Below are 83760 nucleotides of genomic sequence, written 5' to 3' on the forward strand. Positions count from 1 at the left end.
CCACTCCATCTCTCGCGCCCCCCCCCCGCCCCGCCCCGCCGCCCCCCCCGCCCCCCCCGCCGCCCCCGCCGCCCCCCCCCCCCCCCCCCCCCGCGCCGCCGCCCCCCCCCCCCCCCGACATCGACGGTGGTCATTCTACGTAAGCTGGGAGGCCCTCTTTTGCCTGCAGTGATTGCCCTGTTCGGTCCAGCATCGCTTTTGCGCATGGACGCCATGCAGAATCAGCGATTTAAAAAAAGGTCAGCAGAGCTTACCTTTTTGGCGTGGAGGAACGAGTCTTACTGCCCTGCAAAGGAGACCATCATGTCCACGATTTCAGCCAGACGCGGATTTTTCAGAAGCGCCGTGAACGCTCTCATCGAAGCGCGCCAGCGCGAAGCGAGCCGATATGTGAGCGGGGTTCTGCTTGGCTTTGACGACGAAACGCTGAAAGCGAACGGCTACGATCGCGAAGAACTGAAGAAGGCGGCAAGGTCGCGCTATGTCTGAGCGAATTTGCGGCGTGCAATTGAAGGCGCTGCGCGTCACCGCTTGAGGTGGATCGTCACCCAGCCTTCGCGATGCAACGTCCTGACATGGCGGAACTGCTGGCCGACATAGGCGGAGATCACCGCGTCGCGCTGCCGGTCGAGGATGCCCGACAGCACGATCGAGCCGCCCAAACCGACATGCCTGGCCATTTCGGGCGCCAGCCGCATCAGCGGCCGCGCCAGTATATTGGCGACGATGAGGCCAAAAGGGCCGCGCGCGGCAAAAATCGGATGGTGGAAGCCCGGCGCCGTCACCGTCTCCACCAGCGCCTTGACGTGATTGAGCCGCGCGTTGGCGGCGGCGACTTTTGTGGCGACCGGATCGATGTCGGTCGCCAGCACCGGAATATGGGCGAGCTTGGCCAGCGCGATGGCCAGCACCGCGCTGCCGGTGCCGAGGTCGAGCGCGTTGCGCGGGCGTTCGCGCCGCACGACCTGTTCCAGCATTTCGAGGCAGCCGGCGGTGGTGCCGTGATGGCCGGTTCCAAAGGCGAGGCCCGCTTCGATCTCGATGGCGAGTTCGCCGCTGTGGCGCTTCCTGCGGTCATGCGCGCCGTGGACGAAGAAACGGCCGGCGCGCACCGGCTTCAGTCCCTCCAGCGAACGCGTCACCCAGTCGATATCAGGCACGGGCTCGCGCGCAATCGGCCTCGACAGGGCCAGCCCGGCAAGGATCTCCTTCAAGCGCGCCTCGACGGCATCGACATCGCCCTCGGCATAGAGTGACACTTCGTGGATGTCGCGGTCCTCGTCGACTTCGACCAAGCCAATCGGCAGGCCCTCATCTTCGAATGCCGCTTCGAACGCCGCGAAGATACGGTCGGCCTCGATCTTTCCAGTGCTGAAATAAAGCCGCGTTTGGGTCATCAAACGATTTTCTTCGTGAGCATGATCTTGTCCGAAAACCGGTTGCCACTTTTCGCTGGCGCGGACCGTCGGTTCGGGACCATGCACTAACCTGCCGCCAGCCGCTTGAGCTTGGCGATGGCGGCGTCCGGGCTTTCGCCATAGGCGATGGTGCCGGCGAAATCGCCCCTGGCGTTGAGCAGCAGCACCGAAGCAGTGTGGTCCATCGTGTAGTCGCCGTTGCCGGTATCGACCTTTTTCGAATAGATGCCGAAGGATTTGGCCATGGCGCGGACCTTGTCCGGGTCGCCGGTGATGCCGAGGATGCGATCGGAGAAGTTGCTGATATAGGCGTTCATGATTTCGGGCGTGTCGCGCTCCGGGTCGACCGTCACGAAATAGGCGCGCAGGTTCTTGCCATCGTCGCCCATCGTCTTCAGCCAGCCGGCCAGTTCGAACAGCGTGGTCGGGCAGACTTCCGGGCAGTGGGTGAAGCCGAAGAAGACGACGCTGGGCTGGCCGCGAAAGGCAGCCTCGCTGATCGGAGCGCCCTTCTGGTCGACCAGCGTGAACGGCGCGCCGAACGGCTCGCCGCCATAATGCCCACGGTACCACTCGAAGGTGAGCCAGCCGATGCCCGCCGCCATCAGGACGAGAATGCCGACCAGTATTGAACGCATCATCAATTGGCTGTCCGTCGCGATTTTCATTGGCGCCGTGTCGGCGCCTTTGGAGCTTGTTGGGCGAACACTCTTAGCGGTTTGATCTCGCTCGCGCAAAGATGTCGCGTTGCCGCAACCGGCTTTCTCTTAAAAAAATGATCCGCTTGCAAAGTGCTGCCGCCCGTCCCACCTGAGGTCGGCAAAACTCGAACGGCAGGAGGCTTTCTTGCAAGGACTGATTGGGCAAGGACTGATTGGGCGAAAACTGATCGGCGGCGCTTTGGCCGCGTGCCTTGTCGTCGGTGCTGGTGCGGCTGTCGCCCAGGAGGTCGGCAAGGTCGGCGTCGACTGGCTCGGCAACGACATCATCGTCGAGGCGATTAAGGACCCGAAGGTCGAAGGCGTGACCTGCCATGTCTCTTATTTCGACCGTGGCGTGATCGACCGCCTGCAAAAGGGCAACTGGTTCGAGGACCCATCCGATTCCTCGATCGCCTGCCGCCAAACCGGGCCGATCACCATCGGCGACATTGACATGAGCGAGGCAGGCGAGGAGGTGTTCAAGCAAGGCATCAGCCTGATCTGGAAGAAACAGGTGGTGAACCGCATCTACGACAAGACCAACGAGACCCTGATCTATCTGTCGCATTCGCGCCAAGTGCAGGACGGTTCGGCGAAAATGTCGGTCACCACGGTGCCGCTCTATGGCCAGAACGTGATGTGGACCAACGGCAAGCCGAAATAGGCTCTGGAAACAGGTGACGGACGATGCTCCCGCTTGCGGGACTAACCGCTCGGGCGTAAAGCCGCCGGGATGGACCGTCCCGAAAACCTCGTCCTGAAAGACCCCGAGCCGCGGATCCACCCGACCGCGGAGTTGAAGGCATGCAAGCTTGGGCGCTACGCCTCGATCGGCGAGCGGGTCATCTTGCGCGAAGTCATAGTCGGTGACTTCTCCTATTTCGAGCGCCACGCCGAGGCGATCTACACGACAACAGGCAAGTTCTGTTCGATCGCCGCCAACAGCCGTATCAACGCGCTCGAGCATCCGATCGAACGGTTGACCCAGCACAAGATCAGCTACCGGCCAAACGAGTATTTCCGCTGGCTCGGCGTCGACGCCGGATTTCGGGAGCGACGGCGGGCGACGCCCGTCACCATCGGCCACGACGTCTGGATCGGTCATGGTGCGGTGATCATGCCTGATGTGAGCATCGGCAATGGCGCGATCGTCGGCGCCAATGCGGTGGTGACGCGCGATGTACCTGCCTATGCGATCGTCGCCGGGGTTCCGGCCAAGCCGCTGCGCCAGCGTTTTGCCGAGAAAACCGCTGCGCGGATTGAAAGCCTCGGCTGGTGGGACTGGTCGGTCGAAAAACTCGCCAGGGCCATTCCTGACATGCAGGCGCTTTCCATCGATGCCTTCCTCGACCGCTGGGAGCACGAAATCCCCTGATCCTTGCGGCTCTCTGAACGGCTACGTCGGTGAAAGGAGGGAACCTCAGCGGATGCTGGTTGTTTCTCCTGCCATGATAGAGAAGCTTTTCACCAGGATCGCCAACTATGTTGCGCATCTAGCCGGTCTGCCGTCAACATTCGCCGTCTGTTTCCTGATCATTGTTGCGTGGGGGGCAAGCGGACCGATGTTCGGGTTTTCCGATACGTGGCAGCTCATCATCAACACCGGCACCACGATCGTCACCTTCCTGATGGTGTTCCTCATCCAGAACACCCAAAACCGTGACGGCGCCGCGATCCAGGCGAAGCTCGACGAATTGATCCGGGTCAGCAAAGCCAAAAACAGCTTTATCGGCATCGAGCATCTGACCGAATCCGAGGTCCAGGAGATCCGCGACAAATGTGAGCGCGCGGCGAAGCGGCATGACCGACAGGTCGCGGATGTGGCGGTCAACAAGGCCGCTGCGCAAAAGCACGGCTCGAAGACGCATGCGGCGTGAGCGTCAGCCTTCCATGAATGCCGCGAAAGCGTCCTTGTGGTCCGGGTGCCAGCGCGACAGAGCAGGGCGGTTCTCGATGATGTCGCCGATCGCCCAGGCCATGCGCTTTTCGTCCATAGGCCGCGTCGCCTCGTTGTCGGGGCACAGGATGTAGAAGTCGCCACGCACCAGCGCGGCCAGCATGAAGTCGATCACCTGCTCGCCGGTCCAGGCGCCGGCGGGCTTTTCGGTCGCACCTTCGGTCAGGCCGGTAAAAGTGAACCCCGGAATGAGCAGATGCGCAGCAATCTTTCCGCCGGGCTCGTTACGCAGCGCATGCGCCAGGCCTTCGGTAAAGCTCTTCACGCCAGATTTGGAGACGTTGTAGGCAAGGTTGCCGGGCGGCGTCGTGATGCCTTGCTTGGAGCCGGTGTTGACGATCAGGCCCGGTCTTCCTGCAGCCAGCATGCGCGGCACGAAGGCCTCGACGCCATGGACGACGCCCCAGAAATTGATGTCCAGCAGCCGTTTCCAGGCGTCGCGGTTCTCCCAGGGTTTGCCGGGATTGTTGCCGACGCCGGCATTGTTCATCAACAGCGACACGCCGCCGAAGGCTTCGAACGCCTTTTCGGCCAGCCTGTCGACTTCGTCGGACTGCGAGACGTCGGTCGCGACAGCGAGCACGCCACTGTCGCCGGCAATCGTGGCAACGGCGCCGGCAGCCTCATCGAGCCGCGCGCCGCCGATGTCGGCAAGCACGATTTTCAGGCCCATTGCCGCCAGCCGCCTGGCCGCGGCAAGGCCGATGCCGCTGGCGCCGCCGGTGATGACGGCAACGTTGCCGGAGCCAAGGGCAGGCAAAGCGCTCTGGATTTCGGCGTCGGTGGTCATCGATCGTGTCCTCGTTCAGGTTGCGCCGAACTTAACGCGGCGACAGGCTCGCGCAAGCCCGTTTGGGCGTCCTTGGGTTGACCACTTCGGCAGGCGCTGCGCATGCTGTCCGCGTAAGAAGGAGATTACCGATTGACCGACTGGATCGAGATCCTGAAAGAACAGACCGCCACCGGCGACCAGATGAGCCGTGAGGTGCCGCAAATGCTTGCCAATCCCGACATCAGCGAAGCGCAAGTGAGAACGCTGTTTTCGGCGCTCGAAAAGCAGGCGGAGTTCGTCGAGAAGCTGCGCATGGCGCTGGAAAAATTCGGCCATGATTTTTCGGTGATCAAGGCGGCCGAGCGGCTGGAGGAGCGCTATGCCGACCTTGCGGCCTCGGTGGCGGAAAAGCTGAAGGCGATGCGGGGATAGGGCGGATCTATTTTTCGATCTGCCTTTCGAAACGCTTGTCCGGCACGAACCAGATCATGGCAACCAGCACATAGAGCGCGACGCTGATCCATTGATTGACTGACGTCAGCGGAATGGCGGCGATGTAGAGGACCACCGAGATCTTTTCCTTGCGATCGGTGCCTGCCGCTCTGGCGAAGGCAGTGTCGTTGCCATGCAGCCGGTGCAGGATGACGACCAGAATGAAGTAGGCGGCCGCGCAAAGCGCCAGGACAACACCGTAAACGGCGACAGGCACCGGCGCGAAATGGTTTTCGCCCATGAAGGCGGTGGTCACGGGCATCAGCGACAGCCAGAACAGCAGATGCAAATTCGCCCACAGCACGCGGCCATCGACCCGCTGCACGGTGTGGAACATGTTGTGCAGATTGTTCCAGTAGATGCCGACATAAATGAAGGACAGCACGTAGCTGAGAAAAGTGGGCCATAGCGGTGCCAGCACGAAAAACTCCGCGCCATGCGGCACCTTCAACTCGAGCACCATGATGGTGATGATGATGGCGATGACGCCATCGGAAAATGCCTCGACCCGTCCCTTGCCCATGGATTCTCCCCTGCTGCGCCTGGCTCATCCTAGGCGATCGACGTGGCTGGAGGGAAGGCCCGGCCATCATCAGTCGCTGTCGCGCGCGATCAGCTCCAGCGGCCAGACCTCACGGATGATCCGCGCGCCTTCGGGGCCGGCGAAGGCGGGGATCGACGCTAGCAACATTTCGGCAAGCCGCCGTCCCATCGGCTCCAGGCGAGGGCGGAAGCCGGTCAGTGCCGGTGAAAAATAGCGGCAGAGCGGCGTGTCGACGATGACGATCACCGCAATGTCGTGGCCCGGCTTGATGCCCATCTCGGCCAGCGCCTTGCAGCCGCCGAGTGCCATCGCGTCATTGTTGAAGATGATGGCGGTCGGCGGGTCCTTGGAGCGCATGACCTGCGGCGTCACCGCGTCGCCGCCGGCTTCATTGATGAAGCCTTTCGCGATCAGCCCAGGGTCGACCTCGATGCCGTGCCGCCGCAAGGCCTTGCGATAGCCGGCCAGGAACAGATAGCCGAAATTGAGGTTGAGAGACGGGCGGATGGCGGCGATGCGGCGGTGGCCGCGCGCCACCAGGCGGTCGACCGCGTCGGCCCCGGCTTTTTCGAAATCGAGGTCGAGCGACGGATAGGTCTTGCCGCCGGAGCGGCTGCGGCCGAGCGTCGCGAACGGGAATCCGACCCTGGTCAGATAATCGATGCGCTCGTCCTCGCGACGCGTATAGGCCAGCACCACGGCGTCGGCCCGGCGCGTCTCGACCACCCGGCGCAGGCGCTCCTGCTGGTAGTCGCCCGGCGCGCCCATCACCACGATCAGATCGAGCCCGCTTTCGGCGAGTTTCGCCTGCAGCCCGGTCAGGAACGGAATGAAGAACGGTTCGCCATATTGCTGGTCGCCCGGGTGCGGCTGCAGCATGAAGGCGATCGAGTGGGTGGTGCCGCGCCGCAGGCTGCGGCCGGACTGGTTCGGCGAATAGTTCAGCTTTGCCGCCGCATCGAGCACGCGCTGGCGGGTGTCGGCATTGACGTCGGCACGGCCGTTGAGCGCGCGCGACACGGTGCCGATCGAAATGTTCAGGTGACGCGCAAGGTCGTGGATGCTGGACGCCAAAGGACAGTTCTCCCCCTTGCCTGGCTATCATCGGCCGCTCTTCAGGCCAAGGTGATCTAGGTGATTTTCGCGAGCGGCCAATTGACATTCTACGCCTTCCGGTGTGTTCTCGTAAACGTTTACGGAAAAACGTTTACGGTCATGCCGTGAATGCCGTGACGATCGGTCTGGAGGGCCGAGCGGAGGAGGAGCGCTGGATGATGAATGTCGTCCTGGTCGGCTGCGGAGCGATGAGCAAGCACTGGCTCGATGCGGCGAGGCAGATCGACGGGTTGGCTATTGTCGGCCTTGTCGACCTCGACGCCGACAGGGCGAAGGCAAGGGCGCGCGAATACGAGCTTGCCGGCGCCATTGTCGGGACCAATCTTGACGCCGTGCTCGACCAGACCAAGCCCGACGCTGTGTTCGACGTCGTGGTTCCGGCGGCTCGGCGCGATGTCGCGCTTTCGGCCTTTGCGCATCACTGTCACCTCCTGACGGAGAAGCCGCTGGCTGACAGCCCGGAGAACGCGCGCGCCATCGTCGAGGCAGCCCGACGCGCCAGGCGCGTGCACGCCGTCGTCCAGAACCGCCGCTATGTCGCCAACGTCAGGCGCATCAGGCGTTTTCTCGATTCCGGCGCCATTGGTGCGCCAACCAGCATCCACGCCGAATTCTTCGTCGCGCCGCATTTCGGCGGGTTTCGCGAGGAGATGCGCCATGTCCTGCTGCTCGACATGGCGATCCATACTTTCGACGCCGCCCGCTACATGGTCGGCGGCGCGCCGGCCAGCGTCTACTGCCAGGAATGGGAGCCGGTCAATTCCTGGTACTGGCAGGGATCGTCGGCCACGGCAATCTTCGAGCTCGGCGGCGGCAAGCTGTTCACCTATGCCGGCTCCTGGTGCGCCGACGGGTTCCGCACCAGTTGGGAGAGCACATGGCGCATCGTCGCCGAGCACGGCAGCCTGGTCTGGGACGGTGAGGATGGGCTGAGGGCGGAAGTCGCGCGGCCTATCCGTGAAGGCCTGTTCGATCGCACAGAGCCGCTCGCCGTGCCGCCGCTCGATCCCAATGACCGCATCGGCGGCCATCTCGGCATTATCCAGGATTTTGTTCGCGCCGTCGAAACCGGCAGCGAGCCGGAGACGCGCGGCGCCGACAACATCAAGAGCCTGGCCATGGTCTTTGCCGCGATCGAAAGCGCCGAAACCGGGCGCCGGGTCGCGATCGCACAGGAAGGGTGACGATGCCAAACCCGCTTCTCGACATCAGGATCGGCACCATGGTGCGGGCCAATCTCGATGACCCGGCCGCCTATATCAAGGCGATCCTGCCGCTCGGCTTCGAAAGCATCCAGCCCTTCTTCTGGCAGACGCTGGGCGGCAAGGATATTCCACGGCTGGCCGGCCAGATCCGCGAGGCGATCGGCGACGCCGACGTCGTCGTTTCCTCGCTCGGCGTCTTCGGCAATCCGCTGGAAAGCGGCGATGTCGATCGCGGCGTGCTTGATGCCTGGGAAACGGCCATCGACCATGCGCATCTGTTCGGCACCGCGATGGTCAGCGGCTTCACCGGCCGCCTCCGCGGCAAGCCGCTGCCCGACAGCCTGCGGCGCTTCCGCGAGGTCTGGGGACCACTGGCCCGGCGCGCCGCCGACAAGGGCGTGCGCATCGCCTTCGAGAATTGCGCGATGGACGGCAACTGGGCTGATGGAGACTGGAACATCGCCCACAATCCGGACGCCTGGGAGCTGATGTTCAACGAATTGCCAGACGACAATCTCGGCCTGGAATGGGAGCCCTGCCACCAGCTCGTCTACCTGATCGATCCAATCCCGCAGATCCGCAAATGGGCGCCGCGCATTTTTCATGTCCACGGCAAGGACGCGACGGTGCGCTGGGACGTGATCCGCGAGCATGGCGTGTTCGGCCGGCTGCCGTTCGTGCAAATGCGCACGCCTGGCTTCGGCGACAGCGACTGGACGCGGGTGATCAGCGAATTGCGGCTGGCCGGATACAGGGGCGCCATCGACATCGAAGGCTGGCACGACCCGGTCTATCGCGGCGACCTTGAGATTACAGGGCAAGTTCGGGCGCTGGACTACCTCAAGCAATGCCGGGGAGGTGCGACGTATCTGCCGAACCCGGCGTGAGGCTAATGCATGTCGCGCAAAAGCATGCCCTCGGGCCTGACCCAAGGGTGTGCAGCGGTTTTGCGACAACGACATGCATCAAACAGGGAGCCGGCCAGCGAAGCATTGTGGCGAGAAGCCGAAGCATTCGTCGAAGACCCCTCGGCTTGCGAGGGAACAAAGGGAGGATAAGTGCATGAGCATCACGATGAGAAGGACAGTTCTGCGCTCGACCGTCATGGCGGCCGCCACGGCGCTCGCCGCCGCAATCTCCACCTTGCCTGCCCAGGCGCTCGATGCCCAGTGGTGCAAGGACGTCCACATCCGCTTCTTCGTCGGCGGCGCCGAGGGCGACGCCTTCGGCACCATCGTCTACAATGGCGCCAAGCAGGCCGAGGCCGATCTTGGGCCGAAGGTCGACTACATCTTCTCCCAGTGGGATGTCGAGAAGATGGTGCAGCAATTGCGCGAGGCCGTCGCGGTCAAGCCCGCTGGCATCGCCATGATGGGCCACCCGGGCGATGCTTCGATCATGCCGCTGGCCGAACAGGCGCACAAGGACGGCATCAGGATGATGTACCAGAACGTGCCGGTGCCGAAGGTCACGGCAGCGTTCGGCGGCGGCTATGTCGGCGCCCAGCAGGAAGAGCAGGGCCGCGCGCTCGGCGCCGAGGCGTTCAAGCTGGCCGGGCTCAAGGCCGGCGACAAGGCGATCATGATCGGCCCGTTCGAGAACGAGAGCCGCGGCGCGCGCGAGCGCGGCACGGTCGCCGCCCTGAAAGAGGCGGGCGTCGAGGTCATCCAGCTCTCCTCGCCGCCGAGCGGCGAATGGGCTTCCGACCCTAATCTGGCCATTCCGGTGATTACCGCAGCACTCCTCAACAATCCCGACGTCAAGGCGGTTGGCTATCCCGGCGGACAGATGCTGGGCAACGTCCCGACCTACATGCAGGCGGCGGGCAGGAAGGCTGGCGATATTTTCAATTTCGGCTTCGACACCAGCCCGCAGATCGTCGAGGGCTTCAAGGGCGGCTGGGTCCAGCTGACGGCCGACCAGCAGCCGTTCCTGCAGGGTTATCTGCCGATCCTCAGCCTCTGCCAGCAGGTGGTGTTGGGCCTGGCGCCAATGAATGTCGACACCGGCGCCGGCTTCGTCACGCCTGACAATTACGAGATCGTCGCCGAGCTCGCCAAGCAGGCGCTGCGCTGACCTTTTGACACGGCTGCCGGTCTTGCGACCGCAGCCGGAACCAAGTGAGGATCGCCATGGCAGAACGCCTTATAGAGCTGCGCGACATCAGCAAGTCCTACGGTCAGGTCTATGCGCTGGGCGGGGTCAATCTCAGCGTCGACCGCGGCGAGGTGGTCGGCCTGATCGGCGACAACGGCGCCGGCAAGTCGACGCTGATCAAGATCCTCTCCGGCGTGGTCAAGCCGACCAGCGGCGAGATCCTCATCCGCGGCCAGCCGGTGACCGGCTGGAGCGCCGCGCGCTCGCGCGACGCCGGCATCGAGACGGTATTCCAGGACCGGGCGCTGGCCGTGCAGCAGACGATCGTGCGCAACATCTTCATGGGCCGCGAACTCACCGGCTTTCTCGGCTGGCTGAAGATCAACAAGGAAATCGAGGAGGCGAGCCGGCTGATGCGCGAGATCGGCTTCACCTCGAAAGTGTTCACGCCGCAATCGATCGTCGGCCAGCTTTCCGGCGGCGAACGCCAGGGCGTGGCGATCGCCCGGGCAATCTACAAGCAGGCCGACCTGATCATCCTCGACGAGCCGACGACGGCGCTGTCGCTGACCGAGACCGCCAAGGTCTTCCATTTCGTGCGCCAGGTGCGGGCGAGCGGACGGTCGATCCTGTTCATCGGCCACAACATCCACCACGTCTTCGACATCGCCGATCGTTTCGTCGTGCTGGACCGCGGCAAGGTGGCGCTCACCGCCGACCGCAGCCAGGTCAAGTCGGCCGAAGACCTCATCAACTTCATGGAAGACGTCGCGCATCCGGGTGGATTGCCGGGACTGCACGACGCCGGCGACCCGGAGCAGAGAGCACGATGAGCAAGACGATGGAGCCCGATCTGCACGAGCCGTCCGCAGGCATCTCCCGTCCCGGCAATCCCCGGAAAGAGTGGAAACACCCATCCGATCACTGGATGCGCGGCTTCATCCTCGACAACCGCGCCGCACTCGGCACGCTTGCCGTGTTCGTGGTGATGATGACGGTGTTCATGATCGCCAACCCGACCGTCTTCACCACCTGGTATCTCTACAGTTCCGTGCTCACCACGCTGCCGGTTGCGCTGTTCGTGGTGGTGCCGCTGGTCTTCGTCGTCACCTGCGGCGAGATCGACCTGTCGTTTCCGGCGACGATGGGTTTTGCCTCATGGGTGTTCGCGCTGGTCGTGCAGGCCGGCTACGACCCGTTTCTCGGTATTGCCGCCGCCATTGCAACGGGCACGTTGCTCGGCTTCCTTGTCGGGTCGCTGGTCGTCTATGGCGGGCTGTCGTCGCTGATCGCCACGCTCGGCATGAACTTCCTGCTGCGCGGCCTGATCCAGATCATCAACGAAGGCAGGTCGACGGCGCTGACCAGCCTTGCCGACAGCTGGGCCTACAAGATCTTCTCCAGCCAGCTTTACGGCATCCCGGTGCAGATCTTCTGGGCCATTGGCTTTGTCGTGCTGTCGGCGCTGCTCTACAACAGGCATCGTTTCGGCGCGCAGGTGAAGGTGGTCGGCGACAATCCCGACAGCGCCCAGCAGATGGGCATCGACGTCAAGCGCGTGCGGGTGAAAGTATTCGTCTTCGTCGGCATCGGGGCGGCGATCGCCGGCACCTTCTCGGTGATGATCAACTTCACCTGGTGGCCGACGGCTGGCGACGGCTATTTGCTGCCGGTGCTGGCATCGGTGTTCGTTGGCGGCACGCCGACCTGGGGCGGCGTCGGCACCGTGGTCGGCGGCGCCATCGGCGCCGTCACCGTGTCATTCATCCAGACCGGCGTCGTCGCGGCAGGCCTGAGCGGCTTCTATGTCCAGTTCTTCAACGGGCTGATCATCATCCTGTCGCTGCTCGGCCACAAATGGAACCAGGCGCGCTATCGGTGAGGGGGACGCTCACACCCCGGTGACAAACCCGTCCAGCACGCGTTTCTGGCCGGCCTTGTCGAAGTCGATGGTCAGCTTGTTGCCGTCGATGGCGGCAATGTTGCCGTTGCCGAATTTCTGGTGGAAGACGCGGTCGCCGACATTGAAGGGGGATGGCGTGTCGGCGACGGATTTGGCGACCAGCTCGCCGTCGATGGTGCGGCCCTTGATCGAGGTGCGGCCGGCGCCATAGCCACTGTCGGTCTCGCCATAGCCGATGCGCTCGACCTGGTGGCCGGAGCGCGAGCCCCAGTTGCGGTCGGTCGCCTCGGTGCGGTTCTGCTGCGCGCGCTGCCAGCCCGGCGTTGCATAGGCGCTGGAGAAGGCGCCGGATTTTTCTGCGCCGACATTGTCGAAGCGCGAAGCGCCGTAAGGATTCTGCCGTCCTGCCGCCTGGCCGCCCCGTCCGGAGGCGAAGGAGCCGCCGCCATAGGCATTGCCGTAGCCGCCATAGGAGTTGCCGCTCTCGGCGACCTCGACATGGGCTTCCGGCAATTCATCGAGGAAGCGCGACGGGATGGTCGATTGCCACAGGCCGTGGATGCGGCGGTTGGAGACGAACCACAAATGCAGGTTCTTCTTGGCGCGGGTCAGCCCGACATAGGCCAGCCGCCGCTCTTCCTCGAGCCCGGAGCGGCCGCCCTCGTCGAGCGCGCGCTGATGCGGAAAAAGACCCTCCTCCCAGCCGGGCAGAAAAACCGTCTCGAATTCGAGGCCCTTGGCCGAATGCAGCGTCATGATGTTGACGGCGTCGAGCTCGGCGTTCTGCTCGGCGTCCATCACCAGCGCTACATGTTCGAGGAAGGAGCGCAGCGATTCGTACTCCTCCATGGAGCGGATCAGTTCCTTGAGGTTTTCCAGCCGGCCGGGCGCTTCTACCGAGCGGTCGTTCTTCCACATGTCGGTGTAGCCGCTCTCCTCCAGGATGGTCTCGGCCAGCTCGGTGTGCGGCGTGGTCTCCAGCGCCTTCTGCCAGCGCTCGAAATTGGCGGCGACTTCGCGCAGCGCTGCGCGCGGCTTCGGTTTCAGCTCGTCGCTCTCGGCGAGTTTTTCCGCAGCCTCCAGCATCGGGATGCGCAGCGCCCTGGCGGTGTCGTGGATCTGGCGGATGGTGGCTTCGCCCAGCCCGCGCTTCGGCACGTTGACAATGCGCTCGAAGGCGAGGTCGTCTGCGCCTTGCGCGACGACGCGGAAGAAGGCCAGGGCGTCGCGGATTTCGAGGCGCTCGTAAAAGCGTGGGCCGCCGATGACGCGGTAGTTGAGGCCGAGGGTGACGAAGCGGTCCTCGAACTCGCGCATCTGGAAGGACGCGCGGACAAGAATGGCCATGTCGTTGAGATTGTGCTTCTGCCGTTGGTAGGCCTCGATGGTTTCGCCGACGGCGCGGGCCTCTTCCTCGGAATCCCAGGCGGCATGGACATGCACCTTCTCGTCGTCCTCGGCGATTTTTTCGGTGAACAGCGTCTTGCCGAAGCGGCTTTCATTGTGGGCGATGAGGTGGGAGGCGGTGCCGAGGATGTGCGCGGTGGAGCGGTAGTTGCGTTCCAGCCGGATGATCGTGGCGCCGGGGAAATCCTTGTCGAAGCGCAGGATGTTGTCGACTTCGGCCCCGCGCCAGCCGTAGATCGACTGGTCGTCGTCGCCGACGCAGCAGATGTTTATGGTGGCCGCGCGCGGGTTTCCCTCCCCCTTGAGGGGAGGGTGGCCGGGCAAAGCCCGGCCGGGTGGGGTCCGGGCGGCCGTGCTCGACGCTCTGGCGGTGCCTTCTGCGGCTACCCCCTCCGCCCGCTTCGCGGGCACCTCCCCCTCAAGGGGGGAGGATTGCGGCCGTTGCGCCAGCAGCCGCAGCCACATGTATTGGGCGGTGTTGGTGTCCTGGTACTCGTCGACGAGAATGTACTTGAAGCGCTTGTGGTATTCCTTCAGCACGTCCGGATTGGCGCGGAAGATACGGATCGGGTGGCACAGGAGATCGCCGAAGTCGCAGGCGTTCAGCGTCTTCAGCCGCTCCTGGTAAGCCTTGTAGAGTTCACGCCCCTTGCCGTTGGCGAAGGCGCGGGCGTCGCCCTCGGCAATCTCGGCGGGGCCAAGCCCCTTGTTCTTCCAGCCGTCGATCATCTGGGCGAACTGCTTGGCCGGCCAGCGTTTGTCATCCAGTCCTTCGGCCTGGATGAGCTGCTTGATCAGGCGCACGACGTCGTCGGTGTCGAGAATGGTGAAGTCGGATCTGAGCCCGGCAAGTTCGGCGTGGCGGCGCAGCAGCTTCACTCCAATCGAGTGGAAGGTGCCGAGCCACGGCATGCCTTCGACATTGCCTTCGCCGATCAGCAGGCCGATGCGCTGCTTCATCTCGCGCGCCGCCTTGTTGGTGAAGGTGACGGCGAGGATCTGCGACGGGAAGGCCTTGCCGGTGGCGAGGATGTGAGCGATGCGGGTGGTCAGCACGCGCGTCTTGCCTGTGCCGGCCCCGGCCAGCACCAGCACCGGACCCTCGGTGGTTTCCACCGCCAGCCGCTGCTCGGGGTTGAGCCCATTCAGATAATCGGGCGCATTGGCATGGCCGCTGCGGGCAGCCATGGCGCGCGCAGCAATGCCCGACGGGGCCACGGGCCGCGCGTTCGGTTCATCAAAAAAAGGCATATCTTCCGAAAAGCCGGACATCTCCCCCGAATGTAGTGATTCGGCAGCGAAAGGCCAGAAGTGTCTCCGTTTTGTTCTCTGTCCAGCGCCGGAACCTACAAATGGGTATATTTAACCCACCGACGTCGTGGAGCACTGCATGCTGGGCCTCACTGATCCGTGATTGGACCATGCAGCCCTCGACCCTATCTTGCGCGGCGGACATGTTCCCGAAGCCGAGGAGAGCGCCATGACAAAACCGAGCCCTGCCAACCCCGCCGTCAACACACCCGTCATTACCCAGGCTATGATCGACGCCTATGACGAATACACGCATCTGACGCTCGACCGGCGGCGCTTCATGGAACAATTGACCAGGCTTGCCGGATCAGGTGCGGCGGCCGCCGCAATCGCGCCGCTGCTGGCGGCGAATTCAGCCCGGGCGGCGATTGTTGCCGAGGACGATTCACGCGTGACGGGCGAGGACATCAGCTATCCCGGCAGCGGTGGCGAGATGAAGGGCTATCTGGTCAAGCCGGCCGGCCAGTCCGGCAAGCTCGGCACCGTCATCGTCGTGCATGAGAACAGGGGGCTCAACCCGCATATACGCGATGTGACGCGGCGCGTGGCGCTGGAAGGCTTCGTGGCGCTGGCCCCGGATTTCCTGTCGCCGCTCGGCGGCACGCCGTTCGACGAAGACAAGGCGCGCGAGCAGTTTTCCAAGCTCGATCCGGCGCAAACCACTGCCAATGCGGTCGCAACGGTCGCTTTCCTTAGGGGCAGCGAGGATGGCAACGGCAAGGTCGGCGCGGTCGGCTTCTGCTGGGGCGGCGCCACGGTGAACACACTGGCTGCCAATGCGCCGGATCTGGCTGCCGCTGTCGCCTATTACGGCATGCAGCCGAAGGCCGAGGATGTGCCGAAGATCAAGGCGGCGCTGCTGCTGCATTATGCCGGGCTCGACACCCGCATCAATGCCGGTATCGACGCCTTCAGGAAGGAGCTCGATGCAGCCGAAGTCGAGTACACGATCCATGTCTATGAAGGCGCCAATCATGCCTTCAACAATGACACGTCGGCGGCTCGCTACGACAAGAACGCGGCGGACCTCGCCTGGGGCCGGACGATCGCCTTTCTCAAGGAGAGGCTTGCCTGATCAGGCATTTGCCGGTTTGTGAAAAGCGACGCCGGCCACCACCAGCGCGATGCCGATGCAATCGGTAAGGCTGGGTATCTGGCGGAGCACAATGACGCCGATCAGCGTGGCGGTGACCGGCAGCAACGACAGCATCAGCGCGAAGCTCGATCGCGGCAGCCGCGACATGGCAAGCTGGTCGCAGATATAGGGGATGACCGACGAGCAGATGCCGACGCCGACGGCGGCGATGAGCAGTGGCGGCGCCGTGAAAGCCGGCAGCGCATCGGTGAAGCCGATCGGCAGCACGATGAGGCAGGCGACCGCCATGGCGGCGCCCAGGCCGGCGATGCCGTCGCCAGCGCCGGCGCGGGCAACGCGATGGCCAAGCATGATGTAGCCGACGAACAGCGCGCCGTTGAGGAAGGCCCAGAACAGGCCGACCGGGTCGCTTGACCATTTGACATCGATCAGCAGCAAGGTGCCGGTGACGGCAACGGCAAGGGCTGCGAGATTGCGCGGGCTTCTGACGCCGACCAGCGCAACGCCGATGGTGCCGACGAATTCGATCGCCGCGACCAGCGAGATCGGCAGGCGGTCGAGCGCCAGGTAGAAGGAGCAATTCATCACGCCGAGGCAGGCGCCAAAACCGAGAAGCAGCAGCCGTGTCGGCCCGTCGGCGCGGGCGAAGACCGTCCACGGCCGGGTCAGCGGCGCAAAGACAAGGGCGGCCGTGACGATGCGCAGCCAGGCCATGCCGAGCACGCCGACATGCGGGAAAAGCAGCACGGCGAAAGCCGGCCCGAGATAATGAAACACAGCGCTGACGCCGAACCAGACATGCGGCGGCAGCGATGTCGCCAGCCTGCCAAAGACAGGGCCGCCGAGGGCTGGGATAACAGCTGGGGCTTGCGCTTGATCATCCATATGATCATTATCGCAGGCAGATTTACCTGTTTATATGGGCAATGGCCAATCAAAGAGATCGTTTATTCTCCTGAACAAAGGAGTTTTTCCTGAAACGCATTCGAAACGAAAATGCTGATCTGGATGCGGCGGATCTGAAAATCCTGCGCCTGCTGGAAAAGGATGCGCGCACCAGCACTGCTGAACTGGCGCGCTCGGTCGGCCTGTCGGCGCCGAGCGTGGCCGAGCGCATCAAGCGGCTGCAGGAGAGCGGTGTGATCGAGGCCTATACTGTGCGGATCAACCCGGCCGCGCTCGGCATGAAGCTGTCGGCATGGCTGCGGATCAGGCCGGTGCCCGGGCAGTTGGCTGCGGTCGCCGAGATCATCCGCGACTTGCCGGAAATCGCCCAGTGCGACCGGGTGACCGGCGAGGACTGTTTCATCGCGCTGGCGCATGTCGGCTCGGTGGCCGAACTCGAACGGGTGATCGATCGCATCATTCCGTTTGCGATGACCAACACCGCAATCATCCAGTCGTCGCCGGTGGTGGCGCGTTCGCCGCTTGCGGCAGTGTTCGTCAATACATCAGCTTAACTGGAAAAAGTCGCGCCGCCCCTCATCGCCCTGCCGGGCACTTCTCCCCGTATAGTGACGGGAAGAAGGACGCTGTCATCAATGGTTTCGCCAATTTGCGGGCGTTGCTGAAAGAGCGCCGAGGCTGCGGCAAGCTCCCTTCTCCCCGTCTCTATACGGGGAGAAGGTGGCGGCAGCCGGATGACGGGCGGCGCAAACGCTCCCGAAAAATGCGACCGGAGGACGAGACCATTTCTTTCCGCACCGATCAGGCGTGGCCGCGCTTCAACCGTGCTTGCTTCAGGATGGCGCGCCAGCGGATCATGGCGAAAGGGATCGGCTCGTTGTTGTTGGCGATGGAAAAAATTTCGTAGTTGAGGTTCTTCAGCGATCGCCAGAAATCGTAGTCGCTGATGCGTGGGTCGGCCGCCAGCTTGTCCGCCTCGACCTTGATATCGGTTTTCATGCAATTTCCCCGAACCGCTTCAGCCCCCGCCGCCCGTTCGCAACTCGTCTTCGACCGTCGTACTGAGTCGTTCAACGCCTCAATTCGGCTTGTTCACGTTAAAACCCTGGTAAGGTTAACGGCGGTCTGACTGCGGCTCAAGCGTCTTGCGACGAATACCGATCGAACGGCCGGCGCGCTCGGGCATCGGCAGCGCCGCATGGGCGGCGCGCATCACTTCGACCTTGGCCAGGACATCGGCCGGGAAGGGCGCCACCTTCGGTCCGGACATGTCGACATGCAGCGACAATGATTCGGACGTGGCAGCGAGCCAGCCGTCGACATGGCGGATTTCCTGGTAGGCTCTCAGCCGCTTGTCGTCATGGTCGAGGAGCTGGAACGAGACATCGACCTTGTGGTCGAGATGTAGCTCCCTGATATAGCAGACATGGACTTCCGCCGTGTAGATGGTCAGCCGGCGCTGCTTCGCATAGTCCGGCCCCATCCCCATCATTTCGAACGCTTCGTCGGAACAGCGGTCGAACAGCACGTTGTAATAGGCCATGTTGAGATGGCCGTTATAGTCGATCCAGTCTTTTTCGATGGCCATGGCACGAGAGATGAAGGGCGCAGGGGTGGACATCGAAAATTTCCTTCTCGCTGGAAGAGCGTGGTAGGTGAGACTACCCATCCATAAATCCATCACAAGGGTGGGCGCTGGTCCATTCGCGGAGGAATAGATGGCTCTGAGCGACCTCAATCCGGTCGAGCGCAACGAGGAAGGCATCGCCGCGGTGCTCGGCATCCTCAAGCAGCGGCTCGGCGAGCGGTTCCAGACCGGCCAGGCGATCCGCGCCCAGCACGCGCATACCACCACCTACATTCCAACCCAGGCGCCGGATGGCGTGGCGTTTCCAGAGACGACACCGGAGGTGCAGGAGATCGTGTCGGCCTGCGCCGCGCACCGCGTGCCGGTGATCGCCTTCGGCGTCGGCTCCTCGCTGGAGGGCCATACCAACGCGCCGGGCGGCGGCATTTCTGTCGATACGTCGCGGATGAACCGCATCCTCGCGGTCAACCCGCAGGATCTCGACTGCACGGTGGAACCCGGTGTGACGCGCGAGGATCTCAACCGGCATCTGCGCGACACCGGCCTGTTCTTTCCGATCGATCCGGGCGCCAATGCGTCGCTCGGCGGCATGGCGGCGACGCGAGCGTCGGGCACCAATGCCGTGCGCTACGGCACGATGCGCGAGAATGTGTTGTCGCTGACGGCGGTAATGGCCGACGGCGGGACAGTGACGACCGGCAAGCGCGCAAAAAAGAGCTCTGCCGGCTACGATCTGACGCGGCTGCTGATCGGCTCCGAAGGCACGCTCGGCATCATCACCCAGTTGACGCTTAAGCTGCAGGGCATTCCGCAGGCGATTTCCGGCGGCGTCTGTCCATTTTCCAGCGTTGAGGAGGCCTGCAACGCGGTGATTGCGACAATCCAGATGGGCATTCCGGTGGCGCGCATCGAATTGGTCAATGCGCTGCAGATGCGGGCGATGAAGAGCTATTCGAAACTCGACCATCCCGAAAGCCCGTGCCTGTTCGTCGAGTTCCATGGCAGTGATGCCGGCGTTGCCGAGCAGGCCGAGACCTTCGGCATGATCGCGGAGGAATATGGCGGCGGACCATTCCTGTGGACCAGCGTCGCCGAGGAGCGGACGAAGCTGTGGAAGGCCAGGCACGACGCCTATTGGTCGTCGCTGACGCTGCGGCCGGGCGCCAAGGGGCTGTCGACCGACGTTTGCGTGCCGATCTCGCGCTTTGCCGAATGCGTTACGCAAACCGAGGCCGACATCGCCGAGATGGGGCTGATCGCGCCGATCGTCGGCCATGCCGGTGACGGCAATTTCCATGTGCTGGTGCTGATGGACGCGGACGATCCGAAGGAAATCAAGCAGACGGAAGAGTTTGTCGCGCGGCTGAACATGCGGGCGATCGGCATGGATGGAACCTGCACCGGCGAGCACGGCATCGGACAAGGCAAGATCGGCTTCCTGCGCCATGAACTCGGCCACAGCGTCGACATCATGCGCACGATCAAGCAGGCGCTCGATCCGCAGAACATTATGAACCCTGGGAAGATACTGCCGGCCGACTAAAGTCTTTTGCTTTTGGGGCGATCGATTTGCCTCTTTATCGACACGCTGATGCGGGTAGAGTGCGGCTGATTTTCAATCAACTGCTTGGGGGTTGATGCTCGCACGCTTGTTCGTGATCTTCGGTGGCTTTTTCGTGCTGGTGCTGTGTGCGGCGCTGGTGGTGCCGTATTTTATCGACTGGACGGGCTACCGGGCCGATTTCGAGCGCGAGGCGAGCGCCATTCTGGGCCGCAAGGTCACCGTTCAGGGCGATGCAACGGCGAAATTGCTGCCGTTTCCCTCGGTGACCTTCTCGAATGTCACTGTCGCGGGCGGCCCCGGCGGCCGGCCGGCAATGACCGTCGAGACCTTTTCGATGGATGCCGAACTGGCGCCCTTCCTGAGCGGCGAGGTGCTGATCTTCGACATGCGGCTGGTGCGGCCGAAGGCGACGATCGACATTGCCGCCGACGGCACGGTCGACTGGGCGATACGCCCGTCCTCACCCTACGATCCCAGCCAGATCTCGATCGAGAAGCTGACGGTGACCGACGGAGAGATCGCGCTGCGCCATGCCGCCGGCGGCCGCAGCCATCGTCTTTCCGAGATCAATTCGACAATCTCTGCCAGATCGCTGGCCGGACCCTGGCGGATGGATGGTTCGCTGCGGCTCGACGGCCTGCGCAGCACGGTCGTCGTCTCCACCGGCAAGGCCAGTGGCGACGGACAATTGCGGCTCAGGCTCAAGGCCGACCCAGACGCCTATCCGCTGGTCATCGAAGCGGATGGCAATGCCGGCATTGTCGACGGGGCCGCGATGTATTCGGGCCAGTTCAGGGTCACAAGCTCTGACAGGAATGGCGCCGACAAGCGTTTGCCACAGCTTGACGGCACCGACGGTGAGAAGGCCAGCGCCGGCAAGCCGGAACCGGGGTTCAGGCTGAACGGCAAGTTCTCGCTCGACCACCGGAAGCTTGGCGTCGACGAATTCCGTTTCGAGACCGGGCCACTCGACAATCCCTACACCGCCGACGGCAAGGCTGCCGTCGACCTTGGGCCGAACCCTCGCTTTTCAATCGAGGCCGATGGCGCTCAGGTGCAGTTCGATGAAGCCGTCGGCGCCGCGACCGGACTGACGCTGTCGGAGCGCGTCGCGGCGTTGGAGCAGGCGCTGCTCGCCCTGCCCAAGCCGACCATACCGGGCACCGTCGAGGTGAAGCTGCCGGCGGTGGTGGCCGGCGACACGACGGTTCGTGACGTGCGCCTTTCGGCCGAGCCGGCCGATGCCGGCTGGTCGGTGAAGTCGCTGGGCGCGACGCTCCCGGGCCGCGCCAGGCTGGAAGCAAACGGCATGCTCAGTCTCGAGGATCAGTTCGGCTTCAGCGGTTCGCTGCTTCTGGCCGTGGGGCAGCCTTCCGGCTTCGCCGCCTGGCTGTCGAAGGATGTCGACGAGGCGATCCGCCGGCTTCCGGCCGCCGGCTTCAAGGCCAAGGTCGACCTGTCCGGGAACCGCCAGGCCTTCAGCGACCTCGAACTCGTTCTCGGCAAGGCGAAATTTTCCGGCCGCATCGATTCCAGCCAGGGCGAAGACGCCAGGCCGTCGGTGCTGATGCGGCTCGACGGCGGCGAGCTCGACGTCGACGGGCTCGCCGCCTTCGCCTCGATCTTCATCAGCGACAAGGGCGCCAACCGATTTTCCGACCGCGACCTCGATTTCCAGATCAAGGCCGGGCCGGTCAGCGCCGGCGGACTGACCGCCGATACGGTCGATACGGGGCTCAGGCTGCGCGACGGGCTGCTTGAAATCGACCGGCTCTCGGTCGGCGGACTTGCCGGCGCCTCGATCAGCGCCACCGGCCGGATCAAGGATTTCCCAGCGAGCCCGACCGGCAAGCTCGATGCCTCGGTGGTCGCCGTCGATCTCAAGCCGTTGGTCGATGTCGCGGCGAAGCACTATCCCGACAATGCCGTGCTGAAAGGGCTGGCGGACCGTGTCGCCGCCTATCCCGAACTGTTGCAGAATGCGCGCATCGATCTGGTGACAAGTGCCGCCGCCAATGGCGACGGCACGACGGGACTGGCGGTCAGCGCGCAAGGCAGGGCAGGCGGTTCGGCGTTTTCAGCATCGCTGTCCGGCAAAGGACTGGCCGATCGGCTTCTCGAGGCGCCGGTGTCGGTGACCTTCAACGCCAGGAATACCGACGCCACCGCGCTTCTGGCGCTTTACGGCCTGCCGGCGCTGCCGCTCGGCATGCTTGGCGAGGCGACCACTGATGTTTCGGCGAAAGGCACGCTTGGCGGCGGCATGGCGACGAGCTTCAACCTGACCGGCGACGATTTCAAAGCCGGTTTCGACGGGACGATCGCCAGCGCGCCACAAGGCGCCACCGCCAAGGGCAAGATCAGCCTGGAAGCCGCCGACATCGAGCCGTGGCTGATGACGACAGGCGTCGGACTGCCGGGCCTGGGGACAGGCATGTCGACTTGGCTTGCGGCCGACGCCGACTTCGGCAACGGCCGTCTGGTGCTGTCCAGCCTCAGCGGCGCCATCAACGAGGCTGCGGTTTCCGGCGACCTCAATGTCGGCGTCACCGACGGGCTGCCGCATCTTGCCGGCGCGCTGGCGCTCGATGATCTGGATCTCGACCCGATGGCGGTGGCACTGTTTGGCGACCAGGCCTTTCTGGGCTCCGGCAAGGCTTGGCCGGCCGCCCCATTCAGCCAGAAAGCCATCCTGCCGTTCACCGCTGAACTTGACCTGACCACGGCGTCGCTGGTCGCCGGCCCGTTGGCCACGGCCTATGACGCGGCGCTTTCGCTGAAGCTCGACCACGAAGGCATCCGCGTTTCGGACCTCAAGGCAAAGTTCGCCGGCGGCGCGCTTTCCGGACTGTTCGAGCTGAAGAACAATGACGGCACCGGGTTTTTCTCCGGCCAGCTGAAACTTGCCGGCGCCGATCTGGCCACAGTGCTGCCCGAGACTGGCATCAGCGGAACCGGCGATTTCTCGGCGGCGCTCTCGACCAGTGGCAAATCGGTCGATGCGATGGTTGCGGCGTTGTCCGGTTCCGGCACGGCGGCGCTGAAAGGCTTGACCATTGCCGGCGTCAATCCCGCCGCCTTTGGCGCCTTCATCGCCAAGGCCGACGCCATTGGGCGCGATATCGATGCGGCCAAGACCGCCGGCTTCGCGCCGCAGATCGCCGCGGACGGCAGTTTTCCGGCTGGGGATGCCGACATCGCCTTCACAATCGCCGGTGGCACGCTGAGGGCACCGCCGGTCAATCTTGAAAATCCGGCGGCGACGCTGTCGGCCGACATCACGGCGGACCTGAAGACCAGCATGGTCGCTGCCATTGGTTCGATCACTTATCGGCCGGGCGACGAAGCGCTGGTCGGCTCCGATCCGACCGTGAATTTCAGCGTCGACGGGCCGTTCGGCGCCGCGAAGCGGCGATTCGACAGTGAGCCGCTGGCGCAGTTCCTGACCCAGCGCGCGCTGGAAAAGGAGCAGCAGCGGGTCGAGGCGATGCAGGCGGCGCTGCTTGAAAAACAGCGGTTGCGGCGCGAGGTGCGTTACTACGCGGCCCTGCAAGCCGAGCGCGACAGGGCAGCCGAAGAATTGCGCAGGCAGCAGGAGGCGGCGCGGCTGAAAGCCGAGGCGGATGCCAGGGCGAAAGCCGAAGCCGAGGCAAGAGCTCAAGCCGATGCGGAGGCGAAAGCCAAGGCTGATGCGCAGGCGAGGGCTGAAGCCGAGGCTAAAGCCAAAGCCGAGGCGCAGGCGAAGGCTGAAGAGGAGGTTAAAGCCAAGGCTGAAGCCGAGGCCAAGGCTAAGGCGGATGCCGAAGCGAGAGCCAGGGCGGCGCAGCAAGCGGCCGACGAGGCAGCGAAGGCCGAAGAACAGCGACGCCGGAAAGCGGAAGAGGCAAGGCGGACGGAAGAGGCGAGGCGGATCGCTGCGGAACAAAAGGCAAGGCTCGACGCCGAGCGCAGGGCCGCCGCCGAGCAGGCGCAGAAAATCGAGCGGGCGCGCCAGCCGCCGGCCAATGACAACCCGCCGCCAGCAGGATCCGCGCCAAAACCCACGCTTGAACCTTCGTCGATCGACAAGCTGCTGAAGTCGCTGGGCGGCGGATAGCTCGCCTAGACATCCGGGCTAGACCGGTTTCATCCCTTCCCTCGCTTCGCCCAATCCAGGACGTAGAGCCTGAGCGCCGAGGACAGGTTGGCATCGCGCGGCCGGGCCTCATCGATTTCGGCGACGAGGGCGGCGAGAGTCAGTTTGCGCGCGGCGGCGATGGCGACGAGATCGTCGAAAAACGGCTTTTCGAGCGAATAGCTGGTGCGATGGCCGCGAATGGTCACCGAGCGTTTCTCGACCGGGCTCACCGGACCTGACTCATTTCACTTCAAGCATCGGACTTATCCGAAAACCCCGCCGCATGTTTCGGTGTGACTTCAGGGCAATCCGCATCGCCCGAGGTTTCGCGGCGATGGCCGGCGACAATTTTTTCTGCCTTGTCGGCGATCGAACGGTCACGCTCCCGGTCGGCCTTGGAGCGGCCGTGCAGCGTCCGGTTCTGTTCGGCCAGGCGCTCCTGCTCGGCTCGTGCCTTCTGCTTGCGGGCCTGGCGGAGGTTGACGATGTCGGCCATGTCGCGCGGCCCGTCGGATCACTTCTTGCGGAAGGCGTCGAGCGACACCACTTCGGCGCCCTTGGCGGCGGCGTCGGCTGCGGCAGGCTTCTTTTCGGCCTCAGCTGTCTTCTTCTTCTCGGGCTTTTTCTCGGCGACAACGGCCAGCGGTTCGGAAGCGGGCTTGCCGGCCAATTCCCCTTCTGCCGAGGTCTCCGTCTTCACGTCGAATTCGAGCTCGAAATTGACGGAAGGGTCGTAAAAGCCGCGCACGGCCGAGAACGGGATTTCCAGCTTTTCCGGCACGTCGGAGAAAGACAGCCCGACCTCGAAGCCGGTGTCGGTCACCTTCAGGTCCCAATACTGGAACTGGATGACGATGGTCATCTGTTCAGGATAGCGCTCGCGCAAGCGGGAAGACACGCGCACGCCGGGGGCGCCGGTCAGGAAAGTGATGAAGAAATGATGGTTGCCGGGGAGGCCGGTGCGCGCGACTTCGGCCAGGACCTTGCGCATGACGCCGCGCAGTGCCTCCTGGGCCAGAATGTCGTAGCGAATGTGGTCGTCGGCCATGTCGCTGTCGGGTTCCGTTGAATCGTCCGCATAGCTGTAATCAAGCTTGAGCGCGGCGTAAACCGGATATAGATGCCGGCAGCACAGATGCGAGAGGACATGCCTCAGATTTGATCGCTCAGGCGCCAGCGAGCGCGCTGCGCTTTTGCGCATCGGCCGCCGGCTGCCGCTTGGCGAAGGCGCGCAGGAAGGTGCGCACGCCATGTGTCGCGGATTGCAGCACTTCATCATCGGTCGGCGTGCCGCCGAGCATGAAGGTCGTCTGCAAATCGGCATTGGCGAGGGCCTGGAACTGGCGCGCCGCGACATCGGGGTCCTCGATGTCGAGGAAACCGGCATGGGCGAGGCGGGCGAAACGGGCGGCGATCGCCGGCCATGTCCTGCCCGGTCCCAGTTCGCGCCATTCGGCAAACAGCTCGGGATAGCGCTCGCCCTCGGTCTGGATCAGCTTGCGCAGGAACTTTCCGTCGCGGCTGCAGATACAGTTGCGGGTCATGCGCACGGCGAAGGCGATCAGATCGGCCTCGAGATCCTTCGGCTGGTCGGGAAAGGTTGAAATGGTGGCGAAGATACCGGCATTGCAGCGCTCGGTGAGGTCGCGGACGATGGCGACGAAGAGTTTCTCCTTGTCGCCATGGTGGTTGTAGATCGTCTGGCGCGAAACGCCGGCCTCGGCGGCAATCATGTCGATATTGGCGCCGGCGAAGCTTTCACGGCAGAACACCTCGCCGGCAGCGTCCATGATCGAGGCGCGCTTTGCCTCATGGCCGCGTGGCGGGATGCTGTCAGGAGAAACGTCGTGCTTCATGAAAACTATATAGAGGTGATTGACGAATTAGACAAGAGTGTCTAAATTTATGGACTTAGATTTAGGGGATTTCCCCTGCAGGAATTCCACGGGATGGGACGTCCCAGGATTACACGCCGGTCGGCAAACCAGATTGAAAGAAGCCCGCTATCATGAATCCCCAATTCCTCCGCATCGCGGTTGTGCTCGGCCTGTTGTCGGCCATCGGTCCGTTCGCCATCGACATGTATCTTCCGGCGCTGCCTTCGATCGGCGCAGATCTGCAGGCCAGCACCGCAGCCGTGCAGATGAGCTTGCTGATCTTCTTTCTGTCCATGGGTTTTGGCCAGATCGTCGTCGGACCGATCTCCGACATGGTCGGGCGCAAGCTGCCGCTCTATGGCGGCCTCGCCCTGTTCATGGTCGGCGGCATCGGCTCGGCGCTGGCGCCCTCGGTCGAATGGCTGATCGCCTTCCGTTTCCTGCAAGGGCTCGGCGCCAGTGCAGGCATGGCGGTGCCGCGCGCCATCGTGCGTGACCTGCACACCGGCACCGAAGCTGCCAAGCTGATGTCGCTCCTGATGCTGGTGTTTTCGGTGTCGCCGATCCTGGCGCCGCTGACCGGCAGCGTCATTATCGAGAATTTCGGCTGGCGTGCCGTGTTCTGGACGGTAACGGGTGGGGCGGTGCTCGCCACCATCCTGCTGGCGACCTCGCTGAAGGAGACGCGGCCGGTCGAGGCGCGTGCAGGCAGTTCGTTCGGCACCGCGCTATCGGCCTACCGCTTCCTGATGGGCGACCGCAACTTCCTTGGCCTGGCGGCCATCGGCGGCTTCGGGCTGGCGAGCTTCTTCGTCTATCTGTCGAGTTCCTCCTTCATCCTGATAGAACACTACGGGCTGTCGCCGTCGGTCTACAGCGTGTTCTTCTCGATCAACGCGGTCGCCTTCATCGGCATGTCGCAATTGACAGGAACGCTGTCCGAAAGGTTCGGGCTGAGGCGGGTGGTGCGGGTCGCGGTGGTCGGCTATGCGACGACGATGGTCGTGCTGTTCGCGGTGATGGCGTCCGGCGTCGACCGGCTCGACGTCATGGCGGCGCTGCTGTTCGTCGGCTACGGGTTCCTCGGCCTGGTGATCCCTGCGACTTCGGTGCTGGCCATGGAGGAGCATGGCGCGATCGCCGGCACGGCCTCGGCGCTGATGGGCACCCTGCACTTCGCCATCGGCGCGGTCGCCATGGGCATCGCCGGGGTGTTCTTCGACGGCACGCCGCTGCCTATGGTGGCCGGCATCATGCTTTGCGCGGTGATCTCGTTCACGCTGGCCAAGGTGACGCTCGGCCGCGGACGGCAAGTTGTCGAAGCGCCGGCAGAATAGATGCTTTCCAGTGAGAGCAATGAAAAGGCCGGGTCAGTCCCGGCCTTTTTCACCTCTGGGCGCGGCCGCGCGGCCAGCAAGCCTGCTGCCGTCACAGTATCGAGGTGAGATGGGGATCGGAGGGAAAGTTGGAATCGAAGCAGGAGAAGTGGAGGTTTCTGTTGCCAGGTACCTCCGAACCCCGCCTAGAAGTGCGAACCACTAGGGCTTGATTTGAAGCTATCGCACCGCTTACGCGGCGAGACGTGCTTCCGCATAGTTGTCGTTGGCAACTATAAGTTCAGCCCGATAACGGTGGTACAATGCCGGGCAAAAGTACGATCTTTACACCTTCGTCGATCCTATTTCGCCCCCAGCAAAAGCCGCTCTTCGCAGAGCGGTTTTTGGTGGAGGCGCCGGGTACCGCCCCCGGGTCCGAACGGCTTATTTCATCGCCTGTTTATCGCCATAGTCGGTCGAGCCGACGAAACAGATATAGGGACCGATCGTGAAAAATGAAAGGCCTCAATGATGCTTTGTCCGCTGTCTCAAACAGCATCGCCAAAGGCTTGACTTGTCAACGCTCTCAACCGAAGCTTTGCGGCGGTGAGGAGTTACCGACTAGCGCACATTTTGCGGCAGCGCGCCACAACCCTCATCGACTGGATCCCGTGGCGCCGACGAGGGGAAAATTCGATGGCCGATTATCTCGCAGACGTGAAGAAGTACGACGCCGCGGCGGATGCCGACGCGGTCGCCAAGGTCGTGAAGCATTTGGGCATTGCGCTCAGGAATCGGGATTCCTCGCTGGTCTCCTGCACGGATCCCGACGAACTCGGTCGCGTCAAGGCCAGCTGGGTTGCCAAAAAGCTCGGCGTCGACGACGGTAGCAAGGCGGACGCGGCCATCGAAAAGACCTGCAAGGCGATGGAGGCCGATAACACCAAGAGCCGGGTGACCTTTTATTACCTGGTCGCCAAGGAGTTGGGCAAGCTCGCCAGCCTCTGAGGATCGCATGTCAATTTGCGGATGCTGACGCGGGCAGCTCTTTCTCCCCGTCACTATACGGGGAGAAATGCCCGGCAGGGCAATGAGGGGCGGCGCAAACGACCGGTAAGAGAAAGCGACTCTGGTGCCGTTTTGACATATTCGGCCGGCAGCCAGTCGGTTATGATTGCCTAACCCGAATCGAGCCCCCGAATCGCCGATGCGCCAATATCTCGACCTCTTGAAGCACGTGCTGGAAAACGGCGCCGATCGCGGTGACCGCACCGGCACCGGAACGCGCTCGGTGTTCGGCTACCAGATGCGCTTCGACCTCGCGCGCGGCTTTCCGGTCACCACCACCAAGAAGCTTCACCTGAAGTCGATCGTGCATGAACTTCTGTGGTTCCTGGCCGGCGACACCAATATCAAATATCTCAACGACCACGGCGTCTCGATCTGGGACGAATGGGCCGACGAGAATGGCGACCTCGGCCCGGTCTACGGCAAGCAATGGCGCGCCTGGCCGGACGGCCATGGCGGCGCCATCGACCAGATTGCCAATCTCTTGAAGGAGATACGCAAGAATCCTAATTCCAGACGGCTGATCGTTTCGGCGTGGAACCCGGCCGAAGTGGAAGCCATGGCGCTGCCGCCCTGTCATTGCCTGTTCCAGTTCTATGTCTCGGAAGGCAGGCTCTCCTGCCAGCTCTACCAGCGTTCCGCCGATATTTTTCTCGGCGTGCCGTTCAACATCGCTTCCTATGCGCTGCTCACCATGATGGTGGCGCAGGTCATGGGGCTGAAGCCCGGCGATTTCGTCCATACGCTGGGCGATGCGCATCTTTATGCAAACCATTTCGAGCAGGCGCGCGAACAGTTGCAGCGCACGCCCAAGGCGCTGCCGACGCTATGGATCAATCCGGAGGTGAAGGACCTTTTTGCCTTCCGCTTCGAAGATTTCCGGCTGGAAAATTACCTCGCCGATGCGACCATCAAGGCGCCGATCGCGGTGTGACATTGGAAAGAGCGACGCTCCAGGCGATTGCAACTGCCAAACTGCGCGATGCTGAATTTCTGTTTCAGAACGAGCGCTTTTCGAATGCATATTATCTTTTTGGCTATGCCGCGGAGATCGCCATCAAGTCGCGAATTTCACGAGTTTTTCGGCCGGATACGATTCCCGACAAGAAGTTCGTCCAAGACATTTACAGCCACGATCTCAATAAGCTCGTAGCGTTGGCTGGTTTGTTTGCGGAGCTTGCCGAAAGCCGCGCCGCGTCGCCGGTCTTTGACGGTCATTGGTCGGCGGTCTCAGATTGGAATGAGGCCTCGCGTTACGATATGATAGATATATTCGAGGCGACGGCCATGCGGAATGCTATGGTGGACGAAGAACAAGGAATATTCAGATGGCTTCAGGAGCGCTGGTAAGGGCCGATATCGATGCCGGCATCAATTTGATTCGTGCTCTTGACGAAAAGAAATTTGGGGTTGCGGCTGCACTCTGGTTGTACAACAGCGATGTCGAGAATTGGCGTATGGTCATCGCCTATCGCGGTGCGCGAAAGGACCTTGAGAAGAAATACCTCGATGCGGCAACCATCGCTGCGGATTGGCGCAAGGCGCGTCCAGATGAGCCGATTTTGGATCTTAGCAAGGTGAAGATCACGTCGGCGGACGACCGGCTGATAACCGGCCTAGGCACCGCTATGCGCGTGGATGGTCTGGGAGAAGTGCGATTCTCACATAACACCATAGATGGCATCTATGTTGAGGACGCCCTAATTCATAGGCTTGCTGCCTGACTCTCGCAAACTAGAGCAGCTTTCAGTGCACCATGATGTCCGATGCCTTCACCCACGCCATTGGCTTGCAGCGCTGTGGCGACCGCTATTTATCGTGAGTGGTGGCGGCTACACGCAATACCACTGGCGGGTCCATTCACTGGGCCATTATCCAGGCTAAGTCTGGCAAAAAAACTTCTCTTGTTATATTCAGGCGGATATATCGACTGGCAGGGTCGCGCCGATCGGTTTCAAGCCCCGGGAGAGTTTCATGCTGGTGCGCAAGGGTTTCGGACTGAAGGCGGCCGCCATTGGCGGTCTTGCGATATTGATCGCCGCCATGCCGGTTGCCCATGCCGATGACAGGCTGATCGTCTTTGCCGCCGCAAGCATGAAGAACGCACTGGATGCAGTGAACATCGCCTGCGCCGCCGATGTCGGCGAGGCGGCGACCATTTCCTATGCGGCAAGCTCCGCATTGGCCAAGCAGATCGAGGGCGGCGCGCCGGCCGATGTCTTCATCTCGGCCGACCGCGACTGGATGAACTATCTCACTGACAAGAAGCTGATCAAGCCGGGTTCCGAGGTGAAATTGCTCGGCAACCAGATCGTGCTGGTGGCGCCGAAGGATTCGACGGTCGAAACCAGGATCGAAAAGGGTTTTGATCTTGCCGGGCTGATCGGTGACGGCAGGCTTGCCATGGGCGATTTCAAGGCGGTGCCGGCCGGCAAATATGGCAAGGCGGCGCTTGTATCGCTTGGCGTCTGGTCCTCGATCGAAGACAAGTTGGCGCAGGCCGAGAACGTGCGTGCCGCGCTCAAGCTGGTCTCCACAGGTGAGGCAGCGCTCGGCCTCGTCTACGCCACCGACGCGCATGCCGAGCCCGGCGTCAAAGTGATCGGCACCTTCCCGCAGGATTCGTACCCGCCGATCGTCTACCCGGTTGCCCAGATCGCGGATTCGAAGGACACCCATGCGTCGGCATTCCTAAAGTGCCTGCAATCCGCCAAGGCAGGCGACCTCTTCGAGGCGCAAGGTTTTACGGTCCTCACGCCGAGCAACTGAGGCACGCCAAAAGATGGATTGGTTGCTGGACCTCACTCCCGACGAATGGAACGCGGTCCGGCTGTCGATCAAGGTGGCGACAGTGGCGATGGTCGCCAGCCTGCCGCCCGGCATATTGATCGCGCTTGTGCTTGCCCGTGGCCAATTCTGGGGCAAGACGCTGCTCAACGGGCTGGTGCATCTGCCGTTGATCCTGCCGCCGGTGGTTATCGGCTATCTGCTGCTGCTCTCCTTCGGCAGGCGCGGCCCGGTCGGGGCGTTTCTGGCCGAGCATCTCGGCATTGTCTTCTCCTTTCGCTGGACGGGTGCCGCATTGGCCTGCGCTGTCATGGGCTTTCCCCTGATGGTGCGGGCGATCCGGTTGTCGATCGAGGCGGTCGACCGCAGAATCGAGGCGGCGGCCGGGACGCTTGGCGCCAATCCGTTGTGGGTGTTCGGGACGATCACGCTGCCGCTGATCCTGCCCGGCCTGATTACCGGCGCGATCCTGTCTTTCGCCAAGGCGATGGGCGAATTCGGCGCAACGATCACTTTCGTTTCCAACATCCCCAACCAGACGCAGACGCTGCCGTCGGCGATCTACACGTTCACGCAGGTGCCGGGCGGCGATGCCGGCGCGCTCAGGCTGACGCTGATCTCGATCGTCATCTCGATGGCAGCACTTGTCGCATCGGAGGTGCTGGCGCGGCGCGTCGGCAGGCGGATGGACATCGAATGACGGTTGTGGTCGACATCAGCCATCGGCTCGGCGACTTTGAGGTCGACGCCCGCTTCGAGAGCGCCGGGCGGCTGACCGCGCTGTTCGGGCCCTCGGGCTCCGGCAAGACGACGCTGATCAACATGATTGCCGGCCTGATCCGGCCGGACAAGGGGCGGATCGAGGCCGACGGCCGCGTGCTGGTCGATACGGATGCGGGTCGGTTCGTGCCCAAGCACAAGCGCCGCGTCGGCATGGTGTTCCAGGACGCGCGGCTGTTTCCGCATATGAGCGTGGCCAGCAATCTGCGCTACGGCCGCTGGTTCACGCCGACGGCCGAACGCTATGCGGACATCAATGCGGTGGTCGACCTTCTCGGCATCGGTGCTTTGCTCAACCGGCGGCCGGCAAAGCTTTCCGGCGGCGAGAAACAGCGCGTGGCGATCGGCCGGGCGCTGCTCGCCAGCCCGAAACTGTTGCTGATGGACGAGCCGCTGGCTTCGCTCGACGAGGCCCGCAAGGCAGAAATCCTGCCTTACATCGAGCGGCTGCGCGACGAGACGAAAATCCCGATCGTCTATGTCAGCCATTCGATTTCAGAGGTCGCGCGGCTGGCAAGCGACGTCGTTGTGCTGGCGCAAGGCAAAGTCGCTGCTTGCGGCCCGACCGGGGCGATCATGCAGCGGCTCGACCTGTTGCCGGCGGAGGAGCGCGGCGAGGGCGGCGCCGTGCTGGATACCGCGGTGCTGCGCCACGACAATGTCTTTGGCATGACCGTGCTCGGCTCGGTGGCGGGCGAGATCCGCGTGCCGCTTCTGGCGGTGCCGGTCGGTGCGCCGATGCGCATTCGCATCCGTGCCCGCGATGTGATGATCGCCACCGAACAGCCGACGGGTCTCAGCGCGCTCAACATCTTGCAGGGCACGATCGTGACGATGGCGCCGGGCGAGGGTCCCGCAGTCGAGATCGGCATCGACTGCCATGGCGCAACCGTGCTTGCCCGGATCACCGAGCAATCGCGACAGACGCTGAAACTCCGGCCTGGTCGAGAGGTCTACGCGGTGGTCAAGACGGTTAGCTTCGACCCGGCGAACATGAGCGCCGGCCTGCCAGTCGAGGCGGATGGATGACCCGCGGATGATCGTCGCTATATCATTTTGGAATAGCGGTAGCGCCGGAGAGCTTCTAGGATGGATGGCGGGACTGCGGAGGAGAGAATGCCGTCGCTGAGCTTGCGGATAAACCTCGATCCAGAAGGGCGCATCGGCCCGGGCAAGATCGAGCTTCTGGAGCAGATCGCCGCTTTCGGCTCGATCTCGGCGGCCGCGCGCGGCATGGAAATGTCGTACAAACACGCATGGGATCTGGTCGAGGACATGAACCGGGTGTTCGGCAAGCCGCTGGTCGCGGCGCAGACCGGTGGCAAAAAGGGCGGCGGCGCCCAGTTGACGCCGGCGGGGCTTGCGGTGGTCAGCCGCTTTCGCGCCATCGAACGGGCTGCGGCTTCCGCGGCGGCGGCGCATCTGGAAGCATTACAGGCGGAGATCGATGCCGGGTGAGGCGGTGGAACCTGTATCGGCGGAGCCTACTCCTCCGGCTCGCCGGGCTTGCGCAGCAGATAAGTGTCCATGATCCAGCCTTTTTTCCGACGCGCCTCGCCGCGGGTCCTGACGATCTCGTCGCCGACGTCGCCAAGGCGGCCGGAAATGAGGATCTCGTCGGGCGTGCCGAGATAAGCGCCCCAGTGGATAAGGAGGTCATTGTCGTCCAGCGTGTTGAAGGCGCATTTTCCGTCCAGCATGACGACGGTGCTGCCGGCATTGTCGGGCAAACCTTCCTCGGTGAGCCGGCGGCCGGTGGTGATCTGAACCGCATCGCCGATGCGGTTCAGCGCCATCTTGTGGCTGGCGGCGAGCGCCTGGACGGCAGTGATGCCGGGGATCACCTCGAGCTCGAACGCGACATTGCCTCTCATGCGCACCCGCTCCAGGATGCGCAGCGCGCTGTCGTAGAGCGAGGGATCGCCCCAGATCAGGAACCCACCGCAGCCATCTTGCGAAAGCTCGTCGCGGATCAGGCTTTCATAGATCGCGGCGATCGCCTCGTGCCAGTCATCGACGGCCGAGCGATAGGAGGGCGCTGGCTCGGCCCGCACCGGCACGTCGAATTCGACCCGGCGCGAGTTTGGATTGGTGACGAATCGATCGCAGATCTGGCGGCGCAGCTCTGCGAGATCGTTCTTTTTTGCGCCCTTGTCGGGAATGAACAGCGCGTCGGCGCGGTTCAGGCCGTCGACCGCCTGCACGGTCATGTGGTCGGGATTGCCGGCGCCGATGCCGATGACGAGAAGCTTGCGCATGGGCGATCTCCTGCCCGATCGGAACGTCGCTGTCCAGACTGGCCCGGCAGGTCGGCATGGCATGTGGGCAAGCGCGGAAGGGCTTTGAAACTCCACATTGAAACGGCTAGAGCGGCGCGCGTCTACTTGGACGCGCAAAGTACGCTCTAGCACCTTGGATCGTCGCATCGTGCTTTCCGAAAATCGATTCCGATTTTCGGGCCGATGCGATAGAGCGACGCGCGTCCACTTGGACGCGCAAAGTACGCTCTAGCACCTTTAATCGTCGCATCGTGCTTTCCGAAAATCGATTCCGATTTTCGGGCCGATGCGATAGAGTCATAGCGGCATCTCGCCCAGGGAGCTTCCATGTTCCGTTATGTCCTGACCGCCGCGCTGGCGCTTTCGGCCACGCCCGTGTTCGCCAATGATTCGATCGCCGAATTGGGGACGGGCGGCCTGATCCTGTCGCGCAGCGACGCGGTCGCCATGGAGAGCGAGGACCTCTACATCTCACCGGAAAAGGTGACGGTCGATTATGTCTTCCGCAACATCACAGACAAGGATGTCGACGCGATCGTCGCCTTTCCGATGCCTGACATCGAAGGCGATCCGAACGAAATGCCGGCAATTCCCGACGGCCAGAGCGACAATTTCCTCGGCTTCGAGGTGACCATAGACGGCGTGGCGGCAAAGCCGCAGCTCGAGCAGAAGGCATTTGCGCTCGGCATCGACATCAGTGCCGATCTCGAGTCGCAGAACGTGCCGTTCTACCCGTTCGGCGATGCGGCCAGCGCGGCATTGGCGAAGCTGCCGCGAGCGGTTGCCGACGACTGGGTCGACCGCGGCCTCATCATCGAGGACACCGCCGACGACGGGTCGGGCATGAGAACCGTCCATGTGCCGTTCTGGCAATTGCGCTCGACCTATTGGTGGCGCTCGACCTTTCCAGCCAACAAGGCAGTTCGCGTCGCCCATCGCTACAAGCCCAGCGTCGGCGGCACCTCCTCGGTCAGCTTCTTCTATGACGGCCAGTTCCAGGGCCAATACGCCGCCTACAAGACCCGTTACTGCATGGACGGCACGTTCGAGAATGCGATTCGCAAGGCGGCGAAGGGCAATCCCGACGGCACTCCGAGATATTTCGAAAACCGCATCGCCTATGTCCTGACCACTGGCGGCAACTGGGCGACGGGCTCGATCGGCAAGTTCAAGCTGACCGTCGACAAGGGCGATCCGAAGAACTTGGTCTCGTTCTGTGGCGAAAACGTCAGGAAAGTCGGGCCGACGCGTTTCGAGATGACGGCAGAGAATTTCTACCCTGAGCACGACATCGACATATTGCTGCTGGCACCTTCGGGCGATGGCGGGAGCGGCGGCTGATGGACGTCGCGATCTATGTCGCCATGGCCGAGAACGGTGTGATCGGGCGCGATGGCGGTTTGCCGTGGCGGCTTTCCAGCGATCTCAAGCGGTTCAAGGCCGACACGATGGGCAAGCCTGTCATCATGGGTCGCAAGACCTATGAAGGCATCGGCCGGCCTCTGCCCGGCAGGCTCAATATCGTGGTGACCCGCGACACGGCCTGGCGCGCCGAGGGCGTCGAAACCGCGCATTCGCTCGACGAGGCGATCCGCCTGGCCAAGGTGCGCGGGCGCTGCATGGCCGGCGCCGACGAAATCTGCATCATCGGCGGCGGCGAGATCTATGCCCAGGCGCTGCCGCTGGCCGACCGCTTGCATGTCACCCATGTCCTTGCCGCGGTCGACGGCGACGCGCATTTCCCGCCGATCGACCCGGATTTGTGGCGCATCGGCCTGTCGCAGGACGTTCCGGCCGGTGAAAAGGATAGTCATGCGACACGCTATTCGGTTTACGAGCGACGCCGCGACGTGCATTGAGAGACGGTAAAGGGTCGCGACGGTCCAAAACGGGCGGTGACGACGACCGATCGCGTTGAAAGCGCGCCGTCGCATCCCTATAGAAGAACAACACCGGATTTTGCGTCGTCAGGCCGGCGCATGAGGGAGCGAAAGGACATTTATGCCCTGGAATGACAAAAGTGGCGGCGGCGGCCCATGGGGCGGCGGCAACAATCCAGGACCCTGGGGGCAGGGACCAAAGGGGCCTAGCGGTCCGCAGGGCTCGCCTCCCGATCTCGAAGACATCATCCGGCGCGGCCAGGACAGGTTGCGGCGTGCTTTGCCGGGTGGCGCTGGCGCCAGCCCAGCCGTGTTCGGATTGATCGCGGCGGCGCTTTTAGCGCTGTGGGCGTTCAAGGCGGTCTATACCGTGCAGCCCGACGAGGTTGCGGTCGAACTCAGATTCGGCGTGCCAAAGGCAGAGTTCTCCCAGCCCGGCCTGCATTTCCATTGGTGGCCCATCGAGACGGTCGAGACGGCCGTCATTGCCGAACAACTCGTCAACATCGGCGGCGGCACGGCCTCCGGCAACGGTTCAGGGCTGATGCTTTCGGGCGACCAGAACATCGTCAACGTCCAGTTCTCGGTGGCCTATCAGGTCTCCGATCCGAGGGCCTATCTGTTCGACGTGTCCGATCCCGACGGCATGCTGCGCCAGGTCGCCGAAAGCGCCATGCGCGAAGCGGTCGGCCGGCGGCCGGCGCAGGACATCTTCCGCGACGATCGCGAGGGCATTGCAGCGTCCGTGCGCGAAATCATCCAGACGACGCTGGACGGCTACAAGGCCGGCCTGAACGTCAACGCGATTTCGATCGAGGATGCCGCACCGCCGCGCGAAGTGGCCGACGCCTTTGACGAGGTGCAGCGCGCCGAACAGGACGAGGACAAGTTCGTCGAGCAGGCCAACCAGTATTCCAACCAGAAGCTCGGCCAGGCGCGCGGCGAGGCCGCACAGATCCGCGAGGAGGCGGCCGGCTACAAGAACCGGGTCGTGCAGGAGGCCGAAGGCGAGGCGCAGCGCTTCATCTCGGTCTATGACGAATACGCCAAGGCGCCGGATGTGACGCGCCAGCGGCTTTATCTGGAAACGATGGAGAGGGTTCTGAAGGATTCCAGCAAGGTCATTATCGAGCAAGGCAGCGGACCAGGGGTCGTTCCCTATCTGCCGCTGCCGGCATTGCAGCAGAAGGCGCCGGCGCCGGCGCCGGTGCTGGGAGGAAACCAGTGATGGCCAACCGTCTTCCCATCATCGCCGTCATCGCCGCGGTCGTCCTGTTCCTGCTCTATTCGTCGGTCTTCGTTGTCAATGCGCGCCAGCAGGCACTGGTGCTCAGGTTCGGCGAGATCGTCGACGTCAAGAGCCAGCCGGGCATCTATTTCAAGGCGCCGTTCGCCTTCTTCGATGCCGATAGCGTGCAGTTGATCGAAAACAGGGTGCTGCGCTTCGACCTCGACAACATCCGCGTCCAGGTTTCGGGCGGCAAGTTTTATGAGGTCGACGCCTTCATCGCCTATCGGATCTCGGATCCGCGCGTGTTTCGCTCCGCGGTGTCCGGCCAGATCGAGCTGGCCGAGGCACGCTTGAGGACGCGTCTCGACGCCGCCTTGCGCCGTGTCTACGGTCTGCGCGACTTCGAGGCGGCGCTCTCGGAAGAGCGAGCCGTGATGATGCGCGAAGTGCGCGATCAGCTGAGGCCCGACGCCACGTCGCTCGGCCTGCAGATCGAGGATGTCCGCATTCGCCGGACCGATTTGACGGCGGAAGTCTCGCAACAGACATATGACCGCATGAAGGCTGAGCGTCTGGCCGAAGCCGAGCGGCTGCGGGCGCGCGGCAACGAGGCGGCGCAGCGCATCAGGGCGCGTGCCGACCGCGAAGTGGTGGAGATCGTCGCCGAGGCACGCAGAGAGTCTGAAATCCTGCGCGGTGAAGGTGAAGCTCAACGCAGCGCCACCTTCGCGAATGCCTACCAGCGCGATCCAGCCTTCTTCGACTTTTACCGGTCGATGAATGCCTACGGCACGGCGCTGAACAGTACCGGGACGACGATGGTGCTGTCGCCGAATTCGGACTTCTTCCGTTTCTTCCGCAATCCCGCCGGCGCGGACACGCCGGCTGCACCGGCAGCGCCTGGGCCAGCAGCTGTGCCCCGTGCACCCGCTGCACCGACAGCGCAGCCAGGCACCGGCCAGTAACGGCCGGTGCAGGACTTTCTGGCGGCAATAGGCCTGGTTCTCGCGCATGACCCCGAAAATCGGAATCGATTTTCGGAAAGGATCATGCGCCAAATCAAAGTGCTACAGCGTCCTTTGCGCGTCCAAAAGGACGCGCGGCGCTGTAGTGTCGAGGGCCTGGTCTATGGCGGCTTTCCCGGCCTCGCCAAGAAACTTGCCGGCGAAGTTCTGTCGATGCCGGAAAATACGCTGCGGGTCGCCGGGCTGATTGCAATCGCCGTTGGTGTCGGCCTGGTCTGGCTAGTGCGGGGTGGATGACGATGATTTCGGGATAACGGAGGATTTATCCTCCGCCGATAGCCATAGCCGCAAACGTGCCGTATTTCTTGCCAACATGGCTCGACGCAGCGTTTTCGGCGAGCGCCTTTCTTCTCAGAGACACCGGGAGACTTCTCGATGACATCCAACAGCTTTTTGCGCGCGGCGAGGCGGACGTTGACCGCGGGTGCTGCAGCACTTCTTATCGGCGCCGCTACCGTCCCGTCGCTGGTGATGCCCGCGGCCGCCGACGACGGCCCGGCTTCGGTCGCCGATCTGGCGCAGGGCCTGCTCGGCGCCGTGGTCAATATATCGACCTCGCAGAGGGTGAAGGGCACGGAGGGCCCGGGCGCGGTGCCGATGCCGCAGCTTCCAGAGGGCTCGCCCTTCCAGGACTTCTTCGACGATTTCTTCAAGAACCGTCCCGGCGAACAGGGCAATCCCTCGCAAAAGGTGCAGTCGCTGGGCTCAGGCTTCGTGGTCGACGCCGAGCAAGGCATCGTGGTGACGAATAACCACGTGATCGCCGATGCCGACGACATCGAGGTGAATTTCTCCGACGGCGTGACGCTGAAGGCGACGCTGGTCGGTACCGACACCAAGACCGACGTGGCGGTGCTGAAGGTCGATCCGAAAGGGCACAAGCTGACGGCGGTGAAATTCGGCGATTCCAGCAAGATGCGCGTCGGTGACTGGGTGATGGCGATCGGCAATCCGTTCGGCCTCGGCGGCACCGTGACGGTCGGCATCGTCTCGGCCCGCAACCGCGACATCAATTCCGGCCCCTATGACGATTTCATCCAGACCGATGCCGCGATCAACCGCGGCAATTCCGGCGGGCCGCTGTTCAACAGCGCCGGCGAGGTGATCGGCATCAACACGGCGATCATCTCGCCGTCCGGCGGCTCGATCGGCATCGGCTTTTCCATTCCCTCGCAGCTGGCGTTGGGCGTCGTCGACCAGCTCCGCCAGTTCGGCGAGACGCGGCGCGGCTGGCTCGGTGTGCGCATCCAGCCGGTGACGGACGACATTGCCGAGAGCCTCGGCATGGCGACCGCCAAGGGCGCACTGGTCGCCGGCGTCATCAAGGGCGGGCCTGTCGACAACGGCACCATCCTGGCGGGCGACGTCATCATCAAGTTCGACGGCAGGGACGTCAATGAAATGCGCGACCTGCCGCGCGTCGTCGCGGAGAGCACGGTCGGCAAGGCTGTCGACGTGGTCATCGTGCGCAAGGGCGTCGAGCAGACCGTGAAGGTGACGCTTGGCCGGCTCGAAGATGGCGAAAAGCTTGCCAGCGGCGAGAACGGCAATACCGACAAGGACACTGGCGACGAGGCGCCTGCCGTCCCGACGGCGTCCGTGCTCGGCATGACCGTTGGCGACCTCAACGACGAGACGCGGACGAAATTCGGCATTGCTGCCGAAGTCTCCGGCGTCGTCATCACCGACGTCGCCAAGGATTCGGCCGCTGCCGAACGCGGCATCCAGGCCGGCGAGGTGATCACTGAGATCGCGCAGGAATCGGTCGCCACGCCCAAGGATGTCATGGACCGGATTGCTGCGCTGAAGGAGCAGGGACGCAAGAATGCGCTGCTGATGCTGGCGTCGAAGAGCGGCGAATTGCGGTTTGTGACGATCCGGATGGACTGAGTCCCGGAGGCGCGTGCTGATGGTGTGTCGCTGAACCAGTGGATCGCGTCGGCCGTGTCGCAAAAGGTTGGAGCCGTCGAGACAGCGGCCGATTTCCTGCGCCGACGGGCTGGTGATGCATCGGGCGACGATTTCGCGAAAGTGCTCGATCGGGTCGACGCAAAACCGCCGCAGCCCGGCGACGAGCTTCCGTTTGACAAGCGGTGATCAGGGTCGGCGCTGATCAGGGCCGGCACTGATCAGCGTCGGTTTTTCTGCCAATCCTTGGCTGTCAGCCTGTAGAACACATGCCGCTTGAGCCTGGCGTGGCTGTCCGGAATGCCGGGGTGGTCGAAATCGCTGGTCGGGTCGGCGGTCATGCCCAGGCGTTCCATGACGGCGGTGGACCGGCTGTTGTCCTTCACGGCGAAGGATACGATTTTCTCGAGGCCAAGCGTTTCGAAGCCATAGGCGAGCCATGCTTCGGCTGCCTCGGTGACATAGCCATGGCCCCAGAATTCGGGCGCCAGCCGCCAGCCGATCTCGACGGTGCCGGCCGGCAGGAACGGCAAATGATCGGTGTCGAGGAGGCCGACGAAGCCGATGCATTGGCGCGTTTCAATTATCTCGGCGGCAGCGAAACCGTAGCCATCCTCGGCAATCCAGGCGCGGAACTCGTCCATCTTGGCGTCGGCCTGCGCGCGGTCGCGGCGAAACGGAAAGAACTCCATGACGCGCTCGTCGGAGTTGATGCGGTGGAAGAGGTCGCGGTCGCGATCCTCCCAGTTGCGCAGGATCAGGTGCTCGGTGCGGATTGGCGTCACTCCACAAACTCCTCCCGCCGGTAGCCCTGCAGATAGAGAAGCGCCGTCAGGTCGCCATGGTCGACGCGGAATTTTGCCTCCGCCGCCACGACCTGCTTGGCATGAAGCGCCACACCGGTGCCGGCAAGGCGGATCATGTCGAGGTCGTTGGCGCCATCGCCGACAGCAATGGCGTCGGCGGTCGTCAGCCCGAGGCGCGCCGAAATCTCGAGCAGCGCATCGGCTTTGGCGGCGCGCCCCAGGATCGGCTCGGCGACCAGCCCGGTGAAGCGGCCATCCTGCTCGATCAGGCGGTTGGCGCGATTCTCCTGAAAGCCGAGCATGGCGCCGATGCGTGCGGTGAAGACGTTGAAGCCACCCGACACGAGTGCAGTCCAAGCGCCGTTGGCCCGCATGGTCTGGACAAGCGCGCGGCCACCGGAAGCCAGCGTCAGGCGATTGGCGATGATGCGGTCGACCACGGCAGTGTCGAGGCCTTTCAGCAGCGCCACCCGCTCGCGCAAGGCCGGCTCGAAAGCGATCTCGCCATTCATCGATCGCGCCGTGATGGCGGCGACGTAATCCTTGACGCCGATCTCGTCGGCGAGTTCGTCGATGCACTCCTGGTCGATAACGGTCGAATCCATATCGGCGATAAGGATTTTCTTCCGCCTTGCCTCGGGCCGCTGAACGATCACGTCAACCGGTTCGGATGCAAGCACGGCGCGCAGGCTGGCGGTCGTTTCAGCGGCTTCGGCCGTCTCGGGCAGGGCGAATTCACAGGCGATGCCTTCGGCCAGCCAGCGAACAGTGCTTGCGCCGACCGACCGCGACGCCATATTCGCAAGCGCCGGCGACAATGCGCGACCGGCGGGATGGGATACAAGCGTGGCGATCAGCGGCATCGAAAATTCCGACGGGCAGGCGGGCGAGGGCCGCGTTAAGAACGCGATCCTGATAGCCGGGCCGACCGCCAGCGGCAAGTCCGCCCTTGCGCTCGCCCTCGCCGGGCGCAACGGCGGCGTCATCGTCAACACCGATTCGATGCAGGTCTATTCGGTGCTCGACGTGCTGACGGCGCGGCCGACTGCTGCCGAACTCGCTCGCGTCCCGCATTTCCTTTACGGGCATGTCCATCCCTCCACCGCCTATTCCACCGGCGCCTGGCTGCGCGACGTGATGAAGCTCATCGACGACGGTACGCTCTTCGAACGGCCGGTCGGCACGTTCTTCGAACGGCCGGTGATTTTCGTCGGCGGTACCGGGCTCTACTTCCGCGCGCTTGCGGAAGGCATTTCGGAAATGCCTGACATTCCGCAGCCGATCCGTGATCGCTGGCGCTACGAGCTCCAGGAGCAGGGCGCAGCCAAGCTGCACCGCATCCTGCTGCGCGAGGATTCCGCGGCCGGCATGATGCTGAAGCCGACCGACGGCCAGCGCATCGTGCGGGCGCTGGAGGTGCTCGATGCATCGGGCCGTTCCATCCTGGAATGGCAGGCGGCGCGCGGCCGTCCACTGATCGACAGAGCCAGCACGCGCTTCTTTGTGATCGAGCCGGACCGAGCGGAGCTGGTGGAGCGGATCGAGGCGCGGTTCGATCGCATGCTGGAGAAGGGCGCCCTCGACGAGGTCAGGCAGATCACCGACCTTGGCCTCGATCCCGACTTGCCGGCGATGAAAGCCATCGGCGTTCGCGAACTCCAGGTCGCAATGGCCGGCGAGCTGAGTTTTCCCGAAGCGATCGAGCGCGCGAAGATCGCGACGCGACAGTATGCCAAGCGCCAGACGACCTGGTTCAGGCATCAGTTGGGTCCGGAATGGCTGAGATTGCGCCTTGGTGATCGTGTGGTATCCACGATCTTGGACGCCTTTTCGAGTGCAACCTGAAAAGTTGACTTTAGGGGAAGACCTCCCGTTGAAGTTGTCCTAGTTAACCCTCCGTAAGGCCGTCGATGCCATAACGTCTTTGGGGTTTTGCAACGGGGAGCAGATGCGTTTTCACAAGGCGGAATCAGCCTTTTTCGTCTTCATCTTCGTGATCCTGGCCGCCGGCCTGGTGACGCTTCACGCCTATGGGCTTCTGCAGGCGCTCGCGGCGGAGATCACTACCCCTGCCGGGATTGAGAAGACCACTTATCTCAACAAGCTGTTGTTTGGGACCGGCGTCCTTTTGGCGACTGCCCTGTTCTTCGGAATTTTCTTCATCTACCCGCTGATCCGCAAGCAGGCGACGGAAGAAGGCAAGCTGCGCGCCATGACGGTTTCGCTCAGCGCCCGTTCGGAAACGCTGGAGCATGCGGCGCTGACCGACGGCCTGACCGGCATGCAGAACCGGCGTTATTTCGACGATGCACTGAAGGAATATCTCGAGGAATTCCGTCGCATCGACAAGCCGGTCGGGCTGATGATCCTTGATCTCGACCATTTCAAGCAGGTCAACGACACCCACGGCCATGATGTCGGTGACCAGGTGTTGCGGGCGGTCGCCAGTTGTCTCAAGGACATGACGCGTTATCACGACGTGGCAGCGCGCCTGGGTGGCGAGGAGTTCGCGGTGGTCACGCCCAACATGGACGCCGAACTTCTGTCCAGGTTCGCCGAGCGCATCCGCAAGGCGATCGCCAACATGTCGATACTGTCGGGCAATGTCCGGCTGAAGATCACCACCAGCGTCGGCCTTGCGATCTGGGATCGCAAGGAAACCGCCGAAGAGTTCTATCGCCGCGCCGACCGCCAGCTCTACGAGGCCAAGAGGCAAGGCCGCAACCGCGTCTGCGCCTGAAATCCCGGAGAAGAATTCATGAGGCCGGCCGACTGACGCAGCTTTCTCGACTTTCGGTGCTCATGGACTCAAATGTCCACTCCGCGCCGGGTTCTCGAAAGCCACGTCATTCGATCCGGCCTGATGAATTCCCTTCCGGGATTTGCGCTGGTTTCCTAGGGTGACATAGTTTTAACTTTGGAAGCGCCTTAGCCTCACAGGCTAAAGCCGCCCGGCTCAATCGTTCTGCGAGCGCAGGCCGAAGGTTGCGGGTTTCAGGCCATAACGCATGTCGAAATCGTCGTCCGGCTGGGCGCGTGCGACCGTCGGGGCGGGCGGCTTGCGGTAGTCGGGATCGCCGGCCTGCCGGCTCGAATCGACGACTTCGGCGAAGGCCATCGCCTGCTGCGGTTTTGGAACGTTGCGAAGCCTTTCGACGATCGCCACCAGATCGACATCATGGCCAAGCTCGGACGGCAAGGCTTCCTCGCGCTTGGCTGTGCCCGGGATCAGGCCATCGGACAGTTTTTCGAATTTCATTCGCATGGTCGTTGCCACGCCTTCGCCAAAGGCGATGGCTTCGCGCTGGCCCATCGAAGACAGGAATGCCAATGTCGAGGCCGAGGAATCGGCGATCGCCGAGCGGATGATCGCCTGGTCCTGCTCGTTGGCGAGCCGCATCGCAAAAAAGGTCGAGCACTGCGACAGGATGGTGGGGTCGAGTTCGCCCGGGCGCTGGGTGACGATGCCGAGATAGCAACCATATTTGCGGCCTTCCTTGGCGATGCGCGACAGCGCGTGCCGGGTCGGCGCGAAACCAAGGCGCGGATCGGCCGGCATGTAGCGGTGCGCTTCCTCGCACAGCAAGAGCAGCCGCAGCCGGCCTTCGCTCCACAGCGCCAGGTCGAAGGCCAGACGCGCCAGCACCGAGCAGACGGAATTGACCACTTCCGAAGGCATGCCTGCCATCTCGAAGCAGGTCACCGGGCGGCCGTGATGCGGCACGCGGAAGATGTTGCCGATCGTCTCGTGGATGGTGTCCTCGATCAGCCGCGAGTTGAACATGAAGCGGTAGCGCGGATCGGAGGCTGCCGATTCGATGCGCGTCTTCAGCGATTTGAGGGTGGGGCGGTCGTTCTTGCTTTCCAGCAGTCCCATGCGCTCGTCGATCTGCTTGATGAGATCGACAATGCGATAGGGCACCGGCGTGTCCGCGGTCAGCGCATCGCTGCCGCGCCTGAGATACGTGCCCGAATTCGGGTTGCGATAAAGGTTTTTGGCCGCGGGAATAAGATCGCGCAAGGCGTCCACCTCTTCCGGCACGATCTCTCGACCGCGGAACAGCACTTCGGCAAACTCCTCGAGCTTGAACATCCAGAAGGGCAGGTCCAGCGTCGCCGAATCGACCCTGACGCAGTGCTCTGGCAAAGACGCGGCGAATTCGTTGTGCGGATCGAGGATGAGAACGCGCAGGTCGGGTCGAGCGGCGATCGACTTGCGCAAGAGCAGCGAGACGGCGGTGGATTTGCCGACGCCGGTGGTGCCGACAATGGCGAAATGGCGCGCCAGCGTGTCGTCGATAGCGATGTTGGCGTCGATCTCCTCATCCTGTGACAGCGTGCCGATGGTGATCGAGTGACGGCCGGCCAGGTCATAGACCGCCTGCAGGTCGCGGCTGCGGATGCGGTGGGCAATGGCGCCGATATGCGGATAGGTGGTGATACCGCGGTCGAAAACCGGTTTGGCGCCGGGCTCGGCGCCGTCGCGCACCTCGCCGATGAGCTCGATACTGACCTCGATCGGGTTCTGGCCCTCATCGTGCCAGGCGCGATCCGACTTGCCGACCGCGTAGACCAGCCCGACGGTTCGCGTGTTGCCAAGGTTGATGGAGATCATCTTGCCGACGCTCCAATGGCCGGTGACCGTGCCTAGGATATCGGCGGCATGGGCGCTGATGGTGGCGCGCGCGCCGTCGCACTGGACGACATTGCCCAGAACGCGCTTGTCGCTCTGCTCCGCCTTGCGGCGCTCCTGCAATGCCGGCTCTCCAACGGAGGCGTCGCGGTCGACGAACATGGACAGGCTGTTCCCCATTTCCCTTTTCCATCTTCCCCAAGGCGATCGACCTTACGCCGACGCGGTTAAGGGGCGGTGAGGTCGGATGGTGTAGGGACGATTAAGCCGGTCGCGAAAATTGAACCGACCGGCGGCGAGTCCCGGCGACAGCCTCGATCGTCTATCCTGTGTGATGGACCTGCTGCAGCCCGTAGACCGGCGTCGCGATGCCCTCGTGCCGCGCTTTCAACTGCAGCGACAGGAACTGCGAATAGTGGCGTGACTGGTGCAGATTGCCGCCGTGGAACCAGAGCGCTTCCTGTTGCGTCGGCTTCCACATGTTGCGCTGCTCGCCCTCCCAGGGACCGGGATCCTTGGTGGTGTTCGAGCCGAGCCCCCAGCATTTCCCGACTTTGTCGGCGACCTCTTTCGAGATCAGCTCCGCCGCCCAGCCGTTCATCGAACCGTAGCCGGTGGCATAGACGACGACATCGGCCGGCAGCTCGGTGCCGTCGCTGAGCAGGACCGAATGTTGCTTGATCTCGGTCACGTCGACGCCGCTCTTCAGCTTGATGGCGCCGTCGATGATCAGCTGGGAGGCGCCGATATCGATATAGTAGCCGGAACCGCGCCTGAGATATTTCATGAACAGGCCCGAACCGTCGTCGCCCCAGTCGAGCATGAAGCCAGCTCTTTCCAGGCCCTCGTAGAAGGCGGCATCACGCTCCTTCATCTTCTCGTAGAGCGGGATCTGGAATTCGTGCAGGATCTTGTAGGGCAGCGAGGCAAAGATGAGATCGGCCTTGGCCGTGGTCATGCCGTTTTGCACGGCCTGCTCCGAATAGAGGGCTCCGAGCCCGATATCCATCAGCGTGTCGGATCTGACGATGTGCGTGGTCGATCGCTGCACCATGGTGACGTCGACGCCGGCTTCCCAAAGTGCGGCGCAGATATCATGCGCGGAATTGTTCGACCCGATGACGACGACTTTCTTGCCAGCGTAGCTGTCTGGACCGGGATGTTTCGAGGAATGGTGCTGATCGCCCTTGAATTTCTCCATGCCTTTGAACTGCGGGATGTTGGGTCGGCCCGACATGCCGGTGGCCAGCACCAACTGCTTCGGCTTCAGCGTGATGTCCTTGCCGTCGCGATGGACGACGACCGTCCATTCCTTCTTCTGATCGTCATAGGTGGCGCTCTTGGCCGGCGTGGAGGACCAATAGTTCAGCTCCATGACGTTGGTGTACATTTCCAGCCAGTCGCCGATCTTGTCCTTGGGCGAGAAGACCGGCCAGTTCCGAGGAAAGTCGATATAGGGCAGATGGTCGTACCAGACCGGATCGTGCAGGCAGAGCGACTTGTAACGCTTGCGCCATGAATCGCCGGCACGCTCGTTCTTCTCGACGATGATGGTCGGTACGCCGAGCTGCCTCAACCGGGCACCGAGCGCGATGCCGCCCTGGCCGCCGCCGATGATCAGCGTGTTGGGCTGATTGACAAAGCCGAGTTCGGCGGCTTCCTTCTCGCGCTCCTCCTTCCAGGTTGGCCGGTTTTTGCCGTGACCGTGCTTGGCACCCATCGGCCGGGCGAAGCCGGCGGGTTCCTCATGGTCCTTCAGCTCGACCATGGTGGTGAGCAGCGTCCAGATCTTGCCGTTCCTCAGCCTGATATGGCCGAAGCCGCGCGCAACCTCCGTTTCGAAACTGATCCAGCCTTCGAGCAGCCCATCGCTCTCCGTGGCGTCTTCGCCTTTCGCAAGCGCCCAGTTCGATGGCTTTATCGTCGCCAACTGGCTCATCAGCATATCGCGGACCTGGTCGCGACCTTCCATGGTCTTGATGTTCCAGGTGAAGGTCACCAGGTCGCGCCAGTAGCAGTCTTCCTGAAAGCACCCGACCGCTCCGTCGATGTCGCCGGCGGCGAGCGCTGCGCTGAATTGGTCGAGCACGTCGGATAGTTTCTTGGCTGGGGCCTTGTCGAGCATCAAATTCCTCCCGTGAAGTGCTGGTCGTCATCGCGGCGTGCCGGACCCTCCCAGGCCGGTCGACCGGAGTATCGCGGCAAACTGTGCGCCGCGTCACGTCATCAAATAGTTTGGCGTGGTTTCAATGACTTATCGGGATGATCGCGGACCTTTCTACTGCCGGCGAACTTACCGGAGCAGGTGTCCAGTGCGAACATAGCTGGCTCGATGCGATGATGGACAACCGGCGCGTCTGATATGGCCGGGTTCGAAGCCGTCCGGCGTCTTTCATATTCGCCGTTGACAGCGGCGCAAAACCAATTCTATTGTCCGCCACCATGAAAACGGCACTCATTCTCGTAGTAGGAAAGCGCGTGGGCAAGGCGGTGTAACCGCCGGGCGAAAACCTCCCATGCGCAGACACAGGCTCCCTCGGGGGCCTTTTTTATTGCCCGAAAGACGACTAAACGACCAGCAATCGCCCGATGGCGGACAATACGGGACCAGACCGATGAGCAGTGGACAGAACGAGCGGCGCGAAATGACCGGCGCCGAAATGGTGGTGCAGGCGCTGAAGGACAATGGCGTCAAGCATGTTTTCGGCTATCCGGGCGGCGCGGTTCTCCCGATCTATGACGAAATCTTTCAACAAGACGATGTTGAGCACATCCTCGTCCGTCACGAGCAGGGAGCGGGTCATGCGGCGGAGGGCTATGCGCGCTCGACCGGCAAGGCCGGCGTCATGCTGGTGACCTCCGGCCCGGGCGCCACCAACGCCGTGACGCCGCTGCAGGATGCGCTGATGGATTCGATCCCGGTGGTCTGCCTGACCGGCCAAGTGCCGACCTCGCTGATTGGCTCGGATGCCTTCCAGGAGTGCGACACGATCGGCATCACGCGACCTTGCACCAAGCACAATTGGCTGGTGAAGGACGTCAACGAGCTCGCGGCAATCATCCACGAGGCCTTCCATGTCGCAACGACAGGACGTCCCGGTCCCGTCGTCGTCGACATCCCGAAGGACGTGCAGTTCGCCAAGGGCATCTATGTGCCGCCGCAGACGGCGCCGCGCACCAGCTATCAGCCCAAGGTCCAGGGCGACCTGGACAAGATCAAGGCGGCGGTCGAGCTGATGGCCAACGCGAAAAGGCCGATCCTCTATACCGGCGGCGGTGTCATCAATTCCGGCCCGGAAGCCAGCCATTTGCTGCGCGAACTGGTCGACCTGACCGGGTTCCCGATCACCTCGACGCTGATGGGGCTTGGCGCCTATCCGGCATCGGGCAAGAACTGGATGGGCATGCTCGGCATGCACGGCACTTACGAAGCCAACATGGCGATGCATGATTGCGACGTCATGGTCTGCATCGGCGCGCGCTTCGACGACCGTATCACCGGCCGGCTCAACGCGTTCTCGCCGAACTCGAAGAAGATCCACATCGACATCGATCCGTCGTCGATCAACAAGAACGTCCACACCGATGTGCCCATCATCGGCGATGTCGGCCGGGTGCTGGAGGATCTGGTGCGGCTGTGGCGGGCGACCGCCAAAGCCGACAAGAAGGCGCTCCACCCGTGGTGGGAGCAGATCGCGAAATGGCGCGCGCGGGATTCTCTCGCCTACAAGATGAACCACGACGTGATCATGCCGCAATACGCCGTCCAGCGGCTCTACGCGCTGACCAAGGACATGGACACCTACATCACCACCGAGGTCGGCCAGCACCAGATGTGGGCGGCGCAGCACTATCATTTCGAGAAGCCGAACCGTTGGATGACGTCCGGCGGGCTCGGCACGATGGGCTACGGCCTGCCGGCGGCGCTCGGCGTGCAGATTGCGCACCCGGATGCGCTGGTCGTCGACATTGCCGGCGACGCCTCGGTGCAGATGACGATGCAGGAGATGAGTGCCGCGGTGCAGCACGAGGCGCCGATCAAGATCTTCATCCTCAACAATCAGTATATGGGCATGGTGCGGCAGTGGCAGCAGCTTCTGCACGGCAACCGGCTGTCGCATTCCTACACCGAAGCGATGCCGGATTTCGTCAAGCTCGCCGAAGCCTATGGCGGCCATGGCATCCGCTGCGAGAAGCCGGACGAACTGGACGACGCCATCAAGGAGATGATCTCGGTAAAGAAGCCGGTGATCTTCGACTGCCGGGTCGCCACGCTTGCCAACTGCTTCCCGATGATCCCGTCGGGCAAGGCGCATAACGAGATGCTGCTGCCGGACGATGCAACCGACGAGGCGGTGGCCAACGCCATCGACGCCAAGGGCAGGGAACTGGTGTAACCCCTAACGCCCGAGCCGAGGCAGGGCTGTCGGAAGAAGCCGTGCGGAAACAGAAAAACAGCTCAAAGTTTGAAAACGAGATTCATGTCATGAACGCACAGCACCTTCAACCCACCGGTTCCGCCTACTTCATCGCCAAGGAGACGGAAAGACCGGAAATCCACACGCTTTCCGTGCTGGTCGACAATGAGCCGGGCGTGCTTGCCCGGGTCATCGGCCTGTTTTCCGGACGCGGCTACAATATCGAGAGCCTGACCGTTTCCGAAACCGAGCACGAGAAGCATCTGTCACGCATCACCATCGTGACGCGCGGCACGCCGCATGTGCTGGAGCAGATCAAGCACCAACTCGAGCGCATCGTGCCGGTGCACCGTGTCGTCGACCTCACCGTGCGCTCGCACGAGCTCGGCCAGGAACGGCCGCTGGAGCGGGAACTCGCGCTGGTGAAAGTGGCCGGCACCGGCGAGGGCCGCGTCGAGGCGCTGAGGCTGGCCGATGCCTTCCGCGCCAGCGTCATCGACGCCAACACCGAGCATTTCATTTTCGAGATCACCGGCAAGGGCTCCAAGATCGACCAGTTCATCGCCATCATGAAGCCGCTCGGCCTGGTCGAGATCTGCCGCACCGGCGTGGCGGCGATGAATCGCGGCCCGCAAGGGATGTGATCATCCGGCGCTTTGGGTCCAGTGCTCTGGCACCGCCTGTATTTATTCTGTCGGCTTGATCCTGACCTTCTGGCCCGGCTGCCGCCGTGAACTGGCCTTTGTGCGTCTGAGGTAAAAGGACAATATTGCTGACCTGCTTGGGAGAAGCCAATGACCCTCGATGCGTTCCTTGCCCTGCTGGTCTATGCCTTCGTGACTTCGATCACACCAGGTCCGAACAACTTCATGCTTCTGGCTTCCGGCGTGAATTTCGGTTTTGCCAAAACCATTCCGCACATGCTGGGCATCAGCATCGGCTTCCTCGTGCTGTTGCTTGCCGTCGGCTTCGGTCTTGGCGCGGTGCTGATTGCGTTTCCGGTTCTCGACACTGCATTGAAGATCGCTGGCGGCGTCTATCTGCTCTATCTCGCCTGGAAGATCGCCGTGTCGCGTTCGCTCAGCAGCAAGGGCGAGGCCAAGGCGCGACCGATGCGCTTCATCGATGCGGCAGCGTTCCAGTGGGTCAATCCCAAGGCGTGGGTGATGGCGATCACCGCCATGGCCGTCTATGCCGTTCCGGAGCATCCGTTTCTGTCGGTGGCGCTGGTTTCGATAGCCTTCACCGTCGTCAACCTGCCGAGCGTTTCGGTGTGGGCAGGTTTCGGCACGGCGCTGCGCGGTTTTCTGTCGGACCCGGTGCGGCTGAAATGGTTCAACATCGCCATGGGCGTGCTGCTGGCAGCGACACTGTGGCCGATGCTGCGGTAGCTGCCGTTTTATTGTGCACTGCACATTAAATCTTCGTAATCCCGGGTTTTGGCCCTTTTTTGCCCTCGGCGCCCTCTATCTATTGGTGAAACCGCGGCACGAGGCTGCGAGTTATACCCAGACATGACCACCGAACCACGGCGTGTCGGATGGAAGGTCTTTGACGATGCGTGGAAAGATCGTGCTGGCGATGCTGGCGGTCGCCTGCCTTGTCGCGGCCGGACTCTATCTTTCGCCCGCGGCAACGGACAAGGTCCGGCAGATGCTGTCAGCGGGTCAGGCGGCGCCTGACAAACCGGCGGCCGCCGCAAATGCCGCACGTGCTACCGCCGTTGTTGCCGCCACCGCTTCGACGGCCGACTTCCCGATCCGGCGCTACGCCATCGGCTTTGTATCCTCCCCTGCCGTGGTCAGCGTGAATGCACGGATCTCGAGCCAGATCACATCGATCGCCGTCAAGGACGGGCAGATGGTGAAGGCCGGCGACCTTCTGTTCTCGCTGGACGACCGCGCGCTGAAGGCGCAACTGGCCCGTGACCAGGCGACGCTCGCCAAGGACCAGGCGCTGCTTGCCAGTACGACGGCCGATCTTGAGCGGGCCAAGGCTCTTGTCGCCAGGCAGGCCGGCACGCAGCAGACCTATGACCAGGCGATCGCCGCGCAGAAGTCCGCCGCGGCCACGGTCGATGCCGACAGAGCAACGATCGATGCGGACGAGGTCCAACTCAGCTTTGCCACGATCACGGCGCCGATTTCCGGCAGGCTGGGTGCGATCAGCGTCGCGATCGGCGATCTCGTCACCACCAACAGCGGCAGCAGCACGTCGGCCCCGCTGGTGACCATCACCCAGATGGACCCGTTGCGGGTGGACTTCAATCTTCCGGAAAGCGATCTTGCCCTTTTGCACAAAGCGCTGGCGGCGCCAAGGCAAGCCGCAGTCACGCTGACCAGGGACGGTGACCCGACCCCGATCGGCAAGGGGACCCTCGATTTCGTCGATTCCAGCGTCGACACCGCCTCCGGCACGATCGCAACGCGGGCCAGCGTGCCCAACCCCGATCTTTCGCTGTGGCCGGGCCAATATGTCAATGTCGTGCTCGATGCCGGCATCATGCCGCAAATGACCTCGGTTCCCACAGTTGCGGTCCAGCCAAGCCAGAAGGGGCCGTTCGTCTATGTGATCAAGCCCGACAACACGGTGGAGGTGCGGCCCGTGCAGGTCGCACTGACCGAAGGCGACAACAGCGCTATCGGTGAGGGGCTGAAAAGCGGCGAAAATGTCGTCGTCGAGGGCCAGGCAAAGCTGAAGGACGGCGCGCCGGTCCGCGAAGGCGATGCCGTTGATCGGGCGCCTCCCAGGGTTGCCGAGGCTGGCAGGGCGGGCGGGACGCGGCCATGATCTCCGAATTCTGCATCCGCAGGCCTGTCGCCACCCTGCTCATGTCTTTTGCGCTCGTGCTGGGCGGGCTGTTCGCTTACAGGTTCCTGCCGGTGGCCGCTCTGCCGAGCGCCGAGTTTCCGGTGGTCAATGTCTCGGCCTCGCTGCCCGGCGCCTCGCCGGAAACCATGGCGACCTCGGTGGCAACGCCGCTGATCAAGCAGTTCACCACCATCGCCGGCATCGATTCGATCTCGACCACCAACGCGCTCGGCTCGACCTCGATTGCCATCCAGTTCGTGCTTAACCGCGATATCGATGCGGCCGCCGCCGACGTGCAGGCGGCGATCGCGCGAACGCAGCGGCAATTGCCGCCCGAGATGACCAGCCCGCCGAGCTACCGCAAGGTCAATCCGGCCGATGCGCCGATCCTGCTGATGTCGCTGGTCAGCGACACGGTTCCGCTGACCGATCTCGATGCATTTGCCGAGAATGTGATCTCGCCGTCGCTGTCGACGATCGAAGGCGTGGCGCAGGTCTCGATCTTCGGCCAGCAGAAATACGCGGTGCGCGTCCAGATCGATCCGACGGCGCTCGCTGCACGCGGTATCTCGATCGACCAGTTGCAGACGGCGATCGCCTCGGCCAACAGCAACACGCCGCTCGGCGTGCTGCAGAACGACAAGCAGCAGCTGACGATCACCGCCAATACCCAACTGAACAACGCGGCGGGATTTTCCAACATCATCATAGCCACCAGGAACGGCCGTCCGGTGCGGCTCGGCGAGGTCACCCGCGTCATCGATTCGGTCGAGACCACGACGACGGCAAGCTGGTACGACGGTACCCGCGCGATCATCATGGCGGTGCAGCGTCAGCCCGATGCCAACACCGTCGACGTTGTCGACCGGGTCAAGGCGATGCTGCCGTCCTTCCAGGATCAGATGCCGGCGGCGGCCAGCATCCGGTTGCTCAACGACCGCTCGACGTCGATCCGCGAGGCGGTCGACGACGTGCAGTTCACGCTGCTGCTCACCATCGCGCTGGTGGTGATGGTGATCTTCCTGTTCCTGCGCCGGGTAACGGCGACGATCATCCCGGCGGTGGCGGTGCCGATCTCGCTGATCGCCACGCTCGGCGCCATGTTCCTGTTCGGCTTTTCCATCGACAACATCTCGCTGATGGGGCTGACGCTGGCGGTCGGCCTTGTCGTCGACGACGCGATCGTCATGCTGGAGAACATTTTTCGCCACATGGAGGAGGAGGGGCTCTCGGCCTTCGACGCTGCCCTCAAGGGCGCACGTGAAATCGGCTTCACCATCATCTCGATCTCGATCTCGCTGGTCGCTGTGTTCATCCCCGTGCTTTTGATGGGCGGCGTGATCGGCCGCATCTTCAACGAATTCGCGGTGGTGGTGACGGTCGCCATCCTGGCCTCAATGTTCGTGTCGCTGACGCTGACGCCGATGCTGTGCTCGCGGCTTCTGTCGGTGTCGAAGGCTGAGCGCGAAGCAGCGCAGGGCGAAGGTCACAGGCACAATTTCTTCATGCGGGGTTATGACTGGCTGCTGACAGTTTGCCTGCGGCACAGGTTCCTGGTTCTTCTCGTTTTCATTGGCACGGCCGCACTGTCGGCCTGGCTGATCCAGACCTCGCCGAAGGGCTTCTTTCCGCAGGAGGATATCGGCCAGATTTCGGTGACGACCACCGCGCGCCAGGACATCTCGTTCGACGCCATGGTGAAGCTGCAGGGGCAAGTGGCTGATGTCTTTACCCATTCACCCTATGTCTCGCATGTCGGGTGGTCGGTGGGCAGCGGCGACAACGCACTCAACCAGGGCCGGCTCTATGTGCAGTTGAAGGACAAGGACCAGCGCCCCGATATCGACAAGGTGCTCTCGGATCTGCGGCGGCAGCTGGCCAATGTCCCCGGCATCGAGACCTTCATGCAGCCGGTGCAGAACCTGCGGCTCGGCGCGCGCGCTTCGGCCAGCGCCTATCAACTCGTCGTGCAGGGCCTCGACATCGGTGCGGCGGACAACTGGGCGCAGAAGCTCACCGACGCGATGGCCGCCGACCGTAGCGCCTTCACCGACGTCACCAATGACTTGCAGAACAACGCCCTGCAGGCGTCGCTGGTGGTCGACCGCGACAAGGCGGCGACGCTCGGCGTCGACACCGATACGTTGCGCTCCAGCCTCTATGGCGGTTTCGGCACCGAGCAGGTCTCGACCATCTTCGGTTCGGCCGACAGCTACGAGGTGATCATGGAGCTCGACCCGAGGATCGAGTGGTCGCCAGAAAGGATGCTGGCGATCAAGGTAAGGACGGCCAGCGGCAGCCTTGTGCCGCTCGGCGCCTTTGCCCGCGTCGATCGGACCGCCGGCGCCTTGACCGTCAATCAGCTCGGCCAGCTTCCGGCGGTGACCATTTCCTACAACCTGCCGCAGGGCGTCGCGCTCGGCGACAGCGTGAGCCGCATCGATGCGCTGAAGGAGAAGATCGGCATGCCGGCGACGATCTCGACCACCTTTTCGGGCACGGCGAAAACTTTTCAGGATTCGCTTGCCAACCAGGGCCTGCTGATCGCCGGCGCGATCCTGACCATCTATATCGTCCTCGGCATCCTCTACGAGAGTTTTATCCATCCGCTCACCATCCTGACCGGACTGCCGTCGGCGGTGCTCGGCGCGCTTGTTGCACTGCGGCTTGCGGGGATGGATCTGTCGGTGATCGCGGTCATCGGTATCCTGATGCTGATCGGCATCGTCAAGAAGAACGGCATCATGATGATCGACGTCGCGCTCGAACTCAGGCGCGAGGGGATGTCGCCGCTCGAGTCCATTCACAAGGCCTGCCTGATGCGCTTTCGGCCGATCATGATGACGACGCTGGCGGCACTGATGGGCACGATCCCGATCGCGCTCGGCACCGGCGCCAGCGCCGAACTGCGCCAGCCGCTCGGCGTGGCGGTGGTCGGCGGCCTCGTCGCTTCGCAAGCGCTGACGCTGTTCGTCACGCCGGTCATCTATGTCTACATGGAGCATTTTTCGGGCTGGCTTGTCGGGCTGTGGCCGAAGCGCCGGCACGAGCAGCCACCTGTCGAGGCCGTCGACCAGCCGTCGCTGTTCGAGAACGGAGAAGCGTTGCAGGGCGAGCCGCACAAGGCGGCAGCCGAATAGAGCCGACGGGCTGGCCCAAGCCGTGGCGCTTGCGGTGGAACGCTTGCAGCCGTAATTTACGGCCATGTCCCACGATCATAATCACGACAACGAGCTTGATCCTTTTGCCGCCCGGGTGCGCGCACTGGAGACGATCCTCACCCAGAAGGGGCTGATCGATCCGGCCGCGATCGACGTGATCGTCGACACCTATGAGACAAAGATCGGTCCGCGCAACGGCGCCAAGGTGGTGGCGAAGGCGTGGGTCGAGCCGGACTTCGCTGTCTGGCTGAAACGCGACGCGACGGCGGCGATCGGCTCGCTCGGCTATACCGGCCGGCAGGGCGAGCATATGCAGGCCGTGTTCAACACGCCGGACACGCACAACCTCGTCGTCTGCACGCTGTGCTCCTGCTACCCATGGTCGGTGCTCGGCCTGCCGCCGGTCTGGTACAAGGCGCCGCCCTATCGTTCGCGCGCGGTCATCGATCCGCGCGGCGTGCTCGAGGAATTCGGGCTGACCTTGCCGGCAACGACAAAGATCCGGGTGTGGGATTCTACCGCCGAGCTGCGTTATCTGGTCGTGCCGATGCGGCCGAAGAGCACCGACGGCTGGAGCGAGGAGCGGCTGGCGGATTTGGTGACGCGCGACGCGATGATCGGCACCGGACTGGCGCGGGAGCCGGCATGAACGGGCCGCAGGATCTCGGCGGGCAGATGGGGTTCGGGCCGGTCGCACCCGAAAAGGACGAGCCCTGTTTCCATGCCGCCTGGGAAAGGCGGGCGCTTGGGGTGACCTTGTGCGCGGGCGCCATGGGCGCCTGGACCATCGACGAGAGCCGGCATGCGCGGGAATTGCTGCATCCCGCCGACTATTATGGCTCCAGCTACTACGAGATCTGGATCAAGGCGCTCGAAACCTTGCTGAAGCGACATGGTTTTGTCAGCGACCGCGATCTGGCCGCGGGCAAGGCGGTCGACCCTGCCGCGACGCCAAAGCGGGTGCTGAAGGCCGAAAACGTGCCTGATGTGTTGGCCAAGGGCGGCCCGTGCGACCGGCCGATCGCCGCGCCGGCCCGGTTCAAGGCAGGCGATATGGTGCGCACGAAGAATTTCCATCCGACCGGCCACACAAGGTTGCCACGCTACGCACGCGGCAAGCAAGGCGCCGTCGAGGCGGTGCGCGCTGGTTTTGTCTTCCCTGACACCAATGCACATGGCCAAGGCGAAAACCCGCAATGGGTCTATACGGTGGTTTTTGACGGCGCCGAGATCTGGGGCGAGGGCGCCGACCCGACGCTGACCGTGTCGATCGATGCCTGGGAGAGCTATCTTGAGCCGGCGTGAGGCGAAGTCAGCCCCCGCCACGCTGCCTGCCGGAGTTGAGGCGCCGGTATTCGCCGAACCGTGGCAGGCGGAAGCCTTCGCCATGACAGTTGCGCTGCACGACAAGGGCCTGTTTTCCTGGAGCGAATGGGCGGACGCCCTGTCCGCCGAGGTCAAGCAGCCTGGTGCCGCCAGCGATGGCCACGATTATTACGAGCACTGGCTGGCGGCGCTGGAAAATTTGCTGTCCGCCAAAGGAGTTGCCGGCAAGCGCGACATCGATGCGCTCGCTGCCGCCTGGGAACGCGCCGCGCATGCAACGCCGCACGGCAAGCCGATCCTGCTCGAGAACGATCCCGGACCGGCCGAAGGTCGTGGCGGAACGGCCGGCTAGACCGTCTCGAATCATGCTTGTTCTCTTTACGTTCTGATCCTTGCCTGTTAAATTGCGCGGTGCGGCCGGCCGCCGATGATCGTTGGCGGCCTTGTCTTTCCCTCGCGAATCCGGTCTCTCGCGCTGATGGAATTCTCTCCTCAACAGGACGATGCGCTAAAAGCGGTCGCCACCTGGCTCAAGACCGGAAAGCCGCAGCTGTTCCGGCTGTTCGGCTATGCCGGCACCGGCAAGACGACGCTGGCGCGCTATTTCGCCGAGCATGTCGACGGCCAGGTGCAGTTCGCTGCCTTCACCGGCAAGGCGGCGCAGGTGCTGCGTTCCAAGGGCGCGGTCAATGCCCGCACCATCCATTCGCTGATCTACCGGCCGAAGGGCGAGGAGACGGTTTCGGACGAGGTGACCGGCAAGACGTCGATGTCGCCGACCTTTTCGCTCAACCGGCAAAGCCCGATCTCGCGGGCCAAGCTCGTTGTCATCGACGAATGCTCGATGGTCGACGAGCAGCTTGGCCGCGACCTGTTGAGTTTCGGCACGCCAATCCTGGTTCTTGGCGATCCCGGCCAGTTGCCGCCGATCTCGGGCGGCGGCTTCTTCACCGAGCATGAACCGGATATTCTGCTCACCGAGATCCACCGGCAGGCGCGCGACAACCCGATCATCCGGCTGGCGCTCGACGTGCGCGAGGGTCGCGAATTCATGCGCGGCGACTATGGCGCGGCGCAGGTGATCGGCAAGGAAGACGTCACCCAGGAGCTGGTGCTGAAGGCGGACCAGGTGCTGGTCGGCACCAACAGGACGCGGCGCCGCTACAATCAGCGGTTGCGCGAGCTGAAGGGGTTCAATGCCGACTATCCACAGGCCGGCGACAAGCTCGTCTGCCTGCGCAACGACCCGGCCAAGGGACTGCTCAACGGCTCGCTGTGGAAGGTGATGACCTCGTCGCGCGAGACGGTGAAACCCGGCATCAATCTGCTGGTCTCCCCGGAGGAGGACGATCCGGACCGCGGCGTCGCCAAGATCAAGCTGCTCAAGGCGGCATTCGAGGACCCGGACGCCGACATTCCCTGGCAGCAGAAAAAACGCTTCGACGATTTCGACTATGGCTACGCGCTGACCGTGCACAAGGCGCAAGGCTCGCAGTGGAACGAGATCGTGCTGTTCGACGAAAGCTGGGCGTTTAAGGAAACCCGCCAGCGCTGGCTCTACACGGCAATCACGCGCGCGGCGCAACGGCTGACGATCGTCAGATAGGCCGGTCGAGCCAGCAGCCTTGGGACTCGGGACTTGTGCGGCGTCAGCGTGGGGCCAGCGGTGTGGCGCCGAGCCATTCCCAGGCGGATGCTTCGTCCTCTGCCTCGAAATGCCTGAGCTCGACGGATGAGGAAGCAGGCAGCAAGCTCTGCGCGCTGGGTACCCAGTTCGGCTCGCCGACCGCAGCGCAGCGGCCGACATGCTCCACGGCATGGGCCGTGCCCTGTTCAAGCGTTTCGTCCGACACATCGGCCCAATCGACGCCTTCGTGATCGATCAGGCGCACCAGCACATCGATTTTCGGGTGCAGCGCGTAGGCCGCCTCCAGCAATCCAAACAGGTTTTCGGCGTCGGCAGCCGTGACATGGCCGACGACGTCGATGGCGAACAGGTCGTCGCGGTCGGTGTCGATGCGGCGAACCGCCGGCACGTCTTCAAGATAATTCACGGGTCTTCCTCTTGCTGGATATTACACGTCCCTCTGGAACACCGAAAACCCCCTGTCTGTTCCCGCCAAAGGCGGTATAGATGGCCGCGATTATGTCCGGACCCGAGAAGCCATGCCTGCAAAACTCTCCGTCAATCTCAATGCCATCGCGATGCTGCGCAACCGGCGCGACCTGCCGTGGCCAAGCGTCATCGGGCTCGGGCGTCTGGCGCTGGCCGCGGGCGCGCATGGCCTGACCGTGCATCCGCGGCCCGACGAGCGGCACACCAGGCATTCCGACCTGCCGGAGATCAGGGCGCTGATCGACGACGAATTCCCCAAGGCGGAGTTCAACATCGAGGGCTATCCGAGCGAGGATTTCCTGGCGCTCGTGGAAAAGCACCAGCCGGAGCAGGTGACGCTGGTGCCCGACGACCCTGCCCAGGCCACCTCCGACCATGGCTGGAACTTTGCCGCCGAGGCGGCGTTCCTGACACCGATCGTCAAACGGCTGAAAAAGGGGGGCTTTCGCGTGTCGTTGTTTTCCGACCCGGATCCGTCGGGCATGAATGCCGCGCGCGACACCGGCGCCGACCGGATCGAGCTCTACACGGGGCCGTATGGCAGCTTTCATTCCGATTCGGCAAAAGCGGCGAATGAGCTGGAAAGATTGGGAAAAACCGCGGATGCCGCGCTTGCCGCCGGGCTTCAGGTCAATGCCGGCCACGATCTGGTGGTGAACAACCTGCCGGCATTGGCAAAGCGCATCCCGGCATTGGCTGAAGTGTCGATCGGACATGGGTTGACAGCCGATGCGTTGGAGTATGGCATGGCCAATACGGTCAAAAGATTTCTGAAGGCCTGTGGGTGGTAGAGATGGAAGCCTCGCTTTGCGGACATGGCAGCCATCACGTTGGGGCACTTGATATTGCATCGCAGCAAGCGTAGAGCACCGCGCGCTTATCGGAGTGTCGTCCATGGCCCTTACCAACAGTGGTAGTGAGGCAGAACCAGTCGAACAATCCAGCCATCCTGAGGTCGAAAAACACAGCACCAAGGTCTTGATGCTGGGCGCTCTCGGCGTGGTCTATGGCGATATCGGCACCAGCCCTATCTATGCGCTTCGCGAAGCACTGCATGCTTCGTCCGGCACCGATCCGCGCAGTGCCGTTCTGGGCATTCTGTCGCTGATCGTCTGGGCACTGACGATTATCGTGACCATAAAGTATGTCGCCTTCGTGCTTCGCGCGGACAACAAGGGTGAAGGCGGTACCCTGTCACTCATGGCGCTGGCCCGGAAAGCCTATCCGGCTGGTTCCGGCATCATTCTTGTCATCGGTCTGTGCGGAGCCGCACTGTTTTTCGGCGACGCGATCATAACGCCGGCCATTTCGGTGCTTTCAGCGGTGGAAGGGCTGAGCGTCGTGACCCCGGCGTTCGACCCATATGTGGTTCCCATTACATTGGTGATTCTTGCCGTCTTGTTCGCCGTGCAGCGCTTCGGGACCGGCAGAGTGGCCTCGGTTTTCGGGCCGGTGACGGCGCTTTGGTTCCTGGCGATCGGCATTGCCGGATTGGTGCACATTAGCGATGATCCATCGGTGCTTTTGGCAATCAACCCCTACTATGCAGTCGCCTACCTTGCCGAGGCCAAAGCGGGTGCGTTTCTCACCGTCGGTGCGGTTTTTCTGGCGGTTACCGGTGCCGAAGCGCTTTACGTCGATCTCGGCCACTTTGGTCGCCGCCCAATCGTGCTGGCCTGGTTCTGGATCGTCTTTCCCTGCCTGCTGCTCAGCTATTTTGGGCAAGGCGCATTCGTTCTTGCTCATGGGGGTGTGCCCGACAATCCGTTCTTCCAGATGCTGCCGGAGTGGGCACTGATACCGATGGTCGGGCTCGCAACAGCAGCGACTGTCATCGCCAGTCAAGCCGTTATCTCCGGGGCGTTTTCGCTGACCCGGCAAGCGGTGCAGCTCAATCTTCTGCCCAGAATCGAAGTTCAGCATACTTCCGAGATGCAGCTTGGCCAGATTTACATGCCACGCGTGAACCTCATTCTCGCGCTCGGCGTCATGCTGCTGGTCGTCGGCTTTGGCAGTTCGAGTTCGCTGGCTTCCGCCTATGGAATTTCGGTGACAGGCGAGATGCTGATGACCACGATCTTGCTGTTCGTGGTGATGCGGTGGCAATGGAAATGGCAGACCGCGCTGGCTGCGGCGCTGGCGCTGCTGTTTGGCACGATAGACACCGGCTTCTTCCTGGCGAACATCGTGAAATTCGTTGAAGGCGGATGGGTTTCAATCGCCGTGGCCTGCATCATGGGGCTGATCATGGGGACTTGGATACGCGGCAGCCGCTATCTGTTCGACAAGACGCGCAGGAACGAGATTCCGCTCGATTTCCTTGCCGCCAATTTGTTGAAGAAGAAACCGCAGCTGGTGTCCGGCACGGCGGTGTTCCTGACCAGCGATCCGGTCAGCGCGCCGACCGCGCTGATGCACAGCCTGAAGCACTACAAGGTGCTGCACGAACAGAACGTCATCCTCTCGGTGGTGACGGCGCAGCAGCCTGTCGTGCCCGACAGCGACCGGGTCAAGATGGAAACCATCAACGATCTGTTCATGCGGGTGACGCTGACCTTCGGCTACATGGAACAGCCCAACATTCCGCGTGCGCTGGCGATCTGCCGCAAGCAGGGCTGGAAGTTCGACATCATGACGACCTCCTTCTTCCTGTCGCGGCGCTCGCTCAAGGCGTCACCCAATTCCGGCATGCCGGTGTGGCAGGACAAGCTGTTCATCGGCTTGGCGCGCACGGCAGCCGATGCGACGGAATATTTCCAGATCCCGACCGGACGTGTGGTCGAGATCGGAACGCAGGTGGCGATTTAGGGGCGGCGCGAATACTGAGCCGTTGCGATCCTTCGCGCCCCCCTCTGTCCTGCCGGACAGAGGGGGTGCTGTCCCGCCGGCTTCGGAAGTCCGGCACTCTATTCTGGCTCAGCTGGCCAGCGCTGCCTTGTTCGCTTCAAGAAACTGCTTCAGCGATTGCGGCTTCCTGCCCGACAGTGTCTCGATCGCGTCGGTCACCATGCTGATGCGGCCGGAGCGCGTGTTGGTGTCGAAGGACGTGACGATTGGGGCAAAGCCCTCGGGAACGCCGGCAGCCTTCAGGCCCTCGGTCAACGCCTCGTCCGAAAGCTGGACGACCTCGATCGGCTTGCCGGTGACGTCGGTCACCAGGGCCGCGATCTCGGCGACGGTATGGGCCTGCGGACCGGTCAGCGTGTATGTCGTGCTTTCGCTGGCGCCCGAGGCAAGGCCGGCAGCGATCGCCGCGGCCATGTCGTCGCGGGCGCCATGGGCGATGCGGCCGTCGGCCGCGGATGTATACCAGTGTCCCGAGGCAATGGCGTGCGGCAGCGACATGAACAGGTTCTCCTGATACCAGCCGTTGCGGAAAATCGTGTAAGGGATGCCGCTCGCCTTGATCGCCTGCTCGGTCCCGTAATGATCGCCCGCAAACAGCACCGGCGATCCCGGCTCAGGATTGGGCATCGAGGTGTAGAGCAGATGCGAAACGCCGGCCTGCCGCGCGGCTGCGACGGCATTCTCATGCTGCTTGAGCCGCTTGCCCCGAAGATCGAGCTCGCCGGTCGAGATGATCAGGACCCGGCCGGCGTCCTTGAATGCTTCGACAAGCGACGCGGTGTCATCGAAATCGGCTTGCCTGATGATGACGCCGCGCGCTGCCAGCTCGGCGAGGTTTTCCGGATTGCGGGTGGCGGCGATGATGCGTGCGGGCGGAACCTTGAGTGTGTCCAGCAGATGATCGACGACGCCGCGGCCAAGCTGGCCGGAGGCGCCGGTGACGAGAAGGGTATCGGTCATGGGCAGTCCTGTCGTTGCGCCGGAGCGGCGGGTGCTTATATAAGTCTCAAAAAGAGACCAGCACTAAAATAGGAATTGACCGACCCTCGTAAAGAAGGCAGTTTTGCGGGAGGTAGGCAGGCGCAGGGAACCAGCGATGGACAGCAAGGTCGTCAGTCTGAAGTCGAAGCTCGAGATTTACAAAGCGTGCAGCGGCGGCGGCAACATTGCCGACTGTCCGGTGCGCGACGTGATCCAGGGCATCAGCAACAAATGGAGTTCGCTGCTGATGATGGCGCTGGCCGAAAAGCCGTACCGGTTCGGCGAATTGCGGCGGCTGGTGCCCGACATTTCACAGCGCATGCTCACCCAGACGCTGCACGATCTGCAGCGCGATGGTTATGTCCATCGCGAGGTCTTCCCGACCAAGCCGCCGAGCGTCGAATACAGTCTGACCGATCTCGGACGCTCGATGTTCGGGCCCCTGCATCAGCTGCTCCAATGGGCCGAGCTCAATCATGGCGCGGTGCGCGCTGCGCGGAACGCTTTCGACGCCGCCGAGACCTGACTCACCGATACCAGGAGCGATGGCTTGATTTGCCGATAGCGCTGAAGGATTGTCCGGCCTGGGCGAGACGATTCGGCGGCAATGGGCAATTCTCTGGACATCGCGATTGCCGGCGCCGGCCCGGCCGGGCTGGCCGCGGCGCTCTATCTGAAGCGTGCCGGGCATCGGGTCACCATCTTCGAGCGCTTCGACGAGCCAAAGCCGGTCGGGTCCGGGCTGATCCTGCAGCCGACCGGGCTGACGGTGCTTGCCGATCTCGGCTTGCTCGACGACATCCTGGCGCTGGGCAGCCGCATCGACCGCCTGCATGGCGCCGATGCGAAATCCGGCCGCACCGTGCTCGACGTCCGCTATGATGCGCAGCGCCGCAGTCGTTTCGGGCTGGCGGTGCACCGGGCGGCCGTGTTCGGCGTGCTTTTCCGCGCCGTCCGGCGCGAGGCGATCGCCATCGAAACCGGCGTCGAACTCGAGACGCTGGAAACCGGGGAACGGGCAACGCTGATCTGCGGCAACGGGCGAAGGATAGGGCCGTTCGATCTGGTCGTCGATGCCAGCGGTTCGCGCTCCAGATTGCGGCAGCGCGTAGGGAATTCGGGGGAGCCGCGGCCGCTCGCCTATGGCGCGTTCTGGGCGTCGCTCGGCTGGCGCAGCGACGGTTTCGACGAGCACGCGCTGCTGCAGCGCTACGACAGGGCGAGCGTGATGATCGGCGTGCTGCCGATCGGCAGGCCGGAACCGGATGCCGAGAAGATGGCGGCATTCTTCTGGAGCCTGAAGCCGGCGGACGCAGAGCAGGTCAGGGCGACAGGCCTCGACGCCTGGAAGGCGGGGCTGGTTCGGCTTTGGCCCGAATGCGAGGCGTTCACGCGCCAGATCGACAGTTTCGATCAGCTTTCGCTGGCGCGTTACGGCCATCACACGCTCAAGGTGCCGGCCGGACGGCGATGGGCGGTCATCGGCGACGCGGCGCATTCGACCAGCCCGCAGCTCGGGCAAGGGGCGAACATGGCGCTGCTCGACGCGGCGGCGCTCAACTATGCGCTCATAGGAACGGATCGTGTCGATACTGCGCTGGAGGTCTATGTCCGGGCGCGGCGATGGCATGTCCGGGTGTTTCAGGCGCTGTCGCTGATGCTGACGCCGTTCTACCAGTCGGATTCGACCGTGATGCCGTTCGTCCGCGACAGGCTGGTGGCGTCGGTGGCAAAAATCCCGCCGGCGCCAAACATCCTTGCCTCGATGGTGGCTGGAACCGTAGTCGATCCGTTCAGGCGGATCGGTATCAAGGAAGCGCAGTGGCCGCCTCGCTGCGGCGGATGAGTTTCGAAAGGTGCGAACCCTTCGCTTGCAGGAATGCATGAAGGCGCTGTGGATAATCCGGGGTGACGGCGTCCTTCACCGACTTGCGTTCGTTCAATCGCTTTCGCCAGGCCTCGACACGCGGCTTTCCGCTCAGGATGCCGAACGCGCCGATCCGATCGAAGGCGTCGAAATAGCGGAAGACTGGCCCATAGACTGCATCGACCAGTGAAAAGCGCTCGCCGGCAAACCATGGCCCAGTCCGGCCAGCCGCCAGTTCCGCTTCGAGACGATCGAACATTGCCGACAGAGTTTCGCTTTCGGCAAGGAAGGCGGCCTCGGTCGGAGCGGAATAGAACCGACCAATGGCGTTGAGGATGGCCGAGCCGAACTCGATCCAGGCGCGATGCCGGGCGCGGGCCAGCGGGTCGGCAGGGTGGAGTGGGTTGGCCAGCGTTTCCTCGAGAAATTCGAGGATGACCGCCGATTCGAAGATCACGGTTTCCTCGCCGTCCTGCTGCACGCGCAGCAGCGGTACCTTGCCGAGCGGCGATATCGCCTTGAACCAGGCCGGTTTTTTGGCGAGATCGATGGTGAGGCGTTCGAACGGCACGTCCTTTTCGCAGAGCGAGATCGCCGCGCGCTGCACATAGGGGCAAAGGTGGTGGCTGACGAGAACGAGCTTGTCGGTCACCAGGCCGCCCGTCTCCAGGATGTCGGCGATCTCGCAGGTTTCATGTTTCATGGCAGTGCCTTCCGATATAAATGCAGTTGCATCTATATAGATGCATTTGCATCCATTGGCAAGCTTGATGCAATTGCATCTATCGCCTATGCTGCATCATGACGGAGAATCCCTCGCCGGCGGCCATCAAAGCCTGGGCGCGCCTGATGCGCGTTTCGCGCCAGCTGCTGGAAAGAGCCGAAGACGCGCTGAAGGACGCCGGCTTGCCGCCGCTTGCCTGGTACGACGTGCTGCATGAGCTTGCCGAAGCCGGCGAGGGCGGCTTGCGGCCGTTCCAGCTGATCGAGCGCACCCTGTTTGCGCAGTACAACGTCTCGCGGCTGCTGGCGCGGCTCGAAGCGGACGGGCTGGTCGAGAAGCTCAGGGTTGCCGATGACGGTCGCGGACAGACGGTCCGCATCACCGGCAAGGGGCGCGAGATGCGCCGCCGGATGTGGGCCGTCTACGGGCGATCGATCGCCGAGCTGGTCGGCGCCAGGCTCTCCAATAATGATCTGGAAACCTTGTCGGCTCTGCTCGGGCGGCTGCGTCATCCGGCGATGCCGGAGTGATGTGGTCCGGCTGGCGCCGAAGATCGTTGCAGCGACGTCAGACACTTCCCCGGAGGAATGCCAGTGCCGCCAGCACGCCAAACATGACGCGAACCAGATGCAGATTGCCCCATTTGAGAATCAACGCCCGCGCCTGCGGATTGGTGGCGGCTGCGTCCATCGCCGCCAGCAACCGGTTTGTCGGCAGCATTGCGATCAGCGTCCATGGCCATGGCAGGATGATCAGCACCGCCCCGATGAGATAGCCAAGACTGCCGGTCTGCCACTAGGCAACGACACCAAGAACACAGGCGACGACGGCAATTGACGCCTGCATGGCGGCGCCGCGCTTGTAGGAAGGCTGCCATTCCTGCAGCAGTGCACGGTCGTCGAGGCGAAGCCGCGCCGGCTGCTCGGCAACGCTGATATAGATGGCGGCGCCCGCGAAAGCGGCGGCAATAGTCAATGCAAGCAGGCCGACGAGCATTTTTCTCTCCGCGATAAGGCGGTCAAAAAGCGGAGATAGGGCTTGCCCCGGGTCCGACAATACGTCATAGAGGTGCCGAACCGTAACGTACGGTACGGCACCGGCCGCCGCCGTCATCGAGCAGGAAAAGAGTTTGTTTCAGGCAAGCGTCGACATCGACACCAGCGAAGCGCTGACCGAGCGGCAGAAAGCCGTGCTCGACGCCGCACTTCGCCTGCTGGTCGAGGAGGGCGATCAGTTGACCATGACCGCGGTGGCGCGGCGGGCAAGTTGTTCCAAGGAAACGCTCTACAAATGGTTCGGCGATCGCGACGGGCTGTTGACGGCAATTGTTCAATGGCAGGCCTCCAAGGTGCGGGTGGTGCCGGTCGACGGCAAGGGGCTTACCCTTGCTTCGCTGACGGTGAGCCTCGCACGTTTCGCTTCGGACTGGCTCAAGGTGATTTCGAGCGACACATCGATCGCGCTCAACCGCGTCGCCATTGGCCGTGCTGGCTCGGGCAATGATGATCTCGGCGCCATCGTGCTGGAGAACGGGCGTTTCGCGCTGGCCCGGCGCCTGAAGCCGGTGCTGGAGGCCGGTCGGCAGGCCGGGCTTCTCGAGTTCTCGGACGCCGAAGAGGCATTCCGAACCTTTTTCGGGCTGGTCGCCCGCGACGTGCAGATCCGCCTGCTGCTCGGCGACCGGCTAAAATTGACTGATGCGGCGATTGGCGGCGATGCCGTCCGGGCGACGCAGCAGTTTCTCGCTCTTCACGGAGCAAAAACCGGGCCGCAAGGCCCCTAGAGCCGGATGATTTCAGGTCAAGTCGACCTGAAATCTGAATCCGGATCTAAATCAAAGAGATAGACCATGATGTCGTCCGAAACCCGCTTCACACTTTTCGGCATCATGCTCTGAATTCAAAAACGGGAAGGAAGAAAAAATGCGTGTCTACTACGATCGCGACGCCGATCTCAACCTGATCAAGGGCAAGAAGGTCGCCATCATCGGCTATGGCAGCCAGGGCCGGGCGCATGCGCTCAATCTCAAGGATTCTGGCGTTGGGGAAATCGCCATCGGCCTCAAGGCCGGCTCGGCGACCGCCCAAAAAGTCGAGGCCGACGGGCTCAAGGTGATGAGCGTGGCGGACGCCGCCAAATGGGCCGACCTGATGATGATGGCGACGCCGGACGAGCTGCAGGCCGACATCTATAAATCCGAGATCGCGCCGAACATTCGCGATGGCGCGGCGATCGCCTTCGCCCACGGCCTCAACGTGCACTTTGGCCTGATCGAGCCAAAGGCCTCGGTCGACGTCGTCATGATCGCGCCGAAGGGGCCTGGCCACACGGTGCGCGGCGAATACCAGAAGGGCGGCGGCGTGCCGTGCCTGGTCGCGGTCAACCAGGATGCTTCGGGCAATGCACTTGATCTCGCTCTGTCCTATGCCTGCGGCGTCGGCGGCGGCCGTTCGGGCATCATCGAGACCAATTTCCGCGAGGAATGCGAAACCGATCTGTTCGGCGAGCAGGTTGTGCTGTGCGGCGGCCTGGTCGAGCTGATCCGCGCCGGTTTCGAGACGCTGGTGGAAGCCGGCTACGCGCCGGAAATGGCCTATTTCGAGTGCCTGCACGAGGTCAAGCTGATCGTCGACCTGATCTATGAAGGCGGCATCGCCAACATGAACTACTCGATCTCGAACACCGCCGAATGGGGCGAATATGTTTCGGGCCCGCGCATCATCACCGCCGAGACCAAGGCCGAGATGAAGCGCGTGCTGAAGGATATCCAGACCGGCAAGTTCACCTCGGAATGGATGCAGGAGTATCGCGCCGGCATGTCGCGCTTCAAGGGCATCCGCCGCAACAACGACAGCCATCAGATCGAGGAAGTCGGCGCCAAGCTGCGCGCGATGATGCCGTGGATTTCGAAGAACAAATTGGTCGATAAGGCCAAGAACTGACCGAAATCCGCACTTTATCATTGCACAAAAAAGCCGGCGGAGCGCTCCGCCGGCTTTTTTTACACAAAGGCCGTGTGGAGAATGCCGTTCAGGGGATCTAGCCGTAGTGCCAGTGGGGCTTTGGCTCGGTGCCGGTGAACATCACGCCGATGCGGTCCTCGCGGCGCCAGCGGACCACTGCCTTGTAGGCGATGCCGTCGGTCGGCACATAGAGCAGGAACTCGTCGGGCACGCGAGCGTCGATCGAGACCTTCAGTTCGGCGCCGCCGTCATGCATGTTGCGGACCGTGCACGTGACCTCGGAATTGGTCATGCCGGTCAGGATCGTCGCGCCCTTGAAGACGCGCTGCCTGTGTTTGTCCCTGTTTTCGTCTTCAGCCATCGCGCGCCAATCCCCGGCGATCGTCGCATTTGATGTGGTGCGATCGGCAAGATAACTAGGCCTGCCTGATAAATATAGCGTTATCGTCGATGGCGAAACGATTTCGCGGTGCCCTGGCCGGACAAAGAACAGTTCAGAAGAAGGCTGAGCCAGACGGAAACGGCGCCGCGAGGGGCGGCGCCGCCTGGAATGCATCAGTCGATCAGCTATAGGGCGACCAGCATTGCTGGCGCGGGCCGTTATAGGGTTGGAACGTGTTGTCCCAGGTGCGATACGACCGGTAACGATTGTAGCACCACCGGACGTGAGCGCTGGAAAGCCGCCCGGCACGATAATAGCGGCGCGGCGCATAGTAACCGTTGTTGTAGTAGCCCCGGTTGTAGTAGCCTTGGTTGTAGTAGCCCTGGTACAGGCTGCCAAGGCCGAACCCAAGGCCCAAACCGAGAAGCGCGGCGGCGCCGTTGTCGTCGTCGTCGTAGTAACGGCCGTAATAGCCGCCACCGTAGTACCGGCCACGATTATGGCGCCAGTGCCGCCCACCGTTCCAGTTGCGGCGCCAGTGCCGCCCACCGTTCCAGTTGCCACGGTTCCAATTGCCACGGTTCCAGTTCCGGGAGAAATTACGGCCACGCATCCAGACGTTATTATTGCCGCCAGCCCAGCTCTCGCGCACCGGCACGATTTCGCGTGCCGCGGCAGCAGTTGGGAGCGGGACGTCAGGCTGAATGGGCCCGGCCATGGAAGGCGCCGAGAGGCCGGAAAAAAGACCCAAGGTCAACATGCCCGATCGAATGGTAGTCAAAAAGAGCGGTTTCATTTCACTCTCCGAAGATTCAGGCCCCACTCAGACTAATCCTTAATCATGGACCTTTGCGTCTGAACGGAAGATGAACGGAAACGTTCCATCAACCATGAATGGGCATCGCCCAGCCCCCTTGTTTTCGGCCGCGCTTGTGGGCAAAGGTCACCGCCATGTCGCTGCGCCTCGCCACCTTCAATGTCGAAAACCTGATGAACAGGTTCGATTTTTCCGGATACCGCAACCAGCTCAACGAGGATCGCACGCTGGCGCTCTTCGACATCCAGAGCGAGGCCGAATACAAGATGCTGGAGCAGGCGCGGGCGATCGCGCAATCCGACGATACGCGGCAGCTGACGGCATTGGCCATCGCGGCCACCCGCGCCGACATCATCTGCATGCAGGAGGTCGACAATATCGAGGCGCTGAAGGCTTTCGAACACGGCTATCTGTTCAGGATGGTCGGGCATGGTTACCGCCAGAAATACACCACCGCCGGCAATGATTCGCGCGGCATCGACGTCGCCGTGATGATGCGCAACGAGACCGCGCAGGGCCAGCCGATCGAATTCGTGCGCATGACAAGCCACGCCTATGTCACGTTCGAGCAGTTCGGCCTGCACACGCCGGAACTGGCAGCGTTCGGGCATCAGGCCAACCAGCGCATCTTCCGGCGCGACTGCCTGGAAATCGACCTGACCGTCGGTGGCGTGCCGCTGACGCTCTATCTGGTGCATTTCAAGTCGATGGGCGCGCCCCGCAACGGTCTCGACGGGCGCCAGGCGACGATGCCGCTGCGCATCGCCGAGGCGCAAGCGGTGCGCCGGATCATCGAGGAGCGTTTCGGTGGGGATCACGCCGCCGACAAATATTGGGCGATCTGCGGCGACATGAACGACTATCGGCAGCGCGTGAAGATCTCCGGCGACGCCTTTGACGGCTACCGCTTCGAGGTGATCGATGAGAGCCAGTCCTGCCTCAACGTGCTCACCGCCGGCGGCTTTTGCGAGAATGCGGTCGAGCGGCGCCCGGAAATGGACCGTTGGACCTTGTACCATACGCGCGGGCCGCAGGAGCGGCATCTGTGCCAGCTCGACTACATCCTGTTGTCGAAGGCACTGGCAGCCAGGAACGCGACCGCCGTTCCCGACATCATCCGCAACGGCCAGCCCTGGCGCACGATCTTTCCGGCAGGCCAGGAGGTGGACCGGTTTCCGCGTTGCGGCTGGGACCGGCCGAAGGCGTCGGACCACTGTCCTGTGGCGATGACCCTTGAAATGACCTGAGGATCGTTTTCGTTGAGCTTCGACCTGCCGCGCAACATCATCCTTCCGGTCGACGCCGTCGACGTCAGGCTCGACCCCGGCCCGCATCCGTTCGAACGCGACAATGCGCAAGCGATCGCCGAGAATTGGCGGCGCGAGACCGCAGCCAACCCGGCGCTGTTCGACGGCACCGTGGTGCTGCTTTCGGCGCTCCGCTATCGCGACAGCAGCCTCGTCGGCCGCTGCCATGCGGTGCGCTACTCGACCTTCATGCTTTGGCGCGGCAATCGCCAGGTGGCGGGGGCCGAGCACGCCTATGCCCACGCCATGCTGGTCGCCGGCGACAATGCGCTGGTGGCGATCCGCATGGCGTCGCACACCGTCAATGCCGGTCGCGTCTACTTCGCCGCCGGCTCGTTCGAGCCAACCGATTTCCGCGACGGCCTTGTCGATGTCGACTTCAACATGATCCGCGAGGTGCGGGAAGAAACCGGCCTCGACCTTGCCGGCGCGGCGCGCGGCAGGCGCTACTATGCCCTGTCGACGGCAACCGGCACGGTGATCTTTCGCCGCTATCGCGAGACTGCATCCGCCGACGAGGTCGCGCAGCGCATCAGCGCCTTTGTCGCCACCGAGGCAGAGCCGGAGATCGACGGGCCGGTCATCATCCGCAGGGCCGATGACCTGCCGGACGGGCTGATGCCGCACATGAAGCCACTGATCGAGTGGCATTTTGCCGACAAGGGATAGTTTGTCGACAGGAGTTTGCCGACAGGGGTTAATGACGCATCTTGTTCTCGATGGTTTTGCGATCGTTGCGGGCGGCGACGAAAAACAGCATGACGCCGATACCCAGCAGCGCACCCATCGTCGTTCCCATCGTCTGACCGACAACCTGCTGGAAATCGGCGGTGACATGATCGGGGTTGGCCATGCCGTAGCTGGCCAAATACCACCAAAAGCCCGCCAATGCGGCCTCGATGATCACCGTCACCAAAGCCACTCGCTCTTTCTTGCTCATCCCACTATTCCCCCCATATCCCCAACGCGATTGCTAGCACCGCGGGCTGTTCCGCGACAGGGGCAGGGCGACGGCCGCGCCAAAATTTTGGGGACATCTGAAGGCGACGCACGCTGCGCCGCGCTATTCATGCCTCAGCGCGTCGATCGGATCGAGCCGCGCGCCGCGCAGCGCCGGGAAGAAGCCGAACACCATGCCGATCAGCGCCGAGAAGCCGACGGCGAGCAGGATCACCGCCGGGCTTGGCGCAAACGGGATCGCCAGCGTCAGCGAGGCGAGGCCGGCCAGCGCCAGGCCGATCAGGATGCCGATGATGCCGCCGAGCAGCGACAGCACGGTGGCCTCGACCAGGAACTGGATGAGGATGTGCTTTTCATGCGCGCCGATGGCCAGCCTTATGCCGATCTCGCGGGTGCGCTCGGTGACCGACACCAGCATGATGTTCATGATGCCGATGCCGCCGACCAACAGGCTGACGCCGGCGACCGCGCCCAGCATGCCGGTCATCGTCGTGGTGGCGCTCGCCATGGCGTCGGCGATCTGGGTCATGTCGCGTATCGAGAAGTCGTCTTCGCGGTCCGGTGGGATGCGGCGTGCATCGCGCAAGATGTCCTCGACGCGCGGCAGCAGCTCGGTGGTCGCCGTCCCGTCGTCGGCGGCGACGTAGATCGAGTCGATGTCGCGGTTGCCGGCGATGCGGCGCTGGTAGGCGGCGAGCGGCATCAGCACGACATTGTCCTGGTCCTGGCCGAAGCCGGTATAGCCCTTCGGCTCGAGCAGGCCGATGATCTTGCACGAGGTGCGGTTGACGCGAATGATCTCGCCTTCGGGGTCGCCGGCGCCGAAGAACTGCTGGCGCACGGTTTCGCCGATCAGGCAGACGCCGGTGCCCGAGCGGATTTCCGAATCGCTGAACGGGCGGCCCGAGACCAGCTTCCAGTCGCGCGCATCGAGATAGGCGCTATCGGTGCCGGTGACACCCGACGTCAGGCTTTCGGTGCCGAAGATGACGCGGACCTGCTTTTGCGAGGCGGGCGAGATGGCGCGGGCGCCGCTCAAATGTGCGACAAGCGCGGCAAGCTCCTTGCTGCCGAGCGGACGTGTGGCCTGGTCGAGCCCTCCCGGTCCGCCGGGCCCGGCCGGGCGGCCGGGGCGGACAACCAGCAAATTGCTGCCGAGCTTGGAAATGTCGGCCTTTACCTTTTCGGTGGTGCCCGAGCCGATGGTGAGCATGGCGATGACGGCGGCAACGCCGATGACGATGCCGAGCAGCGTCAGAAACGAGCGCAGCACATTGCGGCGCACCGAAAGCAGCGAGAGGCGGACGGTTTCCCAGATCATGGTTACACCACCTCGAGGTTCATGGCATCGGAGGCGACGTGGCCGTCGAGGAAGCGAATTGTGCGCTCGGCATAAGCAGCGACATCGGCCTCGTGGGTGACCATGGCGATGGTCAGGCCAAGCTCGGTGTTCAGCCGCGTCAGCAGCTCCATGATCTCGTGCGTGCGTGCGGTGTCGAGATTGCCGGTCGGTTCGTCGGCGACGAGCAGGGTCGGCCTGGTGACGATGGCGCGCGCGATCGCCACGCGCTGCTGCTGGCCGCCGGAGAGCTCGGCCGGCGTGTGGTGCTCGCGGCCGACAAGGCCGACCTCGGCCAGCGCCTTCATCGCGAGGTCATGACGCTCGCGGGCGGCGACGCCGCGATAGATCAGCGGCAGTTCGACATTCTCCACCGCGGTGGTGCGCGGCAGGAGATTGTAGCCCTGGAAGACGAAGCCGACATAGAGATTGCGCAGCATGGCGCGGCGGTTGCGGTCGAGGCGGCCGGCATCGATGCCCATGAAGCTGTAGGTTCCGGCCGTCGGTGTGTCGAGGCAGCCGATGATGTTCATCGCCGTCGACTTGCCCGAGCCGGACGGACCCATGATGGCGACGAATTCACCGCTGCGGATGGCAAGATCGACGCCAGCCAGCGCATGCACCGTGGCCTCGCCCTGACCATAGCTCTTCCAGACCTTGTCGAAGGTGATGAGCAGCGAGCCTGACATGATTTCAGCTCCGCTGCTGCGCTGCGGTGATGACTTGCGCACCTTCTGCGAGACCGGAGGTGATCTCGGTCAGCTCGCCATCGGTGGAGCCGACTTTGACGTTGACCGGCCGGGGCCGGCCATTCTCCAGCACGTAGAGCGTGCGCGAGCCGTCGGTGGGCTGCGCCGTCGCCTGGCGCTGGCGGTTGCCGCGTGGACGGCCCATACGGCCCGTGAACAGGTCGCTCAGGCTCCACGCTCGGGCAGCAGATGCCGCCGGCCGGTAGCGGAAAGCCGTCGACGGTACGGTGAGCACGCCTTTTGCCTCTCTGGTGACGACCGAAACGGTGGCAGTCATGCCAGGCCGCAACAGAAGCTCGTTGTTGTCGACCTCGAACCGCGCGTCGTAGGTGACGACGCCGTCGGTGGTGACCGAAGCATAGGAGATGTCGCGGATCTCGGCATCGAACGGCCGCTCGGGAAAGGCGTCGACGGTGAAGCGGGCATGCTGGCCGGGTTTGACCGCGCCGATGTCGGCCTCGTCGACCGCTGCCTTCAACTCCATGTTCCTGAGGTCGGCGGCGATGACGAACAGCACCGGCGCTTGCAGCGAGGAGGCAACCGTCTGGCCGGGATCGACCGAGCGCGTCAGGACGATGCCGTCGATGGGCGCATAGATGGTGCTTTTGGCGAAGTCCGTCTGCTGCGCCTTGAGATCGGCATTGGCGATGGCCAGATTGGCTTTGGCGCTGTCGAGCGCTGCCTTTGAGCGGTCGCGCGTCGCTGTCGCCGCTTCAAGCGACTGGTCAGTCGCCATGCCGCGCTTGGTGAGCGCCGCCGCGCGCGCAACCGCCCTTTCGTTTTCGGTGAGGGTTACGATGGCGGTCTCGACATTGGCGGCCGCCGCCGTGGCGGAAGCCTCGGCGCGCTCGATCTGCACCTCCAGCTTGGCGGTGTCGAGCGCCGCCAGCACATCGCCCTTCTTCACCTGCTGGTTCTCGTTGACCGCGACCGAGCGGACGACGCCGGACAGTTCGCTCGAAATGTCGACCTGGGTGAGGGGCTGCAGCGTGCCGGTCGCCGATACTTCGACCGTGAGGTCGGCGACAGCGGCCGGCACAGTGGTATAGTCGATCTTGGCGGGAGACGCGGCATACCATTGGTACCCGGCCAGGCTTGCGGCGACGACGACCAGCACAAGCAGGCCATAAAGCCAGCCGCGACGCCGTTTCTTCTTCAGACCCAGGCGGTCGAGCCCGAGTGCCGTCTTTATGTCGGAAGTGGATTCCGTCTTTGGCAGATTGACAATCTGGTCCACGCCGGACCCCTATAATACCAGTGATGTCCCAACCGGTGCACTGATCAGGCCGAATGGTTCAAATATCAAATTAAATTTCGCCCATGTTTGGGCCCCTGTTGGGATTGAGGCAGAAGGCTTTCTACAATGCTGACCCGGAATTACTTACTTTACGACGTGTTCACCACCGAGCGGCTGGGCGGCAATCCGCTGGCCGTCGTGCTTGACAGCAAGGGACTGGACACTGCCGCGATGCAGGCTATCGCGGGCGAGTTCAACCTGTCGGAAACCGTTTTCGTGCTGCCGCCCGACAATCCCAAGCACCGCGCCCGCATCCGCATCTTCACGCCCGACCGTGAGATGCCGTTCGCCGGCCATCCGACGGTGGGCGCTGCGATTGCGCTTGCCGAAATGGCTGGCGATGGCGACACTGCCGGCATCTTCGTGCTGGAGGAAAACATCGGCCCCGTGCGCTGCGCCGTCAGCAAGCACGATGGCGCCATCTTTGCCGAGTTCGACCTGGCCAAGCTGCCGGAGCGGCTGGAATTGTCCGCCGACCCGGAAGCGATCGGGGCGGCACTTGGCCTGGGGCCGCACGAAGTCGGCTTCGAAAACCACCGCGTCTCGTTCTGGTCGGCCGGCGTGCCCTACGTGACCATTCCGGTCGCCGATCTGGAGGCGGCGGCCCGGATAAGGCTGGACAACCAGGCGTGGTCGGAACTGGCGCCCCGCAAGAGCGATTGGGCCCTCGCCAGCCCGTATGTCTATTGCCGCGAGACGGTGAACCACGACAGCGCCTTTCATGTCCGCATGATCGTGCCGGGGAGTCCATCCTATGAAGATCCGGCGACCGGTTCGGCGGCGGCCGCCTTCGCCGGCGCGATCATGCATTTCGACGGTCCGAGAGAGGGTGTTTCCCAGCGTTGGATCGAACAAGGGCTGGAGATGGGGCGGCCTTCGCGCATCCGCCTCGAACTGAATGTCGAAGGCGGCAAACTCGCCGCCGCCCGCATCGGCGGCCATGCCGTCAAGGTGGCGGAAGGCCGGATGTTCGTCTGATCGCGATCGGCTCGAGCCGATTTGTCGGGAAATGAATCCGGCAGGGCTGGACATGGCGGATGGCGGCGGCTATATGCCCGCCGACGCTGGTTTTACCGGCGAGTGGGTGCGTAGCTCAGTTGGTAGAGCAGCTGACTCTTAATCAGCGGGTCACAGGTTCGATCCCTGTCGCACCCACCACTTAAGTTCTTGAAAAAGCGTCATATTTCGAAATCACCAAAATAAAATCAGCAGGCACTGTGTTTCAAAGTGTGTCGGCTTCCATTTGATCGATCGCCTTCTTGAGCGACTTAAGGCTGTTGTGGGAATAGCGACGGGTCATCGAGTCCGTCTTGTGCCCATCAGATCCTGGGTCGTTTTGTCTGCCACGCCGGACTGTAGCAGCCAGCTGGCAAACGTATGGCGCAGATCGTGAATATGAAGCTTTGGCATCCCCGCCCGCTTGCGGATGCCCAGCCGCCGGTCTTCAGCGGGCAGCTATCAGGACACGTCTCTCGCGAGCTGGTCATCACAGGCATTGGACCGGTCTTGACGTTTCGCGACACGGTCGTTGTATGAAATCGCATCTCTTCCTCGCAAAAGAAAAAGGGCGCTCCGGAGAGCGCCCTTTGATCGGCTTGATTGGTAGGTGGTGATGGCTAGTTGAGCAGCCGCTTAGCAGTTTCTTTCGTTTCCGGCGGTATTACAACCGGAATAGACATGGGTGGGTGCGACATGAGAAGCCTTCTTTCGGTGCTTCGGGGTGAGCGGTCATTGCCGTTCACCTACTGGGTTTGTTACGTCGGGGGCTCCCTGGCAATTCTTGCTGCGTTTTACGGGTGGGTAGTATCTACCGCGTCGTTTATTCATTATCCTTCTGTCCATCAAATCGGCCTCTATCTGCTCTTCGCCGGTTTATTCTTCGTCACCTACATTGTCGGAGCGGGCGTGGCGCGAAGCGCCTTGAACAGGCAGCCGCGAGATGCTTGGACATGGATTGCAATCGCTGTTGTAGTTCTAGCGATGTTCAGGGTTCCGGTGGAATACGTCTGGCCAACTTCCGGGCAGGAGCGCGAACGCGAAGTGACGGTACAATTCGACTTGATCAATGCTGGCCTGCCGAAGAGGGTTGACGAATTAACGGTTTTGAACCGCGTCTCTTATGCGAGAAAGCGTGTGACCTATCACTATTCGATAGACGCAAACGCGCCCGTAATAGATATTCAAAAGATCAAAAGACTTGGGCTCAATCCCATCTGCGACATCTGGAGAAGTTCTTTCGAGGGCGGAGAGCTGGTAGACGTTGAGTATCGCTACCTAATCAATGATGCCACTATGTCTTTCTTCGTTTCTCGGGAAGATTGCTTGTGAGTCCCGGGCAGTTAAGAGAACATCCAAAGCCTGGGCAATCTTCACGGACTCTTGACGCTAGTGGTGAAAGCCTGACGCTTGGCACCCCCTCGGAACGGCAAGGTTGGCAAGCAGCCGGCGTCGAACGGGGCTAGCCCGCCCTATAGCGTAGACGATCTTCAGTGGCATGCCACTCTTGCTGGAATCAAGAGTTGGCCCTACCGTTGCAGCAGGGATTGGGGGACTGACATGAAATCAAGGGTTAGACTGTCGGCTGGTGTGTTAGCCTGCTTGAGTGTTTCTGCATGTGTAAACACTCCGCCTGGCCAGAATACCCCTGGCATCGATGGGCCTCGGCCCGGCGGGTATTCTTTGTCTTGGACAGAAAAGACAGCGCCATCGACACCGGTGATAGTCTACCAGACCACCTCGATCAGTCCTGATTGCGCGCCAGTCGGAATACCTGAGGTGATGGTTGTCTCTGGGCCAGAGCATGGAAAAATCAAATTTCGAAGAATGCCCATTCTTCCTAACGTCACGAAGAAGCATAAGTGCCACTGGGTTGAGGTTCCTGGCATAAAGGGAATTTACACACCCAACGCCGGCTTTGTAGGTACCGACAAAGTTAGGATACGGAGCAAGTTGACGGAAGGCGGTTACGCCTACGGGAACGTCACTGTTTTGGTATCCAATTAGCGGCCTGCCCAGCCGCGAGAACTTATCTTCGGCTTGACCGCAATGTTCGCCGGAAGACGGATCTTTCGCATTTGCCAATGTCGGGTAGATTTCTTGCCGTCCACCAGTACCAAGTGTCAGACTTTCACCACTAGGTCTAGTTCGAAATCAGAGTATAAACGCGGCCGACTTAGAGTCTTCAGGGCTTAGTTTTACTCCTATGGTGCAGGTTTGAGGCGGCACGAAGTAGAGGAACAGCGCTGCAGCCAGCACAATTAAAGAAACCGCACCCATTAATACGATGGCCGCTGCCGCAGAAAACCAATAAAACGAGCGTAGAATACTGCGGTCTGTTTTCTTTTCATGGCCTCTTACGAGCATGACCATTCCGACCGAGCTGAAGATAACTCCCGCAAGGGCCGACAGAATAAATAGGTACATACCGGTCTCCCCTGGGGTCGCCGAGGTGATCGGGCTGTTTTACTGACAGGCAGCAGCCCGTTGCGCGTCGTCTTGGATGGGGGTCTGTCGCAGTCCGCGGACGGCGCCCCAATAACTTTTCAGTCGTTCGTCGATCATGATGCGAATGGTCTCATCAACTCCTCTATGCTGGTGCTCATTACGGAAGCGAGGCTCTGCAGCTCCCGTACGGTGAAGTCGTGGAGCCCGAGCTCCATCTTCCGCACCGTGAGTCGGTTGACCCGGATTTGATCAGCCATCTCGTGGTATGTGAAGGCATGATCGATTCCCGGAATTTGTTGAGACGGATCCCGATCGAGTGATGCCGGTAGCTCAACGGCTTCTGGCCAGACAGGGCAAGTTCGTTCGGTTCCAGTTGCAGCCTCAGCCCCAGCCCCAGTCGCAGCCTCAGCCTTTGGGCGGCTTGGACACGTCTTCTTCCGACATGGGCTTTTCTGGTCCGGCTTTCTCGCCAATACCGGACTTGTGGGCAAAACTGTAGAGAAGGCCTGCCGCGACCAGGACCAAAAGCGTGCCGAGCGCCGCCACTTGCCACAGGCCTAGCCCGCAGGCCACGCCAATTGCCCCGGACAGCCACATGCCTGCACCGGTCGTCAGCCCGTGAACCTCGCCTTTCGAAAACAAAATCGTTCCGGCAGCAAGGAACGCGACGCCAGCGGTAACCGCTTCGACAACACGAATCGGATCGACCCTCACGGAATCCTGCTGAAACATCGGCGCGTGAATGATTTCAATCGTCAGAATACCGAAGGTAGCCGCTGCCACGCAGACCAGTATATGGGTGCGAAGCCCGGCAGGCCGATTTCGCCATTCGCGTTCGAACCCGATCGCCGCACCGAAGATCGACGCCAGTAGAAGCCTCGCCGCAATAACGGGAAACGGGACGTATGTCGGATGGCCGAATTCCTGGAGAAGCTGTTGCATGCGTAACCCGGGCTGACCGGCCACAACGTGCTCGGGCCGACCAGGTTCCCCAGGGCAAGACTTGATTCCAGGTTGACGAGATTACCTCTCTGAAACACCGGCCTCGGCAAAGCTTGCCATGCGGGCATGGCATTCGAGCGCCGAGCGGACGATGTTGACGGCGAGGCAGGCGCCGGAGCCTTCGCCGAGCCGCATGCCGAGGTCGAGCAGCGGCGGCAGGCCGAGCGCCTCGAGCAGCCGGCGATGGCCGGATTCGGCCGAGACATGGGCGGCAAGCGTGTGGGCGAGGCCGGCGGGGTGCAACCTTGCCAAGGGCGCGGCGGCGGCGGTGCAGACGAAGCCGTCGAGCAGCACCGGCACGCCTGAATGGCGCGCGGCCAGCGTCGCACCGAAAATGGCGGCGAGTTCGCGCCCGCCGAGGGCTGCCGCGATCCCCAGCGGGTCGGCAAGGGCTTCGGCGTGGCGCTTGAGGCCGGCCTCGATGGCGGTGATCTTGCGCACCAGGCCGGCATCGTCGACGCCGGTGCCGCGCCCGGTCCATTTTTCCGCGCCGCCGCCAAAAAGGGCGGCCGAGATGGCTGCCGCCGGCGTGGTGTTGCCGATACCCATTTCGCCGAAACAGACGAGGTCGAGATCTCTGGTCACCGCGCCGTAGCCGGCCGAGATGGCGGCGAGGAAGGCTTCGCCGTCCATTGCCGGCACTTGCGTGAAATCGCCGGTCGGATAATCGAGGTCGAGCGGAATGACGTCGAGCTCCGCACCGGCGATGCGGGCAAGCTGGTTGATGGCGGCGCCGCCGCCGGCGAAATTCGCCACCATCTGCACGGTGACTTCCGACGGGAAGGCAGACACCCCCTGTGCGGTGACACCGTGGTTGCCGGCAAAAACCAGGACTTTTACGCGATCGAGCTGCGGTATGTCGCGGCCCTGCCAGCGGGCCAGCCATGCGGCTATTGCTTCCAGCCGGCCAAGGCTGCCTTGCGGCTTGGTCAGCGTGTCCTGGCGGCGGGCGACAGCATTTGCCGCGGCCTCGCTGCCGGCAGGCAGATCGAGGCAGGCCGCGCGCAATTCATCAAGCGATTTGAAAGGCATGGGGGAAAAATCTCCGAAACAGAGTCAGGAAAGGAAAACTGAAGCGACGAGCAGGATTGCGATCTCGCCAGACTGCTGCAGCGCGCCGACCGTATCGCCGGTCTGGCCGCCGATCTGGCTGCGGCACAGCTCGCGGAAGGCGGCAAACAACAGGCCGAGCAGGATAAGCGCGGCGACTGCGCCACCGAACCCTAGCGTCAGCAGCGCGACGGTGCCGAGCGCGGCGCCGGCAATGGCGGCTTCGGCCGACACGGTGCCTGCATCGACCGAGAGGCCGTCGCTGCGCGCCGCCGGCAAAAGATGCATGAAAGCGCCGAACAAGCCGCGCGAGGCGGCATGCGCGGCAATCAGAGCCCAGAACATCTGGGCCGGGCCGGCGAATTCCGAAAGCACACTCCAGCGGATCAGCAGCGACAGGGCGAGCGCGCAGGCGCCATAGGCGCCGATGCGGCTGTCGCGCATGATCTCCAGTTTTTTCTCGCGCGTTTTGCCGCCGCCAAAGCCGTCGGCGACATCCGAAAGCCCGTCTTCATGCATGCAGCCGGTGGCGAGCAAGGTCGCGGCCAAGGTCAGTGCTGCTGCCGGGCCGGCGGCAAGGCCGAGCCAGGTCCCGACCGCGTAAACCAAGCCGCCGATCAGAGCGACGGCAAGGCCAGCGACCGGCGCCGCCCAGATCGCGGCAGCAAGGCTGCGGTCCCGAAAATCGACGACCGGCAGCGGCAGCCGGGTGAAGAAGACGACGCAGAGCGCGATGTCATCGAGGATTTGCCGAGTGGAGAGTGTCATGTTCTGCACTTTGAGCATGATCTATTCCAAAAACCGGTCCCACTTTTCGGGATCATGCTCTAGCCTCTCGCAATGGCATGGAAGAATGTGCCGCTGACATGGCCGCGGCGGTAGCCGGAGGCGCCGAGCGGATTGCCTTGGCCATCAGCGAGGTCGGCCAAGGGTTCGTCACTGCCGGTGGCAATCATCTGCGCATAGTGGAATTCGTGGCCGCGGATCAGCGCGCCTCGGTCTCCCAGCGGACAATCGGCGCGCAGCCGCGCCTCGCGGTAGCCGAGGTTCATCTTTCGCTTGGCAAAGCTGGTCGAGTGACCGAGCAGGCCGAGCATCGCGTGCGTCTCGCCCGATGCGTCCTCCAGCGCTTCGCCGAGCACCATGAAGCCGCCGCACTCGCCATGCACCGGCCGTGTTGCCGCAAACGCCTCGATGCCGGCCCTGAAATTCGCAGCCGCCGCGAGGCGGCCGGCGTGAAGCTCGGGATAGCCGCCAGGCAGCCAGCAGACATCGCAATTTTCGCCGGGCGCTTCGTCGGCAAGCGGCGAGAAGCGGATGATTTCAGCCCCTGCCTTGCGCCAATGCGCGGCGACATGCGGATAGAGGAAGGTGAAGGCGGCATCCTCTGCCAGTGCGATGCGTTGTCCGGGCGGTGGCAGCGCGTCGTCGAAACTGCCGGGAGCAGGCGCGAATGGCGCCGCCAGCGCCATGATGGCGTCGAGATCGAGCGAGCGTTCGACCATGTCGGCCAGCCGGTCGAGATGCGCCATCAGATTCTCGTATTCGCCGGCCTGGACGAGGCCGAGATGCCGCTCCGGCAGGTTGAGCGAGGGATCGCGCAGGATCGCGCCGACCACCGGCAGGCCGATCGCCTCGATCGCGTCGCTGCAGAGACGGCGGTGGCGCTCGCTGCCCAGCCGGTTGAGCACGACGCCGGCCATGCGCACATCAGGGTCATAGCTGGCAAACCCCTTGGCGACGGCTGCCGCCGTGGTCGACTGTCCGGAAACGTCGAGCACCAGCAGCACCGGCAGGCCGTACAGCCGGGCAAGATCTGCCGCCGAGCCGGTGTGGCCCGGAGCAGCGGGAATCCCGTCGAACAGGCCCATGGCGCTTTCGAGGAAGATGAAATCGGCATCTTCAGTTGCGTCGCCTGCCAGCGCGTTGAGCAAATCAGGCGGCATCGCCCAGCTGTCGAGATTGACGCCGGAAAGGCCTGTCGCAGCGGTGTGGAAGCCGGGGTCGATATAGTCGGGGCCGGACTTGGCGCCGCGCACCTTGAGGCCGCGCCGCGCGAGCGCGCGCAAGATACCGATGGTGACGCTGGTCTTGCCCGAGCCCGAGCGCGGCGCGCCGATGATGATCGCGCGGGTCATGGCTCGCCCGCCAATGCCGCGCGCATCGCGACGATGCCGCCGACGACGATCAGCGCCGGCGCGGTCAACCCGGCGGCGGCCGCCTCCTCGGCGATGGTGGCAAGCGTGGCGACGACGATGCGCTCCTGCGGCGTCGTCGCGGCGACGATCACCGCCGCCGGCGTCGGGGGGGGGGGGGGCCCCCGCGCGCCCCCCGGGGGGGGGAGAGGGGGGCGGGGGGGGGGCCCAGAAAAAAAACACCCCCCGGGGGGGGGGGGGGGGGGGGGGTGGGGGGGGG

General features: G+C 63.1%; 85 protein-coding genes, 1 tRNA gene, 1 other RNA gene and 3 pseudogenes. 53 read left to right on the top strand and 37 right to left on the bottom strand.

Annotated features, from left to right (window positions below):
- Positions 1 to 159: 159 nt before the first annotated feature.
- The gene (locus AC0L17_RS18350; RefSeq protein WP_353682784.1) at positions 160 to 489 is read left to right on the top strand and encodes a hypothetical protein; all 330 of its coding nucleotides are present in this window, start codon (positions 160 to 162) and stop codon (positions 487 to 489) included.
- Positions 490 to 524: 35 nt separating this feature from the next.
- Here AC0L17_RS18350 and AC0L17_RS18355 read toward each other — a convergent pair whose 3' ends face one another.
- Complete coding sequence (locus tag AC0L17_RS18355) at positions 525 to 1397, bottom strand: 50S ribosomal protein L11 methyltransferase (RefSeq protein ID WP_473516865.1); 873 nt, start codon at positions 1395 to 1397, stop codon at positions 525 to 527.
- Positions 1398 to 1483: 86 nt separating this feature from the next.
- Positions 1484 to 2059 (bottom strand): SCO family protein, encoded by a 576-nt coding sequence (locus AC0L17_RS18360; RefSeq protein ID WP_091594485.1) that lies wholly within the window; start codon positions 2057 to 2059, stop codon positions 1484 to 1486.
- A gap of 205 nt (positions 2060 to 2264) precedes the next feature.
- Here AC0L17_RS18360 and AC0L17_RS18365 point away from each other — a divergent pair, with 205 nt between their 5' ends.
- From AC0L17_RS18365 to AC0L17_RS18375, 3 genes are all read left to right on the top strand, one after another.
- Positions 2265 to 2783, top strand: a complete 519-nt coding sequence (locus AC0L17_RS18365; protein WP_473516866.1) for a CreA family protein — start codon at positions 2265 to 2267, stop codon at positions 2781 to 2783.
- Positions 2784 to 2852: 69 nt separating this feature from the next.
- Positions 2853 to 3494 carry a DapH/DapD/GlmU-related protein gene (locus AC0L17_RS18370; protein ID WP_473516867.1) on the top strand — a complete coding sequence of 214 codons (642 nt, stop codon included), beginning with the start codon at positions 2853 to 2855 and terminating at the stop codon, positions 3492 to 3494.
- Positions 3495 to 3567: 73 nt separating this feature from the next.
- Entirely contained in the window at positions 3568 to 3996 is a 429-nt protein-coding gene (locus tag AC0L17_RS18375; RefSeq protein WP_473516868.1) for a low affinity iron permease family protein, read from the top strand.
- A 3-nt stretch (positions 3997 to 3999) separates the two neighbouring features.
- Here the strand turns inward: AC0L17_RS18375 and AC0L17_RS18380 are convergent, their stop codons facing one another.
- The gene (locus AC0L17_RS18380) at positions 4000 to 4866 is read right to left on the bottom strand and encodes an SDR family NAD(P)-dependent oxidoreductase (RefSeq protein ID WP_473516869.1); all 867 of its coding nucleotides are present in this window, start codon (positions 4864 to 4866) and stop codon (positions 4000 to 4002) included.
- 132 nt (positions 4867 to 4998) lie between these two features.
- Here AC0L17_RS18380 and AC0L17_RS18385 point away from each other — a divergent pair, with 132 nt between their 5' ends.
- Positions 4999 to 5280 carry a hypothetical protein gene (locus AC0L17_RS18385; protein ID WP_128167136.1) on the top strand — a complete coding sequence of 94 codons (282 nt, stop codon included), beginning with the start codon at positions 4999 to 5001 and terminating at the stop codon, positions 5278 to 5280.
- Positions 5281 to 5287: 7 nt separating this feature from the next.
- Here AC0L17_RS18385 and AC0L17_RS18390 read toward each other — a convergent pair whose 3' ends face one another.
- Together AC0L17_RS18390 and AC0L17_RS18395 are read right to left on the bottom strand one after the other, a co-directional pair.
- Complete coding sequence (locus tag AC0L17_RS18390) at positions 5288 to 5863, bottom strand: TMEM175 family protein (RefSeq protein ID WP_473516870.1); 576 nt, start codon at positions 5861 to 5863, stop codon at positions 5288 to 5290.
- Between the two features lie 69 nt (positions 5864 to 5932).
- Complete coding sequence (locus tag AC0L17_RS18395; RefSeq protein ID WP_473516871.1) at positions 5933 to 6958, bottom strand: LacI family DNA-binding transcriptional regulator; 1026 nt, start codon at positions 6956 to 6958, stop codon at positions 5933 to 5935.
- 197 nt (positions 6959 to 7155) lie between these two features.
- On the opposite strand from AC0L17_RS18395, the gene AC0L17_RS18400 reads away from it, so the two are divergent.
- The 5 genes from AC0L17_RS18400 (at position 7156) to AC0L17_RS18420 (ending at position 12184) form a co-directional block, all read left to right on the top strand.
- Positions 7156 to 8184: a Gfo/Idh/MocA family protein gene (locus AC0L17_RS18400; RefSeq protein ID WP_473516872.1), complete on the top strand. Its 1029-nt coding sequence runs from the start codon at positions 7156 to 7158 to the stop codon at positions 8182 to 8184.
- A gap of 2 nt (positions 8185 to 8186) precedes the next feature.
- The gene (locus AC0L17_RS18405) at positions 8187 to 9092 is read left to right on the top strand and encodes a sugar phosphate isomerase/epimerase family protein (protein ID WP_473516873.1); all 906 of its coding nucleotides are present in this window, start codon (positions 8187 to 8189) and stop codon (positions 9090 to 9092) included.
- Positions 9093 to 9267: 175 nt separating this feature from the next.
- Entirely contained in the window at positions 9268 to 10281 is a 1014-nt protein-coding gene (locus tag AC0L17_RS18410) for a substrate-binding domain-containing protein (protein WP_473516874.1), read from the top strand.
- A 56-nt stretch (positions 10282 to 10337) separates the two neighbouring features.
- Entirely contained in the window at positions 10338 to 11135 is a 798-nt protein-coding gene (locus AC0L17_RS18415; protein ID WP_473516875.1) for an ATP-binding cassette domain-containing protein, read from the top strand.
- Positions 11132 to 12184, top strand: a complete 1053-nt coding sequence (locus AC0L17_RS18420) for an ABC transporter permease (RefSeq protein ID WP_128174151.1) — start codon at positions 11132 to 11134, stop codon at positions 12182 to 12184. Before AC0L17_RS18415 ends, AC0L17_RS18420 begins: the two co-directional genes overlap by 4 nt.
- A 9-nt stretch (positions 12185 to 12193) precedes the next feature.
- Here AC0L17_RS18420 and AC0L17_RS18425 read toward each other — a convergent pair whose 3' ends face one another.
- A complete protein-coding gene (locus tag AC0L17_RS18425) occupies positions 12194 to 14884 on the bottom strand; it encodes an ATP-dependent helicase (RefSeq protein WP_473516876.1) in 2691 nt (896 codons plus the stop codon).
- 208 nt (positions 14885 to 15092) lie between these two features.
- Between AC0L17_RS18425 and AC0L17_RS18430 the strand changes: the two genes are divergently transcribed.
- The gene (locus AC0L17_RS18430; protein ID WP_473516877.1) at positions 15093 to 15998 is read left to right on the top strand and encodes a dienelactone hydrolase family protein; all 906 of its coding nucleotides are present in this window, start codon (positions 15093 to 15095) and stop codon (positions 15996 to 15998) included.
- Here the strand turns inward: AC0L17_RS18430 and AC0L17_RS18435 are convergent, their stop codons facing one another.
- Positions 15999 to 16904 (bottom strand): EamA family transporter, encoded by a 906-nt coding sequence (locus AC0L17_RS18435; RefSeq protein WP_473516878.1) that lies wholly within the window; start codon positions 16902 to 16904, stop codon positions 15999 to 16001.
- A gap of 89 nt (positions 16905 to 16993) precedes the next feature.
- On the opposite strand from AC0L17_RS18435, the gene AC0L17_RS18440 reads away from it, so the two are divergent.
- Complete coding sequence (locus AC0L17_RS18440; protein ID WP_128180780.1) at positions 16994 to 17479, top strand: Lrp/AsnC family transcriptional regulator; 486 nt, start codon at positions 16994 to 16996, stop codon at positions 17477 to 17479.
- Positions 17480 to 17726: 247 nt separating this feature from the next.
- Here AC0L17_RS18440 and AC0L17_RS18445 read toward each other — a convergent pair whose 3' ends face one another.
- Together AC0L17_RS18445 and AC0L17_RS18450 are read right to left on the bottom strand one after the other, a co-directional pair.
- A complete protein-coding gene (locus AC0L17_RS18445; protein WP_473516879.1) occupies positions 17727 to 17924 on the bottom strand; it encodes a hypothetical protein in 198 nt (65 codons plus the stop codon).
- A gap of 115 nt (positions 17925 to 18039) precedes the next feature.
- Positions 18040 to 18546: a thioesterase family protein gene (locus AC0L17_RS18450; RefSeq protein ID WP_473516880.1), complete on the bottom strand. Its 507-nt coding sequence runs from the start codon at positions 18544 to 18546 to the stop codon at positions 18040 to 18042.
- A gap of 97 nt (positions 18547 to 18643) precedes the next feature.
- Between AC0L17_RS18450 and AC0L17_RS18455 the strand changes: the two genes are divergently transcribed.
- Both AC0L17_RS18455 and AC0L17_RS18460 read left to right on the top strand, forming a co-directional pair.
- A complete protein-coding gene (locus AC0L17_RS18455; RefSeq protein WP_473516881.1) occupies positions 18644 to 20056 on the top strand; it encodes an FAD-binding oxidoreductase in 1413 nt (470 codons plus the stop codon).
- A gap of 94 nt (positions 20057 to 20150) precedes the next feature.
- Positions 20151 to 24173: an AsmA family protein gene (locus AC0L17_RS18460; RefSeq protein WP_473516882.1), complete on the top strand. Its 4023-nt coding sequence runs from the start codon at positions 20151 to 20153 to the stop codon at positions 24171 to 24173.
- A 29-nt stretch (positions 24174 to 24202) separates the two neighbouring features.
- Here AC0L17_RS18460 and AC0L17_RS18465 read toward each other — a convergent pair whose 3' ends face one another.
- From AC0L17_RS18465 to AC0L17_RS18480, 4 genes are all read right to left on the bottom strand, one after another.
- A complete protein-coding gene (locus AC0L17_RS18465) occupies positions 24203 to 24424 on the bottom strand; it encodes a ribbon-helix-helix domain-containing protein (RefSeq protein WP_473516883.1) in 222 nt (73 codons plus the stop codon).
- 20 nt (positions 24425 to 24444) lie between these two features.
- Positions 24445 to 24690, bottom strand: coding sequence for a DUF4169 family protein (locus tag AC0L17_RS18470; protein WP_473516884.1), 246 nt, complete (start codon positions 24688 to 24690; stop codon positions 24445 to 24447).
- An 18-nt stretch (positions 24691 to 24708) separates the two neighbouring features.
- Positions 24709 to 25242, bottom strand: coding sequence for an SspB family protein (locus AC0L17_RS18475; protein WP_027153748.1), 534 nt, complete (start codon positions 25240 to 25242; stop codon positions 24709 to 24711).
- A gap of 118 nt (positions 25243 to 25360) precedes the next feature.
- Positions 25361 to 26050 (bottom strand): TetR/AcrR family transcriptional regulator, encoded by a 690-nt coding sequence (locus AC0L17_RS18480; protein WP_473516885.1) that lies wholly within the window; start codon positions 26048 to 26050, stop codon positions 25361 to 25363.
- Between the two features lie 152 nt (positions 26051 to 26202).
- Here AC0L17_RS18480 and AC0L17_RS18485 point away from each other — a divergent pair, with 152 nt between their 5' ends.
- On the top strand, positions 26203 to 27408 hold the full coding sequence (locus AC0L17_RS18485; RefSeq protein ID WP_473516886.1) for a multidrug effflux MFS transporter: 1206 nt from the start codon (positions 26203 to 26205) through the stop codon (positions 27406 to 27408).
- Positions 27409 to 27555: 147 nt separating this feature from the next.
- On the opposite strand, the gene ssrA is transcribed toward AC0L17_RS18485, so the two are convergent.
- Positions 27556 to 27912: a transfer-messenger RNA gene (gene ssrA / locus AC0L17_RS18490) on the bottom strand.
- Between the two features lie 171 nt (positions 27913 to 28083).
- Here ssrA and AC0L17_RS18495 point away from each other — a divergent pair.
- The 8 genes from AC0L17_RS18495 to AC0L17_RS18530 all read left to right on the top strand — a co-directional run bounded on the left by AC0L17_RS18495 (position 28084) and on the right by AC0L17_RS18530 (position 33480).
- Positions 28084 to 28395 carry a DUF2853 family protein gene (locus AC0L17_RS18495; protein WP_287071461.1) on the top strand — a complete coding sequence of 104 codons (312 nt, stop codon included), beginning with the start codon at positions 28084 to 28086 and terminating at the stop codon, positions 28393 to 28395.
- A 199-nt stretch (positions 28396 to 28594) separates the two neighbouring features.
- Positions 28595 to 29389: a thymidylate synthase gene (locus tag AC0L17_RS18500; RefSeq protein WP_473516887.1), complete on the top strand. Its 795-nt coding sequence runs from the start codon at positions 28595 to 28597 to the stop codon at positions 29387 to 29389.
- 2 nt (positions 29390 to 29391) lie between these two features.
- Complete coding sequence (locus AC0L17_RS18505) at positions 29392 to 29805, top strand: hypothetical protein (protein WP_473516888.1); 414 nt, start codon at positions 29392 to 29394, stop codon at positions 29803 to 29805.
- Entirely contained in the window at positions 29784 to 30179 is a 396-nt protein-coding gene (locus AC0L17_RS18510) for a hypothetical protein (RefSeq protein WP_473516889.1), read from the top strand. The genes AC0L17_RS18505 and AC0L17_RS18510 overlap by 22 nt, the downstream gene beginning before the upstream one ends.
- A 250-nt stretch (positions 30180 to 30429) precedes the next feature.
- Entirely contained in the window at positions 30430 to 31224 is a 795-nt protein-coding gene (modA, locus tag AC0L17_RS18515; RefSeq protein ID WP_473516890.1) for a molybdate ABC transporter substrate-binding protein, read from the top strand.
- 13 nt (positions 31225 to 31237) lie between these two features.
- Positions 31238 to 31942, top strand: a complete 705-nt coding sequence (modB, locus tag AC0L17_RS18520; RefSeq protein WP_473516891.1) for a molybdate ABC transporter permease subunit — start codon at positions 31238 to 31240, stop codon at positions 31940 to 31942.
- Positions 31939 to 33051, top strand: a complete 1113-nt coding sequence (gene modC, locus AC0L17_RS18525) for a molybdenum ABC transporter ATP-binding protein (RefSeq protein WP_473516892.1) — start codon at positions 31939 to 31941, stop codon at positions 33049 to 33051. Before modB ends, modC begins: the two co-directional genes overlap by 4 nt.
- Before the next feature lie 87 nt (positions 33052 to 33138).
- Complete coding sequence (locus AC0L17_RS18530) at positions 33139 to 33480, top strand: winged helix-turn-helix domain-containing protein (RefSeq protein WP_023798788.1); 342 nt, start codon at positions 33139 to 33141, stop codon at positions 33478 to 33480.
- Positions 33481 to 33506: 26 nt separating this feature from the next.
- Here AC0L17_RS18530 and cobF read toward each other — a convergent pair whose 3' ends face one another.
- Complete coding sequence (cobF, locus tag AC0L17_RS18535) at positions 33507 to 34280, bottom strand: precorrin-6A synthase (deacetylating) (protein WP_473516893.1); 774 nt, start codon at positions 34278 to 34280, stop codon at positions 33507 to 33509.
- A gap of 348 nt (positions 34281 to 34628) precedes the next feature.
- On the opposite strand from cobF, the gene AC0L17_RS18540 reads away from it, so the two are divergent.
- From AC0L17_RS18540 to AC0L17_RS18570, 7 genes are all read left to right on the top strand, one after another.
- Positions 34629 to 35642 carry a DUF4424 domain-containing protein gene (locus AC0L17_RS18540; protein WP_473516894.1) on the top strand — a complete coding sequence of 338 codons (1014 nt, stop codon included), beginning with the start codon at positions 34629 to 34631 and terminating at the stop codon, positions 35640 to 35642.
- Positions 35642 to 36160, top strand: a complete 519-nt coding sequence (locus AC0L17_RS18545) for a dihydrofolate reductase (RefSeq protein ID WP_473516895.1) — start codon at positions 35642 to 35644, stop codon at positions 36158 to 36160. The genes AC0L17_RS18540 and AC0L17_RS18545 overlap by 1 nt, the downstream gene beginning before the upstream one ends.
- Before the next feature lie 142 nt (positions 36161 to 36302).
- Complete coding sequence (gene hflK / locus AC0L17_RS18550) at positions 36303 to 37409, top strand: FtsH protease activity modulator HflK (RefSeq protein WP_473491179.1); 1107 nt, start codon at positions 36303 to 36305, stop codon at positions 37407 to 37409.
- Positions 37409 to 38377, top strand: coding sequence for a protease modulator HflC (hflC, locus tag AC0L17_RS18555; protein WP_473509064.1), 969 nt, complete (start codon positions 37409 to 37411; stop codon positions 38375 to 38377). Before hflK ends, hflC begins: the two co-directional genes overlap by 1 nt.
- An 84-nt stretch (positions 38378 to 38461) precedes the next feature.
- Positions 38462 to 38674 carry a DUF2065 domain-containing protein gene (locus AC0L17_RS18560; RefSeq protein WP_287056277.1) on the top strand — a complete coding sequence of 71 codons (213 nt, stop codon included), beginning with the start codon at positions 38462 to 38464 and terminating at the stop codon, positions 38672 to 38674.
- Between the two features lie 138 nt (positions 38675 to 38812).
- Positions 38813 to 40327, top strand: coding sequence for a DegQ family serine endoprotease (locus tag AC0L17_RS18565; RefSeq protein ID WP_473516896.1), 1515 nt, complete (start codon positions 38813 to 38815; stop codon positions 40325 to 40327).
- Between the two features lie 54 nt (positions 40328 to 40381).
- Complete coding sequence (locus AC0L17_RS18570) at positions 40382 to 40534, top strand: hypothetical protein (protein ID WP_473516897.1); 153 nt, start codon at positions 40382 to 40384, stop codon at positions 40532 to 40534.
- A gap of 32 nt (positions 40535 to 40566) precedes the next feature.
- Here the strand turns inward: AC0L17_RS18570 and AC0L17_RS18575 are convergent, their stop codons facing one another.
- Both AC0L17_RS18575 and serB read right to left on the bottom strand, forming a co-directional pair.
- On the bottom strand, positions 40567 to 41130 hold the full coding sequence (locus AC0L17_RS18575; RefSeq protein WP_473516898.1) for a GNAT family N-acetyltransferase: 564 nt from the start codon (positions 41128 to 41130) through the stop codon (positions 40567 to 40569).
- A complete protein-coding gene (serB, locus tag AC0L17_RS18580; RefSeq protein ID WP_473516899.1) occupies positions 41127 to 42014 on the bottom strand; it encodes a phosphoserine phosphatase SerB in 888 nt (295 codons plus the stop codon). The genes AC0L17_RS18575 and serB overlap by 4 nt, the downstream gene beginning before the upstream one ends.
- On the opposite strand from serB, the gene miaA reads away from it, so the two are divergent.
- Both miaA and AC0L17_RS18590 read left to right on the top strand, forming a co-directional pair.
- A complete protein-coding gene (miaA, locus tag AC0L17_RS18585) occupies positions 42004 to 42996 on the top strand; it encodes a tRNA (adenosine(37)-N6)-dimethylallyltransferase MiaA (protein ID WP_473516927.1) in 993 nt (330 codons plus the stop codon). The genes serB and miaA overlap by 11 nt on opposite strands.
- Positions 42997 to 43099: 103 nt before the next feature.
- A complete protein-coding gene (locus AC0L17_RS18590) occupies positions 43100 to 43891 on the top strand; it encodes a GGDEF domain-containing protein (protein ID WP_473516900.1) in 792 nt (263 codons plus the stop codon).
- Between the two features lie 216 nt (positions 43892 to 44107).
- Here the strand turns inward: AC0L17_RS18590 and AC0L17_RS18595 are convergent, their stop codons facing one another.
- Together AC0L17_RS18595 and AC0L17_RS18600 are read right to left on the bottom strand one after the other, a co-directional pair.
- Positions 44108 to 45946, bottom strand: a complete 1839-nt coding sequence (locus AC0L17_RS18595) for an ATP-binding protein (protein ID WP_473516928.1) — start codon at positions 45944 to 45946, stop codon at positions 44108 to 44110.
- A gap of 160 nt (positions 45947 to 46106) precedes the next feature.
- Positions 46107 to 47909 carry an NAD(P)-binding domain-containing protein gene (locus AC0L17_RS18600; protein WP_473516901.1) on the bottom strand — a complete coding sequence of 601 codons (1803 nt, stop codon included), beginning with the start codon at positions 47907 to 47909 and terminating at the stop codon, positions 46107 to 46109.
- A gap of 490 nt (positions 47910 to 48399) precedes the next feature.
- Between AC0L17_RS18600 and AC0L17_RS18605 the strand changes: the two genes are divergently transcribed.
- From AC0L17_RS18605 to AC0L17_RS18645, 9 genes are all read left to right on the top strand, one after another.
- Positions 48400 to 50181 carry an acetolactate synthase 3 large subunit gene (locus tag AC0L17_RS18605; protein ID WP_473516902.1) on the top strand — a complete coding sequence of 594 codons (1782 nt, stop codon included), beginning with the start codon at positions 48400 to 48402 and terminating at the stop codon, positions 50179 to 50181.
- Positions 50182 to 50270: 89 nt separating this feature from the next.
- On the top strand, positions 50271 to 50846 hold the full coding sequence (gene ilvN / locus AC0L17_RS18610; RefSeq protein WP_091594244.1) for an acetolactate synthase small subunit: 576 nt from the start codon (positions 50271 to 50273) through the stop codon (positions 50844 to 50846).
- 150 nt (positions 50847 to 50996) lie between these two features.
- Complete coding sequence (locus tag AC0L17_RS18615) at positions 50997 to 51593, top strand: LysE family translocator (RefSeq protein ID WP_473516903.1); 597 nt, start codon at positions 50997 to 50999, stop codon at positions 51591 to 51593.
- Between the two features lie 166 nt (positions 51594 to 51759).
- Positions 51760 to 52992: an efflux RND transporter periplasmic adaptor subunit gene (locus tag AC0L17_RS18620; RefSeq protein ID WP_473516904.1), complete on the top strand. Its 1233-nt coding sequence runs from the start codon at positions 51760 to 51762 to the stop codon at positions 52990 to 52992.
- Positions 52989 to 56153, top strand: a complete 3165-nt coding sequence (locus tag AC0L17_RS18625) for an efflux RND transporter permease subunit (protein ID WP_473516905.1) — start codon at positions 52989 to 52991, stop codon at positions 56151 to 56153. The genes AC0L17_RS18620 and AC0L17_RS18625 overlap by 4 nt, the downstream gene beginning before the upstream one ends.
- 64 nt (positions 56154 to 56217) lie before the next feature.
- A complete protein-coding gene (gene nthA / locus AC0L17_RS18630; RefSeq protein ID WP_473516906.1) occupies positions 56218 to 56823 on the top strand; it encodes a nitrile hydratase subunit alpha in 606 nt (201 codons plus the stop codon).
- Entirely contained in the window at positions 56820 to 57479 is a 660-nt protein-coding gene (gene nthB, locus AC0L17_RS18635) for a nitrile hydratase subunit beta (RefSeq protein WP_473516907.1), read from the top strand. Before nthA ends, nthB begins: the two co-directional genes overlap by 4 nt.
- On the top strand, positions 57466 to 57852 hold the full coding sequence (locus AC0L17_RS18640) for a nitrile hydratase accessory protein (protein ID WP_473516908.1): 387 nt from the start codon (positions 57466 to 57468) through the stop codon (positions 57850 to 57852). Before nthB ends, AC0L17_RS18640 begins: the two co-directional genes overlap by 14 nt.
- Before the next feature lie 126 nt (positions 57853 to 57978).
- Positions 57979 to 59106, top strand: a complete 1128-nt coding sequence (locus AC0L17_RS18645; protein WP_473516929.1) for an ATP-dependent DNA helicase — start codon at positions 57979 to 57981, stop codon at positions 59104 to 59106.
- Between the two features lie 43 nt (positions 59107 to 59149).
- Here the strand turns inward: AC0L17_RS18645 and AC0L17_RS18650 are convergent, their stop codons facing one another.
- Entirely contained in the window at positions 59150 to 59554 is a 405-nt protein-coding gene (locus tag AC0L17_RS18650) for a SpoIIAA family protein (protein WP_473516909.1), read from the bottom strand.
- A gap of 112 nt (positions 59555 to 59666) precedes the next feature.
- Between AC0L17_RS18650 and AC0L17_RS18655 the strand changes: the two genes are divergently transcribed.
- Together AC0L17_RS18655 and AC0L17_RS18660 are read left to right on the top strand one after the other, a co-directional pair.
- The gene (locus tag AC0L17_RS18655; RefSeq protein WP_473516910.1) at positions 59667 to 60407 is read left to right on the top strand and encodes a pyridoxine 5'-phosphate synthase; all 741 of its coding nucleotides are present in this window, start codon (positions 59667 to 59669) and stop codon (positions 60405 to 60407) included.
- 103 nt (positions 60408 to 60510) lie between these two features.
- On the top strand, positions 60511 to 62424 hold the full coding sequence (locus AC0L17_RS18660; protein ID WP_027154982.1) for a potassium transporter Kup: 1914 nt from the start codon (positions 60511 to 60513) through the stop codon (positions 62422 to 62424).
- 108 nt (positions 62425 to 62532) lie between these two features.
- Here AC0L17_RS18660 and AC0L17_RS18665 read toward each other — a convergent pair whose 3' ends face one another.
- On the bottom strand, positions 62533 to 63423 hold the full coding sequence (locus tag AC0L17_RS18665) for an SDR family oxidoreductase (protein ID WP_473516911.1): 891 nt from the start codon (positions 63421 to 63423) through the stop codon (positions 62533 to 62535).
- Between the two features lie 136 nt (positions 63424 to 63559).
- On the opposite strand from AC0L17_RS18665, the gene AC0L17_RS18670 reads away from it, so the two are divergent.
- Positions 63560 to 63970 carry a winged helix-turn-helix transcriptional regulator gene (locus tag AC0L17_RS18670; protein WP_287071492.1) on the top strand — a complete coding sequence of 137 codons (411 nt, stop codon included), beginning with the start codon at positions 63560 to 63562 and terminating at the stop codon, positions 63968 to 63970.
- Between the two features lie 81 nt (positions 63971 to 64051).
- Positions 64052 to 65290 (top strand): FAD-dependent oxidoreductase, encoded by a 1239-nt coding sequence (locus AC0L17_RS18675; protein WP_473516912.1) that lies wholly within the window; start codon positions 64052 to 64054, stop codon positions 65288 to 65290.
- On the opposite strand, the gene AC0L17_RS18680 is transcribed toward AC0L17_RS18675, so the two are convergent.
- Complete coding sequence (locus tag AC0L17_RS18680) at positions 65253 to 66014, bottom strand: glutathione S-transferase family protein (RefSeq protein ID WP_473516913.1); 762 nt, start codon at positions 66012 to 66014, stop codon at positions 65253 to 65255. The genes AC0L17_RS18675 and AC0L17_RS18680 overlap by 38 nt on opposite strands.
- A gap of 98 nt (positions 66015 to 66112) precedes the next feature.
- Between AC0L17_RS18680 and AC0L17_RS18685 the strand changes: the two genes are divergently transcribed.
- On the top strand, positions 66113 to 66565 hold the full coding sequence (locus AC0L17_RS18685; protein ID WP_091594267.1) for a MarR family winged helix-turn-helix transcriptional regulator: 453 nt from the start codon (positions 66113 to 66115) through the stop codon (positions 66563 to 66565).
- A 37-nt stretch (positions 66566 to 66602) separates the two neighbouring features.
- Here the strand turns inward: AC0L17_RS18685 and AC0L17_RS18690 are convergent.
- Positions 66603 to 67031 (bottom strand): annotated as a pseudogene (locus tag AC0L17_RS18690) (anthrone oxygenase family protein).
- 133 nt (positions 67032 to 67164) lie between these two features.
- Between AC0L17_RS18690 and AC0L17_RS18695 the strand changes: the two are divergent.
- Together AC0L17_RS18695 and ilvC are read left to right on the top strand one after the other, a co-directional pair.
- Entirely contained in the window at positions 67165 to 67818 is a 654-nt protein-coding gene (locus AC0L17_RS18695) for a TetR/AcrR family transcriptional regulator (protein WP_473516914.1), read from the top strand.
- A gap of 139 nt (positions 67819 to 67957) precedes the next feature.
- A complete protein-coding gene (ilvC, locus tag AC0L17_RS18700; RefSeq protein ID WP_023798824.1) occupies positions 67958 to 68977 on the top strand; it encodes a ketol-acid reductoisomerase in 1020 nt (339 codons plus the stop codon).
- A 97-nt stretch (positions 68978 to 69074) separates the two neighbouring features.
- Here the strand turns inward: ilvC and AC0L17_RS18705 are convergent, their stop codons facing one another.
- Together AC0L17_RS18705 and AC0L17_RS18710 are read right to left on the bottom strand one after the other, a co-directional pair.
- The gene (locus tag AC0L17_RS18705; RefSeq protein ID WP_128167039.1) at positions 69075 to 69359 is read right to left on the bottom strand and encodes a PilZ domain-containing protein; all 285 of its coding nucleotides are present in this window, start codon (positions 69357 to 69359) and stop codon (positions 69075 to 69077) included.
- A gap of 202 nt (positions 69360 to 69561) precedes the next feature.
- Positions 69562 to 70176, bottom strand: a complete 615-nt coding sequence (locus tag AC0L17_RS18710) for a BA14K family protein (RefSeq protein WP_473516915.1) — start codon at positions 70174 to 70176, stop codon at positions 69562 to 69564.
- 155 nt (positions 70177 to 70331) lie between these two features.
- On the opposite strand from AC0L17_RS18710, the gene AC0L17_RS18715 reads away from it, so the two are divergent.
- Both AC0L17_RS18715 and AC0L17_RS18720 read left to right on the top strand, forming a co-directional pair.
- A complete protein-coding gene (locus tag AC0L17_RS18715; RefSeq protein WP_473516916.1) occupies positions 70332 to 71444 on the top strand; it encodes an endonuclease/exonuclease/phosphatase family protein in 1113 nt (370 codons plus the stop codon).
- 12 nt (positions 71445 to 71456) lie between these two features.
- Positions 71457 to 72173, top strand: coding sequence for a hypothetical protein (locus AC0L17_RS18720; RefSeq protein ID WP_473516917.1), 717 nt, complete (start codon positions 71457 to 71459; stop codon positions 72171 to 72173).
- Positions 72174 to 72201: 28 nt separating this feature from the next.
- On the opposite strand, the gene AC0L17_RS18725 is transcribed toward AC0L17_RS18720, so the two are convergent.
- From AC0L17_RS18725 to AC0L17_RS18740, 4 genes are all read right to left on the bottom strand, one after another.
- Positions 72202 to 72444 (bottom strand): hypothetical protein, encoded by a 243-nt coding sequence (locus AC0L17_RS18725; protein WP_091594283.1) that lies wholly within the window; start codon positions 72442 to 72444, stop codon positions 72202 to 72204.
- A 123-nt stretch (positions 72445 to 72567) separates the two neighbouring features.
- A complete protein-coding gene (locus tag AC0L17_RS18730; protein ID WP_091594285.1) occupies positions 72568 to 73785 on the bottom strand; it encodes an ABC transporter permease in 1218 nt (405 codons plus the stop codon).
- Between the two features lie 2 nt (positions 73786 to 73787).
- The gene (locus AC0L17_RS18735) at positions 73788 to 74492 is read right to left on the bottom strand and encodes an ABC transporter ATP-binding protein (protein ID WP_287138178.1); all 705 of its coding nucleotides are present in this window, start codon (positions 74490 to 74492) and stop codon (positions 73788 to 73790) included.
- A 4-nt stretch (positions 74493 to 74496) separates the two neighbouring features.
- Positions 74497 to 75789, bottom strand: a complete 1293-nt coding sequence (locus AC0L17_RS18740; protein ID WP_473516918.1) for an efflux RND transporter periplasmic adaptor subunit — start codon at positions 75787 to 75789, stop codon at positions 74497 to 74499.
- A 126-nt stretch (positions 75790 to 75915) separates the two neighbouring features.
- Here AC0L17_RS18740 and AC0L17_RS18745 point away from each other — a divergent pair, with 126 nt between their 5' ends.
- Both AC0L17_RS18745 and AC0L17_RS18750 read left to right on the top strand, forming a co-directional pair.
- Positions 75916 to 76827, top strand: a complete 912-nt coding sequence (locus AC0L17_RS18745) for a PhzF family phenazine biosynthesis protein (RefSeq protein WP_473516919.1) — start codon at positions 75916 to 75918, stop codon at positions 76825 to 76827.
- Between the two features lie 104 nt (positions 76828 to 76931).
- Positions 76932 to 77007, top strand: a tRNA-Lys gene (locus AC0L17_RS18750).
- Positions 77008 to 77145: 138 nt separating this feature from the next.
- Here the strand turns inward: AC0L17_RS18750 and AC0L17_RS18755 are convergent.
- Together AC0L17_RS18755 and AC0L17_RS18760 are read right to left on the bottom strand one after the other, a co-directional pair.
- Complete coding sequence (locus AC0L17_RS18755) at positions 77146 to 77304, bottom strand: tyrosine-type recombinase/integrase (RefSeq protein WP_473516930.1); 159 nt, start codon at positions 77302 to 77304, stop codon at positions 77146 to 77148.
- Positions 77289 to 77393, bottom strand: a pseudogene (locus tag AC0L17_RS18760) (DUF7227 family protein); the annotation flags it as partial. The pseudogene AC0L17_RS18760 and the gene AC0L17_RS18755, both read right to left, overlap by 16 nt.
- A 76-nt stretch (positions 77394 to 77469) precedes the next feature.
- On the opposite strand from AC0L17_RS18760, the gene AC0L17_RS18765 reads away from it, so the two are divergent.
- Positions 77470 to 78177: a hypothetical protein gene (locus AC0L17_RS18765; protein ID WP_473516920.1), complete on the top strand. Its 708-nt coding sequence runs from the start codon at positions 77470 to 77472 to the stop codon at positions 78175 to 78177.
- Positions 78178 to 78999: 822 nt separating this feature from the next.
- On the opposite strand, the gene AC0L17_RS18770 is transcribed toward AC0L17_RS18765, so the two are convergent.
- From AC0L17_RS18770 to AC0L17_RS18795, 6 genes and pseudogenes are all read right to left on the bottom strand, one after another.
- Entirely contained in the window at positions 79000 to 79272 is a 273-nt protein-coding gene (locus AC0L17_RS18770; protein WP_473516921.1) for a hypothetical protein, read from the bottom strand.
- Positions 79273 to 79698: 426 nt separating this feature from the next.
- Entirely contained in the window at positions 79699 to 80235 is a 537-nt protein-coding gene (locus AC0L17_RS18775) for an MgtC/SapB family protein (RefSeq protein WP_473516922.1), read from the bottom strand.
- A gap of 81 nt (positions 80236 to 80316) precedes the next feature.
- Positions 80317 to 81327: a nicotinate-nucleotide--dimethylbenzimidazole phosphoribosyltransferase gene (gene cobT, locus AC0L17_RS18780; RefSeq protein ID WP_473516923.1), complete on the bottom strand. Its 1011-nt coding sequence runs from the start codon at positions 81325 to 81327 to the stop codon at positions 80317 to 80319.
- A 24-nt stretch (positions 81328 to 81351) separates the two neighbouring features.
- Positions 81352 to 82131 (bottom strand): adenosylcobinamide-GDP ribazoletransferase, encoded by a 780-nt coding sequence (locus AC0L17_RS18785; RefSeq protein WP_473516924.1) that lies wholly within the window; start codon positions 82129 to 82131, stop codon positions 81352 to 81354.
- Positions 82132 to 82172: 41 nt separating this feature from the next.
- Positions 82173 to 83483: a cobyrinate a,c-diamide synthase gene (locus tag AC0L17_RS18790; RefSeq protein WP_473516925.1), complete on the bottom strand. Its 1311-nt coding sequence runs from the start codon at positions 83481 to 83483 to the stop codon at positions 82173 to 82175.
- Positions 83480 to 83760, bottom strand: a pseudogene (locus tag AC0L17_RS18795) (hypothetical protein); the annotation flags it as partial. The gene AC0L17_RS18790 and the pseudogene AC0L17_RS18795, both read right to left, overlap by 4 nt.

This window comes from Mesorhizobium sp. WSM4829, assembly GCF_055811475.1.

Bases quoted from the DNA above. Each gene is read 5' to 3' on its own strand.
- AC0L17_RS18355 (WP_473516865.1), bottom strand. From the start codon at position 1,397: ATGACCCAAACGCGGCTTTATTTCAGCACTGGAAAGATCGAGGCCGAC.
- AC0L17_RS18360 (WP_091594485.1), bottom strand. From the start codon at position 2,059: ATGATGCGTTCAATACTGGTCGGCATTCTCGTCCTGATGGCGGCGGGC.
- AC0L17_RS18370 (WP_473516867.1), top strand. From the start codon at position 2,853: ATGGACCGTCCCGAAAACCTCGTCCTGAAAGACCCCGAGCCGCGGATC.
- AC0L17_RS18375 (WP_473516868.1), top strand. From the start codon at position 3,568: ATGATAGAGAAGCTTTTCACCAGGATCGCCAACTATGTTGCGCATCTA.
- AC0L17_RS18380 (WP_473516869.1), bottom strand. From the start codon at position 4,866: ATGACCACCGACGCCGAAATCCAGAGCGCTTTGCCTGCCCTTGGCTCC.
- AC0L17_RS18390 (WP_473516870.1), bottom strand. From the start codon at position 5,863: ATGGGCAAGGGACGGGTCGAGGCATTTTCCGATGGCGTCATCGCCATC.
- AC0L17_RS18400 (WP_473516872.1), top strand. From the start codon at position 7,156: ATGATGAATGTCGTCCTGGTCGGCTGCGGAGCGATGAGCAAGCACTGG.
- AC0L17_RS18405 (WP_473516873.1), top strand. From the start codon at position 8,187: ATGCCAAACCCGCTTCTCGACATCAGGATCGGCACCATGGTGCGGGCC.
- AC0L17_RS18410 (WP_473516874.1), top strand. From the start codon at position 9,268: ATGAGCATCACGATGAGAAGGACAGTTCTGCGCTCGACCGTCATGGCG.
- AC0L17_RS18415 (WP_473516875.1), top strand. From the start codon at position 10,338: ATGGCAGAACGCCTTATAGAGCTGCGCGACATCAGCAAGTCCTACGGT.
- AC0L17_RS18420 (WP_128174151.1), top strand. From the start codon at position 11,132: ATGAGCAAGACGATGGAGCCCGATCTGCACGAGCCGTCCGCAGGCATC.
- AC0L17_RS18425 (WP_473516876.1), bottom strand. From the start codon at position 14,884: ATGTCCGGCTTTTCGGAAGATATGCCTTTTTTTGATGAACCGAACGCG.
- AC0L17_RS18430 (WP_473516877.1), top strand. From the start codon at position 15,093: ATGACAAAACCGAGCCCTGCCAACCCCGCCGTCAACACACCCGTCATT.
- AC0L17_RS18435 (WP_473516878.1), bottom strand. From the start codon at position 16,904: ATGGATGATCAAGCGCAAGCCCCAGCTGTTATCCCAGCCCTCGGCGGC.
- AC0L17_RS18445 (WP_473516879.1), bottom strand. From the start codon at position 17,924: ATGAAAACCGATATCAAGGTCGAGGCGGACAAGCTGGCGGCCGACCCA.
- AC0L17_RS18450 (WP_473516880.1), bottom strand. From the start codon at position 18,546: ATGTCCACCCCTGCGCCCTTCATCTCTCGTGCCATGGCCATCGAAAAA.
- AC0L17_RS18455 (WP_473516881.1), top strand. From the start codon at position 18,644: ATGGCTCTGAGCGACCTCAATCCGGTCGAGCGCAACGAGGAAGGCATC.
- AC0L17_RS18460 (WP_473516882.1), top strand. From the start codon at position 20,151: ATGCTCGCACGCTTGTTCGTGATCTTCGGTGGCTTTTTCGTGCTGGTG.
- AC0L17_RS18470 (WP_473516884.1), bottom strand. From the start codon at position 24,690: ATGGCCGACATCGTCAACCTCCGCCAGGCCCGCAAGCAGAAGGCACGA.
- AC0L17_RS18475 (WP_027153748.1), bottom strand. From the start codon at position 25,242: ATGGCCGACGACCACATTCGCTACGACATTCTGGCCCAGGAGGCACTG.
- AC0L17_RS18480 (WP_473516885.1), bottom strand. From the start codon at position 26,050: ATGAAGCACGACGTTTCTCCTGACAGCATCCCGCCACGCGGCCATGAG.
- AC0L17_RS18485 (WP_473516886.1), top strand. From the start codon at position 26,203: ATGAATCCCCAATTCCTCCGCATCGCGGTTGTGCTCGGCCTGTTGTCG.
- AC0L17_RS18495 (WP_287071461.1), top strand. From the start codon at position 28,084: ATGGCCGATTATCTCGCAGACGTGAAGAAGTACGACGCCGCGGCGGAT.
- AC0L17_RS18500 (WP_473516887.1), top strand. From the start codon at position 28,595: ATGCGCCAATATCTCGACCTCTTGAAGCACGTGCTGGAAAACGGCGCC.
- AC0L17_RS18510 (WP_473516889.1), top strand. From the start codon at position 29,784: ATGGCTTCAGGAGCGCTGGTAAGGGCCGATATCGATGCCGGCATCAAT.
- modA (WP_473516890.1), top strand. From the start codon at position 30,430: ATGCTGGTGCGCAAGGGTTTCGGACTGAAGGCGGCCGCCATTGGCGGT.
- modB (WP_473516891.1), top strand. From the start codon at position 31,238: ATGGATTGGTTGCTGGACCTCACTCCCGACGAATGGAACGCGGTCCGG.
- modC (WP_473516892.1), top strand. From the start codon at position 31,939: ATGACGGTTGTGGTCGACATCAGCCATCGGCTCGGCGACTTTGAGGTC.
- AC0L17_RS18530 (WP_023798788.1), top strand. From the start codon at position 33,139: ATGCCGTCGCTGAGCTTGCGGATAAACCTCGATCCAGAAGGGCGCATC.
- cobF (WP_473516893.1), bottom strand. From the start codon at position 34,280: ATGCGCAAGCTTCTCGTCATCGGCATCGGCGCCGGCAATCCCGACCAC.
- AC0L17_RS18540 (WP_473516894.1), top strand. From the start codon at position 34,629: ATGTTCCGTTATGTCCTGACCGCCGCGCTGGCGCTTTCGGCCACGCCC.
- AC0L17_RS18545 (WP_473516895.1), top strand. From the start codon at position 35,642: ATGGACGTCGCGATCTATGTCGCCATGGCCGAGAACGGTGTGATCGGG.
- hflK (WP_473491179.1), top strand. From the start codon at position 36,303: ATGCCCTGGAATGACAAAAGTGGCGGCGGCGGCCCATGGGGCGGCGGC.
- hflC (WP_473509064.1), top strand. From the start codon at position 37,409: ATGGCCAACCGTCTTCCCATCATCGCCGTCATCGCCGCGGTCGTCCTG.
- AC0L17_RS18560 (WP_287056277.1), top strand. From the start codon at position 38,462: ATGCGCCAAATCAAAGTGCTACAGCGTCCTTTGCGCGTCCAAAAGGAC.
- AC0L17_RS18565 (WP_473516896.1), top strand. From the start codon at position 38,813: ATGACATCCAACAGCTTTTTGCGCGCGGCGAGGCGGACGTTGACCGCG.
- serB (WP_473516899.1), bottom strand. From the start codon at position 42,014: ATGCCGCTGATCGCCACGCTTGTATCCCATCCCGCCGGTCGCGCATTG.
- AC0L17_RS18590 (WP_473516900.1), top strand. From the start codon at position 43,100: ATGCGTTTTCACAAGGCGGAATCAGCCTTTTTCGTCTTCATCTTCGTG.
- AC0L17_RS18595 (WP_473516928.1), bottom strand. From the start codon at position 45,946: ATGTTCGTCGACCGCGACGCCTCCGTTGGAGAGCCGGCATTGCAGGAG.
- AC0L17_RS18600 (WP_473516901.1), bottom strand. From the start codon at position 47,909: ATGCTCGACAAGGCCCCAGCCAAGAAACTATCCGACGTGCTCGACCAA.
- AC0L17_RS18605 (WP_473516902.1), top strand. From the start codon at position 48,400: ATGAGCAGTGGACAGAACGAGCGGCGCGAAATGACCGGCGCCGAAATG.
- ilvN (WP_091594244.1), top strand. From the start codon at position 50,271: ATGAACGCACAGCACCTTCAACCCACCGGTTCCGCCTACTTCATCGCC.
- AC0L17_RS18615 (WP_473516903.1), top strand. From the start codon at position 50,997: ATGACCCTCGATGCGTTCCTTGCCCTGCTGGTCTATGCCTTCGTGACT.
- AC0L17_RS18620 (WP_473516904.1), top strand. From the start codon at position 51,760: ATGCGTGGAAAGATCGTGCTGGCGATGCTGGCGGTCGCCTGCCTTGTC.
- AC0L17_RS18625 (WP_473516905.1), top strand. From the start codon at position 52,989: ATGATCTCCGAATTCTGCATCCGCAGGCCTGTCGCCACCCTGCTCATG.
- nthA (WP_473516906.1), top strand. From the start codon at position 56,218: ATGTCCCACGATCATAATCACGACAACGAGCTTGATCCTTTTGCCGCC.
- nthB (WP_473516907.1), top strand. From the start codon at position 56,820: ATGAACGGGCCGCAGGATCTCGGCGGGCAGATGGGGTTCGGGCCGGTC.
- AC0L17_RS18645 (WP_473516929.1), top strand. From the start codon at position 57,979: ATGGAATTCTCTCCTCAACAGGACGATGCGCTAAAAGCGGTCGCCACC.
- AC0L17_RS18655 (WP_473516910.1), top strand. From the start codon at position 59,667: ATGCCTGCAAAACTCTCCGTCAATCTCAATGCCATCGCGATGCTGCGC.
- AC0L17_RS18660 (WP_027154982.1), top strand. From the start codon at position 60,511: ATGGCCCTTACCAACAGTGGTAGTGAGGCAGAACCAGTCGAACAATCC.
- AC0L17_RS18665 (WP_473516911.1), bottom strand. From the start codon at position 63,423: ATGACCGATACCCTTCTCGTCACCGGCGCCTCCGGCCAGCTTGGCCGC.
- AC0L17_RS18670 (WP_287071492.1), top strand. From the start codon at position 63,560: ATGGACAGCAAGGTCGTCAGTCTGAAGTCGAAGCTCGAGATTTACAAA.
- AC0L17_RS18675 (WP_473516912.1), top strand. From the start codon at position 64,052: ATGGGCAATTCTCTGGACATCGCGATTGCCGGCGCCGGCCCGGCCGGG.
- AC0L17_RS18680 (WP_473516913.1), bottom strand. From the start codon at position 66,014: ATGAAACATGAAACCTGCGAGATCGCCGACATCCTGGAGACGGGCGGC.
- AC0L17_RS18685 (WP_091594267.1), top strand. From the start codon at position 66,113: ATGACGGAGAATCCCTCGCCGGCGGCCATCAAAGCCTGGGCGCGCCTG.
- ilvC (WP_023798824.1), top strand. From the start codon at position 67,958: ATGCGTGTCTACTACGATCGCGACGCCGATCTCAACCTGATCAAGGGC.
- AC0L17_RS18705 (WP_128167039.1), bottom strand. From the start codon at position 69,359: ATGGCTGAAGACGAAAACAGGGACAAACACAGGCAGCGCGTCTTCAAG.
- AC0L17_RS18710 (WP_473516915.1), bottom strand. From the start codon at position 70,176: ATGAAACCGCTCTTTTTGACTACCATTCGATCGGGCATGTTGACCTTG.
- AC0L17_RS18715 (WP_473516916.1), top strand. From the start codon at position 70,332: ATGTCGCTGCGCCTCGCCACCTTCAATGTCGAAAACCTGATGAACAGG.
- AC0L17_RS18725 (WP_091594283.1), bottom strand. From the start codon at position 72,444: ATGAGCAAGAAAGAGCGAGTGGCTTTGGTGACGGTGATCATCGAGGCC.
- AC0L17_RS18730 (WP_091594285.1), bottom strand. From the start codon at position 73,785: ATGATCTGGGAAACCGTCCGCCTCTCGCTGCTTTCGGTGCGCCGCAAT.
- AC0L17_RS18735 (WP_287138178.1), bottom strand. From the start codon at position 74,492: ATGTCAGGCTCGCTGCTCATCACCTTCGACAAGGTCTGGAAGAGCTAT.
- AC0L17_RS18745 (WP_473516919.1), top strand. From the start codon at position 75,916: ATGCTGACCCGGAATTACTTACTTTACGACGTGTTCACCACCGAGCGG.
- AC0L17_RS18770 (WP_473516921.1), bottom strand. From the start codon at position 79,272: ATGTACCTATTTATTCTGTCGGCCCTTGCGGGAGTTATCTTCAGCTCG.
- AC0L17_RS18775 (WP_473516922.1), bottom strand. From the start codon at position 80,235: ATGCAACAGCTTCTCCAGGAATTCGGCCATCCGACATACGTCCCGTTT.
- cobT (WP_473516923.1), bottom strand. From the start codon at position 81,327: ATGCCTTTCAAATCGCTTGATGAATTGCGCGCGGCCTGCCTCGATCTG.
- AC0L17_RS18785 (WP_473516924.1), bottom strand. From the start codon at position 82,131: ATGCTCAAAGTGCAGAACATGACACTCTCCACTCGGCAAATCCTCGAT.
- AC0L17_RS18790 (WP_473516925.1), bottom strand. From the start codon at position 83,483: ATGACCCGCGCGATCATCATCGGCGCGCCGCGCTCGGGCTCGGGCAAG.